Here is a 115,343-nt window from a genome sequence, read left to right on the forward strand (position 1 = left end):
CGGGAAAACCTGCGTCGTCATTTTGAAGTAAATGCCAGTTATATTGTGGTGGCTGCTTTATCTGAATTGGTAAAACAAGGCGAGCTGAAAAAAGCGGTGGTAAGCGAGGCCATTAAGAAATTTGGCATTGATGTGGCTAAAACCAACCCACTGTACGCATAAGGGGATAACTGATGACGATTGAAATAAAGGTCCCGGACATTGGTGCGGATGAGGTTGAAGTAACCGAAATACTGGTAAAAATTGGTGACAAGATTGACGCCGAGCAGTCTTTAATTAATGTTGAAGGTGATAAAGCTGCCATGGAAATACCGGCCAGTGAAGGCGGTGTGGTAAAAGAAATTAAAGTAAAAACCGGTGATATGGTAAAAACCGGCAGCCTGCTCATGATTTTTGAAGATGAAAGTAAAGGCGACGACAGCGCTAAAGATGACAACAAGCAGGACGACAGCAAAAAAGACGCTGATGCTGATCACACCGATGCGAAAGCTGAAGATAAAGCTACTGACAAAAAAGCAGACGATACAGCCGACAGTAAAAAATCAAACAGTAAAAAAACTAGCGGCAGCGCCACTAAACAGGTTGAAGTGCCTGACATTGGCGCCGACCCGGTTGAAGTAACCGAAATTTTGGTAAAAGTAGGTGACGTCGTTAAAGCCGATCAGTCAATACTGAGTGTTGAAGGCGATAAAGCTAGCATGGAAGTGCCGGCCCCGTTCGACGGCAAGGTAAAAGAGCTAAAAGTGACTGTTGGCGATAAAGTGTCAACTGGTAGCCTGATTATGGTATTTGAAACTGCCGCTGCTGACGACGCCGACACTGATGATACTGATACTGATACTGATGACGCTGACAGCGGCGACGACAACAAAAGCGACAGCCAGACCGAGCGCCAGAGTGAACCAAAAACTGAGCCAAAAGCTGAGCAAAAGTCAGAGCAAAAAACAGCTGAGCCAGCGTCAGGCAACGGTTTTGTCGAGAACAACGCCTATGCCCACGCGTCACCGGTTATTCGCCGTTTAGCGCGCGAGTTTGGTATTAATTTGGCCAAGGTTAATGGCAGTGGCCGTAAAGGCCGCGTGGTAAAAGAAGACGTGCAAAGCTATGTTAAGCAGCTGGTAAAGCAGGCTGAAAGCGGTGTCTCATCTTCAGGTGGCGGCTCTGGTGCCGGTAACAGTATGGGCTTTGACCTTATTGCCTGGCCTAAAGTCGACTTTGCCAAATTTGGCGAGGTAGAAACGAAGCCACTGTCACGTATTCAAAAGCTGTCGGGTAATAATTTACACCGCAACTGGGTGCGTATACCGCATGTAACCCAGTTTGACGAAGCGGACATCACCGGCCTAGAAGATTTTCGCAAAGCGCAAAACGCCCTGGCAGATAAAAAGAAACTGGGCGTTAAGTACACGCCGCTGGTGTTTATTATGAAAGCGGTGGCCAAGGCATTGGAAGACTACCCAACCTTTTGTAGTTCATTGTCTGAAGATGGCACCAGCTTAATTATGAAACAGTATATTCACATAGGTATTGCGGTAGATACGCCGAATGGTTTGGTGGTACCGGTGGTAAAAGACGTTAACAAAAAAGGTATAATTGAACTGTCGCGTGAGCTGATGGAGATTTCCAGCAAAGCACGCGAAGGTAAGTTAAGCTCTGCTGATATGCAGGGTGGCTGTTTTACTATTTCAAGCTTGGGTGGCATTGGTGGCACGGCGTTTACGCCAATAGTTAATGCCCCGGAAGTGGCCATTTTGGGGGTGTCTAAGTCAGACATTAAACCAAAATGGAACGGTAATGAGTTTGAACCTAAGTTAATGCTGCCGTTGTCGTTATCGTACGACCATCGGGTAATTGACGGTGCGCTGGCCGCACGCTTTACTGCTACCCTGGCCAGTTACCTGGCCGATATCCGGCAAATTATTATGTAAAACCAGCTTACGCCACTACTTACATGGCTAAAAGTGGCGTAATTTTAGCTGCATAATGCATTCTTAGGTTACAGAGCGGCGGCTCTGATGTTAAAATTCCGCCATAATTTTCGCCTGATAGCCGTACCCTACACTGTGCTGTCAGAAAACCGAACTGACCCGATATAAAAGGTATAACAATGAGCAACGATATTAAAACTCAGCTAGTAGTCGTGGGCGCAGGCCCTGGCGGTTATTCTGCGGCGTTTCGTGCAGCAGATTTAGGTTTAGAGGTTACCCTGGTTGAAGCGCGCAGCACCTTAGGTGGCGTTTGCTTAAACGTGGGTTGTATTCCGTCTAAAGCCTTATTGCACGTTGCTAAAGTTATTGACGATGCGCATGACATGGCCGCACACGGTGTGAGCTTTGGCGAGCCAAAAATTGATTTAGACAAAGTGCGCGAATGGAAAGACAAAGTGGTTGCTCAGCTGACTAACGGCCTGGGCGGCATGGCAAAAATGCGTAAAGTAAAAGTAGTAACCGGTTTTGGTAAATTTACCGGCGCTAACACCTTACAGGTTGGCGATACCACCATTACCTTTGAACACGCTATTATTGCTGCCGGTTCAGAGCCAATAGTACTGCCGTTTATTCCAAAAGAAGACGACCGCGTTATTGACTCTACTGGCGCGCTGGAATTAAAAGATATTCCGGGCGAAATGCTGGTATTAGGTGGCGGTATTATTGGTCTGGAAATGGGTACTGTCTATCGTGCCATGGGCTCTAAAGTATCGGTAGTAGAGTTTGCTGATCAGTTAATCCCTGCTGCTGATGCCGATTTAGTTAAAGCTTACACCAAGTACAACAGCAAAAAATTCAACATTATGTTATCGACCAAAGTGGTTGGCGTTGAAGCGAAGAAAGACGGTTTATACGTAACTTTTGAGGGCAAAAACGCGCCAGATAAAGCGGTACGTTACGACAAAGTTCTGGTGGCAGTAGGCCGTAAGCCAAACGGTAACCTGTTAGACGTCACTAAAGCGGGTGTTAAGGTAGACGAGCGCGGCTTTATTAACGTAGACAAGCAACTGCGCACCAACGTTGGCCACATTTACGCTATTGGTGACGTTATTGGCCAGCCAATGTTAGCGCACAAAGCCGTACACGAAGGCCATGTAGCGGCTGAAGTTATTTCGGGTTTAAAGCACTTCTTTGACCCACGTTGCATTCCATCAGTAGCGTACACCGACCCTGAAATAGCCTGGACCGGTATTACCGAGAAAGAAGCGAAAGAGCAGGGCATAAAAGTAGAAACCGCCACTTTCCCATGGGCCGCCTCTGGCCGTGCTATTGCTTCAGCCCGCACTGAAGGTTTAACCAAGTTAATCTTCGACAAGGAAACCCACCGCATTTTAGGTGGTGCTATTGTCGGTATTAACGCCGGTGAAATGCTGGGCGAAATCTGTTTGGCAGTAGAAATGGGTGCCGACGCCGAAGATATTGCGTTAACCATTCACGCTCACCCAACGCTAAACGAGTCTATTGGTTTAGCCGCAGAAATGTACGAAGGCACAATCACCGACCTACCCAACCCGAAAGCCAAGAAAAAGTAATTTTTCTGGATAAGTAGAAACAACAAAGGCCGCGTATGCGGCCTTTGTTGTTTTAAATCTGCAACATATTTAAATTTTCCAAGCACAGACCGACAACATGAAATGTTGCATAATAAAAAAATTGTAAGCTTTGTGTTTTATTTAGTTGGCATGTTGTGCTGCGTTTTTATTGGAAAGGACGCTCAATATGCAAACAAGAGCTGGTTTCACTGCCTCCGCACTAGCATTCCGACAAGTTTACGACGATGTCGGTAAAACGGTTGCAGGGGTAGGAGCGTTAATTGGTGGCCGGGTAAACCATAATATTAACAACATTACGCCCGCCCAGGGGCAGTTTCAAAATGCTTGTGCAATTCGTATGAGTTATGTGCTAAATAAAACTGGGGTCAAAGTTTCTTTTAATTATTAGGGTTAGATCAAAATTAAATAATTTTGTTGTGCCTCGAGGCACTGGACTACCTAGGCCAGCATGCAGTAGCAGAAAAATGCTGCTACTGCATGCTGCTGACATTTAAATACCAGTTGGCCTGACGGATAAGACTCTGCTTTATTACCATAATGACGTAGTTCCAGCCTAACGTGATGTTTGCTTGAACTCATGTGCGCCATGTGAATCATATATAGAACATAAGAGCTTTTAATGCTTTACATATAAACCACTTAAAACCTTGACGCACTGAGTAAGTCATACTAAATTGATTTATACATAAAACATTAGAGCTCATTGTGAGCTATATGTGGAGCAAAAATGCCTAGATCCACCGTGAGAGCATACTCTCGCTATACCGAAGAAGCGTTATCATTATTAGCAGGGCTGATCCGCGCTGCACGACTTGAGAAAAAATTGAGCGCCCAAGAGGTGGCTGACCGTGTAGGCATCTCTAGAGGAATGCTCTCACGCATCGAAAAAGCAGATCCTAAGTGCGAAATTGGAGCCACTTTTGAAGTCGCCAGAATTGTTGGGGTGAGTTTATTTGACGCCGAACCAAGCCGATTGGCGATGCAGGTTAAACAAGTTGAAGAAAAGCTTGCTTTACTACCAAAAAGCGCCAGAAAAACCAAGAAAGCAGTAATAGATGACTTCTAAATATGAATATCATGAAGCATTTGTGTGGATATGGTTGCCGGATGCAACGGAGCCAGTGGTTGCGGGGCGACTGGAGGCTGATGGAAATCAGTTATTGTTTAACTACGGTAAAAGTTATCTCGACAGAGCAAAGGAGGCTATCACTATCTATGCGCCGGAGTTACCGTTAAAGCCCGGTATTCTGCCATTAATGGATGGACTGACTGTACCGGGATGTATACGTGACTGTGCTCCAGATGCGTGGGGGCGCCGGGTTATCATTAACCGGCGTCTTGGTCATAAAGGCGGGAACATTGATACAGCTCAACTTGATGAGCTGACCTACTTGCTTGAATCAGGTTCTGACCGGATTGGGGCATTAGATTTTCAGCGCTCTGCCACTGAATACGTTCCGAGATCCGCTACTAATGTCACTATGGAAGAATTGCTGGAGTCTGCTGAACGTGTTGAGAAAGGTGTGCCGTTGAGTCCTGAATTAGATTACGCGCTTTTTCACGGTAGCGCTATTGGAGGCGCTCGGCCTAAAGCATTGATTGAGGAAAGTGGCACCAAATACATCGCCAAATTCTCTGCCAGTAACGACATTTACAGCGTAGTAAAAGCAGAATTTATCGCTATGCGCCTTGCTCGAATGGCAGGACTTGATGTTGCACCAGTCAAGCTCACTCAAGCAGTGAATAAAGACGTGTTGTTGGTAAAACGGTTTGACCGAGTTCCAACACCAAAAGGTTGGGCACGTAAGTCCATTGTATCTGCACTAACCTTGTTTGCTCTGGACGAGATGATGGCTCACTATGCCAGTTACGAGACTCTTGCAGAAATCATCCGTCACCGTTTTATTGACCCTAAGGGAACCTTGCGAGAGTTATTTAGTCGCCTGACCTTTAACATCTTGACAGGAAATACAGATGATCATGCCAGAAACCATGCTGCCTTTTGGAATGGCAAAATACTCTCTTTAACGCCGGCTTACGATATTTGTCCTCAGGGACGCAGCGGAAACGAAGCAACTCAGGCAATGCTAATTTCTGGCAGTAATAAGATGAGCCAATTATCAACCTGTTTGGCAACAGCTCACAACTTTCTGTTATCTCAGGATGAAGCAAAAGAAATTTTCGTGCATCAGATCCAAATTATTACTGACAACTGGGGAGAAGTCTGTGATGAAGCTAAACTCAGTGAGGTCGACAAGCGTTTGTTGTGGCAGAGACAATTTCTTAATCCCTATTCGGTATCGTATATACCGAACACTCATCGGGTCGGGCTTTAAAAGTTGAAATGAATTTCAGGGGCCGCTAAGCAGAACAGGCATTTCAACGATATTGAAAAAGGCACTATCAAGATTTATCAGAGTCTGAGCACGAGTATTAAAATAAAATAAAATAAAATAAACTCAGCTCAGGGTCGTTACTGTTATTTATTAGGCGACAATTAACCTGACTGTTAAATAAACCGCCATTTACGTGCTACTTTGCAGCGGCTTTGGCTTGACGACTAAGCACGCCACTGCACATCCTCTTTGCTACCGGAACGTCGCAAAACTACGCTTTACCAGTCAAGCCTTACTTCGAAGTTCATTTCAAGCAACTGGTCAGTGTCTGCAGGCTGCACTTTAATAGTGAGTTGAAAAATACGCTGTGCACCGGCCTCCAATGTGCCGATGTAAGATACATAGCCGTCGGCTTCAACCAGGCGCATTTCAATCACGTTGATATGACCAAGCAGGTTTTGCTGTTGCGCCGTCACTTCGGCCCTAACGGTTGCTGGCTGCTGCTCTGATTGATTATCTAAAATGACCAGGTTAAGTAGTGCAAGATTAGGCTGCTGTTCGATGCCGTATTGCTCAATCATGGTCTCGCTTAGAAAGTCGGCACGGATAACATTGGCCCGAAGTGTAAAACCCTCAAACTCCATAACTTGACCCAGGGGCTTCTGTTCTTTAGCAGGCTGACCAACAGGTTCAAGCTCCCCGTCAGTTATGGCGGTTTGCTCAGTTCGTTCGCACCCGGCCAGCACGGCAATTATGGCGAACATAACGATAGATAACATAATCCGTAGCGCACAGGTAGTGTGGTTAATGTTCATTGTCAGATCCTTTGGGTTAATAGCAACGGGCGGAACATGAGTGGTTATTACAGGCTACCAGGGACGGTTTGTTCAGCACAATGTGCTGGTACCGTTTATTGGCAGCGGCGAATCATTAATAATAGTATAAATAATTAAGAATAATTAAAAGTGTTGTGGGCGTCAGTACGCTATCCAACTTATGTGTCCTAGCGTACCGACCCGGCTACCGTATTCCCTCACTATAGCCTGAAAGCCGGAGCGCCAATACCTAGGACAGGTATTGGCGCTCAGGTGACATTGGACTCGCGCGTAAGGGTGAAAATAATCAGAGTAATGAGGTGGCAATGCGTTTATCTGACTTTATCAGGGCCGAAATGGAGCCCATTTTGCAACAATGGCAAAAATTTGCTAAAACGATTTTTACAGCTCGCTATCTTACTCCGCCAGAGCTGCTGGATCATGCTAAGGAAATACTGCTAGCCATTGCCGACGATTTGGTGCAGCCTCAAAGTAAGCGGCAACAGGTGGCTAAGTCGAAAGGTCATGCGCCTGATGCGGTGCAAGATACGCCAGCCGAGACGCACGGTGTCGAGCGACATACCACGGGCTTTAGCATTTACGATACTATTTCTGAATTTAGGGCGCTTCGGGCCAGCGTTATCTCGCTTTGGTCTAAAACCACCGGAACCTTTACCGGTGATGAACTGGAGGACCTTACCCGGTTTAACGAAGCCATTGATCAGGCAATAACTGAATCGCTATCGCGCTACGCCATTGAGCAGGACATGCAAACCCGATTGTTCAGTAAGATCCTGCTGGTGTCGCCGGACCCGATTTATGTACTTGACCTTAAAGGCCGGTTTGTTTTTGCAAACAGAGCCACAACAGCGCTGCTCGGGTTACCGGAAAAATTAATTATTGGCAAAAATGCCCAAGAGCTGAACTTGCCATTTGCTGACAAATTGCAGCAACAGCTGCAATTTGTCATTAAGAGTAAAAAAACCATTCGTGGCGAACTGGAATACTCATTTTCTGGTGGCCAGGGCAACCAATTTGAGTATCTACTTGCGCCAGTATTTCAGGATAAACACAAAGTAGAGGTTATTGTGGGGATCTCACGCGACATTACCGAGCGTAAAATCGCTGATGAAAAAATTTGGCACAATGCCAATTATGACTTGTTAACCGGTTTAGCCAACCGCCGGTTGTTGCTGGAGCGCCTAGAGCAGCAGGTAAAACAGGCATTACGATCGGGTATCACGTTTGCCGTGTTGTTTATTGACTTGGATGGCTTTAAACAAGTAAATGATTTGGCTGGCCACCAGGCCGGCGACCGCTTACTTTGTTTAGTATCAGAACGGTTAAACGCATGTGTTCGAGACGTTGACACCGTCGCCCGAATAGGTGGCGATGAATTCACCATCATTATTACTGGCTTGAAAGACCAGCGCCATGTTAGTGGCGTGTCGCAAAAAATTCTGCAAGAACTTGCCCGCCCATTTGAGGTTTTTGGTCAAAAGGTCCAAATTGGCGGCAGCATCGGCATTTCGTTATTTCCAGATGACGCAAGTACGCCGGATGAGCTGCTTAGAACGGCCGATCAGGCAATGTACCTTGCCAAGAAAGCCGGCCGCAACCAAGTCAATTTCTTTAAACCCTCCACAACTTCTGCTGTGAAATAGCGTGCAGTATAAATAATGGGAACTTCTTTTTATCCTCAGGTTTAATTATTGATTTTAATTATTGATATTGTGGGATACATAATTTACAAGAATGCAACCCGGAATAATCCTATCTTGTAATTATTCAACGTAGGTGCACTGTAGAACAAGCAAAAGGATGAGTTTATGAGCACGACACGTGAAACGCGGCAACAAGACCTAGCAGTAGCACACCAGCAATGGATGAACTCGTTGGACGTGATTGCTGATCCTATAGTCCTGTATGACAAAAATTGCTTTATCCTGCGTTGCAATCGGGCTTATCAACAATATGCCGGTATACCAAAGGCACAGATCATTGGCCAGCTTTACTATCAGGTTTTTCCAAAAAAAACACTCCCCCATTTACCGCCGGCCAGCTCGCGGCAAACGCTGGCAAAGGCTGAGGTAGAGTCAGAGATTGTGGCGGCTAACAAAACATTCCGCTCGCGCGTTAGCAGGGTAACCGACAAACAGGGGGGCCATCTTTATTCTATCCATATCCTTGAAGATATTAACGAGCGCCTGCGAACGCAGACAGAATTACAGGCATCGGAGCAACAATACCGGCGGTTATTCGAATCAGCCAAAGACGGTATTCTTATTCTTGATGCACTAAATGGCAAGATTATCGACGCCAACCCCTTCATCCTTAATTTACTGAGCTACAGCTTTGAGGAGCTTAGCGGCAAAGCGTTATGGGAGATTGGCCTTATTGCGGACATTAAAATCAGCAAGCGTGCGTCAAAAGAGTTGTTGGCAGAAGAATACATCCGTTACGAGCATCTGCCGCTGAAATCGAAAGACGGTAGGTGCATCGAGGTAGAATTTATCAGCAACCTCTATCCGGTTGGCGACCATAACGTGATCCAGTGTAACATCCGCGATATCAGCGAGAAACTGCGGGCAGAGCAAGCGCTAAAAACGTCAGAACAACAATACCGGCGGCTGTTTGAATCGGCCAAAGACGGTATTCTTATTCTTGATGCGACAACTGGTAAGATTATCGACGCTAACCCCTTCATCCTTAATTTACTGTGCTACAGCCTCGATGAGCTTAGTGGCAAGGCCATTTGGGAAATTGGCCTGGTAGCGGATATAAAAATGAGCAAGCGGGCATCTAAAGAGCTGTTATCAGAGCAATACATCCGTTACGAAGACATGCCGCTTAAATCAAAGGACGGCAGGCTAATTGACGTGGAATTTATCAGTAACCTCTATCAGGTTGGTGACGATAAGGTGATCCAATGCAACATTCGCGACATAACCCAGCGCAAGGTAGCCGAAGCGCGCATTAAATACCTTAGCCGCATTCAGGCCGTGCTAAGCGGCATCAACAACCTGATTGTGCGGGTGCAAACACAAGACACACTGTTCACGGAGGCATGTAATATCGCCGTCGAGACCGGCGGGTTCAGCTTGGCGATGGTTGGCATTGTCGATCGGGCCACCATGACCATTAGCCCGGTCGCTACCGCGGGCAAAGATAAGGTACAGTTAACCACCATGAAAAGCACCCTGTCAGCCGTCGCGCTTAGCGGAAAAACCATGGTGGCGCGCTCTATCCGGGGAGAAAAAATTATGGTGTCCAACGATGCGCAAAACGACTCCAAGGTGTTATTCCGTAAAGAATACACCGAAACAGGTGTGCGCTCGATGGTAATATTGCCGCTGGTTGTCGCGGATAAAGCAATGGGAGTACTGGCACTTTACACTAACGAGGTTGATTTTTTCCATGCCGAAGAATTAAAACTGTTGACAGAGCTGGCCGGTGATATTGCCTTTGCTGTCGATCATCTCGCCAAGCTGGATAGGCTTAACTACCTCGCTTACTACGATGAACTTACTGGTCTGGCGAATCGCAGTCTGTTTTTGGAAAGGGTGGCCCAATGCATGCGCAGCGCGGCCAGCGACGGGCAGCAACTGGCCTTGTGTTTAATCGATTTAGAACGGTTTAAAAACATTAATGACAGCTTGGGCCGGCCAGCCGGAGACGCACTATTAAAGCAGGTGGCGCAGTGGCTAACTAACAATACCGCCGATGTTAACCTGTTAGCGCATCTCAATGCCGACCATTTCGCCATGCTGTTACCCGAGGTAAGCCTTGCCGGCGGTTTAGCCAGAAAAATTGAGCAAATGTCGCAAGATTTTTACAACCACCCGTTCCACCTTGATAAGACCAACTTTCACATCTCCAGCAAAACAGGGATTGCGTTATTTCCGGAGGATGGTGACGATGCCGATACCTTATTTAAACATGCTGAAGTCGCACTGAAAAAAGCCAAAGCGAGAGGCGAGCGATACCTGTTTTACACCCAAAAAATGACTGCAGCGGTGGCTGGAAAATTAGCGCTGGAAAACCAGTTGCGTCAGGCGCTCGACAACCAGGAGTTTGTGCTGTATTACCAGCCCAAGCTAAACTTTGCCGGCGACAACGTTACCAGTGCCGAGGCACTGATCCGCTGGAATAACCCACGTACCGGGCTGGTTTCGCCGGGCCAGTTTATTCCAATTCTGGAAGAAACCGGCTTAATTCATGAAGTAGGACGTTGGGCGCTACACCAGGCTATTACTGACAACCGGCACTGGCGTAACACCAGACCGCCTGCCCTGCGCATAGCGGTAAATGTGTCAGCATTGCAACTGTATCGGGCCGACTTTATAACCGAGGTGGAACAGGCGGTGGCGTTAGATACGCATGCGGCACAAGGGCTGGAACTGGAAATCACCGAAAGCATGCTGATGACTGATATTAGCCGCAATATAGCCAGCCTGAAAATGATCCGTAACCAGGGCATTAGCATCGCCATTGATGATTTCGGTACCGGCTACTCTTCGCTTAGCTACCTGGCGAAACTGCCGGTTGACACCTTGAAAATAGACCGTGCGTTCATCATCGAAATGACGAGCGGGCAGGAAGGGCTGGCGCTGGTATCAACCATTATCAACCTGGCACATGCGTTTAAGCTTAAGGTGGTGGCCGAGGGAGTCGAAACGAATGAGCAATCGCAGTTGCTTCGTTTACTCGGTTGCGACCAACTGCAGGGCTTTTTGTTTAGTAAACCCTTACCGCGCGAGGAGTTTGAACGTAGATTTCTGAACTGACTTGTCAGAATTCAGGCTGTAGTTTGTGTGCTAACGCGTTAGTCATGTTATCGATAACGGTGACCCGGTATGGGTATATCAACGGTTACCTTGAGCCAAGAGAAAACATAGATGCAGCATGCTGTGGGTAAAATGTTAAAGTATTCCATCCTGATTTTACCACCATAGTGTCTCCCACCCTGGCACAACAGTCAGAATTTCTATTTAGTAAATTGCCCGTTTACTACATTAAACTGGGAGTAGTACGGCTAAAGAGTACATCCAAGCTAGCTGATTTAGTTACCCTGCAACGTGTTAATGCGGCGTTGACGAAACACGAGTAATATAACAATAATTAGCGTTTTCGACGCTTAACCGCATGGTGGCTAAACTAGGGGTGGTCAAACCAAGTAAGAAACAGCCGTAAATCCAGTTCTAATTGATGATACGCAGGCAGCATGTGCAAACAGAGTTTGTAAAATGCTTTGTTGTGGTCTTTTTCCCGCAAATGCGCTAACTCGTGTACCACAATCATTTGCAATAGTGGCAGCGGTAGTTGCTTTAGAATGCTAGCAACTCTTATTTCGTTTTTACTTTTTAGCTTGCTACCTTGCACCCGGCTTATTTGTGTATGCGTGCCCAGCGCGTTGTTAATGACATGGATTTTCGGATCAAATATCACCTTGCTAACCGGCTCACTGCTTTTCAGCCATTGCTTTTTTAAATCCTGCGTTAACACATACAATGCTTTATCGGTTTGTACCGCATGACTCTGGTTCGGGTATCGTTGCTGCAAGGTGCTGCCAAGCGCGTCTTCGGCCAGTAATTGCCGCACTTGTTGCTGTAGCGTAGCCGAGTAATGGCGTAAATAGGGTAGTTGTTGCATGGTTAACACTTAGTCAGCAGGTAACGCATAGCGTTTTAACAAGTCAAGTTCAACATAGTTAAGTGCTTTTTCATGGCAAGCGCTAAGCTTAACTGGCGGTGCGACACCTGCTTGCACAGCTTCTTGCCAGCGTATGGCACATAAGCACCAGCAATCACCGGCTGTTAATCCGGGAAAGTCCCACTCGGGTTTTGCGGTTATTAAATCGTTGCCTTGTGTCAAAGTATATTGCAGAAAGGCATCGGTAAGTTCGGCGCAAATAACATGGCTGCCCATGTCCTGAGCATTGGTACGGCAGTAACCATCACGAAAATAACCGGTTGTGGGCGAGAAGCAACACGAAGTTAGCGGTTGCCCCAGCACATTTAGGGTGATGTTTGACATAATGTAATATTGACCTCTTTATATGGGTAAAAATGCATTTATTAGATTAAACCACTACATTGCGTATTGCCGCTGCTTAATTCACTTGTTAGCATCAGTTATTAATTATTATGGGACTATTTATGCGCTGGATGCAATATACGTTACTGTTGCTGCTATTAATGTGCACTCAGGCTATTGCTCAGCAATACTCCTCAGGTGCCTGTTTGTTATTACAGCAACAGATAGACCGTTTTGCCAGTCAGCCACAAAATGCTAACTATCGCAACGCCAGACGCGAATATGATAAGTATTGCCTTAAACCGGTGTCTAAGCCACCGGTAAGTAACGCCAACCGAGAAACGGCAGAGCCTGTTTTACCACAACGGCCACGGCAGCTCCCTCCGCAACCACAGCCGCAAACTTACGATGAGCCTACGCCAACTGACCAGGCTGCTCAGTTGCCGCCAGTGCCAGTACCGGTTGTGCCGCAAGCAGAACCTGAACTTGAGCCCCAGCTTGAACAAGCCTTAGATCAAGAACACGCTGCAGCTGAGGTAGTGAATGTGCAGCCGATAATAGCGCCGTCTACAGTAACCACCGACGGCAATGAAAGTGAAGTGTCTGAAGATATAGTGGTACGCATTCTCAATAACCTGCCGCTGATTATCGCTAATATATTTGCCTGGTTATTGGTACTATTTTTAATGACATCCTGGTTTGGTTTAAACTTACCTGGCTTTAAAGGCGTGTTTGCTGAGTATAAGTTAAACCGTCTGTTGCGCTGGCGCTTGTCACGTGGTTATCACCACTTTCGCAAACTGAAATTATTGACAGCTAAGGATGAGCTGGTGATGATTGATCATCTGGTGCTGAGTCCCTTTGGTATTTTTGTCATTATGGTAAAAGACTACCGTGGTCATATTTTTGGTAGTGAAGAGCAGGCAAACTGGATGCGGCAGTATTTTGGTAATAAAAAACAATTTATGAACCCATTACATGAAAACTTTAAACATGTTGCCGCGGTAAAAAACCTGCTGCAGCTTCAGGGCACTGATGTTATGCAGCATGTGTATTCTATTATTGCCTTTAGCCGGGTTGCCCAGTTTAAAACCGAGCTGCCGGCTAATATTACCTATATTGATGCCATATCAGCTTATCTTAAGCAGTTTGACGACCCGTGTTTTAACGACGAGCAGTTAAGTCGCTTTGCCGCCTTATTCAGCCAAGCCAGCACCGATAACTAATACCTGCTAAGGCCGCTTAAATTTTAACAATAACCCGGCCTTGTACCTTGCCCTTTAATAAGGCGGCTGCAGTATCAACCACCTGATCCAGCGATATAACCTGGCTAATCTGGCTGAAATCGTCGGCATCCAGCAGCTCGCTTAAGCGCTGCCAGGCTTGTTTGCGATCGGCCAGCGGTCGCATAACGCTGTCGATACCGTATAAGGTGATGCCACGCAAAATAAAGGGTGCAACTGAAGAGGGGAAATCCATTCCTTGTGCTAAACCACATGCTGCGATGGCGCCGCCATAGCGAGTACTGGCGCAGGCATTGGCCAGCGTATGGCTACCAACACAATCCACCACCCCGGCCCAGCGTTCTTTTTGTAATGGCTTACCGGCAACGCTAAGTTGCTCGCGGGGTATCACTTCTGACGCACCCAGTTTCGTTAAGTAATCGCTTTCGTCAGGGCGACCGGTGGCCGCAACCACTTTATAGCCCAGCTTGCTCAGTAACCGAATAGCGTAACTGCCGACACCACCATTGGCGCCGGTGACTAAAATCTCGCCGTGCTCAGGGGTAACGCCATGCTTTTGCAGCGCCAGCACACACAGCATTGCCGTATAACCGGCAGTACCTACCGCCATTGCCTGCTCGGGTGTAAGTGCATCAGGTAGCGGGATAAGCCAGTCACTTTTTAAACGGGCTTTTTCGGCTAACCCGCCCCAGTGGTTTTCACCCACACCAAAACCGTTTAACAGTACTTTGTTACCGGTTTGCAAATGTGCCGAGTCAGACTGAATAACTTCGCCCACCAGATCAATCCCTGGTACCATTGGAAACGACCGCACCACCGGCGAGCTGCCGGTAATGGCTAACGCATCTTTGTAATTCAGGGTACTGGCCAGCACTTTAACCGTGACATCACCTGCAGGTAGCTGTTGTTCATCAACGCTGGTTAATGTGGCGTGATAGCCCTGGTCGTTTTTGTTGATCAAAATTGCCTTAAACATAGTTTTCTCCAATTAAAACCGCTGTACTTAACATACTGCATACGTTTTAGGCTGTCATGTTATTGCCGGCATAGTCAATACTGATTTGTACCAGCAACACTGATTTTATCAGCGAGCTTCAAAGCTTCAGCTTTAAATTCTGCAGTATGAAGTTTGCGGACTTTCTTTGTTGACATTATTCACCTCATTAAGCAATTGTGCTCACTTAGCAAGGTGTACAAAAGTGTTGGTACGGATCACAAAGGTTGGGGGTCTTATTTTGAGCTTTATGTAGTGATTGAGGAAAATATTGCCCAGTGTCTGAATTTTGTTTTGCTATTTGTATAAAAAACGAGCAAATATTGCAATATAGGCTAAATTATAGTGTTGGATTTTAAAAAATAATATTGGTGAGACCCCTGTTTTGATGTATTTGTCAGGATATGCTGACCAATTGGCGGCTTTGATTACATTAAGAGAGAGAAAATCATGAAACGAGTAAAGTACACGACTATCACAACCATACTGGCCTTATGTTTTACTGGTGCAGTCACAGCCGCTCCAATTTTCTGGACAGATTGGTTAGGCACAGATCAAGACCCTAGCTCAGGTTTTGAAGGGCAAGGGATGATCACCACTTCAACCAGTATGGTAAATGTAACCTATATCAACGCGAATGGCGTGGCGTTCTACCAGTCTTCAGGTGGTACTGACTTTTACCAAAATGCTCGCTTGGGCCGCAACGACTCTATTTCACCATACACCAGCAGCAACGTCGACAACAGCCCCGATGGCACTGACATCGTTGCCCTACTATTTGCTGGGAGTCAGATGCTGGATTTTTCCGAGACGATTGCCAATCCTGTGTTTGCGTTTGTTAGCCTAAACGGTAACGGCTATTCTTTCCTCAATCAGGATTTCAATATTCTTAGTGTTGGCGGTGAAAACGGTAATGCTTGTGGCTATTGGGGTTGTGGCGGCGTCACCAAGAATATTGTCGACCTGGGTGGTGGAAATTTTCGCTATGAACTCAATAGTTCAAATGTAGGTGGTTTTGAGCCCCACGGTGTAATTCAGTTCACCGGTGCGTTTAATACGCTTACTTGGAACAGCACTTCTAATGAATTTTGGAATGGCTTTACGGTTGGCGTGCAAGGAACAGCCGACGAAGTTTTCCCAGACGATCCAACTGAAATACCCGAGCCTGCTTCACTTTTACTTTTCGGCTTAGGATTAGCCGCACTTGTAACGCGTAGACAACGTACATTCTGACATCGGTAAACGCTATTGGTACAACCGGCGACAATCAGAATTTTGCGCCGGTTTCTAAAAAAACATGATGTGCCATCGATAAACGTAAACTTTAACGTGATGATTAAAACAGTTATCTAGATCTGAGATCTGCGGGCTCAAGAGCCGATTAAATGTTCGATTTGGACCTAAACCTCCTATTCGCCCTGATAAAAGCAAACAGCGGCTTCACGCGCTGATGAGTTATTCAACACATTTTCAGAACTTCTTGTTTTTCCGTATTTAACTTTAAATGATGGCCCAAGCCTAAGTGAGCTGTTTGTGGATGGGTGTAGTCCACACCGTATATTAAACCATGCTCAACGCATAACAGGACAAATTTATCGGTACCATGGTACTGCCAGAAGAAACCGATATATTCATTTATAAAAATGCAAATAGCACGGAGATTGAGTTTATTATCAAACCGAATTTACAGGGCATTATCCCCGTAGAAGTGAAAAACGGGACGGTGACCAATTCTCGCTCGTTAACAGCATATTCCAAAGGCGCGCAAAACCGATACGCTCAGCCAAGCTCAACGTCGAGCAATTTGCCAAGAATGTAGGAAGCCACTGGGGTATCGAGAATCAGTTACACTGGTTGCTTGATGTTGCGATGCGTGAAGATGATTGCCAGATATATCGCGGCGATACCGCCCAAAATCTTGCTTGTTTCCGTCAAGTTGCCCTTAATCAACTCAAACGAGAAGCAACGCTAAGCCAGCATCAAACGTAAACAGAGATTGGCATCAATGGATTCACGTTACTAGCAGAAGGTCATTATTGCTTAAATTACGATCACGCTCTTGCCTTGATAGTCAATGATGGCTCTTACCAGAGCTTAAGCATAACCGCGTATAAAGGCGCAGGTTAAGGTGCGGTGTTCATGCTACAGGCCAGTGTGGCATACTAGCTTGCTAAATTAACCCTGCACTTAAGGCAGTATTAATGACCACCACACCTGATTTAACTGCGTTGCTGCAGCAATTGTTAAGCCAATGCCAGCCGTTATATAGCCAGGGTAAGGTAGCCGATTATATTCCGGCATTGGCTAAAGTGGCGCCAGAGCAGGCAGCTGTGTCGGTAGCCACTCTGGATGGCAAGGTGTATAGCGCCGGGGCCGCCCGGCAACACTTTTCGCTGCAAAGTATTTCAAAAATTTTTGGCCTAGTGATGGCCATGAACCGGATCGGTGATGAGCTGTGGCAGTGGGTAAATATGGAGCCTTCCGGGCAGCCATTTAATTCTATTGTGCAGTTGGAGTGGGAGCAGGGTATACCGCGTAATCCGGTGATTAATGCCGGGGCTATTGTGGTTGCCGATGTGCTGGTAAGCCATTATTCTGCCAGTAAAACCGCGTTTTTAACCTTTTTACGACGTTTAACGGCAGTTGAGGCTATTTATGCCGATCAGCAGGTGTATTTGTCTGAGCTGGAGCATGGTAACCGCAATGCCGCGCTGGCCTATCTGATGAAAAGTTTTGGCAACATAGAGGCTGAAGTACCTCAGGTGCTGGAGCATTATTTTCACCAGTGCGCTACCGCTATTAATTGTGAGCAGCTGGCGCGAGGCTTATTGTTTTTGGCTAATCGCGGCGTGCAGCCACACAGTAATGAGCAAATTTGTAGTCGGCGCGATGCGCATCGGGTTAATGCCATTTTATCAACCAGCGGCATGTATGATCAATCTGGTGAGTTTGCTTTTAAAGTAGGCCTACCGGCAAAGAGTGGTGTGGGCGGCGCAATAGTCGCCATAGTACCGCAATTTGGGGTTATTACGGCCTGGAGCCCGCCACTTAACCGCTTTGGCAACTCGGTAGTAGCCATGAAGCTGATTAGCCAGTTAGCCGATGAGCTTGGATTGTCATTGTTTTAATGCAATAAGCGGCAGTTCGTATCAAAAAGCCCATAAAAATACTTTTCAACTAAAGGAAAACCCTTTATTATCGCGAATAGTAATAATACGCATTTGCATGCGCGTTACAATTTTTGATTATAAAAGAGGTTTTATCAATGAAAAAAAGCAAAATTGCCGTGGCAATCATTTTGTCATTGTCGGTGCTGGCATATCAGGCGGCAGCAAACAGTGCGATCGCGCTGGAGGGGCTAGAAAAAGTTGAGGTGCGCGGCACGGTACTAAAAACGGATTCAGGTGTTATGCCGCTGCTGCAGGGTGGCAAGCTGTTTGAGGGTAAAAAAACATCTGTTGTAGACTTATCTGAACAGCCGGCCTTTGTTGAACCAAACTTACGCCAAATGTTTTCCCGGGTACCGGGTTTGTTTGTGTCAGAGCAGCAAATTCCCAGCATTTATAATGTGAACTACCGAGGTTTGGGCGATCCGCACGAGTCTGAATTTATAGCGTTTTTCCAAAATAATATTCCACTGGCTGCCAATATGTTTGGCTACCCGACCATGTATTATATGCCTGGTGCACAACGGATTGAGCGTATCGAATTTGTTCGTGGTGGCGCCGGTTTGCTGTACGGGCCACAAATTGGTCCGGTTGTGAATTTTGTTACCCGCGGCCCCGATGCCCGCAGCGATACCGTGCTTCGTACTGAGCATGCCACGGGCAGTAACGGCTTATATAGCACCTACAATGAAGCACGCTGGGCGCAAGGCGATACCGGTTTTATGGCCTCTTTTGATCATCGTCGAGCTGATGGCCCCAGACAAAACGAAGATTATGACGTTAGTGCTATTTACCTGGGGTTATCTTACGAGGGCTTTAAAGACATTAAATTAGGTGTAAACCTGGACAGGTATAACTCTGACTCAGGCGAAGCGGGCCGGCTAACGTCGGCCGAATTTGCCACTAACCGCGACAGAGTAAAATCGCCGTTTAACCGGGTGGAAATTGAGCAAACTATGGCCAATATAAGCTATGAGCAGCAACTCAGTGATACGGCCAATTTGCATGGCAAAATCTGGTATAGCAGTATGGACCGGCTAAGCCGCCGCTCTGCTATGTTTACCGATGCGGCTAATGAACCGGCTACAACCGATATTGACGAGCAACAGTTTGCCAACGTTGGTGTTGACCTGCGATACAGCTTAATATGGGGCGATAATCATATATTTACCGCTGGTACCACTGCTTATCAAGGTGATAGCCCACGCACCCGCCATGTGAGTAACGATATTCGCTCAAGTGAGCAACTTGCTGAGGATTTGCGCTTTGAGCAAGACCGGGTTATGCGTTACAACGCATTTTTTATCGAAAACCTGTTTCGGTTTGGCCAGTTTAGCATTTCCCCTACGCTGCGCGTTGAACGGATAAACTATGATTTAACTGAGCTGCTAAAACAGCAGAACTTGAACCGGGATGCAATTGACCTGGACCGTACCGACAATGAACTTTTACTGGGTTTAGGTAGCCGCTATCAACTGAACGATTATGCTGAACTGTATGCCAATATTTCAGAGTCTTATCGGCCACAGCGCTTTGATGATTTAGTTAATCCTTCGTCAGAATTAGCGGGCAGTAATGGCCCTAAAGCGTCTCGGGCCATTAATTATGAGCTGGGTTATCGCAGTCAGCTCACTGCTAATATGTTATTAGATATCAGTTTGTTTCGCATAGATTTTAACGACAAAATAGAGCAAATTCAGCTTACGGTTGCCGATGTAGAGCGGGTAAATAGCGGTGATTCACGGCATCAGGGTATCGAGTTCACCATTGAGTATGATGTACTCACCGCTGCAGCGCACTCGTTAACCTGGTTTGCCAACGGATCATTGCTGGATGCCGAAATTACCCAAAGCGTCACGAGCAGCTTGGTGGGCAATGACACGGCATTCTCGCCCGATCATGTTCTCCGTACCGGATTGTTGTTTAATAATGACAGTTTAAGCATGACATTAAGTGCAACACTGGTGGGCGCGCAATACTGGCAAGATTCTAACGTAGCACGCGGTAGTGGTATAGCTGAAATTGCTGCCAAGATCCCTTCTTATCAGGTATTGGATTTAAGTGCTGAGTATCAACTGAGTCCGCAGTGGGCGCTTTACGCGGGTATTAATAACCTATTAAATGAAAACTACTACAGCCGGGTGCGCAGTGATGGCATTGAACCTGCCGCCGAGCGTAGCGGCTATATTGGTGTGCGTTTTCAGTTATGACAGCGGGTATGGCACTCCGTTTGGTATGCTAAGGGTAATGTAATAAAAAAGGGCCTTAACGGCCCTTTTGCTTTGTACCGCAGTAGATGGCGCGAAATAACATTAACGTTTATATTGGCTTGGGCAATAAGCGCGGCTAATGCTGGGATGGCGAAGTTGCAGGTGCTTGGTACTGCGACCACTAACCCTGGCACGCCATAACCGAAAGGATGAGGGTTTTAACTCACGGCGCATTAGTTTAATTAGCGCTGGCTCAGTTACGCCATATAACTGCTCAATGGCCTCGAACGGCGTACGGTCTTCCCAGGCCATTTCAATAATACGTGATAAATCTGCGGCGTTAAACTCTATGTTTTGCGTCATCAGGTTACCACCGTGGTTAATGATATTGCAGCGTGTTGGGTATCAATAAATTTATCGCCCAGTAAGCCGGCACCCATATGTCCCACTTTGACATAAATAAGTGCGCCCTCAGTGCCAGTGAAGGGGGTGTGATAACTGTAGCGTGGGCTGCGAAGCCAGCTTTGTGCCGGATATTGGCCATGTTCATCACAAAATAAGCCTTCAAGCACCAGTATTTCTTCACCACCAACGTGTGTATGCTGATTAAAGCGGGTGTTCGGCGCCCAGCGCACTAACGCTGTACTTACACCGTTATGCTCGTGCAGTGGCAACACCGATAAACCAGGCACTAATCCCGGGCGCCACTGCGCCTGGCGGGTGTTGATAACTAGCTGCTCGGTGTCGGTAGCGGCAAACTGCCACAACTTAACCAGTAAGGTGCAACCGTCACGTGAAAAAGGTTGATGTGAGGTCCCAGGCGGATTACGTATATAGGTACCGGCAGGGTAATCGCCATGTTCATCACTGAACACACCCTCTAGTACCAGTATTTCTTCTCCGCCATCGTGCCGATGGCTGCTGTAACCGCTACTTGGTGCATAGCGCACTATGCTGGTAGCACGGGCAACTTCACCACCTGCGCGGTCGAGCATCATGCGGCTCACCCCACTTAAAGGTGAGTCAACAAACTGGTAAGCGTGGGGTAATATCGCTACTCGCTTACTAAAGTCGTTGTTTAGCTGCATGGAGTATAAAACCTTAACCGAAGTGACAAAAACACAATTTATTACCATCAACGTCTTTGACGTAAGCACCGTAAAACGTTTTTTCTATACGCTGGCCTGGTTTGCCATCACAGCTGGCACCTAAGGCGATGGCCTTGTGGTACATGGCATCCACTTTTTCTTTAGAGCCTGGCTGAAACGACACCATATTGCCGTTACCCGGGTTTGCTGGCTGTTGATTAAACGGCACGCATACGGCTAACATTGGCTGCGCCATTGTTTTACCAAAAAAAGCAATGCGGCCCATATCCATCAATGATTTGCTGCCAAGTTCACCTAGCAATTGGCCGTAAAATGCCTTAGCGGCAGTTAAATCATTAACACCTAAGGTTACGTAACTGATCATGTAAAGCTCCTTGGAAAATAGATTAAAATAATGACAAAAATTATATGTCGCTAAGCTACGTAGCAACTGCGTATATGGAGCAGTTTGTTGGCATAAACAAGTTTAAAATATACTTTTATTATTATTTTCTAATAAACGATAGGCGAAACAGGTGTTAGGCGCGGGTTATTACTGCGTAAAGTAGCGTAATTGTTTAGTGGCGGCATAATCAGATAGCGTAGTACTAATATACAACTTGTGTAATGACTGGTCCGATATAACATAGTAAGCATCTATGTATTCAAGTAGTTGGCGCTGATAACGCTGCGTTAATTGCGGTGGTTGTTGTGCCAGATAAAAAGAAAACGGCGCCTCATAAGTAAGCAGCCCATTGCTGCGGCCTTTAACAAACATTTTAATAGCGTCGATACTGTCAGGCAGGTCGATTAACAAAAAGCCGCGCTCAGATAAAATTTGTCGTTGCCCCAGATAATCGAAACCACGAATGGCGGCTATGGTCGGTTGCTGCAAAGAGGTTAACGCGGTGCTTTGGTTGTTGTAAGTTAGTAATACCAAAGACAACTGCGCATAGGGTGGGTTAATAAAGCTAACATTATTAGGTAAGGTTTTGGTTTGTTTTATATTTATAGTTAAGTCTACTTCGCCGCGACTAAGCATTTTAAAAAGCCTGGCCGGGGTTGCACAAACGGCACGTACTGTAATTGTATCTGTTTGCAATATGTTGCGGGTTAGCTCAACGGCTTCACCGCCACAGGTATTGTCACCCTTCACCACAAAATACGGCGGAAAATTATGCACGCCAACACGTATTTCCGTGCTGGCATTAGCTGGTGCCATCAGCAAAAACAACAGGGCAAGCAAAGTGCGCATAATAAGCCTTTAAAATAATGATATAAAATACTAACGCAAACTGGCCTTTTATCCAGCAGCTAAAACGTTTAGGTTTGCGCTTATTGTATTGCTGGCGTGACATTACCACGTGGCGCTGCTGGTAGCGTCATTATTACGTCGAGGCCACCACGGTCGTTGCGCATAAAGCTTAGCTGGCCTTGGTGCAACGCAATAATATGTTTAACAATAGATAAACCCAGGCCAGCCCCTTCTACTTGTTGATGCTGCTGATGACGGTAAAAGCGATCACCCAGTCGGCTGGTATCGGCCGCAACGTTGCCATTATTGCTAATGAGGATGCAGATTTGCTGATTATGTTCAACACGGGTTGTAACCTGAACATTACCGTCTGTGGGAGAGTACTTGGCAGCGTTATCCAGCACATTACGCAGCACACTTTGCAGTAAGGCGTTGTCACCATGTAACAGGCAGCTATCGTCCAGTTGCAGCTGCCAATGTACTTTATCCAATAATAGGGGGGGCAATTGTGCCAGACTTTGGTGCAGTAAAGGTGTTAAGGGCACCGGGTTAAAATTAATGGTCTCGAGATGATCCAACCGGGCAATCGACAGCAGCTGGTTCACCAAGTGCGACATGCGTTTGCTGCCTTCGGTAATAGCAAAAATAGCTTCGGTTACTTCGTTGGGGTCTTTCGCTGTGCTCAGGTTTTGCGCATGTAACTGCAAAATACTGAGCGGGGTGCGCAACTCATGTGAGGCGTCGGCTATAAAACGTTTTTCTTGTTGTAAATAGTGGCGTATTCGCTGCAGTAAGCTATTAATGGCACTTTGTATCGGTTGCAGTTCAGCGGGAAGCGCCAGTTGTATTTCATGCAACTGCTCTGGCGTTTTATCGGCAACGTGCTGTTGCAGTAAATTCAGTGGCCGCAGTACTTGTTTAATTACCAGATAAATTAACAGGCTCAGTGGCAGCATCATAAATAAAATGGGCCGCACCTGCGCCTGTGCGATGTGTTCGCCCATTTCTTCGCGAATATCTACACGCTGCGCAGTAAACACCCATAAATCTTGTTCGGGTACAAAGAAGCTGAAGGTAACCCATAAGGTGCCATGCTCGGTAATTTCATGATAGCCGGCTTCATGCTGTGGCGTTGGAAATTGCAGTGCATTTTCTGACAGCATAATCAGTTGGCCATGTTGCTGCGCCTGAAAGGCTATTTTACCTTCATATTTATGGCCGTCTAACAACCGTTCTTGCTGGGCGGTCATGGTTTCACCCATATCGGTAACATGCGGCACCGCCACCACTACTGGCTGCCCTTCATTCAGGGGTAAAGGGTTGCTACTGAGTAGCAGGCTGATTAACTTGGCACTGCGTGCCAGTTCAGCGTCATAAATTTCATTTAATTCATGCAAGGCATCGTTGTAGGCAATATAAGCATTTAAACTTAACGCACCCAGCATTAACAGGTTAATACCCAGCAGCAGGTAAAACTTAATGCTGTTAATGGCCATAATGGCTAACCAACATATAACCGACACCGCGCACGGTTTTAATCACCTCGGGCGCGAGTTTTTTGCGCAGATTATGAATGTGCACCTCAATGGCGTTGCTTTCAGTATCGCCATCCCAGCCATAGCTGAGTTCTTCCAGCTGCTGGCGCGATAAAATTCTATCTGGTTTTAGCATAAATTCTTTTAATAACATAAATTCGCGGCGGGTCAGTGTGACATCCTGCTGTTGAAACTGGCAATGGTGGTTATTCAAATTCAGGTTAATACCGGCCAGTTGCAGGCTGTCGTCGGTGCGCTGTTGCTGGCGGCGGCACAATACTCTGATCCGCGCTTCCAGCTCCATAACATCAATCGGTTTTACCAGGTAATCATCGGCACCACTATTCAGGGCAATAAGTTTGGTTTGCAGTTGGTCCTGTGCGGTCAGCACCAAAATCGGCATGCTTACCCCAGATTGACGGAACTGGCGAATAAGATCTAAAGCAAAGCCATCGGGCAGGCCTAAATCGAGGATCATCAGTGCAAAATTGCTGTTTTGCGCGGCCAGAGCTGCTTGTTTACCGGTGGTACAGAGTTCTGGCTGATAACCCAGCCGTTTTAGCCGGGTGATCATGCCCTTGGCCAGTAACTCATCGTCTTCTACCAGTAAAATTCGCATTGATATTGCCCGTTTGCTGTGGTTTTTATTAGCTAATACAGCCGTTAATAAAGTCTAACTCCCTTCTTTTACTCTGGCTGGTTATCTCAAACATCGTCAGTATCGAATCAAATAAATAATCATGAGACAACGCGGTTTGTTGTTGCAGGCAAGCCGTATTTAGCCCTTTTTGTTTGGTAAAACCGTCGGATAGCCACATTAACATTGGTACTTGAGTTTGCGCCGCCGGCGCCAGCCAGTAGGGTAACCCATGCAAATAAACACCATTTTCGCCTAATGACTCACCATGGTCTGACACATACAACATGGCAGTATCAAAGCTTGTAGATAATTCGTCAAGTAAGGTAATGGTGGCATCTAATAAGGTATCCGTAGCAACAATAGCATTATCATAGGCATTGATAATATGCTGCGGCTGGCACTGGCTAAGTAAATTACTGGTACATTCTGGTAAAAACAGTTTGTGCTGCGCTTCGCTACGTTTGTAATATTCGGGGCCATGATTACCTTGTTGATGTAACACCATAAAAATGGAGTTGTCATCCACCGGCAATGCGGTCAGTTGCTGTTTTAGGTTATACAATAAGGCGATATCAGCGCAGGTGCCCTCCTGGCAAGGCGTAGGGCTAAAATGACTAAAACTGTGATCATTGTTTATCCGGTTACACATTGTTTTGCAGCCTGAATTATTATTGCGCCAGAATACGTTAACCCCGGCGCGCTGCAAAACGTCTAACAAGTTATCGGAGTTTTTTGCCAGCGTATCATCGTAATTAGCTCTGTTCAGGTAACTAAACATGCAAGGTACCGATATCGCAGTGGCGGTGCCACAGGAGTCAACTGCACCAAAATTAATTAGTTTGCGTTGTGTCAGTTTTGGTGTGGTGTTGCGCAAATAGCCGTTAATGCCCAAGTGATCAGCACGCACGGTTTCACCCAGTACCATAATGATGAGCTTAGGTTTAGCCGCACTGTTATTTGCACGGGGCGTTACTTTTGCATCAAGGGCATAGCGCTGGAACTCAACTGGCGGGCCCGACGCCACTTTGCTTTTTACCAGTCCCAAGGTGGCGGCAATCGCGTTTAGTGGTACCGCCTGATGTTTTAGATAGCGGTGTTGTCGAAATACCCCAGCATAGTTTTGATACTGGCTTTGTAGCAGCAATGCAATGAGTGACAGTGCAATAAGCAGCAGCATACTGTAGCGAATAACGGCACTTTTTGTGGTTGTTTGTTGTGGTTTTACCCAGACTATTGCCACTGCCGGCAACACAAAATACAGTGCAAAATAAGGCAGCATACTCAGGCTGAGTAAGCCAGCCACTTCATGGCTATCTGTTTCTAAGGCGTTAATTAACATGCCTTTATCGATGATTATCCCGTACTGCTGCATAAAATACTGGCTACTGCTTGCAATTAATAACAAGCTGCAAAGCCATATTTTTTGCAGTTTACTGATACTAAAAACGCCGCAGATAACCACGTTAACTAAAAACAACAAAGCCAGTAACGGTAAGCTAAGTGACCAGCCGCCCAGTGCCCAGATGCTATGAAAAAAAATATTATTAAATACCAGTGTTAGCAGTGCTGCAACGCTGATACTAATCCGTTCAGGTGTAACTGTGAGGCGATAAAAACGTGGCCACATTGTGGTAAAAAGGCTATTGGCAAGCATCAGACTTCCGGCGAGTTAATGGCAGATACCCGCCAGTGTGCGGCATTAATCTTAAGGAATACTTAACAACGACAATACTTTGTGTATTAGGGCTAATAACCTATTGCGGGTAGTTAAACGCCCAGAGCCTAGTCAAAGAGCCCAGCTATTAGCGGGTTTGTGGTTTGCGGTTAGCACTCGGTGGGTTAACCAGCATAAAACAGAATTTTGCGCACAATATACACAGTACCAGTGTAGTAATATCGTGCGATATAAAGTGGGCGCCACGCAGTTGCTGCGCCAGGCCAAGCATTAAACCAAGCGACAGGCCTGTGGCTAAACCAATAAAGCGCCAGCGCGGCGCGACCTTGCGGAAAAAATAAAATAAGCCAACCCAGGCATAACCGACACTGGCATGACCCGCCGGAAAACATTGGTTATAAGGTAAATACGAAGGCCGGCTTTGCAATAAATGAATGTAAGGTTCGGTGCCACCAAATAAGGTTAAATCCCATGGGCAGGCAATATTGGTGATGGCTTTTAAATACGCTACCAAGGCAAAGGCGCTGATTAACGACAAGCTTAACGCGATAAAACTATCTGCCAAATGTTTGTTTTTACGCCAGTTAGCACTAAAGTAAGCCGTGCAAAGCAGTACAATACTACAAAATAAGTAATTAACCTGGCGCGCGCCCTTATGTAAAACAGTTTCAGTAAGCCAATGCTGTTGTAACGACCACGTTGAGCCCTCTAAGGCATAAAGTTTACTGGCGAGCCAAATATCGCCCCCGCCAATATCCAGCACCAGCATTGCCGCACTATAGGCACACAGTAACCACAACACATTTTTGCTGCTAAAAAAGGCTTTTATCAGCATAAGATGATCAACCAGGTGGCAATAGCGGTAAGTAATGATATTAGTACCGCGGCAGAGCCCAAATCTTTGGCTTTACCGCTAAGCTCATGATAATCATCGCCAATACGGTCTACTATTGTTTCAATAGCGGTATTTAGCAGCTCAACAATAAGTACCAGCACGCAACTTATCAGTAATAGCGCCCGTTCGGCGGCACTCACTTCAAGCAAGATAATGATCGGCAGCAGTATCAATATCGCTAGTATTTCCTGACGCAGCGCGGCTTCAGACCGACAACCTGCCACTAAGCCTTGCCAAGAATATTTACTGGCATAAAACAGTCTGTTAACGCCTTTTGCTGCCGATTTCATTAGTATCTCCGCATAATTAACGTGATTAGCTTATTCAGCTTAAACCTAAGCTTAAGCATAATCGGGCAATCTTAAGATAAGCTTAAGCTTTGGCTTTTAGCATGGTGTCAGTATGAAACTGATAAGAGATTGTGCAATACGCCATGACTAAAAATTTACGCAGGCTATTCGGGCCCTATTATCCGTTGCTGGTCATGTCAGTACTAATGTTACTGGTTATGTCTGCCAGTCGCACGGGGTTATTTATTTGGCAATATGAGCGGGTTGTAGCAGTGGCCGCGGTGTGGCCATTACTGTTACAAGGCGTGCGGGCTGATCTTATTATGGTGGGGCTATGGCTAATAGTGCCGGTATTGCTGGCACCGCTGTTCGCGCGCAGCAGCGGGTTTAATGGCTGGCGCTGGTTTTGTTATGGCTGGGCTTTACTGGGGCTGGCGGCAGTTATTTTTATTGAGTTATCGTCGCCACAATTTATTCTGCAATACGATATCCGGCCTAACCGGTTGTATATTGAGTACCTAAAATACCCAAAAGAAGTGTTTAGCACGCTGTGGCAAGGCTTTCGGGCTATGCTGCTGGGTGGTATTGCCGTGTCGGCGGTGCTGGTGTGGCTGGTGAGTAAGCTGTTAGCCAAAACCAGCTTAGCGGCAGTGCCTTATCGCGATAGCATATTATGGTTTAGCTGGCCGCTGGTGGTGGTTATAGTGTTTGCCATGGTGCGTTCTACTACGGAGCATCGGCCAGCTAATCCGGCGTTTTTCGCCGTTACCAGCGATGCTTTGGTTAATTCGTTAGTGATAAGCTCACCTTACTCGGTGTTATATGCGGTTTACAGTTTACGCCATGAAGCAAATTCCAGTGAAATATACGGCAAGTTGTCCACCGATGAAATGCTGCAGCTGGCCTTGGACTGGCCCTGGTTAAAGCAGGCTACGTTTAACAACCCGCAACTGCCTACGCTACATTACCGTCAAGCTAGCGTAAAACGTGCCAAACCGCTTAATTTGGTTATTATTTTAGAAGAAAGCTTAGGCGCCACTTTTGTGGCATCGCTGGGCGGGATAGCCGTAACGCCAGAGTTAGAACAGCTAAAGCAGCAAGGTTGGTGGTTTGAGCAATTGTATGCCACGGGTACCCGCTCGGTGCGCGGCATTGAAGCAGTGGTGTCTGGTTTTATGCCAACGCCGGCGCAAAGTGTGGTGAAGCTGTCTTTAGCCCAGCAAAATTTTTATACTCTGGGTAGTACGTTACTGCAGCAAGGCTACAACACCAGTTTTATTTATGGTGGCGAAGCGCATTTTGATAATATGCGCAGCTTTTTTACCGGTAATGGTATTAAGCAGGTGATTGATTTGCCGCAAATGGATAAGCCAGTTTTTGTTGGCAGTTGGGGCGCCAGTGATGAAGACTTATTTACGGCAACGGCGAAACATTTAGACGACATGCACCGGCAACAAAAACCCTTTTTCAGTTTAGTATTTAGCTCGTCCAACCATACCCCTTTTGAATTCCCTGATGGGCGTATTGCCCTGCAGGAGCAGCCCAAGCAGACGGTGAACAATGCGGTGAAATATGCCGACTATGCGCTTGGCCAATTTATTGCGCATGCCAAGTTGCAGCCCTATTGGCAAGACACGCTGTTTCTCATTGTGGCAGACCATGACAACCGCGTTTACGGTAACAACGTAGTGCCGGTAGAAAAGTTTCATATTCCCGGTCTTATTTTAGGTGTTGATTTGCAAGCCAAGCGCATTGCGCCGGTTGCCAGCCAGATTGACCTGGCACCAACGTTGTTATCGTTAATGGGCATAAGCACTGAAACGCCCTTAACGGGCCGCGACTTTAGTGCGGATGACAGTAGCCCGGGCCGGGCAATGATGCAATTTGATCAGTATTTTGCGCTAATGGAAGAGCGCCAGCTGACTATTTTACGACCGCAACAAGCCGCCGTAGGAGCGGTATACGACCCCATTAGTAAGCAACTAACGTTATCAACGCAAGCGCCATCTGCGCAGCAAGCTAAGCGGGCGCTGGCACAGGTGTTGTTACCGTCTTATTTGTATCGTAAGCAACAATATCATTTGGCCGAGCAGCCTAGCAAGGTTAGCGTAACCTTAAAACTGCTTTAACATACCTTCGTGGTAATCATTGGTGTTTAAGGTCACTTTATACTGTGCAGCCAAGCCATCAAGCGCTGTTTGTGCCAGCACTAACTCGTCCATAATAATGGTGTTATCGTCAAGGTTCCACAACAGGCGGGAGCCGGCATAACTGTATTGCATGGCTAAGAGTGCCTCGACATTCCCTGCTTTAGCGGCCACGTCGAGCTTTCGCATTTTTCGACTTATTTTGTTCAGTGCTTGTTTTAATTCCCACACGTAAACCACTTCTGTCATAAAAGGATGTCGCCGGTAGCGGTTAAGTAGCCAGCCTATTGTTATTGCGCTGACTAGCACACCAAGCAGATTCCAGTGAAAGTGGCTGCCGCTAGCATCAGGAAATAGCACAATAAGTGTTTGTGAAATGGCTAAACTCCCGATGGCCAGTGCCGCAATGCAGCCGACAATAACCCGGTTTAAATGACGACGATAACGGGCTTTATCAATTTTAATGAGTTGCATAATCAGTTAATTAACGCCTTAGAGTAAATTTTTTCGACTGGTGTAGCTTATCACCTAATACCAGCATGCAGGGCGTTAAAAAAAGGGTAAGTAAAGTCGCAAAGGTTAAGCCGCCGGCAATGGCGCTGGATAACTGGGTCCACCACATGGTAGAGGGCGCGCCAAAGCCCAGGCTTGGCTCAAGCAGGTTAACGTTTACTGCCAGCACCATCGGCATTAAACCCAGCACCGTAGTCACCGAGGTCAGTAGTACCGGGCGTAAGCGCAAGCAGCCGGTTTCGAGCGCCGCTTCGGTTGCCGACATGCCGCTTTGCCGTAGCTGGTTAAAAGTGTCGATGAGTACGATATTGTTATTTACGACAATACCCGCCAAGCCAATAATACCCATACCCACCATAACAATACCAAAACTCTGGCCGTTCACCAGCAAACCCAGCAACACGCCGGCCGTTGAAAACACTATTGCTGACAACACCAGCACGCTTTGATACCAGCTGTTGAATTGCACCAGCAAAATCATCAGCATTAAAAAGATAGCCGTGGCGAAGGCGCCGATTAAAAATGTCATGGCCTCTTGCTGATCAGCACTTTCACCCGCTGTTTTAACATTAACGTTGTCGGGCAACTGCATGTTACTGGCCAGCAGCGCCTGTAGACGCTCACTAACCTGAGCACCGGGTGCCAGATCGCTTTTTATGGTAACGGCGCGGTTGCCATCAATCCGCTTAATTACACTGGTTTTTGGCGCAGGTACCAGTGCTACAAAATTACTTAGTGGCACCTGACCACGCGCAGTCTGAATGGTTAGCCGACCCAGTTGATCCAAAGAGCGCCACTGCTGAGGAAACCGCACCCGGATATCAACTTCATCGCTGGCATATTCAGGCCGGAACTTCGCCAGTAGTAAGCCATTACTGACCATTTGTACCGCGTTACCCACGGTAAGTACATCGGCGCCAAAGCGGGCAGCGGCAGCACGGTCTACCTCAATGCGCCATTCAATACCGGGCAGACTGCGGTCATCTTCGATATCGACAAAACCGTCCATTTGCCCCATCTGGCTGATAATTGTGCTTACCGCCTGCTCGGTAGCGGCGGTATCCTCGCTGCTGACTTGCAACTCTATGGGTTTACCTCCCGCAGGGCCTTCTTGTTGCTGGCGGAATTCCAGAATAATGCCCGGAATATCATTGGTCAGCTCGCGCATCTCATCCAGAATGGCGGCTGCTTTGCGCCGCTCGAACCAGTCAATAAACTGAAACTGCAGAGTGCCAACCACATCAGGGGCTAGCTCGCCGCTACTGCTGGCGAGCGATCGGGCATATAGGGCTTTTACCTCGGCTAAACCCAGTAACCGCTGTTCTACCTGTTTAAGTAGCGCATCTTTTTCATAAATAGACATATCGCCACGGGCCCGGACCCACACCTGGGCCGACTCTGGTTCCACATCCGGAAAAAACTCCATGCCATGGTTGAACTGACTGTAGGCTACGAATATAAGGGCCATAGCACCAAGCATTCCTGCCAGCGTGAGCACCGGATGGCGCAGTAACCGGCTTAGTAAGTTGCGATACGCCTTGCCTGGCCGGCTGGCTTCGATTTGATGCGGCGCAGGCTTCGCCCGGCTGATGCCGCCCATTACCGGCAGGAAAATCAGCGCCATAAACAAGGATGCCAGTAAGCACAGGATCACGGTGGCGGGCAGATACTTCATAAATTGGCCAACAACACCGGGCCAAAATAGCAAAGGCATAAACACCACTACGGTGGTGGCAGTAGAGGCAATAATAGGCCAGGCCATGCGGCCGGCAGCATTGGCCCAGGCTTGTTTTGGCGGCTGACCTTCAGCAAGATTTCTGTCAGCCAGTTCACTAACTACTACAGCGCCGTCGACCAGCATGCCGGCAACCAGAATAAGCGCGAATAGCACGATAATATTCATGGTAAAGCCCAGCGCAAAAATCATCAGAATACCGGCAAAAAAGGCGCCAGGAATGGTAATACCCACCAGTATTGCTGAGCGCACGCCCATCGTCGCGACAATTAGAATTAGTACCAGCACCACCGCGGTCAACACATTGTTCAGCAGATCTGACAGCATGTTTTTCACTTCTTTGGACTGGTCCATAATGTAGTTAATGTGCATACCGTCCGGAAACTGGCTGCTGGCTTGTTCTATTAACGCTTTGGTTTGCGCAATAGTAGAAATAATATTGGCGCCAGAGCGCTTTTTAACTTCGAGTACCACCGCAGGCTGGCCGTTAATACGGGCAAAACCCAGTGGATCTTTAAAGCTACGATTGATGGTGGCGACATCGCCAAAGGTAATAACCGTATCGCCAGCCACTTTAATGGGCATAGACATAACATCAGCTAAATTTTCAATAACCCCGGGTACTTTCATGGCGAAACGGCCGGCACCGGTATCTAAGCTGCCGGCAGCTACCAGCCGGTTATTATTGGATACCAGGCTGAATAATTGCTGATAATCCAGGCCATAGCCTTGCAGTACCTGCGGGTCGACTACAATTTCCAGCATGTCTTCGCGATCGCCTCCAATATCAACTTCCAGCACCTCGGGAATGGCTTCGATATTTTCTTGCAGCTCGCGGGCAATATACACCAGCTGGCTTTCTGAAATTGGCCCGGATAAACCAACCGATAATACCGGGAATAGGCCGACATTTATTTCATTTACGGTCGGTTCATCGGCCTCACTAGGCAGTTTGGCCCGGGCAGCGTCCACTTTAACCCGCACATCGGCCAGGGCCTGATCAGCATTAAAGCCGGCATCAAACTCCAGCATTACTGAGGCATAGCCTTCGCTGGCGGTTGACGTCATTTTTTTAATGCCTTCCAGGGATCGCAGTTCATGCTCCATCGGCCGCACCAGCAAACGCTCGCCATCTTCCGGGCTAATGCCATCAAGCGACATTGAGACGTACATCATGGGAATCGCCACGTCGGGGTTGGCTTCTTTGGGAATAGTGTGATAAGCCGCAATACCGGCAATAAACAAAAACAGCAGCAGCATTAAGCTGGCACGGCTTCGGCTAATCGCGGCCTGAATAATGGTATTCATGGCCTGGTTCCCTGAGCCTGCGATTCAACCCGCACTGTGTCACCGGTTTTGACAAAGCCCGCACCCTGAGTAATTAGCCGGGCCCGTGCCGGTAAACCGCTAACCCGAGCACCCTCGTTGTTAGCACTTAAAATGTGCACCGGGTAAAACACTACTTGTTGTTGCTCGTCTACCACCGATACCCCAAGTTTGCCGGTATTATCCAAGCTAAGCAGTGCCGGTGAAATTAGATGGGCTGGCACCGGGGGCAGTTGCACGGTAACAGTTGCACTGCCGCCCGCAACGCGCAGCAACTGCGGGTTAGCCACCGTGACTTCAATATAAAAGCTGCGGGTGTCGGTATCGGCAGCAAAGCTGATAAAACTTAGCGTGCCGCTAAGTTCTCTACCATCAAGCAAGCGCAGCGTTACGTTTTGGCCCTCTGTTAATGCCTTAACCTGTTGCTGCGGGATCTGGGCGGTAACTTTTAACTTATCTATCTGCACCAGGCTTAGTAATTCAGTGCCAATTTGCACCATATCTCCTACCTCGACATAACGGCGATCGACCACGCCGTCAAAAGGCGCTTCAGGTTCAATCTGCTGTAATGCCAGCCTGGCATGTTCAAATTCTGCTTCGGCTTTTGCCAATTCGCTTTGCAGCCGGGTAAGATCTGTTGTAGATAAAAACTGCGATTTGCTCAGCGCGCGGGCGCTGGCCAGCTCGTCCTGTCTTAAGGTTAGAATGGCTTTAGCTTGCGCCAATAACGCGCTGCGCCCCTCGTCAGATAAACGCAGAAACTTATCACCCTGCGAAACCCTTTCGCCTTGCTCTGTTAGTACCTCGGTTACCGTGCCGGCTCGCTGTGATTTAATGCTGACACTACGCCAGGGCAACACCTGACCCTGAGCTACCTCAGTTAATTGATAGGGTTTTGCTTCAGACCAGCGGGTTTCTACCAGCGGCAGTTGTTGTTCTGCAAGTTGTTGTTTAGCCGGTACCTGCTTTTTTGCACGGTAGTTGTCGCCACTAAGTAACCAGAACAGCAAGGCTAATGCCAACACAACGGCAATAATGACGGGAGAGGCAGCGAACTTTTTAAACATGAACGATCCTTGACGATAGCGGTAAAAAATGGCGAACTTGCAGTAGTAAAATATACCTACATGGATGAATGTCAGCAAGTTAAGAACTGTAACCAAATATAGCCTGTCTGCATTGCAACAACGAATACACTTTGCCCGGCACTTGTGTTTTGTGGTCAGCAGACCAATTAATTCAGTCAGTTACCCGGCGCCTTTTCTGCCGGTAGTGTTTATCAGTTAACCTGCAGGATGGCAGCAATAAACGCACCGATCAATTTGGCGGTAGCACTGAAAACCGCGCGCGTTTAATGTTGCAAGTAACCGATGTGGTAGTAGCCGTGTGGGTATGCATTTAGCGCCCAGAGCCGATGCGCATAGCATGGGTGACTCACAGCGCAGTGATACCTTTGGTTATCTGGTGCAACAGCTGGACAAGCGTAAAATTGCGTTTATTTGCTCCCGTGAAGCGCAGGGCGCTGACAGCCTCGGGCCAAAACTAAAACAATTATTCGGCGGCGTATACATTACCAATGAGAAGTTTGACAAAGCCAGTGCCAACGCACTTATTGCCAGCGGTGATGCTGATGCGGTGGCCTTTGGTGTGCCTTATATTGCTAACCCGGATCTAGTGACGCGTTTTGCTAGAGACGCTGCATTAAATTCGCCAAAACCTGAGTTATTTTATGGTGGTGGCGCGAAGGGCTACACTGATTACCCGGCACTTGCTGGCTAACCCCATCTAAGCATAACCATCATCGATACTGATACAAGCGCTGCTGCGCTTGTATCAGTTGTCTGCCAGAATGTTAGCTATATCGGTATTAGCCATGGCAAGAGGCAAGGTAAGCGCTGCCGTCTTTGGCGGTAAAGCGTTTTTCACTACCACAGCCTTTTGTCAGCTGCTTGCCGCTTAACATACTGAACCAGGGCTCGCTAGCGTGCTTAGCCTGCAGTTGAATATCGTCGATACCGGCGCAGTCTTTTTCGCCATTGCTACCATGACGGTTTAAAATAAGCTCGACGTGACGGCCCTGGTTTACCAGCACCAGTGATTCAGGTGCTTCACGATGGCCGCTAAGTGCCACAAACTGCGCCGGATGTTGCAGGCCGCTTTTTCTGCCATCGGCAAAAAATGCCAGTAAATGCTGAAAATACACCATATAACACACCACTTCTTGGTGTGAGCCCTGCGCCAGCGGAAAGGTTTTGTCTAAAAAGCCTTTAGAGTAATCAATAATTTGTTGCACGTGGCGCGCGTTCAGCTGATTAATGACATTTAGCTCGGTTGCCATCCAGGCGGTTTGGCTTGGCGTGGTGGTGCTGTGGTTTGATGCCAGTGTAGTCATATTGTTATCCTCATCTTTGTCGGGTATTGGTAATCTCATTAAGCAGGCTTGGAATCCTGTTAGCGCAGCCACAGAGTGTCTGAGCGGATGCGCCAGCAGGAGCGAGTTGCTGTGGCGAGCACGGCAGGAATTGCAAGCCGTGCTCTTTGCAACTTCATTATTTGCCTTGCCATAATGAGCTTGTTGCTATCGGTTAAAAACTAGTCTAGGCTAAAAATTAGAATAATTTCACAATAGAAATTTTACAGTGTGAATTTTACAAAATGAAAGCAAATAAAAGCCTGCTCAGAAAGTCACATTTTCTTGGTACTAAAATTAGAAACCTGAGAAAACGTAATAATTTAACCATGGACGATTTATCGACCCGTTGCATCCGGGTAAGTCCAGAGCAAGCGCCGTCGGTGTCTTACTTGTCGATGATTGAACGTGGTAAACGAACTCCCGGTATTGAAATGCTGCAGGTAATTGCCGAGGTATTTCAAAAAGAGCTGGAGTGGTTTCTTGATGGTGAAGATGCCGAGCAGGATTTAACGCCGCAAAAAGGCAGCCGCGGCGGCATTAGTGGTATGGCGCTGGAGCCAGGTTTTTTATTTTCAAATGACATTTTGCAAATAGCTATTCCTGAAATGCTGTCGCAAACCGGCACCAGCGGTAAACAATTTGCTCAGTTGCTTATCCGGGCGCATCAGGAACACAATCAGAATCATTTTCCTGAGTTGGAGCGTGCGGCAGAAGAGGTAGGCCAGAAGCGCATGCCACTGACGGTTGCCGAATTGCTGGCAATAATAAAACAACTTGGTTTAAGCGTAATTTGGTTTAAAGAGCCACCAAAAGAGCTGCTGGACGAATTGGGCGTGTTATCGAAAAACGTTGCTACCTCGTTTTTTACGCCACCAGGTACATTACATTTAAACCTGCTGCTGCAGGACTTTCCTACCCGCTTAAAATATGAGTTAGCGGTGCATATTGGCCATGCGGTGCTGCATAACAAAGATGGCGTAAAAAGTAGCATGACCGTGGGCGGCACGCATGATGATGATATGTCGCAATCGACCGATGTGCAGCCACAGGATATTTTGCATGCCTGGCGTGATTTTGAATCCAGTTTTTTTGCCGGAGCATTACTGTGCCCGAAGCTACCGTTTCGCCAGTTACTAGACCGGCATGGTTATGAAATAAGTACGCACAATCAGGCAGGGGTGTCGGCGTCGGTGGCCATGCGCCGCATGACAGCCGTGTCGCCCTATGCCCACTGGCATTATTTCGATGCCTATACTCCCGGTAAGTTAAAAGCGGTGTATCGTGGCAATGGTATTCCGCTGCCGTGGGGCAATATGCGCCAGGTGCAAGATCCGTGTCAGCACTGGGCGGTATTTCGGATGTTTGACGTGGAGGGCGTGGCCAGTTCTGCTCAGTTGTCGTTGTTAGATGTAAATGGTAAACCACGAATTTATTGTTGTGAGTCAACCAAGGTAAGCGATTTAGCCGGTAATAAGCATGTGTTATGCGCGGGCATCGACTTAAATCCGGCCCTGCTGGCACAAGGGCTAGACGCTGATGCCATGGCCGGCGAGCTAAAACAGCTGTGTGTTAATAGTGCAGGTGGTGCAAAAGTGCCAAAAGCCATTCAAACCGCGTTAACCAGCGTGGCGCATATTCTGAATATTAACTGGGTGGCGCGCAGTTTAACCAAGCCAGCGCAACTTATTTGCGCCCGTGGTAACAGTTGCCCGCGCCACCCAGGCTGTTATCAATGTAAGCAGACGGGTGAATAAGCTTAACGTTTATTGCCCGCCAATAACTGCATGTTTTCATCCAGTAAGCTTACCAGTAACGCCTTGCCGTGGGCATCTATCCGAAATTGACCATAGCGCGCTTGCTCGTAAATGGCGCCAGTGCCTTCGGCAAAAAAGAAACCATTAGGGCCAATGCTTGGCCTGCCGTTATGCTGGCGCAACAACACGGCGATTACATTAGGTTCAGCAGTAAGGTTATTAGAAAGGCTATGCAGACTAGTTAGTTGGTCGGCATCAATATTAAGCCAGGCATATTTATAGTGTGTTGCGTCATCTGTCAGTACACGGTCAATAGCAAATGCCAGCGCCATATAGTCTCCCTGCATAATAGAGCGTGGGTCTACCGGTGCCAGTTCAATAGTCACCAGCAGCCCGGTTTTCAATGTCTTTTCAAACTGCCAAATTGCATTTGCGGCAACTGCTAAAATAAACAATACGGCGCCGGCAATGGCGAGCCGATGTAAACTTTTGGTCATATAACTCTCCGCTGATAGCGCTGCAGCACATACCAGGCTGCCAGCAATACCATACCGCTAACAGCCAATAGCGCGGACTTATGTAATAAATTAAGCTGCAGGCTGTAATAAAACTGGCCGACAGCAAATAACATACTTAGCAGGCATAACGCATACCAGCGGGTACTGCAGCCGTAAAAGCAAGCTAATAGCAGTGCGCTACTTACCAGTAAACCTGATGCTGGATAGAGCAACACGCAAAGGATTACCGTGCTGGTGAGCAGCAGGATCCGCTGCGTTACAGCAACAGCGCGGCTGAGCCAAAATACCGTTGACAGCAACAGTACGCTGCCAAGCGCGCTATACAGTGCCTGCGCTAACATTAGTCTATCGTTTAACCAGTTACTGCTGTCAACGATAAGCAAGCACTGACCCAATAAGGTCAGGATCAGGCCTGCCAGTGTCATAATTTCTAGCAGGCTTTTTAGTGTTGCGGCATAGGCTAAACCCGCCCATTGCACTCTGCTGCACCACAAAAACACAGCAACAGCAGCCAACAGATTACTGACAACGGCGATTAATGGTGCAGAGCTAATAAGCGATAGCAGACAGAGCAGAGCGATACTTAAGCTAACCCGCTGATGCAACTGGTTAAGGGGACTAAATAGTAATAATCCGCTGATAACCGCGCAGGCATAGCGAGGCGCTTCATCGCCATACCCCAACCAGCTATATACGGCATACGCCAGTAAACCTTGACCAGCCAAGGCTACAGCTACTGACATATGTTGCAGGAATTCCTGTATTCTGGTGACTAACCAGATAGCTCCGACCAGCAGTAACAGGCCAACGGTTAGGTGCACGGTAATATTATCTGCCAGCGCCAGTATTGGGCCAATAAAGGCACTGATAATCAGTATAGAGGCTACCCAAGCGGCGCCCCCTAGCAACAGGTGTAACCACCAAGGGCTGCTCTGCTGACGTAGTTGCTGCATTGCTGCGTGATCAATAATACCGGTATGTGCTAATTGCTCGGTAGTTGAGACTAACAGGCTATTCATGCGGTGTGCTCCTGTAGCAGGCGTTTTAGCCAGATGGAAGCACCGGCACTGCTGGTAATAACAAATAGCGCTAGTAAGTTCAGGGCAAAAAAACTGTCGGTAAAATCAAACAGGCTGGCGAGCATTGATGTGGCGACGGCAATTGCGCTGAATAATAATAAGGCAAATACCACAATGTCGCGCTGCAGGCGTAGGTACCATAATGTCATTATCGCACTCAGCAGCAGGTAGCATAGTAGGTTAGGCCGAAAGCTCTGTTCCCACACACCGATAATTGCGCCAATGGTTAACGGCAATAGCAACGCTAAAGCTGCCAACCAGACCAGTGGTTTATTGGCTTTAATACCAAGCCGCGGCAGGGCTAATTCAGCCAGTATCAACAGCAGTACATTAGCCAGAGCGACATAAAGTAGCAACGTGGCTGTGCTAAATAACCAAAATAACGAGTGCGTGTCTACGTATCGCCACAGGGTAAGTTCGAGCAGGGTAAACCACAACAAATACGCGGCGCGGCTTTTACTTAGCATAACCAGCGGCATAATTAACGCCGCCCAACTGGCAAATAACTGCCAGGTATCGGCACCCGTTTGGTAGGTTTGGCCGATCAGGGCCAGCAAGGCGCCGGTGAGCAAGCAGCTGGCAAATAAGGTACCACGTTGGGCTAGGCTATATGGAGGGCTAATTAAGGCCAGGCTACCAGAGAGCAATAGTGCAGCAGCTGCCAGCACAAACTTTGCCAGGTAAGGCATTAACGGCCAGTTATAAGCAAAGAAAAAAAGTAGCGCGCTGCACAACAATACCACCCCGCCCAACAACAGCACACGATTTGCCAGTATTAGCCAGTGTTGTTGTGCGGGAGCTAGCAGGAATTGGGACTTTACCAATTGTAATTGGTTAGCGTTAAGTTGTTGTTGCTCAGTCCATTGCAATAACTGATCGGCGCGGTGCAGGTTATCCATATTGTTGCAGTGAGTTGGTGTTAACTGAATAACATCATAGCGTTTTTATAACTTGTTACAACTTCGGTGATGGCGTTAGCTGTTATCTATGCTCTGCTCAGGGTAGTATGTTGCGGTGTGAAAATATGCAAACCAACCAGGAAAACTATAATGAAAAAGCTTACTTTAGCCGCCGCCTCTGTAGCGTTGGCACTTGGCCTAACGGCGTGCAACAAGCCAGATACCGATACCGCGCAACAACAAGTAGTAGCCGCAGAAGCTGCTGCGCCGCGAGTGTCTGGTATTGACTCGCAGTATTTTGATCCGGCAGTAAAATTCAGTGAAGATTTTTTTCTGGCGGTAAACGGTAAATGGTTAGCCGAAACGCCTATTCCGGCTGATAAAGCCTCGTATGGCTCGTTTCATATTTTGAATGATAATTCACAGCAAGCTGTTAAAGCCATTATTGATGAAGTATCAGCCCGTACCGATTTAAAAGCCGGTTCAGACGAGCAGAAGCTGGGCAACTTTTATAATAGCTTTATGGACGAAGCCACCATTGAAAGCAAGGGTTTAAGCCCGTTGCAACCACAACTGGATATGATTAGTTCGCTGGAAAATAAAGCGCAGTTGCCAGAGTTGTTTGCCCAACTGCAGCGCGATGGTGTAGCTATTCCTTTTGGCTGGTTTATTAATAATGACGCGAAAAATTCTACCGAGTATGCCGTATATTTAAACCAAGGCGGCTTAGGTTTGCCCGACCGTGATTACTATTTTAAAGACGATGAAGCGTCATTAAAGCTAATTACCGACTATAAAGCGTATTTAACCGACATGTTTAGTATGGCTGGTAACGGCGATGCTGCCGCGGCGGCTGAGCGCGTATATACGCTGGAAAAAGCCTTGGCCGAGCATCACTGGACCCGGGTAGAGAATCGTAACGCCGACAATACCTACAACAAAGTTACCGCTACCGAGTTAAATAACACCATGGGCAGCTTCGACTGGGCTGCCTTTGCCAATGGGGTAAAGCTGAACAGTGTAACGGATATTATTGTGCGTCAACCGAGCTACTTTGCCGGTTTTTCAAAAGTGCTGGCAGCAACCGACTTACAAAGCTGGCAGGATTATTTAAGCATTAAAACCCTTCATGGTTATGCCGATAAATTAAGCAGTAATTTCGCCGACCGCCGTTTTGCTTTTTACGGCACCACTTTAAGTGGTATTGAACAGCAACAGCCACGTTGGAAACGCGCCGTAGAGGCGTCTGACCAGGTGCTGGGCGAACTAACCGGTAAGCTTTACGTAGAGCGCCACTTTAAACCAGAAGCTAAGGCGCGGATGGAAGAATTAGTGGCAAATCTGATCAAAGCCTACGAAATTGCTATTAAAGAGCTGGAGTGGATGACCGAGGAAACTAAAGTGGCGGCGCTGGAAAAACTCAGTACTTTCACGCCAAAAATTGGTTACCCGGATAAATGGAAAGATTATTCGTCACTTGATATTAAAGCAGACGATTTAGTTGGTAATTTCGTGCGTGCCAGCCATTGGGGTTTTGATGAGATGGTGGCCAAGTTAGGTCAGCCTATCGACAAGAGCGAATGGTTTATGACGCCGCAAACGGTAAACGCCTATTACAACCCGGTTAATAACGAAATTGTTTTCCCTGCAGCCATTTTACAACCGCCGTTTTTTAATATGGATGCGGATGATGCGGTAAACTATGGCGGTATTGGTGGTGTTATCGGCCACGAAATTGGGCATGGCTTTGATGATCAGGGTGCTAAATATGATGGCGAAGGTAACTTACGTAACTGGTGGACTGAACAAGACAAAATGCAGTTTCAGGCACGTGGCGCCAAGTTAATTGCTCAATACAATAAGTTTGAACCGTTACCGGGCCTGAGTATAAATGGTGCGCTGGCACTGGGTGAAAACATTGGTGATTTAGGCGGTATGACGGTAGCGCTTAAAGCTTATAATTTATCACTGGCCGGCAAAGATGCCCCGGTTATGGATGGTTTTACCGGTGAGCAGCGTTTCTTTTTAAGCTGGGCGCAAGTGTGGCGCTCGCAGTATCGGGAAGAGGCGTTAAAGCGTCAGTTAAGTACCGGGCCGCATTCACCAGCGCATTATCGGGTAATTGGGGTATTACCGAATATTCCTGAGTTTTATACGGCCTTTGATATTAAAGAAGGCGATGCGATGTATATTGCGCCAGAGCAGCGCGTTAAGATCTGGTAACTGTAAATCCATGGGGTAATATTTTTCTGCTACACTGCACCAGCTGAGTAGGAAACTACTCAGCTTTTTTTGTCTGAATTAACTCAGTTTTATAGAGGTTAGAACCCCGATTTGGGCGCCACAGAGTGTCTGAGCCATGCCGCAGGCAACAGGCGACAAATTCGTCAGGAACGAATTTGAACAGCTTTGCTGGCTCGCGAAGGGCAGGATGCCCGAAGTAGTTGCTGTGGCGAGCCATAGCGGGCGTTGTAACCGGCATCGTTGCACCGAAATTGGCAAGAATGCTCAACATGCTGAGGTCTGACCACTATAAGTAAAAATATAGAACATTGGCTTTCATATTCACACTGCTTATACCCACTATAAGTGGTGTGGTTAACGGCCCGATGTCAATTTGGCCCGAATTTTCATATAATCGCCCCCATTCATTCTAAGAATGACGCCGCAGTAGCTAGACTGCCGGCAACGACCAAGAGGATCATACTGTGCTACAACAATATCGCGAACATGTGGCCGAGCGCGCAGCGCAAGGTATCCCGCCAAAACCGCTCAATGCCGAGCAGGTAGCCGCCTTAGTTGAACTGTTAAAGAATCCGCCACAAGGCGAAGAAGAGATCTTAGTTGATCTGTTAGTAAACCGTGTGCCGCCAGGCGTTGACGAAGCCGCTTATGTAAAAGCGGGCTTTTTAACGGCGTTAGCTAAAGGTGAAGTAACTAGCCGCTTAATAAATGCCGAATATGCCACAGAATTACTGGGCACCATGCTGGGCGGTTATAATGTTCAACCGCTAATAAGCCTGTTAGATAATGAAACGTTAGCGCCTATCGCAACGAAAGCATTGTCACATACATTACTTATTTTTGATGCTTTTCATGATGTTACAGAAAAAGCCGATGCCGGTAATCACTATGCCAAACAAGTAGTGCAAAGCTGGGCTGACGCCGAATGGTTTGAAGCTAAGCCGGCTTTGGCAGAGAAAATTACTGTTACGGTATTTAAAGTCTCCGGCGAAACTAACACCGATGATTTGTCACCGGCACCGGACGCCTGGTCGCGGCCTGATATTCCATTGCACGCGTTAGCTATGCTGAAAAATGCCCGTGAAGGGATAAACCCCAATGAGCCAGGTACGGTTGGTCCGATTAAGCAAATAGAGCAGCTAAATACCAAAGGCTTTCCGCTGGTGTATGTGGGGGACGTAGTGGGTACTGGTTCATCGCGTAAGTCGGCGACTAATTCTGTACTGTGGTTTATGGGTGATGACATCCCGTTTGTGCCAAACAAGCGCGGGGGTGGCTTTGTGCTGGGCGGTAAAATTGCGCCTATTTTCTTTAATACCATGGAAGACTCTGGCGCCTTACCAATTGAAGTAGACGTTAATAAGCTGGAAATGGGCGATATTATCGATATTCTGCCATTTAAAGGCAAAGTACTGCGCCATGGTAGCGATGAAGTACTGGCAGAATTTAGCTTAGCCACTGACGTATTAATTGACGAAGTGCGTGCCGGTGGCCGCATTCCACTAATCATTGGCCGTGGTTTAACCGACCGTGCCCGTGAGTTCCTGGGCCACGGGCCATCAGAAAAATTCCGCCGGCCACAAGCCAAAGTAGACTCAGGTAAAGGCTTTACTCTGGCCCAAAAAATGGTTGGTAAAGCCTGTGGTGTTCAAGGCGTGCGCCCTGGTACTTACTGTGAACCGAAAATGACTACGGTTGGCTCGCAAGATACCACCGGCCCCATGACCCGTGATGAGTTAAAAGATTTAGCCTGTTTAGGTTTTTCGGCTGATTTAACCATGCAGTCATTCTGTCATACCGCCGCTTATCCAAAGCCGGTAGACGTTGATACCCACCATACTTTGCCAGATTTTATTATGAACCGTGGCGGCGTAGCACTGCGCCCGGGTGATGGTATTATTCACAGCTGGTTAAACCGGATGTTATTGCCTGATACTGTGGGTACCGGTGGTGACTCACACACGCGCTTCCCGATTGGTATTTCGTTCCCGGCCGGTTCTGGTTTGGTAGCGTTTGCTGCGGCTACCGGTGTTATGCCGCTAGATATGCCAGAGTCAGTGTTGGTGCGTTTTAAAGGCGAAATGCAACCCGGTATTACCCTGCGTGATTTAGTGCATGCTATTCCGTATGTCGCTATTCAAAAAGGCTTTTTAACGGTTGATAAAAAAGGCAAAAAGAACATCTTCTCTGGCCGTATTCTGGAAATTGAAGGCTTACCAAACTTAACAGTTGAACAAGCGTTTGAATTATCAGATGCCTCTGCTGAGCGTTCAGCAGCTGGTTGTTCTATTAAGTTGTCAGATACCTCTATTGCCGAGTATCTGGAGTCTAACGTTGTTATGCTGAAATGGATGATTTCTGAAGGCTACGGCGATGTACGCACCATCGAGCGTCGGATTCAGGCCATGCAAGCCTGGCTGAAAGATCCTCAGTTAATGGCAGCGGATGCTGATGCACAGTACAGCGAAATTATTGAAATTGATCTGGCTGACATTAATGAGCCAGTGTTATGCGCGCCGAATGATCCAGACGATGCCCGCTTACTGTCAGCAGTGGCAGGCGATAAAATTGACGAAGTATTTATTGGCTCTTGCATGACCAACATTGGTCACTTTCGTGCGGCGGGTAAATTACTGGAAAAATACCAAGGCCAGTTGCCCACCCGTTTATGGATAGCACCGCCTACCAAGATGGATCAGGCGCAGTTAACCGAAGAGGGTTACTACAGCATTTTTGGTAAAGTTGGTGCCCGCACTGAAATGCCAGGCTGTTCACTGTGCATGGGTAATCAGGCCCGGGTAGCTGAAAACTCAACGGTAGTATCTACTTCTACCCGTAACTTCCCGAACCGGTTAGGGCAGGGTGCAAACGTGTATTTAGCCTCGGCTGAATTAGCGGCAGTTGCCTCTATCCTTGGTAAGTTACCGACGGTAGCCGAGTATCTGGAATACGCCAAGCAAATTGATGCTACCGCAGCCGATACCTATCGTTACCTGAATTTCCACCAAATGCCGCAATACACCAAAAAAGCGGATAACGTGATTATTCAGCAAGCAATATAATTACTGCTGTTTTGCCAAAGGCCTGCAGTAGCAGGCCTTTTTTCTGTGTGCTAATTAGCAGCAAACAGCTAGAATTTTATAACTTCCGATACACAATTTTAGTTTAGCGGGCCCGGATGCTCTGTTGGAGCGGCACCGGGTGTCTAAGTTCCGCAGGCGCGAGTTACTATGGCGAGCCCAGAAGAGTATGCAGGCGCCGCTGGCTACTGCTTCAATATGGAATAACAGTATGGAATACGACTTTATTTATGATCGCAATACCCAGCAGTTCAGCATAAAGCTGGCGGCAGAGCATGAGGTGTTGGGCCGTTTTTTGCTGGACGAGTTCGGCCAGCTGGCTGAAACGTATTTGCCATTATTACAGCAGCTAAGTGCGCTTAAACCGCAGCAGAGCATGCAATACCAAGGACGAGAGTTTTTGCTGGAAGTAGACAGTGGCACCGTAACGCTTAAGCATAATAGCCTGTTTAACCAGAGCGCCGGGCGGCAGTCTGAGCAACAACGCCAGTTAGCCGAAGATAACTTGCAGCTAGATGACCATGGCATGATCACAGAGTGTGGGCTGGAAGATTTGTTAAAACTACTAAGTGAGTGGCAGCAGTTTCTGGCTGAGTAACTATTGCCGCTATTGCCGCTGGGCTTATTTTGGGCGGCCGCAGAATATATCAGGTATGCTGTTAACGGAATTGATGTTTATTTTGCAAATCGGTCTTATAATAAGTTTTTTGAAACATATATTTAATAGTTTGTTTATTTTTTTTGCGTATTGTCATAGAAGTTATCCGAAAATAACAAATAGGGACATTACTATGGCAGAATTCTACTTCCCCCGAACAAGCGAGCGTGCTGATCAGCTTTTTTCCGGCCAGCCTGATTTACTGGCGCTGTACCAAAAACAAAGCAACAGAACAGATAACATGTTATTACCACATCAGCCCTATCTGATGAGTTGTTCACCGGGTGATGAACATACGCTGCAAGCCTTACACCGCTTCTCCCACCCTGAGTTACAGCGCTTACAGCAAATTTCCGCAGCATACGATGATGCTACTCTGGCTATTGCCTATGTTACTGAAGAACAGATTAACCCGGTTATAAAACTGCTCGACGACTATGGCACTTCGGCGGCCGGGGCAATGTTGGCAGCAGCTAGCAGCAAGTACACAGCGTTTCAACGCTCAATCGTACGCTATCAGTTGGCGCTGCTTGATTTACATGACGCCAGCCAAGCTAAAGCACAAGCAAGTGGTGCCAGAGCCAAAGGCGCGCATAACTCCGTAATTACCGCCAAAGAGGCCCATGCCAGACGGATGCATGCCGACATGATGCAGCGCTTTCAGGGGCAGTTGCAGCGCTATCAGGCCAACCTGAGGGCAAGCGCCAGACGCTCTGCGTTTTTAAACGTTGAGCGCGGCATTAGCGTGGCACGCAGTGGCCGTAATAACACTCGCACCGGCCAAACCCTGCATTTTTCCAATAGCCAGCAAGTGGCAACGGTACAGCGCTTTGTCAGAGGCAGCGAGTTTTTAGGACGTGGCATTCTGATGCTGGATTTTGGCCTGCGGACAAACAAAGTTAATACGGCTTATCGCACTGGCGGCGATGCCAGCCGTATGGCGGTTACCCAGTATTCAGGCTTTGGTATGGCCGCTTTGGCTGGGACCATGGTGGCATATACCACCAAAGCCATAGCTATAGCTTTAGTGCTTAGCCCGCTAGGTTGGGTGGTACTTATAGGTGCTACCGCTGTAGTGGGTTTTACTGCGGCAACTTTGGCGGATAATTGGGGGCAGGATATATCTGGACGTATTTATGATTCGGCGAGGCGGCGTCGATAATGGAGCCTCAGGTTTTTTGGTACGAGTACCTGGTTATGGGATTGTTTCTGTCCTCTGTCATCGCCTACCCAACGGTTGCGTTATTTGTCACGTGGCCTTTGCAGAGTAAATTGCGGCTAAAGCATCATGATTATATAACTGATTTTGCCATTTTCCCGTTTCGTAGTTTCAATTATGCTATGGCCATTGTTATCCCCTTTCTTCGTTGGAAAAATGAGGGTAACCGCATCTTTATCCAAGGCATGCATTGGGCACGACAGGCGGCCAGCCCGCTGCAATGGTGGTTGTCTTTTTGGTTGATGATAAGTATGAATGGCATGGTGCTATTACTTTTTTTGATGATGATATTAGACTTTCTGGGGGTTTGGTCTCTTGGCAGTATTTAGCCGTGGCATATGCCACCAAAGCCATAGCGATAGCTTTAGTGCTTAGCCCGCTAGGTTGGGTGGTACTAATAGGTGCTGCCGCTGTAGTGGGTTTTACTAAGGTTTACGTGCTGGGGGCATGAGCGTAATCGCCATATGGTTGATGCCTATGAACTGATTCGGCAGGCGGCCAGCCCAATCGATTAACTCGCCCCTACTCAGCTGAATCCAAGTAAAGATAGTACAGCACGTATTCTTTTTTCACGGCGTATAACCAACCTTCATTACTTAAGCCAACTTTTGATAGAGAAGTGTAGCCGATTTATTTCAGTTACTTATGCCACTGCACAGGCAAAGGGAAAAGCCGCACCAAAATAGGGCAAATGCATTCCTTTACATGGACACTTTATATTTAAAGCTATGATAAATATCAAATAAATAAAAGTGGCACAAGGTTTCCTTGTCAATAGTGCAAACGCATTATAAAAGTAAAAAGGAAAACGCTATGAAGCTTGTATGTGCCATCATCAAGCCGTTTAAACTGGACGATGTACGCGAGGCCATTGCGGATATTGGAGTAGAAGGTTTAACGGTAACTGAAGTAAAAGGCTTTGGCCGCCAGAAAGGGCATACCGAATTATATCGCGGTGCTGAATATCAGGTCGACTTCCTACCAAAAGTAAAATTAGAAATTGCCGTGTTGGACGATCAGGTTGATCGGTTGCTGGAAGCTATACAGCAAGCCGCTCATACCGGACGTATTGGTGATGGAAAAATTTTTGTGTACGAGCTGGAACGCGCAGTACGGATCCGTACTGGCGAAACCGATGCTGAAGCAATATAAGGAGCCCTGACATGCAAGAGCAAATTTTTCACTTACAATACGCCATGGATACCTTTTACTTCCTGATTTGTGGAGTACTGGTAATGTGGATGGCCGCTGGCTTTTCAATGCTGGAGGCTGGCCTGGTCAGGTCTAAAAATACCACTGAAATTTTGACTAAAAACGTCGCGCTGTATTCTATTGCCTGCATTATGTATTTAATGTGTGGTTACGCTTTTATGTATGGTGGTGAGTTTTTCTTAAACGGTATTGGTGGCGTTGACGTTGATGCTACCTTAACCAGCTTTGCCGAACGTGAAGATGGCTTTACCGGTGGCGCTGTTTACTCAACCGCCTCTGATTTTTTCTTTCAGGTGGTGTTTGTGGCGACCGCCATGTCTATTGTCTCTGGTGCAGTAGCGGAACGCATGAAACTGTGGGCTTTTCTGGCGTTTGCAGTGGTAATGACCGGTTTTATTTACCCGGTACATGGCTCTTGGACCTGGGGGGCTGAAGGCATGTTTGGTCTTAATCTGGATGATCAGTTTGGTTTCTCTGACTTTGCCGGTTCAGGCATAGTGCATATGGCTGGTGCTGCGGCGGCGTTAGCCGGGGTGTTATTGCTGGGTGCGCGCAAAGGTAAGTACAGTAAAGATGGCAAAATTAATGCCATCCCCGGTGCTAATATGCCGCTGGCAACCTTGGGTACCTTGATACTGTGGATGGGCTGGTTTGGTTTTAATGGTGGTTCGGTATTAAAGTTAGGTGATATTAGCAATGCCAATGCCGTTGCAGTGGTATTTCTTAACACCAATGCTGCCGCTGCTGCCGGTGCCGTTGCTGCACTGATTCTGTCTGTGGTGCTGTTTCGAAAAGCCGACTTAACCATGGCGTTAAACGGTGCACTGGCAGGTTTAGTGGCCATTACCGCTGAGCCGTCGACCCCAAGTGCGTTACAGGCGACCTTATTTGGTGCTGTCGGTGGCGTGCTGGTGGTGGCCTCTATTATTGGTTTGGATAAACTAAAAATTGATGATCCGGTAGGTGCTATTTCAGTACATGGTGTAATCGGCTTATTTGGTTTGTTACTGGTGCCATTAACCAAAGACGGTAGTACGTTTGTTGGCCAATTGATCGGTGCCGCCGCTATCTTCTTCTGGGTATTTTTAACAAGCCTGGTGGTGTGGTATCTGCTGAAATTGGTAATGGGGATCCGGGTAAGTGAAGAAGCAGAATATGAAGGCGTTGATGCCTCGGAGTGTGGTATTGAAGCCTACCCTGAGTTTGTGGCGTCGGTAAAATAACCCAATCCACCACTTTACATCTATCCTTGTCCTTTGTCTTATAGTCTGACACCCCGTGCTAATTACTGCGGGGTTTTTTTATACCTTTCTTACTTAACACTGCAGCTTAGTTGCCTTCGTTCGCTCGGCTCAATTACATAGGCAAGTTATGCTCATGGGAACTCGCTTACTTGTCGCGTCATTGCAGCGTCAATTACTTCGGGTATATTATTTTTTGGTGATAGGTGAGGCGGGGAATTTCTTATGTGCCAGAAAAGCGAAAGGCCGCAAACTTCGCGGCCACTTTCGGTTCTGTATCAGCTAATCCGTGCTGTTACTCTTCCTGAGTAAATCATCCCTGGCTCCATCCCGGAGTGTCCAGCGGCTTCATGCCGTGTCTTGCTATCCGTAACTATTACTGCCTTGTAATAGTACACTCATCCTAAGCGGTCCAAAGCCTTCCCTGTAGTTTTTTGCTTGGTGGAGCAAAATAGTTGCCATCCTGGCATTGCGTCCTATGCTATATCATCCTGATATATGGCTCATCCGGGAGCGTGTCCTTTAATCATCCTTGTGCTATCCTAGCTTTTGTTTGCATCCTGCAAACGTTACTGACTTCCTGCCAGTTGCCTTCCGTTGATGTTGATATTATGCAATTAATAACGGCCATTAGGTGGTAAGTTTCAGTAATAAACCGGCTGTAATAATATTGTAAAAATATGATATACGAGTATATTTTATATATAACATCAGCTTACAGTTATAGTTTGGTTTGTACTCCGTTGAAAATAGCGTTTAAACTTACCTTTCTTGTGAGATATATCTCACACGCCAAGCAGGCATTCGCCATAAAATGCACACGCCTGTTACGTTAACAGTAACAGTAACAGTAATCAGAATTCAGGGAAGGAAATGGCACGAGAACAACTTGGTATATGTGCTGAAGCTAATTTGCACGCCAGCTATCTACTGTTTAACGCATTAGAAGGGCAGGACGCGATTTTACGGCAAAAATTAGCTCGGGTACCAATGTTACTAACGAGGTTAGCCGAACACTTTTCTGAAGCTCAGTTAACGGGTGTGGTGGCTATTGGTGCAGATTACTGGGATACCTTATATCCAGGTGCTAAACCACAAGGTTTAAAACCTTTCCCGGTTGTTGTCAGTGATAACCTGGCGTTAGCCGAAGTATGGGCTGACGTGTTTATTCAGGTAAGATCAGACCGGATTGATGTTAACTACATTGCTTGTCAGCAAATTTGCCAGTTATTAAAAACCCATGTTGATTTGTTAGAGCAGTTACAAGGTTTTCGTTATCTTGATGGTCGTGATTTGACCGGCTTTATTGACTCACCGTTTAACCCTAAAGGCAGCCGAAAGCGCCAATTAGCCTTGATTGACCCTGTGCTGCAGCCGGTATTTGCCGGTGGTAGCTATGTGCATTTACAGCGCTGGCATTACGATATGCCCCACTGGCAGCAATTAGATATTCACCAGCAGGAAGAGATTATGGGTATCAGCAAAATTGAAGGGGCGCTACTACCGCAATTACATCGTAATAGCCATGCTTTAAGATCACGGTTGGGGTTGTTGGATAACCCGCCGATGTTAGTGATGCAAAATATGCCGTTTGCCGAGCAGAACAGCCAAGGGTTGCTTAGTATTAGTTATGCTGGTGAGGCAGACCGTTTTACTCGCCAATTTGGCTACCAACTGGGCACGGTGCATGACCCCGATTGTGATGGTGATCCAACACTGGTGCAATATGATTTACTGTTCGATTACTGTCATGTTGACTTATGTGCTGCTTTTTTTGCGCCATCTGTTAGTTTTCTCGAGATGGCGTGCCAGCCAACAGATAAATGATCAGACTTTTTCAAACAGCTCAGTGACTTTACCGAGGGTAAAATTAATATTTTTGACACTGATTGGCGCAATAAAAATGGTGTCATCGCCGGCGATGGTGCCGAGTACGCCTTCGGCTTTACCCACTGAATCCAGTAAACGAGCAATCAGCTGAGCCGCTCCCGGGCTGGTGCGAATAATAATCATCACATCGTTATGTTCAATATCAAGTACTAACTGACGTAACGGACTTTTGGTAGTCGGTACGCCTAGTTCAGGTGGCAAGGTATAAACCATTTCCTGTCGGGCGTTACGAGTGCGAACCGCACCATATTTACTGAGCATTCGTGATACTTTTGACTGACTAACGTTGTCAAAACCCTCATTTTTCAGTGCGTCAACAATTTCACTTTGCGAGCCGAAACTTTCTGTTTTCAATATCGCTTTAAATGCCTGGATCAAGACTTCTTGTTTTAATTGTTTGGTCATGGTGGCGTTATCTTATTGTTAGTGGCTGGCTAATAGTAACAAATTCGGCTGCTCAGTACAGTTTGTCAGGTAAAGAAGCAAAAAATTCGCTAAAATGCATAGACTTTAGGCTTAAGCAGTTTGTAATTATGGCGCCAGTTCAGTATTGTTGGCGCGTTAAATCTTATCCTGACATATGGAGAAAATCATGAAAGTTGCCGTATTAGGTGCTGCCGGCGGTATTGGCCAGGCATTGTCGTTATTACTGAAGTTAGATTTACCGGCGGGTACTGATCTCGCATTATACGATCTGGCGCCAGTTACGCCTGGCGTTGCGGTTGATTTAAGCCATATTCCTACCGCAGTAGCTGTAACCGGTTATGGTAAAGAAGATTTATACAAGGCGCTGGCTGGTGCTGATATTGTAATGATCCCTGCCGGTATGCCACGAAAGCCGGGAATGGATCGCTCTGATCTTTTTAATATTAACGCAGGTGTAGTAAAAAATCTGGCCGAAGCTATTGTGCAGCAATGTCCTAAAGCGCTGGTTGGTATTATTACTAACCCGGTGAATACCACCGTTGCTATTGCTGCGGATGTCTTTAAAAAGGCGGGAACTTACGATCCACGTCGCTTATTTGGTGTAACAACCTTAGATGTTATTCGTGCAGAAACCTTTGTGGGCGAACTTAAAGGCAAAAATCCTGCAGAACTGTCAGTCCCCGTAATTGGTGGCCACAGCGGAACTACTATTTTACCGCTGTTATCTCAGATAGCAGGTGTTAGCTTTTCTGATGAAGACGTTGCTGCATTGACTCACCGCATTCAAAACGCCGGTACTGAAGTGGTAGAAGCGAAAGCCGGTGGCGGATCTGCAACACTTTCTATGGGACAGGCTGCTGCCCGTTTCTGTATGTCGTTGATTAAAGGTTTACAAGGTGAGGCAGTAACAGAATATGCTTATGTTGAAGGTGAAGGCCAATACGCCCGCTTTTTCGCCCAGCCTTTGGTATTAGGTAAAAATGGCGTAGAAAAACTACTGCCTATTGGTGAGTTAAGCAGTTATGAGCAAAAAGCCATGCACGATATGTTAGCAACCTTAAAAGCCGATATTACGCTAGGCGAAGAGTTTGTAAAAAATAACTAACGTTTTTTCGATGAAAAAAGGCGCTGAAAGCGCCTTTTTTATTGGTAACATTAAAAAATAGTATTAGTGGCTGCGTGAAACTGCCATATCCGCTAAAGCAATCAGAGCCAGTTTATAATCAGAATGTGGAATGCTATCCAGCGCTCGGCGGGCCTTTTCTGCTTCTTGCTCTGCTATGGCCCTGGTATAACTAAAAGCACCTGTTTGCTCCATTGTTGCCAGGATTTCGTTCAGGCTAGCCATACCATTGCCATCAATAATAGCACTACGAATTAGCGCTTGCTGGCAAGGTGTGCCGTGCTTCAAAGCATAAATAAGCGGTAGAGTGGGTTTACCTTCAGCCAGGTCGTCGCCAATGTTTTTACCCAGTTGTGCAGCATCAGCCTGATAATCCAACACATCATCAATAAGCTGAAATGCGGTGCCTAAATGCATGCCGTATAGTTTCATGCTGTGTATCACGGTTTCAGGTTGCTCAGCAATAATAGCGGCTAATTGGGTGGCCGCTTCAAACAGTTTTGCCGTTTTGCAATATATAACCTGCATATAGTTTTGTTCAGTCGTAGCAGGATCATTAACGTTCATTAACTGCAGTACTTCGCCTTCAGCAATAACATTGGTGGCGTCTGCCAGAATATGCATAATACGCATATCATTCAGCGTAACCATCATCTGGAATGAACGGCTATATAAAAAATCGCCGACCAGTACGCTGGCCTGATTACCAAATAAGGCATTAGCCGTTTGTTTACCGCGGCGCAAAGTTGACTCGTCCACTACATCATCGTGCAGCAGGGTAGAGGTATGAATAAACTCAATAATAGCTGCTACACTAAGATGTTTATTGCCCTGGTAGCCCAAAGCTTTAGCCGCCAATACAGCCAGAAGCGGACGCAAGCGTTTGCCCCCACTATTGACAATATAAATACCCAACTGATTAATCAGCGCAACATCAGATGTAAGCTGGGAAAAAATATGCTGATTTACTGCTGCCATATCAGCATCGCTGAGCTGGCGAATGTCGTCAAGCGTCATGAAAAAACAACTGCTAAACCCTTAGAATGTAGCCAATTCTACACTATAGTAGCGGTTTGCAGAAAGCGAATCTCGATCCTTTTCGTTAGCAAGTGATCTTTTTAATAATTGTGCTTGCGGCTATCTGTTAAATTGCGTACAATTCGCGCCCTGTGATTTGAATTAAACACGCCCCTATTAGTTATAAATCTATAGCGTAGGCGTGGCTTGTACGGAGTTAACTATGTACGCGGTTTTCCAAAGTGGTGGCAAACAACACCGTGTGACGGAAGGTCAAACGCTTCGTCTAGAAAAACTAGACCTAGAAACCGGCGCAACGATTGAATTTATACCACTGATGATCGCCAATGGCGAAGTAATCAGTATTGGTGCCCCTTTAGTTGAAGGTGGCAAGGTAGTAGCGGAAGTGGTCAACCATGGCCGCGGCGATAAGATCAAGATCGTCAAGTTCCGTCGTCGTAAACATTCACGTAACCAGATGGGTCACCGTCAGTGGTTTACTGAAGTTAAAATTACCAGCATCAGCGCGTAACAGGAGTATCGACACATGGCAAGTAAGAAAGGTGTAGGTAGCACTCGTAACGGTCGCGATTCAGAGTCTAAACGTTTAGGTGTTAAGCGTTTTGGCGGTGAGTCAGTATTAGCTGGTAGCATTATTGTGCGTCAACGTGGCACCAAATTCCACGCAGGCAGCAATATGGGCATCGGTAAAGACCATACTTTATTCGCTTTAACTGAAGGTAAAGTGAAGTTTGAAGTAAAGGGCGAGCACAACCGCAGTTTCGTTAGTATTGTTAGCGAATAACTAACATATATTGAAAAAACCCCGCCTGGTGCGGGGTTTTTTTTATAAATTTCTCCACCAACTAGCACATAGGTTATACTTAGTCGTTATGGCGCTTGCCTTTGTTATGACAGTGGATCAGGATACAACAGATGAAGTTTGTAGATGAAGCGATAATCCGGGTTGAAGCCGGCGATGGCGGTAACGGTATTATCAGTTTTTTACGCGAAAAATTTGTCTCTAGAGGCGGCCCTAATGGCGGCGATGGCGGAGATGGTGGTGATGCGTACCTTGTTGCTGATGAAAACCTTAACACACTGGTTGATTTTCAGTTTGAAAAATACCACCGGGCTGAGCGTGGGCAAAATGGTGCTAGCGTTAATTGTACCGGCAAGCGTGGTAACGACTTAGAGTTACGGGTGCCGGTAGGTACCAGAGCTGTCGATATTGATACCGACGAGGTTATTGGTGATTTAACCACGAACGGTCAGCGGCTGATGGTAGGCAAGGGTGGCTGGCACGGCTTAGGTAATGCCCGTTTTGCCAGCAGTACAAACCGAGCTCCGCGCAAAAAAACTAATGGTACATCGGGTGAATTACGCAATTTGCGGCTTGAGTTACTGCTACTGGCAGATGTTGGCTTGCTTGGCTTGCCCAATGCCGGTAAATCAACGCTTATTCGTTCGGTATCTGCCGCTAAGCCAAAAGTAGCCGATTATCCGTTTACCACCTTGGTGCCAAATCTTGGCGTGGTCAGGGTTGAAGCGCATCGGTCTTTTGTAATTGCTGACATTCCGGGGTTAATTGAAGGCGCAGCGGAAGGTGCAGGTTTAGGTATCCAGTTTTTAAAACATCTGGAACGTTGCCGCTTATTATTGCATATTATTGATGTGCTTCCTGCGGATGGCTCTGATCCGGCAGAAAATGCTAAAACCATCATTCATGAATTACACAAATACAGCAGTAAACTGGCGGTAAAACCGCGCTGGTTAGTTTTTAACAAGCTGGATTTGGTGTTAGATGATGAACTTGAGCAGACTATTGCTGCGGTGACGGCTGCGCTTGAATGGCAAGGGCCTGTTTTCAAAATTTCTGCTGCCGGCCGTATTAATACAGAACGCTTAGCAGCTGATATTTTACGCTATATTGAAACGTTACCAACCGAACAGCTGGAAACTGAAGTTGCTGATCCAGTACATTTTAAATGGGACGATTATCATGAAGATGCTACCAATAAGCTGGAAGACGATCTGGATGATGACGACGATTTTGATGACGACGATTATGATGTTGAAGTGATTTATCAGCGCTAGGGTGTAGTATGAAAATAGCCATGATAGCCGCAATGGCTAATAATCGGGTGATTGGTAAAAACAATCAAATGCCTTGGCATTTACCTGCTGATTTGAAATATTTTAAAGCAGTTACTTTAGGTAAACCGGTGTTGATGGGGCGCAAGACTTTCGATTCTATTGGCCGCGCACTGCCGGGTAGGCGCAACTTAGTAATAAGCCGGACACTCCCCTCCGATCCCAAAGGTGTTGAGTGGTTTAATAGTGTCGAGTTGGCGATGGCTGCGGTAAAGACTAGTCCTGAACTTATGATAATTGGTGGTGCAGATATTTACCGGCAATGTCTGCCTTTGGCAACTACCTTGTACCTGACTGAGATTGACCTCGATATTAGTGGTGATGCTTATTTTCCTGATTATCAGGCGGCAGCAGATTGGCAATTGCAAGCTGACCAGAGACATCAGTCTGATGAATTAAATCCGTACTCATACCGCTTCATTACGTTAGAGCGACGGTAGCAGCGTTGTGGCATTTGCACAGGTTCTCACATGTTGCTAATATGCAGGCTATCGTTCCAGCCGAGGAGTAGTAAATGAGATTGGTGCCCACCTTATTGTGCACAGCAGCATTAAGCGCTGCTGTGGTAATGTCGCCGGTAGTTGAAGCTGATCAGCAATTAGCCGCTTCTATGTGTGACTACGTAGCAGCTAACGATAGAAACCGTCTACGTAAAGTACTCAGTGACTACCGACTTCGCTTGCGGAATATTTATGATGGTGTCTTATGTAATGGTGAGCCATTAATCCGGCACGCTTTTAAAAGTAATGCACCTGACGTTGGTGAATTTATTGTCCGGCAATTGCCTGGCTCTCAGGTTGTAGATTCTGGTGATATTGCCTGGGCTGAAAGCAATGGCTTTGCTGACTCACCGTTATTAGCGGCATTAAAAGACCGTGCTGGTTCGACTGATTAAAATTAACTGGCAAAAAAAATCCGCTCAATGAGCGGATTTTTTTTAGTACAATATCTGCTTACACCCTAAACTGCTCTACCGATTGGCGAAGTTCTTCAGCCAATCTGGCAACTTCGTGACTAGAATCAGATGTTTGCTCAGCACCGGATGCCGTTTCCTCGGCAATGGCTACAATCGATTCCAGTAGTTGACTAATTTCATTCGATACCTGGTTTTGTTCTTTGGCAGCACTAGAAATTTGTTCACTCATATCATGAGCTAAATGTACCGCATGAGTAATAGAATCAAGCGCAGAGGTAGCGACTTCAGTTTGAGTGACGCAATTTTCAGCTTGTTTTTTACCTTTATTCATTGCTTCAACAGCGGCCTGCGCGCCCGTTTGCAGCACTTGGATCATCGCCTGAATTTCCTGAGTAGAAGCCTGAGTTTTACTGGCCAGTGAACGAACTTCATCGGCAACTACTGCAAAGCCTCTACCTTGCTCACCAGCGCGTGCTGCCTCAATTGCAGCGTTAAGCGCTAATAAATTGGTTTGCTCGGCAATACCACGAATGACATCCAGAATACTGCCTATCGACGCACTGTCTTTATGCAGTTTATTAATGACTATTGATGCTTGTTCAACTTCGCGTGACAACTGGATAATAGTACTTTTGTTTTCCAGTGAAATCCCTTTAACCCGCTCTGCTTCTTTATCTGCGTTTTTAATTTCAGCCAATGCATCATTCGAGCTTTGTAACACGCCTTGTGAGGTGCTACTCATTTCTGTGGTAGCAGTGGCAGCTTGAGTAACTTGCGATTTTTGCTCACGGATAGCATGAGTCGTTTGTACCGTTATAGCGGACGTTTGTTCAGATGCCGCCGCTAACTGGGTTGAGCGGGATATAATACCCTGTATCAATTGTCGCAGGTTGCCAACCACTTTGTTTAGGTTGCGGGCGAGTTCGCCAAATTCATCGTTAGATGAAGCATCAAGTGTTTTGGTTAAATCGCCAGACGCCACTACGCCAAGCATTTGATTTATTTCAGCTAAGGGTTTTACGATACGCCTTACTGTAACGGTAGCAATAAAAATGGCCAGAATAATAGAAACGATCACAACAACAAAAATGGTGGTAATGGCATTATTTACACCTGACGTCGCATGTTGTTCAATGACTGCAGCAGCACTGCGGGTTAAACTCAGCAGGCTATTCAGCCGCTCTGAACCGGTTCGGGTAAGTTCATTAGCTGCAGTTAGCTGGGCCTCAGCATTAGCGATATCGGCTAGTAACTGCACTTTTAAAGCCGGAATACCATTGCTACCTTCCAGAAACCCAGAAATTTGTTGCAATTTTTCAGTAATATCTGTCGTCATTGGTACTGCATCACCGGCACTATTTTCGATAATAGCTACTTGCTCCCGTAATTCTTGTAAGCGGAAGGCAATTTCATTACTTACCGTGGCAACAGTAGTGTCTGTTTCGGTGCGATTTAAATCAATAACGTTATTAATTAGTGTGTTTATGCCCGTTTCCATTTGGGTAGCTGCTTGATAAGCAGCTGGAAACCGTTGCTGCACATTACGAACATCGGTGAAGTCGAGAATTAACGATGCCATATCATCAGAACTAAATTCCAGATCGCCTAACTTACTGGCAATCGTGCTGCGCAAACGAATATTACTATTTAATTTGTTTTGCAAATTAACGCTGGTTTCAATAAAAAGGCGATAAGTTTCATTAACCTGCTCGGATGCTGCCGTTAACGTCGGCTTTTCGCTAATAACCTCGCGGAGCGAGCTGGCTGCTTCGTCATATACCGCTTGGCGCTGGCTAAAACGCTGGTTTACCTCACGACTTTGGTCGAGCGTGGTAGCATAAAAACCTTGTAAGCTTGCCTGGCTCATCGTAACAAACTCGGTTTTCATTGACGCACTGTTTTCAAGTGCCGGAATAGAAACCTCGTTAACCTCGGTAGTGGCGTTACTTATATTATTTAGGCTGACGTAAGCAGTAATACCTATCATCAGCAGTAACAGAGAAATGATGGCAAAGCCACCCATAACCCGTAAAGCAACGGTTAACTTCATAATAACTCCCAAAACAACTATGTTATACCGGCAACGCTATAGCGTTGCTGGCGTTCAATACAATATGCGGTCAGAGTATTACCCCAGACACAACCGGTGTCTAGCGCATGAATACCCGGTACCGGACTAAAACCGTCTAATGCTGCCCAGTGGCCGAAAAATAACTCCGGGTGGGGTTTAGTACGCCAAAATTCGTACCAAGGCACTAGGGTAGTTTGCGGCTGCGGGCATCCTTTTTCCTGTAAATTGAGTGCACCACTTGGTAAGCAAAAGCGCATCCTGGTGCAGGCGTTAATGGTGAAGCGCCATTGCTGTTGCTCAGTGGTGACATCTTGCCACAGAGCGGGTGTATCGCCGTACATAGTAGCAAATATTTTCTCAGGCTGATGCGCTAATTTCTTGCTAACGATATCGGCTGCTTTGACGGCTTCGGCCACGCTCCACTCTGGTGCCAGACCGGCATGAACCATCAAATATTGCTGATTAGCGGTTTGATATACTAATGGCAGGCTTAATAACCAATCAATAAGTTCTGCTAAGTTCGCTGCTTGTTGTAGTTGCTGCAGTTGGTCTGCAGGTTTTAGTTTGCTGAAACCAAATTGGCTAGCAAGAAAGTGTAAATCGTGATTCCCTAAAATACATTTAGCATTACTACCTAATGATTTTATAAAATTTAAGGTGGCTAAGGAGTCAGGGCCTCTGGCAATTAAATCGCCGCAAAACCACAGCTGGTCAACATCAGGATTAAAACTGATATGTTCGAGCAGACGCAATAACGCACCGTAACACCCCTGCACATCGCCAATGACATAAGTAGCCATCAGTTCAAGATGTTTGGCATGGCCAGCCTGAACACCGGTATGGCAGCATTAAACCGGTGTTGCGAACTGCTAAGCATTTCGTAATGGCCCTGCATGGTGCCTACAGGTGTTTCCAGTACCGCACCACTGGTGTAACTGTAACTGGCACCCGGCGCTAATTCTGGTTGTTCGCCTACCACACCATCGCCATGTACTTCGGCCTGCTTGCCATTGGCATCTGTAATAAGCCAATAGCGTTTCAGTAGTTTAACTTGTTCTGAACTATGGTTCTCTATGGTAATGGTATAGGCAAATACATAACGGTTATCTGTCGGATCAGATTGCGCACCAAGATAAAAATTATCAACATTTATTTGAATATCAAGCGAATTACTCATTATGCATTTCCTGCTCTGCTAGCCATTGGGCGACTTTAATAAAACCACTGACCGGTAATTGCTCAGGCCGGATGGTAGGGTCGATACCTAAGGCACTTATCTGCTCGGCAGTGGCAAAATTACTAAAGCCGTTACGTAAAGTTTTTCGGCGTTGATTAAATGCCTCTAAGCACACCCTGTTTAAAATAGCCGGATCGACCTTAGCTCTTTCAGCAACCGGATAGGGTAGTAATCGTACCACGGCAGAATCAACTTTTGGTGCAGGCGTAAATGCACCAGGACCTACTTCTACTACTGGAATAGCCTGACAATAATATTGCGTCATTACACTTAGTCGGCCAAACGTTTTACTACCATGACTGGCTGTCATTCGCTGCACCACTTCTTTTTGTAGCATAAAGTGCATGGTGTTGATGTGATCGGCAAACTCAAACAGATGAAATAATAAAGGAGTGGAAATGTTATAAGGTAGATTACCAAATATCTTTAATTTTTGGCCAGGCTTTAACAGCATGGCGAAATCAAATTTCATAGCGTCGGCCTGGTAGACGGTGAGCTTGTCAGCCAGGGTTGGGTGTTGTCGCAGGCGCTCGGCTAAATCACGGTCTAGCTCAACCACAATAAGATGGCCAGCGACATCGGCTACCGGTTCGGTCAATGCGCCAAGGCCAGGGCCGATTTCTACCAATACGTCGACTGGTTTAGGGGCAATAGCCTTAACAATGCGGCTAATAACCTGTGGATCATGTAAAAAATTCTGGCCAAAACGTTTGCGGGCACGATGGCCCTGGTGCACATTGTCTGTCATAGATTAATTCGCTTGTAGAGCCAGAGTAATTGCTTGATGGACGGCAAGAAACAGACTGCCTGAGTCAGCTTTGCCGCTGCCAGCTAAATCCAGAGCGGTGCCATGATCCACTGAGGTTCTGATCAGGGGCAGGCCGAGGCTGATATTGACTGAGCGGCCAAAGCCTTTGTATTTTAGCACCGGTAAACCCTGGTCGTGATACATTGCTAATACGGCGTCAGCATCATCAAGGTATTTAGGTTGAAACAGAGTGTCAGCTGGTAAAGGCCCAACCAGATCAATACCTGTGGCCCGCAACTCGGCTAAGGTTGGAATAATGATGTCCAGTTCTTCCCGTCCCAGATGACCGTCTTCTCCAGCATGCGGATTTAAGCCACAGACATAGATCCTTGGCTTAGCAATGGCGAATTTATGCTGTAAGTCGTGATGCAAAATAGTAATAACTTTTAGTAGCCTGTCTCGGGTAATGGCTTTTGCTACATAGGCTAGCGGTATATGCGTGGTAGCCAACGCAACCCTTAACCCTTCAGTTACCAGCATCATCACTACATAGGGACTATTAGACTGATGGGCAAAAAATTCAGTATGGCCACTAAAAGGAATGCCGGCTTTATTAATAATTCCTTTATGAACCGGGCCAGTAACAATGGCGACAAACTCACCTTGTATTACTTTTTCGCCAGCGAAATGCAAGGTGTCTATTACGTATTGACCATTAGCCGCATTAAGCAGGCCAGGCTGTACCGGCTCAGTCAGGGTGAAATCTGCTACGGTTAAGGTGCCGGCTAGCTGAGGTTTAGCCTCAGTTGAGCTATTAAACGGCAATAGTTGTAACGGTATGCCCAGCATTGTTGCTCTTTCGCTGAGTAACGCTGCATTGCCGCAGACAACCAGCTCAACTGGCCAGTCTTGCCGGGAAAGTGTTACAACTAAATCTGGGCCTATACCCGCAGGCTCACCCGGGGTAATGGCAATTCGTAAGGTCATCTAGCTCTCCGGTAATACGTCAATAAAGGCTTCATCGCGTATTTCTTTCAGAAAATTCGTTGATTCTTCGTTAAAGCGTCGGTTGTAAATCATCCGATATACTTGCTCCCGCTTTTTGTCGGCGGTGGCATCGACTATCCGTTTATCCAGAACTTGAGCAATATGCCAGCCATGTTCAGTACGAAACGGCTCACTAATTTCATCAGGAGCCAACCGTTGTAAGGTATCTCGAAATGCCGGTACGAAGACCTGTGGTTCACTCCAGCCCAGATTACCACCGTTCATTTTAGAACCGGGGTCTTCTGAATGTGCTTTTGCTAATTCAGCAAAATCAGCTTGGCCAGCGCGTAACGTTGTCGCAAATTCAATCAGCATAGTGCGAGCTCGTTCTTCGCTGAGGATAATAGAGGGTTTAATCAAAATATGGCGCGAATTAACTTCCTGGATTTCAGCAACGTTCTCGCCTCGAATATCAAATATTGTCAGAATGTGAAAACCTGCACCAGAGCGCATTGGGCCAAGCAGTTCACCTTTCTTTTTATCACGAATGCTTTCTGAAAACAGTGTAGGCATCTCGTTAATATTCATAAAACCTAACTCACCACCCTCTAGCGCTTTGCCACCTGATGACGATGCAATAGCAATTCGACGGAAATCACTGCCATTTTGCAGCAGTTCCATTACTTTATCGGCCCGTTCTTTCGCATCACTAATATCATCGGCTGTTGCCTGACTGGGTATTGCAATAAGAATATGGCCCAGGTTGTACTCTTCGCTAACGGCACCTTGCTCTTCCATTAGTTTTTGCAGACTGTCAACTTCTTGTGGGCTGATATAAATCCGGCGTTGTACACTGCCACGAACCACTTCATTGGTGATAATTTCTTCCCGCAACTTTTCCCGGAAGCGTTCATAATTCCCTTCTTCAGTTTCAACCTTAAGCCGAAAGGCTTCCAAACTAAGGTTTTCACCTTGAGCAATATTGCGAATAGTATCGTCCAATTGTGCATCACTGATTTGTAAACCCATCCGTCCGGCGAGTTGCAGCTGTAAACTGGTTAAGATTAATCGCTCTAGGGCCTGAGTTCTTAACGCTTGATCTGACGGTAAGGTTTGGTTTTGAACCTCAGCATTACGCTTAACGCGGTTTACCACATCGTCAATATCGCTTTGCAACACCACCGTGTTGTCAACAATAGCGGCTACCCGATCGATTTCTTTTTCTGCCGCGATGTTGGAAAAACTTAGACAGCCAATAAAAGCCAGACTGATAACTTGCTGTAACTTCATAAATTCCTACACTAATTAGTTAGTAAATACGGGCGGCGATAGCCAAAAATGCCATTCGACAACATGTCTGTAACGCCAAAACCTGCTTTATCGCCAAAGCCTTTTAACACAAATTGCAAACTGAGACTGCTGTCTAGCTCGCCAAATAGCAAGGCGTTATCGATGTTGGTATCGAGGTTCGCCAGAATATGTCGTCTGGCTACCAGTCGGATAGCCCAGCAACAGGACTCGTATTGCACGCCAAAATTGGCGTCTATCATACGACTATTTGTCACATCACGATAGTAACTGGCCACCAGTTGCCAATTTTTTGCCAAAGGCACCGTGCCAAGCACCCCAAGTTGCTGAATTTCCAATCCTGAGACAGCACGGCTGTAGCGATGGTTCAATTGAACTAGGGTATTCTCACTGCCGCGATAATCCAGACTAGCATTACTTTTTATTAAGTTTTTAGCGTCAATATCATATTGGGTAGCGGCGCTAAAATACCATTTTCGATACCAGTGCCACATCATTTCTGCTGCCAGCACAGAATCAGACGGTGTCAGGTTGTTAGTCAGGTAGGCCGTAACGTCAGTTGGGTCTTCTAAAAAGAAGATTTGACCCAGACTAAAGCGGAAAAGTTCGTTATCAATATTATCGTAAAAACGAGTAGTCCAGCCAACGGTAAGCTGATTGGCTTCGTTTATGCGGTCTATGCCGGAAAAGCGATTTTGCCGGAATAAACCATGGTAATCATCTTGTAAGCGGGTGGTGTCATACAAACCAATCTGGCTTTGCTGGCGGTAGGGAATATATAGATATTGAATTTGTGGTTCAAACGTTTGTAAAGCGGGTTCGCCAAACCAGTCATATTCCCGCTCCATGTTTAAGCGACTATATAAACGCAGAGTAGGTAACACTCGCTGCACAGAATTTTTAATTGCAGCATTTTCTACAGCTGTATTTTGCTGATAATAGGTATAAAGCATGCTGGCTTCAGCGGTAAATTCTAACGCGGGGGTCACAAAGGGTAACCGGACTGTGGGCTGTAAATGTAGCCTGTCTGCTGAGTTTATTAAAGCCTTGTCATTTTGAAAATGAGCATAATTAGCGAGCCAGTCAAATTCAAGTGGGTTGAGTAGCATCATGGGTTTTGCAGAACTTAACGTTACCTCAGGTAAGGTTTTGTAGGCATCGGTGAAATTTCCCAGAATTTCAAAGCCCTGCAGCCGGATCATGCTATTAACCACGCTGCCATAATGGGCCAGAGTAGCTTCTCGGTAAAGTTGGGTGTCGCTTTGGTTGGTATAGTCAGAGCCAAGTTCTGTTAAATAGGCATCGTCACTGACATCGGTAAAATCGATATAGCCACGCCAACTGGAATTAAAATCAGAACGATGGTTAAGGTGGCTAAGGTATCGGCTTCCAAAATCATTTGCTTTTTCGTTGTCAGAACTAAGATATTCTAGTTGTAATGTTCCTTGATGGGCTACCGTTAAATAGCGGAACTCTGACTTTAACTGGGTACCACGTTTGCTCATGTAGCGCGGGGTAAGAGTAATATCGTAATTATCAGCTAAAGTAATGTAGTAGGGTAGTTCGATATCGAGCCCCAGTAACTGCGAGCTACCAACTTTAGGTAATAACAGACCCGTTTTACGTTGCTCATTTACTGGAAATGTCAGGTACGGCAAGTAGAATACCGGAATGTCTTTAATTTTAAACACTGCATTACGGGCAGAACCCCAACCTTCATCGGCCTGAATGTTGATGTCGTTAGCATGCAGCGCCCAGCTGTTATCCGCTACCGGGCAAGTGGTAAATAAAGCCTGATTAAGGCTAATTTGCTCTGGGCTGGCAAAAAGCGTGTCAGCATAGCCACGACCAGCCTGAGCAATAAATTGATACTTAGCATCGGTAATTCTGGCAACGTTATTAACAGTATCGGCGTTAAAAGAACTGGCCGATACTTTTAAGCTACTATCGAAATACTCAATACCACCGTCAGCAAAAATACTTTGTTCACTGCGGCTAAAACGCGCGCTTGGGGCACTTAACAGGGTTTCACGATGAATAATCTCGACATTACCATTAAATACTGCAGTTTGATTACCACTAAGATCAGCAATATCGGAATTTATCCGTACGGCGTTATCGTTGGGGTCTAAAGTACTGAGCACGTCAGGTTGCGCTAAAGGCTGGTAACACATTGGGATCACAGGTTCTTCGGCTTGCAGCTGACCACAAAACAAGCCTGTAATAATTATCCTGCTAAACCATGCTTTCATCCAGTATTCACTGTCTCAGATTTATTATCATTATCTATAAGAGTAGCTGGGTATGATAAATCAATTTTAGATTTCCTGCTAATCCGATATAGTGCGATTCTGCTATAACGGCTGTCAGATTATAGTGGATTAGTGGCTACTCGCCTTATCGTGTAACCAATGAGGGAAGAATTTTGTGGGGTAAAATTATTGGGGCTTTGCTTGGTTTAGCGGTATTAAGGCTGCCGGGTTTGTTTTTTGGTCTGTTGTTGGGACATTGGTTTGATATGAAAATGGGGGGTAAACTTGCCCAATTTCGTGGTGTATTCCGTGACAATGAAGATCAGCCTGGCGTTTTTATGTACAGCACCTTTGCCACAATGGGCCATATTGCCAAGGCAACCGGAGTCGTAACGGCTGCGCACATTCGCCAAGCCAACCATTTTATGCAGCAACTGGGCTTGAATGACGCTCAACAACAAGAAGCACAAGCTGCTTTTCGGGATGGCAAGGCCAGTAACTTCCCGCTAATGGCTCAGCTGCAACAGTTTTATCAGCAATATCGGCATCAGGGCGATGTCTTGCAATACTTTATAGAAATTCAGTTAGGTATTGCCAATGCTGAAGGCCCAATGACGTCCGAGCAATATGGGTTGTTGCAACAGGTGGCTCAACAATTGAGTGTGTCGCGATCACAATTAGACAACCTACTCGCCGCCTATCGTGCTCAGCAGCGATTTAATCAACGCGATAACCAAAAACCAGCGGCTAATGCTGTGCAAGATGCTTATAAGGTGTTGGGTGTCAGTAGTGACTGTACTGAAAAAGACTTAAAACGTGCTTATAGAAAACTAATGTCACAACATCACCCTGATAAGCTTATGGCTAAGGGTGTACCGGCAGCCATGCTAGATGTCGCAAAGCGCCGTACCCAGGAAATTCAGGCTGCTTATGAGTTGCTAAAAAGCCGCTATTGAAGCAAACCTGTATGCAGCTAGCTTTTATAAACCAATACTGGAAAGCCAGCCGGTGATTTCCTTTAATACCCAGGCATGTACGTCAGCATCATAAGAAGTGCCGGTTAACTGGCGTTGTCGATACTGGTTTTTCAGGTTACGCTCAGCCAGTTGCTTTCTTAATTTAAGGTTGGCATTAGCAAAACGGTTGTCCCTTTGATGGCTAATATCCAGAGTCGGTACCTTCTGATTAGCAATGTGAGTTGCCAATTCCCGATTTAATTTATCATCAGCCAGATAAGCGCTCAGCATGATAAAGGCAGTGGGTTCGGCTAGCTGGTCTGAAGCATAAAGTTGATTTAGTAGTGCAGCGCTATTGCCTTTGGCTATAACAATGATACTGCCTGCTTGCTGTTCTGCTTGGCCGGTAGCGGTAATAAGACGTTCTGCCAGTTGTTGTTGATAGTCTGCAGTGGCAACATTGGCTTCAAATAGGCTCGCGTCAGGTGCCATTATTGCCAAGGTGTCCCAACCGTAGTCGTTAAGTTGCTGGCGCAGTGCATCAAGTTGGTTGGGGCTGGCAGCGTGTTCGCTAGCGTCGGCAACCAGGATAGCGGTGCCTTTAGTATCGCTGGTTAAGGCTTGGCGTTGTAATGCCATGAAATTACCGCTGGCGCTGGTTAATTCTGTAAGCTCACTTGACAATATTTGTCGGCGCAAATCTTCTTGCCATAATTGCTGTTTGTCCGGTGTAGTAGCGCTGGTAACATTTACCCACGCTAAAGTGAACAAAATAAGTACACTACTCCAAAAACGTCGCATCATGCTCTGCCTTAAACCGATATTTTATATTATCGGCTAAGTCAGACAGAACTTTATACCGAGGTTTAAATGGTGTTGGCAGCGTGAATATACTCTGGAAAAGTAAACATAACTTTTGTGTCATGGCTAAACTTCACATAACTGTCACCTTTTTCAATTACCACTACCGCTAACGACGGCTGCATAATAAAACAAAATTTAGTAGGTTTAAATTCTGCAAGCGCCTTGGCCATTTCTCTTAATTGATGGTTAATTGCCAAGCGTTGCGTTTCATTTTCATCGGTACAAACATGGGCTTCTTGCACCAATGTTGCCGGTTGTTCCGCCTGAAGATGAAAGGTGATACAGGCTAATACTGTGATGGTTACACAGTAACGACTTATAGCATGCATGAGGTGTATCCTTTTAAGGCTGCATTACAGCTTAAAACTATCAGCTTCTCTGGGATGCGGCAATAAAAAAAACCGCCAATATTGGCGGTTTTTAGCAAAGCATAAGAAAATTAACGAATTACAGGTTCTTTTACTTTAGCTGTTACTTTTGCTTCAATGCGCTGATTAGCGGCATGTGCTGCTGAAGTATTGCCCTGAACACGTAAACGAGTCACGCCATAACCTACAGAAGTAATACGAGCTGATTGAACGCCTTCGCTGGTCAGAATGTCGGCAACTGATTTTGCACGACGCTCTGATAAACGCATATTGTAAGCTGGGTTACCAATATTAGAGGCGTGTCCTTCAATAACGACTTCTGATTCAGGGAAGCGCTTCATAAAGGCGGCTAATTGGATAACTTCAGTCTTCTGATCCGCAGACACTGCAGCAGAGTCAAAACCAAATTTTACTTCGATATCAACATCACCAACGCGTTGCATTTCTTCAGTGAATACCGTACAACCCTGAGCATCTACTTTGTGGTTTGCGGCGGTATTTGGGCAACGATCGGCATTATCAAGTACGCCATCGGCATCGCTATCAGCAACTGGTGCTGGTTGAACCGGTGCTGGAGCTGGTGCTGGCATAGGCGCTGGTGCAGCAGCAGCACCAAACAAGTAAGTCACACCAAGTTTAATACCGGCATCGGCATAGCTTTCATCAATGCCTTGATAACGATTCATTTCACCAAATAAACCGAAATTCTGATTAATGAAGTGTTTGTAACCAACACCAATATTAAAAGCTGAGGTGTCTTGAACTGCATCCATGCGCTTTAAACCACCAACCAGGTAAACTGCTGGCATATTGGACAAATGATACATGACATCAATACCTAAACGATTACCGCCGGCATCAGAGCCATTTAGTTTTGAACTCAGGTCTAACTTGGCAAACTCAGCACGAATAGCCCAAGTTTCTGTCAGGTAATAACCAATTTCAACACCGTAACCGAAGTCTTTCTCCATAAAGTTCCAAGAAGCAGATTCAGTTTTATCAGTGTCAGGCAGGTAGTATTCACCAAATAAAGAACCGAATACTCTGTTTTCAAGATTAGCTGCAGTTGTTGATTGAGCAAAAGCTTGAGCGCTGATAAAAGGCAGGGCAGCCAGTACAGCAAGTGTAGTAATTTTAAGTTTCATCCATTTCTCCTTAGATTTATCCAACATTACAATAGTACAGATCTATTACGCTTGCCTATTGTCATGCAATCATTATTATAAAGCGCTTTGATTAGAATTCGTTGTTAATTGCAACTATTTAGTAAAAACAGTACAAAGATAAATTATTTAGCAACCTAACGAGCTGCGTATAATAAGCCAGTTAACTGAATGTGAGGTTAATAATTGTGAGGAAAACTAAAACGGGCATTTTACAGAAAAAACAGTTTCTTTTCCAGTTACAGGATGAAACAGCGATAATGTTTCTGCATGTAACTGTAGCCGGTTAGCCGCCGCCAGGTTTATTGGGTCGGCATAAAACTTATCACCGAGGATAGCATGCCCCAATATTTGCATGTGCACCCGAAGTTGATGTGAGCGACCGGTAACCGGAGTTAACGCCAACCTGCTGCTATTGTTTGCCCGGCTTAACACCTGATAGTGCGTTACAGATGCTTTACCGCGCTGGTAGCAAACCATTTGTTTAGGTCGGTTTGGCCAGTCACAAACAAGTGGCATATTTATGGTGCCGAAGTCGGCCGTGACCCAGCCAGCTACTCTGGCGATATAAAGTTTACTGGTTTGTCTTAACTGAAACTGGCGGTTAAGTTGACGCTGGGCGTCAGCATGTAAAGCCAGCACCATAACGCCCGAGGTCGACATATCAAGCCGGTGCACAATACGGGCGGTGGGGTATACCAATTTTACCCGGTACTCCAAGCTATCCCAGTGTTCTGCGGCTTTGCCGGGAACGGACAATAAACCACTGGGTTTATTCAATACCACGATATCATTATCCTGATAAATAATATCAAGGTAGGGTTGCAGGGGTGGTTGATAATGAAATGTATTCATATTAATCGTGACTAACCACGATAACTCTTATTGCGTCCAGTTTTAGACGCGCTTTACCAATAAGGTCACTAAGTTGCTGCTGCTGATTGGCCAAAAAATCGATTTCCTGCTGTCGGATTAGGGGATTAACTAGCTTAAGCGCCCGCAATCGTTGTTGTTCACTCTGTAATGCCTGTTGCATTTTCGTTAATGCAGTTTGGCGCAGTTGCGCCAGTTGCGCCAGCGCGACCGGCTCGCTATTAACCAGCAGAGGATGAATTAAACTTTGCAGAGCGTTAACCAACTTACTGGCAGTTTGCCGGCCTACCGGTTTTAACTGCCGGTTAAAATTGTCAAAGGGCACTTTAGCGGATAAATCTTTACCACTTTTATCCAGCAGTAAGCGGATTGGGGTGCTGGGTAAATAGCGACCCATTTGCAGTTCTGCCGGCGCACTCGCTTCAACAATATATATAAGTTCGATAAAATAATTGCCAGCGGGTAAGGCTTTATTAGGTAATAAGGCAACTGCGGTATTACCGGTATTATCGTTTAATAATATATCCAGAGTGCCGGTAACCATGGGGTGATCCCAGCTTAAAAACTGAATATCCTCCTGTGCCAGTGCGGTCGCTCTGTCAAAGGTAACGGTAACACCATCATCTTCTAAGCCGGGGTAAGCACAGCGTAAGTGTTCAGCTGGGGTTAGCACTATACTGGTATCGGAGCGGTCTTCCTGATTAACGCCCAATAAATCCCATGCCTGAAACATAAACATGGGTAGCTGAACATCAGTGTCCATTTTTGCGATTTTTTCAGCCAGTTTTTTTGCCCGCTGGCCGCCAGCAGAGTGCAGCTCCAGTAATTTATCCCTGCCTTGTTCCAGTTGTTGTTGTAGTTGCTGATGACGTTGTTTACTGTTGGCAATTAACTGCGCAATTGCTTCTGCTTCAGGCTGTGGCTCGGCCAGTAATGCGATCAAAACCGGTGCTGCCTGCTCATACACAACCCGACCGGTCTGGCAGGTATGACTAAAAGCATTTAAGCTTTGCTGATACCACTCGAATAACAGATGTTGAGCGCTATCTTTAAAATATGGGATATGGATTTGAATATCATGTTGTTGGCCAATCCGGTCCAGCCGGCCAATGCGCTGTTCCAGTAAATCAGGGTTAAGCGGCAGATCAAACAGCACTATATGTTGGGCAAACTGAAAGTTACGGCCTTCACTACCAATTTCTGAACACACTAGTATCTGAGCACTGTAATCTTGCTGGGCAAAATACGCTGCAGCCTTATCACGTTCAATAATAGACATGCCCTCATGAAATACCGCTGCCCGGATGCCTTCTTTTTGGCGCAGTGCTGCTTCCACCGCTAAAGCTGTTTCGGCTGCAGCACAAATTAGCAGAAACTTAGCCGGCTTGTGCTGTTTTAATAAGGCGGTTAAATAGTCTATTCTCGGATCAAACTGCCACCATTGGCTGCCACTACCTTCAAACGACTGAAACACTTGCTCAGGAAATAAATTGGCCTGCACCCGTGCCGCTAAGGGACTATTTTTATTCAGGCTATGCTGTACTTTCAGCGCATTTTGATACTGCTCTGGCAGCTCAAGCGCTACGGGTAGGGGTTGTCTTAATGGAAACCCTTTAATACTGGCGCGACTGTTGCGAAACAAAATGCGGCCGGTACCATGGCGGTCAAGTAATTTTTCCAGTAAGTGTTGCCTGGCCTGTTCAGCCTGTTCAGCCTGTTCAGTTGCTGGTTGGCATATTATTGCCAGCTCACTGTTAATGTCAGTCTCGCTGATTAGTGCACGAAGTTCAGCGATCAGCTGCTCAGATAACGTGGTGCTAGTCAGTAATTGTTTGGCCGTATTCGCTACCTGCTGGTACTGCTGTTCTTCATCAACAAACGCCTGGTAGTCATAAAACCTATCGGGATCTAACAGGCGCAAGCGGGCAAAGTGACTCTGATGGCCTAACTGGTCTGGGGTGGCAGTGAGCAAAATAACTCCGGCAGTGTCCTGAGCCAGGCTTTCAATGCAGCGATATTCCTTACTAATATGTTCAGCTGACCAGGCTAAATGATGCGCTTCATCAACAACCAGTAAATCCCAGTCACTACTTTGTGCTTGTTCCAGCCACTGCTTGTTACTACTAATAAATTCCAAGCTGCATAGCACCAGCTGGGCGGTATCAAAGGGGTTACTAACGTCCAGTTGTGACTGCTGACAGCGTTCTTCATCAAATATCGAGAAGTGCAGATTAAAACGACGAAGCATTTCAACCAGCCACTGATGCTGCAATGATTCAGGCACTACAATCAATACCCGACGGGCTAAACCACATATCAATTGTTGATGAATAATTAAACCCGCTTCAATCGTTTTCCCCAGACCGACTTCATCAGCTAGTAGCACCCTGGGCGCATGACGGTTGGCCACTTCTTCGGCAATATACAGCTGATGCGGGATTAAGCTCATCCGTGCGCCTTGCAAGCCCCGTAATTCGCTTTTTTGCAGGCGGTACTGTTGCTGCCAAGCTTGATATCGCAGGGTAAAATGGTCGAACCGATCAATTTGGCCGGCAAATAGTCGGTCTTGTGGTTTATTAAAGCTGATAAAATGGTCCAGAAAAATTTCTTTTAATGCCACCTGCTCATCATTATCAAGACGATTACCCTGGTATATCAACGTGTGCTCTAAGGTGGTTATAGCCGTAACTTTTAGGCTAAAGCCTTCGGCACTTTTAATTTCATCACCCACATTAAACGCCACGCGGGTAAGTGGGGCCTCGGCTTGGGCATACTGACGTGTTTCACCAGCGGCAGGGAACAATACTGTCAGCATCCGGCCCTCGATAGCGACTAAAGTACCTAAACCAAGGTCAGATTCTGTATCGCTGATCCAGCGTTGTCCCAAAGCAAAATTCATATCACATTACCACCATAAAAACGGGGCGCCATGGTACTAGTAAATCAATAAAACTGCATCCAATCAGTTGGGTTTATTTTAACCTTGCCGATTGTCATGCTGTTGTCATTATAGAGTTGCAGAGTGTTTTAACTGCTGATTACAGATTTTATTTTAGAATCAAGCGCCAAATAGTTCAGGTGCACTATGCTTTACCAAGCAACATTGAGCATCAATCGGCATCAGGTTAACGTTGTTATGTTTGAAGGAGCTGCATATGGCGCAAAAAAATAGCAAAGAAAAGAAAATCTATGTGTTAGACACCAATATTTTGCTGCACGAACCTTTTGCCTTTTTAAACTTTGAAGAACACGATGTGGTTATTCCGATGACCGTACTGGAAGAACTGGACCATATCAAAGACCGCAATAAAGATGTTAGCCGGGATGCCAGAGTCGCTATCCGCGCGCTGGAAGATATATTGCGTGACGCTTCACCAGAGCAAATGCTGCAAGGGGTTGCGTTGCCTAGGCAACATGAACATTTAGGTGGTGGCAACTTATTTATTATTAATGATCATCATATAAAAGATGAAATTCCGGGTTTGCCTGGTGGTGAAAACGACCATCTAATTATTAACACTGCGCTGTATCTGCAGCGTGAGAAAAGCCCAATCAATGTTATTCTGGTGACTAAAGATATCAATATGCGGTTAAAGGCCAAAGGCGCCGGTCTGAAAAAAGTGGAGGACTATCGTACCGATCAATTAATTGACGATGTGCGTTTTTTATATAAAGGTTACTATAAATTCAGTGGCGAATTTTGGAGTCAGGTTGGGGAGTGTCGTAGCGAAAATGAAGGCCGTGACACGGTACATTATGTTAGTAGTACATTACTGCCTAACGCCTATATTAATGAATATTTAATTGATGAGGCAGAAAGCTTCGCCGGTCGGATACTGGCCATTACTGAACAGGAAATAAAAATTCTTGATTTTGGTTATGAGCGTTTAATGCATCGCCGTGCTTGGGGCATTCAGCCGAAGAATATTTATCAGGCGTTGGCAATGCAGGCATTACTTGATCCGCAAATGGATTTGGTGATCCTAACCGGCCCGGCCGGTTGTGGTAAAACCTTAATTGCGCTGGCTGCGGCGTTGGAGTTAGTCATAGAAAAAAGCCAATATGACAAAGTGATTGTGACGCGTAATACGCCAGAAATTGCGGAGTCAATTGGTTTTTTACCGGGTACTGAAGAGGAAAAAATGGCTCCTTGGTTAGCCGCTATTACAGATTCTTTAGAAGTATTACACAAAACGGACGAACACCCACATGCCAGCGTCAATTACATTATGGAGAAGGCGAATATTCAATTTAAGTCGGTAAATTTTATGCGTGGTCGGAGTATTCAGAATGCCATCGTGATCCTGGATGAATGCCAAAACTTAACGGCATCGCAATTAAAAACTATTATTACCCGCTGTGGTGAAGGTACAAAACTCATCTGTTCAGGCAATTTATCGCAAATTGACAGTAATTATCTCACCGCTGTTACCTCAGGATTAACCTATATTGTTGAACGCTTTAAAAGCTTTGAAGGCAGCACTACTATTAATCTTAATGGTGTTGTACGCAGTCGTTTGGCGGCGTTTGCTGAGGCTAATTTATGAACACCAGCCGGCAACTGGCTAAAAAGCCAGTTGCCGGTGTTTGCTTATCAATGGAAATAGTTTAGGATTTGCGAAACGTAAATTAGCGCATTGCGAAGGAGTTACATGTCCAGCCCAGCTCAAAACATCTACAAAAGAAGCATTTATTTTTCATTGTTGATAATAATGTTACTAAGTTTTAGTGCTGCAGTGATCCAGGTTATGTTGCAATTTAATAATAGCCAGAAGAACAGTCAACGTCATCTACAAATGTTTGCTCAGCAACTGGATGCCCAGGTTTTACCCATGCTGCAATTTGCCGAAGCTATAAAAAGTCGTGCCCAGTTTAGCACCCAGCTTTCAGCTGATAGTAATCGTCAGATCCCACTGTTATCACTGACAACAACTGATGTGTTGTTGCATCACATTACGACTGATAATCAGCCTTTAAATTTTGAGTTACACATGCTGGCACAGTTACAGCCTTATTTTGATATTGCACCAGCAAGTATTAATACCGTAAAGAATCTCTACTATATTTCAGCGCAGGGATTTGCGTATAACGGTCAGCAAAAATGGTCTGATTATGTACTTGAGCAGTTATTAGCATGGTTGCAGCGTTATGAACGCGTAGAAAATGGTTATGATCGCAATCCCGCATTTTATAAAGACTTTATTCTTGACCAGGCTGCAATGTCGGTACCGTTGTTTGTAAATGAACGCAAAATAGGTCGTTTTGTCTTGGCATTAGAATTAGCACCATTGCTTAGTAATCTCGAAAAAAACAACCCAGAACATTACTTTTTGCTTTTGGATCAAGCGGGTGATGTGATTGCCAGCTCTAAATTTATAACTGGTGAGGCGCTTGAGCAATATCAGCTGCAAATACAACGGTTAGATGGGTTGCCATGGTCGCTGGCAATGATCGATAAAAGTGGCTCGATGTTTAGTGCTGGTCTTAGTCAGTTTTTAGTTTATTGGTTAAGTTATGCCACGATTTTATTCATACTGGTCTGGTTGCTGGCCCGGCGTTACAAACGAAAAATTGTTGGGCCATTGCAACGCTTGTCAGTACATGTTGATCGGTTAGCCAGTGGTCAAAATGGGGTCGGACGGATCCCTGATGGCTGGCATGTTTTGTTTGATCGTATAAGCCAGCTTAAAACTGATCATAAGCAAAATACTGATTAGCGACATACTGCCAGGATGGGCAGCGCTAAAACACCGTGGTAACAGCATGAGTAATACATAGCGTTTAACCAATCAACGTGGCCCCTGTCGTCTTACCATTATTAAGCATAACCCCAGCAGGAACATCAAGCCAGTGCTGCCGGCTGACACTTCAACGCTGCTGCTGACCCTTATACTGTCGCGTTGATAATCTTCCAGAGTGAGGGCATCCAGTGCGCTAAGATCATAACCTGATGCTTCAGCCAGCAAATATCCACTATTGGCATCAAAAATCCTGATGGTTAGTAAATAAAAATTTGCGGGGTAGTGGTGTTGTAAATCGGTTTCAATAGCCAGCCAATCGTTGCTACTTTGCCGGAACAACTCAAATACCGAACTGGTGTAGTACAGTTGTTCGCTGCCATAATCGGGGGTTAAACTAAACTCGGCAAATACCTGCCGATAGGCATCATCGGTCTCGGCATCAAACTCCACATATAACTGGTGGAAGTAGCCATTGTTGTTATTGTCCCGCGCCAGGCTAATGTCAATACTGTGGAACCAAACATCAGACTGATAGCTCTGGTTTACTGCCGTGTTTTTCATTTTGCTGGTTTGTATAACAGGGTGTTGCTGACTACGGTATTCAGTGCTTATGTTGTCAGCCCATGTTACCAAGGGTAGCAACAGCAGCATTATGCCAGATAGTTTCAGTAAAGCTTTCATAAGCGGTTCTCCTGTTTCTTTGATACTATTACAGCTTAAAGCGCTGAATTTAAGCTGAACTGCTGAGTAAAGGAATGGTAAAGGTATGAAGTTGTCACGCCAGATAAAGGTTGACGCAGCGGGTCAGGCGATAACGATATTGACGGACGCAGTGCCGGAACTGGCAAAAGGCCGGCTGAAAGATGCCATGAATAAAGGTGCAGTACAGTTACTGGGCAAACCGATAAAAAGGTTACGTCGGGCACAACAGGCGTTAAAAGCCGGCCAGTTGCTCCAACTACATTATGATGCGGATATTCTTAGCCGTAGTTGTGATCCTGCCACTTTGTTAAAAGATTACCGCGCATATAGTATTTGGTTTAAACCCGCCGGTATGTTGTCTCAAGGTAATGAGTGGGGCGATCATTTAAGTTTACTGCGCGTTGTCGAGCAACATTTTGACAGTGCCCGGCCGGTTTATTTGGTGCATCGTTTAGATCGTGAAGCCAGCGGGTTAGTGCTGATTGCGCACAGCAAAACAGCTGCCGCAGGGTTCAGTAAGTTAATTGCAGAACGGCAACTGAGCAAAACCTATCTTGTTCAGGTTAAAGGTAAATTAACTGCTGAGCTGCTGGCAAGTGCTGAAATAACCACGCCACTGGATGGTAAAAGCTGTTTAACCCGATTTACCTTGCAGGCCTATGATGCAGCAACAGAGAGCAGTTGGTTAATCATTGATTTAGTTAGTGGCAGAAAGCATCAAATTAGGCGGCATTTTGCCGCTGTTGGCCATCCGGTAATGGGTGACCCCCGTTATGGCGAGGCAAATAAAAACCAAAGCGGTCTGGCGTTGCAAGCTTGTAGCCTGGCGTTTAGCTGCCCGGTACAGCGCCATCATCGCGAGGTAACTTTGGACGCAAACTTGTTATTGAGCCATGTCAGTAAAGTCAGCAACCAACGCTCTGGCTAAGTCCGATGGTAATAGTTGTTGATTTAAAGTCAGGACTAACGCTCCAAGCTGAAAGGCGTTAATCATATCTAATCGGATATTGCTACTATGCCACTCGCAAGGGCGTGATTGCTCGCTGGTAAGCTGCATTTGCCAGCTTGAGGTGGCGCTATCTTCAGCTATGTCAGCCAGTTTCCAGCATAACCAAAATGCTTCTCGAAGCGTTGTCAATTCATGAACTTGCCAGCGCGCGCCGAGTAAATGCTCTGCGTCCAATTGCAAGCTAATAAGCCGGTCCGCTGAACCTAGTGAGGTTAACGCTTGCTGCAAAGCCTCACGCAGATTGTGGCAATGCTCAGCGGCGTCTTCGGCGCTACTGCGATACCCCAGCCAAATAACATCACTATTAATACAACACGCACTTAACTGAGGTGAGGCACAGTTTTTTACGAGTTCTTGCAACGGCCGTCGTAGCGCTTCTTCGCCATGATTTAATTTCAATTGCTGACATTTTTCCAAGGTAATGGCGATGAGCTGCAACGGTAATTTGCGGCGAGTATCCTGATGCAGGCGCTCACAAAAACGATTCCAGCCTGGAGACAACAAGATAGCCATGTTCGCTGGTAGCCGTTTGTTTTGCTGCCGGCGATACCCGTAAATTAGTATCAGCAATAACATGAGTAAGCCGCTTATCGCCTGCCACCACAAAAGATGTTGTCGTAAGTTACTCTGTTGGCTCAACGCCAGCGCAGTATTGGCATGCTGGGTGTTACTGTCGGTTAGATTAGCTTTAAACACCTTGAGTTTTTCAGTGGTAGTGCTGGTTAACTCAGCATATTGCATCTTACTGGCATCCTGAATATACAGGTACGCTTGTTGCCAATCTTGCTGCTGCACTGCCAGTTCGGCGCTAAGACTAAAGTAACGTGCCTGCAAATAATTTGCGGCACTACCAATAGCCGGACTTAGCTCGGCTATAATTTGACGGCTCAGTGGGTACTGTTGTTGTAAAAGCAATAGCTCTGCCAAGGCTAGCGCACTTTCTTGCATGTAGGTTTGGGCGCCAATCTGACGGAATTGTTGCAAGGCATCACGGTAATATTGCGCTGCCTGGCTATTTTCGCCACGCAGTTTACTGGCTCGGCCAAGGCTTTGTTTGATAATAGCTGTGCGCATTACATCATCAATTTGCTTACTTATGGCCAGTGCTTCCAGTAAGTATTGTTCTGCCTTAGTAATATTCTGTGGCTCTTCCAGGTAAGTTTCTGCAATGTATACCAGCACATAACTATAACTGGATAGGTTTTTTAAACCCTGATACAGCACGGCTGCTTGTTGCATATGTTCCAGTGCTAACGCGTGGTCATCTACTTTTCGAAAGGCCATGCCTAGCCGAAAATGAATCGAGGCTCTGGCTTCAGTATCTTTTAAGTTATCAGCCAGGATTAAGGCTTGTTGCAATTGGTTGTTAGCACGCTCAAAGTGATTGTTTTGTAAAGCCAGCCGGCCCAGCATAATTCTGGCTGCCAACTGTTTAGCCGGACTTTCCAAGGCAATCGCTAATGCGAGGCTTTGAGCCGCAAACTGCTCTGCCTGGTTTAAATCACCTAATTGATTATGCGCCTGAGCAAAGTTGGTCAGTACTTCACTATATAATTCTTGTTCAACAATGCTGGTGCCGTTGCGAAGTGCGTCATCGGCCTGCTGCAGATAGCTGATGGCATGACGGGTATCACGAAACAATATGCCGTACACTTTGGCATTAAATAGTGCTACATGGGCCTGTTGCTGCTTAGTAGTAGCCAGTCCATTAGCTTGCTGCAGAGCCTCTAGCGCCGCATCTTTATTACCGGCACTCAGGTAAGCCTGTGCTAAAACTAACCAGTCTTGATAGGTTCGCTCATCGTCGTTTGCTAGCTGCTCGGTAATAACCTGCTCATAGTTTTCTACAGCAAGGCGTAAGCGTTCCCTTAAATCGGTCGCCAGCGTTGTTGCGCTAAAAAATAAGCTGCAAAAAAGCAGGCTACAAAGCAATATCAGACTACGAGTGCGCATAAATCAGGTATTTTCCCTTTTTTTGGCAGTGTAGCTTGAAAGCGCTAGTCAGGCCAGATCTACAAGTGCGGTTTGCCCGAGAAAAGGAGCTGATGACATTATCAGGCTGCAAGGCGTTCAGTGTTATGTTTCAGACGACCTCGTAAGCCGCTAAGCCGGCGCTTGTCGACTATGCTGGTGAAAATACCTGAGATTAACGGTAACTAATATCTTTATACATCGGTGCTAATAACGCCAGTAATGCATTTTGGTCAGTAATACTAATTTGCTGGCGCTGCATCACCTTGATTAGCCCCTCAACTAACGCATCATAATCTGCCAGGCTAATGTTAAAACCAGTATGGCTTTCTTGCATGGTGCTGCCGCTATAGTGGCATGGTCCACCAGTGAGTTGGCATAGTTGCTCAGCGAGCTTTGCGTGAAAGCGGCCAATATCCGAGTCGGCGAAGTGATGCACAATCCGCTGGTCATGTTCAATCTCATAAAGCAAGCCATCAACCATAGCATTAATACCGTCTTCAGCGCCTAATCGCTGATACAAGTTGGGTTGTGTGGCATTGCTGCAGGCTAGCAGCATCAAACAGGCGCCAATTAACACGCTGTGTTTTACCATGTTGCCTCCATTGCCAGGTAGTAACCGGTTTGTGAGCCCTGAGCGGCGATATTGCCTAAATCGACATAGGCACCTGTTAAACTAACGTTTTTATTGATAAACCAGGCAACAAACACATCACGCCAATGTTGTTCAGCAGCAAAAGCCAAATTATCTGGTTTTTGCTTAAACTCAATCCCAAACGCTAAATTATAATTAACAAATATCGCAGCAGAGCCTTCAAACAGGAATTGATAGTGCTTATCGCTGGCACTACCAAACCCCAATAAACCGGTTTGGTTAGCCTTGGTCGCCCGTAAGGTGCCATTAAGCAGTACATTACGGCCTGCCACCTGATTAAACAGCAGTTTACTGGCAGCCAGATACACATCAGTGCCAGTAGCACGTTGTGCTCCCACGGCTGCCGGGAGTGTGAAATCCCTATTCCGTTTATGTTGTACGCCAAGGCTGATTTGCGGTAGAGCGCTATACAGTAGCTCGCCAGTCAAATGATATTTAATTGAAAAAATATCCTGCGATAAACTGCCGCCAATTGTTTTCAGCGCAAAATGTTGGCGGGCATAGGAAAACTCCCAGGTATTGTCCAGGCTAATGCCAACACCCGTGCTTTGCAGGGTGAAATTGTTTATAGCAACCCGGCCGGTAAAGGCAGTTGCCGACCATTCATTACTACTGGCATAACCGTTGATGACTGCCCATGGTACGATGCCACCGCCTGCATTGCCTTCGATAGTAGTTACCCCGCCGGTGGCAATAATTTTGCTGCCGGCACTGGCTGCACCAGACACACTCAGCAGTGCGATGGCAAAAAACCAGGTTTTCATGGTTTAACACCCATCTCTGGCGGGTTTGAATACGCAAAATTATTTAGCCACTGGCTAAAATCGGCGGTGGCTAGCGGTTTGCTAAAGTAATAACCTTGCACGGTATCGCAGCCAGCCTCTGCTAAAAAACGTAATCCGGCCAGATTTTCTAAGCCTTCAGCGGTAACTTTAAAGCCGAGGCCATGCGCCAGCGTTACGGTAGCATTAACAATGAGTGCATCATTAGTATTGGTTTCTATATCCTTAACAAAAGCCCGATCAATTTTTATTTCATCAACTGGCAATTGTTTTAAATACGCCAATGAAGATTGACCGGTACCAAAATCATCAATCGCCAGATTGATTTGCATTGCTTTGAGGGTATTTAAGTTAGCGATAACTTTGCTGGTATCCTGCATTACGGCGCTTTCGGTAACTTCCAGCGCCAGTGCGGTTGCCGGGACTTGGTGCTGCTCAAGTAAACCGCGAATTTGCTCAGGTAAGTGTTGATCAAGTAAATCGGCCGCCGATAAATTAACCGCTACGCGCAGTTTTGGGTAATCTTGCTGCCAGGCAGACAATTGTTTAATTACGGTTTTAAGCATCCATTGCGTGATCAAACTAATATTGCCAGAGTGTTCGGCAGTAGCAATAAACTCCACTGGCGAAATAAAACCTAATTGCGGATGCTGCCAGCGAATAAGTGCCTCGGCACTGTGGCATTGGCGCGACGCAAGCTCAACTTTTGGTTGGTAAACCACGAACAGTTGGCCGCTGTTAAGGGCAGAAGGTAAATCACGGATTATGGTAAGTTCACGCTGATGCGTTTCATCCTGCCCACTTTGATAAAAGGCAATGCCTCCACCAACCAGACTGGCATTTTCCTGAGCTAAATCAACCCGGCGTAATGCCTCGCTGGTAATGCCTTGCCCCGGTTGAAATGGGTATATACCAATGGCAATTTTCAAATTAATTATTGAGTCTTGAATGTTATACGCCGGCTGCAGGCTGTTATAAAGATCGACCAGTTGTAATTCGGTTAGGGTTTCGCGAAACAGCATTAGAAACTCATCACCGTTCAAGCGGGCACTGAAAACGGCGGCAGGTTGATGATGGCCCAGTCGCTGTGCTAAAAGCTGTAGCAAAGTATCCCCATTTGCTAATCCGAGTGTGTCATTAATATGTTTAAACTGAATAATATTAAGTTGCAATAAAGTACCGCTTTGTTCACTTAAAATGGCGGGGAGTTGCTGCTCAACGGCATGGCGATTTAATAAACCAGTTAGCGTATCACGTTCTGCTTGCTGTCTCAGCTGCAGTTCGCGGGCATTGATATCCTGCTGCATGTTAATCAAGGTGCTGGTTAGCACGCCAATTTCATCCTGACTAATGGTTGGTGGGACACCAGGTTTCCCCTGGCCAATAGCGTTAGCAAAACGGCTTAGCTGACTAAGAGGCTGGCTAATACTGCGGGCAAAAAAGAAGGCGGCAAGCAGTGATAAAACCAAACTAAATACAAAAATATTAACCAATTGGCGGCGTAATTGCTGGTAGCTTGCTAGCCAGCGGTCGTCAGGTAAGTGCAGCAATGCCCATAATCGTCGTTCAGTATCCAGTGGTATTCCACGGGTAATAAAGCTAAAATCGTCAGCAAATTGAGTGTCAGCGGGATTACGTAGTAACCGTTCCAGTTTGCTGATTAAGAGTGGCTGCACCTTGTCAGGCAGTGTGCTGGTCAGTTGCTGGTTGGCTCTGTTATCAAGCTGCACGAAACTGATATCCAGGCCCGTAATACCTTTTATTTGTTCAGCTAGCGGCACATCGACTAAAAAGCCCATACCGACCCAGGCAATAATTACAGGCGCTCGCACCGGCACTAAAACCAACTGATATGCCTTACCATCTATCAGTAAAATGTCAGTTATGGCCGTGTTAGCGAGCGTTGCCGGGAGTAGCTGGCTAATATCACTGGTTACGAGCTCTGCATTACTGGCTAATAATTCACCATGCGGGTTAAGCAGCAATGCAAGCTGTGCATTAATGCGGCTACCATGATTATCCAGCACTGACTCAATAGTAGCTTGCTCTGCCGTGGCAATAGCCCGGCGAAAACCAAAGTCAGCTGCTAACAAGGTGACACTATTACTTAATTGTGCTGCCCGGTTATCCAAGGCTTGCTGAAATACTTTACTGGCAACCACAATTGCTGCTTCAGCTTGTTGCAACGAACTAGCGCGCATCGAGTTCAGTGTGGCGTAACCCGTGACTAACATTAGCAAGCTTAACAAGACAATCAGTAAGCTCATCCATTTGCTGCGCAGTGACCTAAACATCTGCCGCTTACCTGCTACCAAAACCACGTTGTGGTGCTATAGGTTTTCGCTGTGATAAATCTATTGCCAGGCCTAGGCGTTCAGTCTGGTCAATGTCTAAAACAGGTAGCTCAAGCGGATTCGGCGATTCCAGTTGCCAGGGGTGCCATAAATACAGTTGATATTCACCAGCGGGAACATCAGGCCAATGCACATTACCTTGCTCATCACTTACTGCAACTAATTCACTTTCGCCAACATAGATATAAGCTTGCATGTAGTCGTGGATATTACAGCCAAGTGCAACAATACCCGGCGTATCAAAAATTATTGGTGCTTCAGGCTGGTCAGCATACAGCTGAATTTCAAATTGCTTGGCGGGTGAAAACGAATAAATGTGGTGACGGGTTTTATCTAGGTTAGGGAATTCAGCTTGGCTACCTGCCGGGATGGCACTGACAAAAGGGATAAAAGTTAATTGTTGTTGGGCGACTTTAATATTTTTAGGGGTAATTATGTTGGTAGCTGGCGAGCGTAATTCAACCACGGCATCAGCTAATGGCTGTTGTTGCTGATTAATTATATTTATCGTTAAGCTGCCTGCAGCAGCCCGATTTATAAGTGGTGTTAACGCAATACTTAACAGAATGAGCCATAAAGCTAACTTCATAATACCCGCGAGCTTTTTTTAATATATCAATTACCATAGCAAGGAGTTGGCTTAGCGACAAATAGATTCGACATTGGCTTTCAATATAGTTGGCATTGTTCTAGCGCTGGTAACACCAATTTACATAATTGGTAACAGTTTGCTGATAGGCGAGTAGGTTTAACAGTGATAAGTTAATTACCAGATTAGGCATAAAGGAGCTGACTGTGCAGTTAATTGTTACCGCTATTAGTAAAGATTACGGCAATATTGCTGCGGTAAGCCAGGTGAGTTTTCAAATTAACTCTGGTGATATATTTGCTTTGCTTGGTCCCAATGGTGCAGGAAAATCATCAATTATTCGCATGTTAGTCGGTATGACACTACCCGACAGCGGTAGTATTTTGGTGAGCCATCAAGATCAGCATTATGATCATGTGCCACGACGGTTACTTGGCTACTTACCGGAAGACAGAGGGCTGTATCCGGATAAAAGCATCGAGAAAAATTTGTTATATCTGGCACAATTGCATGGTTTAACTAAGCAAAAAGCACTGAAAGAAATGGCACACTGGCTGGAAGTGTTTGAGCTGACTGAGCGTCGACATGAAGATTTAAAGCAATTATCCAAAGGTAACCAACAAAAAGTTCAGTTAATAGCGGCGGTATTGCACCGGCCGGCTTTGGTGATCCTGGATGAACCGTTTTCCGGATTAGACCCGCTTAATCAGGAAAAAGTGGTTGTATTTTTAAAGGCGTTAAAAGCACAGGGCATGACGGTGATTTTAAGTGCTCATCAAATGGCCATGGTAGAGAAATTAGCCGACCATATGTTATTAATGGCCCAAGGCAAAATCATTCTTGCTGGTACGTTAGCTGATATTAAGCAACAAGCGGGGCTGCAGCGCCAGATGATGATTAGCTGCACTGAACCTGTTGCGCTGGAGCAGTTGCAGCAGTGGCTGCCAGATCTTGATATTCAGGCGCTTAGTAGCACGCGATTTAGTATAAAACTTGCACCACAGCATAGCGTCTCAGCCAGCTTAAAGCAGTTGCTTAATCAACTTGAATTGAGCCAAGTTGAAATGCAGGCTCCTGATTTGCATCAGTTATATTTAACAGCGATGGCAAACCATCAGTGTAAGGATCAGGCATGATTTCAAAGCAAAGTATTATTGTGGCGAAGTGGGAATTTCTGCGGTTTTTTAAATGGAAACAACAGCTGATATCTTACTTGCTAATGATGAGTGTCGTTGCTGCGGTGGCTTTATGGAGCTACTTTACCGATGAAAGCCGCTCGGTTTACCGGATTGCCGTACCCGCTAATTTTACTATCAGTAACAGCGAGCAGTTTGAGTTTCAACGGCCAACTATTGCACTGAGCGAACAACTTGCTCAATTAACACAGCAGCAAACCTGGCATGGAGTGGTTACGCTGGCCGATAACGAGGTGGTATTGCATACGCTGGCAGCCAAAAAATGGCAGCAGCAACTGGAAACTGAACTTAACGATTTTTTCCGCCAGCAATATGCGTTAGAGCTTAATTTAACCGCCGAACAATTGGCGCAACTAGAGCAACCCATTAGTCTGGAATTTGCTTATCTGGATGAAAATTTTAAAGGCAAGGACACGCCTGAAAAAATGATCGCACTTGCCGTACTAATTTTACTTTTTATTGGTTTGAGTACCGCTTTTGGCCAGGTGTTACTGAGTATTACCGGAGAAAAACAACAGCGGGTAACCGAGCAGTTATATGCCATTGTCACGCCACAGCAATGGATGGATGGTAAGGTATTGGGCCACAGTTTAAGTGCAATGAAAGCCATGTTGACCTCCGCATTGGTTATGTTGTTGTCTTATATTGTGGTTAGTGTTTTTGTTAGTGATAACGGCATTGATTTCAATTGGTTAAACTGTACCGTGCTGGCGTGGCTGGTGCCATTCGCGTTGTTGGGGGTATTACTAAGTGCGTACTTTATGGGCGCCATTGCCGCATCAATTGACGACCCTAATACCAGCGGTAAAGGGGCGGTAATGATGATTACCTGGCTGCCGATGTTGTTTACTTTTCTGGTGATCGACAGCCCTACTGGTAACGCTATGACAGTTTTAAGCTGGTTACCACTGACCTCTTTTGCCGCTATGCCGGTAAGAATGGCGATGGTTGAACTGGCTTGGTGGCAGCCCGCTTTATCCTTATTGTTATTAATAGCAAGTTTGTATTGGTTAAGGCGGCTAGCCGGCAGAATATTCTTACGTGGAATGCAAATGTATGGCAAAGAGCCAAGCTGGGGGCAAATTGTCGGCTGGGCATTAAGTAATAAAACGGAGTAGTAGCGCTTATCGCCCGCTATTGAACTAATTACTGGAATACATGCCAAAAGCCGCATCTGATTTAAAAGCACTAATCTGCTATTTTGGGGCTGCTCGCGACAGCACGGACAATATGCTTTATGATTGTGCCGAATTTTTCTGGAGTTAATATGTTTAATTCTTCTTTTCGTCAGCAAGCTAGCGCTTGGCAACAACAATTTGCCCAGCGTAAGCGTGGTAATGTGCTACAACGGTTGTTGGCGTGGCTAGTTTTGGGTGTAATGCTGGTAATGGCTGCAGCAATTTTATTGTTTATGTTGTTGATAAGCTGGCTGGTTATCCCTATTTTAGTATTTCGCTATCGCCAAAAAATGCGCCGGTTTGCAGAAGCGGCTCGGGCTGAGGCAGAGCAACATACTAGTCGCCAGCAAGACAATACGACAGGCAGCCGGGTAATTGAAGGTGAAGTGCTGCACAAGGACGAGCGATAATTCGCTAACCATGGTGGTTAGCGAATCAACATCACATTAAATAGATTGTTAGTTTGCCTTTAGCTCTGGGCGAATGGCTAGTTTGCTCTGAATGTAATCACTGTGGCGGATAAACATCAAATCAGCAATTTTTCGCAGCATGGCTTCTTCATTCGGTTCAAGTTCACCATCGGCAAACGCCACTTTCCACAACTGATCCAGTATGCTTAACTTATCGGCATACGGCAGGCCTTTTAGCTTAGACGTAAAGCCATGCAGGCAGGTCGCATCCTTTGCTTGGGTTTGCGCTGCGCTAAACACCGACTCGGCTGCTGTGGCGCTTAAGCCAAACTCTTGCTGCATATATTGCATTACAACGTGATGCTCTTGCTGTTCGCTACTAAAGTCAGCATGCGATAATTGCAGCATAAGTACTACTGCCAAGTATTGTTGCTCGCTTAGCCCGGCATCGCGCCACTGATGTTGTGTGTTACCACTGCCTTGCCAGTCAGCGCTGGATTTTTCTAATAGGTTTTTAAACAAATTAAACATAGTTACTCCACTGTGGCGGCCAAAACCGCTTGATTTGGTTAAGACGCAGCCCCATTCAAACAGTTCCGCATTTTTTTACTGGCTAGCTAAGGATACCAAAATTTGCCCATCCTGATTGTAATACTGCTAGGTTGCCTGATTATTGCTATCGTATTGGGGCAAGAACCTTGGCGTCGTTATCAGCGCAGAAAAGTGCAGGCACAGCCATTTTCCACACAATGGCGCGCCATTATTAAACAACGCATGCCTTATTTTCGAGCGTTACCAACCGATTTGCAATTACAGTTAAAAAAACATATTCAGGTATTTATTGCTGAAAAACAGTTTATTGGGTGTGATGGCATTACGGTAACAGATGAAATGCGGGTCACTATAGCGGCCCAGGCCTGTTTGTTATTGTTAAACCGGCCAGACTACTATTATCCGAAGTTACAGCAAATTTTGATTTATCCGGCGGCTTTTATTGTGCATGGCGCCGCACCAGACGCGGCTGGGGTGGTAAGCGAACAGCGGCACGTGTTAAGCGGTGAGTCTTGGGGGCAGGGCAAGGTGGTACTCAGCTGGCAGGATGCCATGCAAGGGGCCGCTAAACCACACGATGGCCGCAATGTAGTGATCCATGAGTTTGCCCATCAGCTTGATCAGGAAAAAGGCTTGGCTACCGGCGCACCACTGCTTAGCCGCAGCAGTGATTATCAGCAGTGGTCAGCTGTTATGCAGCAGGCTTTTTCCCAGTTGCAACAGCAAACGGCCAGTGGCCATACAGGTTTGCTTGATGGCTATGGTGCCACTAATCCGGCAGAGTTTTTTGCAGTAATCTCCGAAGTATTTTTCGAGCAACCGCAGCAATTACATCAGCAATACCCGGCCCTGTACCAGCAATTAAGCCAGTTTTACCGGCTAAATCCATTGAACTGGCACTAAGTTAAGTGTGATGTACAGGTCGCTTTAAGCGTTTACTATTTAGGCTAGTTGGGCAGTAAACGGCTAAGACATAAAAAAGTATTTAACAATATAAGCGCCGAGCATAATGGCCATAAGCGGGTAAACCCAACGGGTTAATTTACTAAGGTCTTGTTCTTCCGTTTTTTTACCAAACTTTTCCAGCAAGGTAACCAGTACAAACAGACTGACAAATAAGATAACCAAAATGGTCAATAAGTTACCCATAGCAATGCATTCCTTGTTGGTCATTAAACGATATTGCAGTAGCTTAACACTGGGCTTTAGTGGCTGTAAAATTTCTGGCAATAGCTATTGGCATAGTACGTTTTTATCATTGGAGTAACGCCATGGCGCGGCCTGAACTGGACAATGGGTATTACCTGCAACATTTTAATGAGCTGCTAAGTTTTGTTACCCAACATTATAAGGCGGTACTAACGGCTGAAGCTACTGCCTTTATAAGCGATTATTCAGCGCTAAGCGACTCTGCTCAGCAGTTACTGGTGCGAATGCTAAACCGTAAAGGCTTGGTATTTAGCGACGCCGAGCTAAACTACAGCGAAATAGGCCCAAGTGAGCCGGTGCTGAATCAGCTAACTGAAGCAGGCTTTGTAGCACCGCTAAACGCAGATGATTTAGCTGATTTTTGGCTACGTTTGACTAAAGACACGTTGTGGCAGTTGCTGCAACTGGCAAAGAGCCAGTTTTCCGCAGCAGAGTGGGCAGAGCATGTCGCGAAGCTGGCGATTAAAAAAAGTCAGACTAAACCGCAGTTATTGGGTAGCGCATTAAAGCTGCCGGTTAACTGGCTGGCGTTAATTGATACCTTGCCACAGCGCTACATTGCCCTGCAGCGACAAGATACGCTTAACTATTTGTATTTTCTTTATTTTGGTCGTATCGAAGCGAATTTATCGTTATTCACCTTACGTGATTTAGGCATTCGTCAGGCCGGGCAATTTAAGCAGCAGTTCCAGCCACGCTTTACTGATCTTAATCAGGCGCAGTTAGCCTATCAACTGGCTAACACTAAGCCGGCTATTATTGCGCTGGCTAAGCAACTGAAAAAACAGCCTGATACTGCCGAACCGGCATTAAAGCAATGGCTGGCTTCGGTTAATGCCTGGCCGGCCTCTGCAGATGAGGCGCTGTTACTTAAGCGCAGCGAGCGGTATTATCAGTTAGGTAAGTTGGCCGAGCAGTATACGTTGCCTGTGCTGGCAATGCGCTTTTATCAATTAAGTAATGGTTTTCCGGCCAGTGAGCGGCTAGTGCGGCTATATTATCAACAACAGCAACCAGACGCGGCCAAAGTGTTGCTGGAACAGCTGTTGCAAGACCCGAGCTGTGATGAAGAATGGTTGTTTGCCGAAGATTTTTACCAGCGTAAGTTCAGTAACGGCGCCACGGCGCAGCGCCGCTCGCAACTGACCCAGTTGCTTCACGATGCGCCGGTGGTTGGGGTAGATGAGTTGTATTTGGGTAAGGCCGAACAGGGATTAATAGCCCATTATCGTCAGCAGGGCTATACGGTGTTTCATGGCGAGAATAACCTGTGGTTAGCACTATTTGGCCTGTGGTTTTGGCATGAATTGTTTGAGCACGAACATAGCGCACTGCATAACCCGTTTGAGCGCCGCCCCCGAAATTTAGCCAGTGGTGGATTTTATCAGCAGTTTAGCCACATTATTGAGCAAAAACTGCAGCAACTTCTTGAGCCCACTGCCGCTCGTATGCTGCTAGTCGCGCTAACATCTCATTATGGCAAAGCGAATAGCGTGTTTTACTGGCATACCGGTTTAGCTGATCAGCTGTTACCGCTGCTGCAATATGCCCCAAAATCTACTGAAACAAGCAGCGCACTGGCACAAATACTGCGCGCGATGGCAGAAGATTTTAGCCGTCATCGCAGTGGCTACCCAGATTTATTGCTTATTAAAGATCAGCAGCTGCAGTTTATCGAAGTAAAAGCCCCGGGCGATAAAATACAACGTCATCAGTTGGCGCGTTTATTGGCGCTAAAGCAAGCCGGTTTTAACGCCCGTATCGAAAAACTGCAATGGATAGTCGACCCTAACCGTATTTATGTGGTGCTGGATGTGGAAACCACTGGCGGTAAAGCGGTAAATGACCGCGTAACTGAAATTGGTGCGGTAAAAGTGCAGGCTGGGCACGTGCTAGACACCTTTAGTACCCTGGTTAATCCTGAGCGGCATATTCCATCGTTTATCAGCCGTTTAACCGGTATTAGCAATAACATGGTGGCCGGTGCACCAAAATTTGCTGCAGTCGCTGCAAAATTGCAGCAGTTTTTAGAAGGCACCGTGTTTGTGGCGCATAACGTTAAGTTTGACTACGGCTTTATTCGCGCTGAGCTGGCCCGTTGTGACATTACTCTCGACCTGCCGCAACTTTGTACGGTAGTCAATATGCGCCGTTACTATCCGGGGCTGGCATCGTATAGCCTGGGTAACTTATGCCGCGAATTTGACATTAACCTTACCAACCACCACCGCGCGCTAGATGATGCTACTGCCACGGTGGAGTTGTTGAAGATGATTAATAGCAGACGCTGTATAGCGGTGCCGCATAAAACCGATGACGCTGAGCTTTAGCCACTTTTTTGCTTGCAATACTTATTAAGTTGCCAGGCAGCGTTAGAGCAATATCGCTCAGCGTACTTAAAGAAGGCCCCGGCCGCAGAGCGCAAAATGCTGGCAAAACGGGTAGGCCAGGCACATGCTAATGTTAATTTCAAAATGGTTTGCAAAATCACCGCTGGTGCCAGGTGAGCTAATACGTAAACTGGCCAGACCTAAAGATGGTTACTTAGCGCTGTTTGTTTTAGACGTCTAGACATTTAGATTGACAGGGTTTTAAGGCTATGCTTTGATAAAGCTTATTTCTTCTTGAGGATCGGTAATGAAACGAGAAACCATAGCACTGCACCATGGCTACAAGCCGGATAATCAAAACTCGGTGGCGGTACCTATTCATCAAACCAGTTCGTTTAGTTTTGATAGTGCTCAGCACGCTGCTGATTTGTTCGATTTAAAAGTGACCGGTAATATCTATTCACGCATTATGAACCCCACTTGTGCAGTACTGGAGCAGCGCATTGCTGCCCTGGAAGGCGGAATTGGCGCGTTGGCAGTGGCATCCGGCATGGCAGCTATTACCTATGCCATTCAAACTATTGCTGAAACCGGCGATAATATTATTTCAATTAACGAGCTTTATGGGGGCACTTACAATTTATTTGCTCACACTTTTCCACGACAGGGTATTGAAGTACGCTTTGCAAACAAAGATGATTACAGCGCCATTGAGCAGCTTATTGATGAACGTACCAAGGCAGTTTACTGTGAAAGCATTGGCAACCCCTCAGGCAGTATTGTCGATATTGAAAAACTGGCGGAGCTGGCACACCGTCATGGTTTACCACTGATTGTTGATAATACTGTCGCAACGCCATTTTTATGGCGGCCTATTGAGCAGGGCGCCGATATAGTTGTGCATTCGGCTACCAAATACGTCGGTGGCCATGGCACCACCATAGGCGGCTTAATAGTTGATTCCGGTAAATTCCCCTGGGCTAAGCATGCAAAACGTTTTCCGCTGTTAAACGAGCCAGATGTTTCTTATCATGGTGTTAGTTATACCCGAGATGTGGGTGATGCCGCTTTTATTGCCCGCGCCCGGGTTGTGCCGCTGCGCAATATGGGGGCGGCGTTAAGTGCTCAGGCAGCCTGGAACTTATTACAGGGCCTGGAGACACTGGCGTTACGTATTGAGCGCATTAATCAGAACACCCTGGCAGTGGCTAACTGGCTTTTGCAACAACCACAAGTTGGCTGGGTGAATTACGCCGGTTTACCACAGCATAAAGACCATGTATTAGCACAAAAATATATGCAAGGGCAGGCGTCGGGTATTCTTAGTTTTGGTATTAATGGTGGCTGCGAAGCCGCTGCCCGCTTTTATGATGCATTGCAGTTGATCCTACGACTGGTCAATATTGGTGATGCTAAAAGTTGTTCTGCTATTCCTGCCGCTACAACCCACCGCCAGCTGAACGATACAGAATTAGCGGCGGCAGGGGTATCGGCTGACATGGTGCGTCTATCTATTGGTATTGAACATATTGATGATCTACTGGCTGATTTACAACAAGCGTTAACGGTTGCTGGTGATCAATAGCGTTTGGTTTTGTGGTTCAATATCTTATACTCTTGCACGACGTCAGCCGCAAAGCTTAGCGGCTGGTTAAAATAAACAAGAGACAAAAATGGTGCAGGATAAACGTGGTTTTGTAGGCTGGGCATGGTTGGTATTATGGCGGTCTGCGCTATGCCTGCTGCTATTGATACTAGCGCTACTATTGGTGCTGCGGTTTGTACCGCCTCCAACTTCGTCATTTATGCTACAAAGCCCTTATCCGGTTAGCCAGCACTGGATAAGCATTGATAAGCTGCCCGCACATGTGCCGCTGGCCATGGTGGCCTCAGAAGATCAGCGCTTTGTAGATCACCATGGGGTCGATTTTGCTGCTATCAGTGAAGCCCTTGAACAATACGACGATGGCCGTGGTTTGCGCGGTGCCAGTACCATCAGCCAGCAAACAGCCAAAAACCTTTTGCTGTGGCCTGGGCAGAGCTTTATTCGTAAAGGGTTGGAAGCTGCGTTAGCGCTAAGCCTTGAAGTAATTTGGGGTAAAAAACGCATTTTAGAAGTGTATGTAAACGTCGCTGAATTGGGTAAAGGGATTTACGGCGTAGAAGCGGCAAGCCAGCATTATTTTGCTAAATCGGCACGCCACCTGACTATTAACGAAGCCGCGCGGCTTGCCGTGCTGCTGCCAGCTCCCCGTAAACGTGACCCCCGCCAGTTAACCCCATACCTTAGCCAACGGGTAACCTGGGTTGAACGGCAAATGCGGCAACTCGGGCCGGGCTATTTAGCACCCATCCTAAATTAATGTAACCTTGAAGCTCTGATCCAAACTAATCTGTGGTCATCAGCTTGTCGCAGCAGTATTACTCGCTATACTTTTTGTTTTAAACAAAAAGATGCTAAATTATGATTAAATTGTTAATAATCTTGTTTTTAATCTGCTATTGCTCGTTATCTGCTGCAGCGAAACCCGATTTATTATTGGCCGAGGTTTATCATAAACATATTGATGTGCAGCAATACTGGGTTAGTGAAAAGCTGGATGGGGTGCGGGCGTTTTGGAATGGTAAGCAGTTAATTAGCCGCGGTGGCAATGTTATTACCGCGCCTGCTTGGTTTGTTGCCAATTTTCCAGCACAAGAATTAGATGGCGAGCTGTGGCTTGGCCGTAATAAATTTGCAGCTACCTTAAGTATTGTCAGTAAACATCGGGCTGCTGACAGTGAATGGCAGCAAATTCGTTATTACCTATTCGAATTAACACATGCCGCCGGTACATTTACCGAGCGCATTAGTGCTATGCAAGCCATTATACGACAACACAACAGCCCTTATTTACAGATTGTGCCGCAGTTTCGTATTGCGGATAGTGTGCAACTGCTGGCTAAACTTAATGAGCTTGAAAACGTCGGCGCTGAAGGCTTAATGCTGCATCATCAAGACGCTTTATATAAAACCGGCAGAAGCCGCGATTTACTAAAACTGAAAACCTATCAAGACACCGAAGCAGAAGTTGTTGGTTATCGACCAGGCAAAGGTAAGTATCTGGGGATGGTGGGCGCTTTAATTGTAAAAACATCTGAAAATAAAACGTTTGCGATTGGCAGTGGTTTAACTGATGAATTGCGCCAAACACCACCAGAAATTGGCGCAGTAATTACCTATAGATATAACGGCCTGACTAAAAACGGCTTACCCCGTTTTGCCCGCTTTCTTCGGGTGCGGGAACCGTATTAAAACCTTGGGGGCAGATCCAATTGTTAATGAAAAAATGCTTAGCGCCTGTAGTGTCTTAAACGATAGGTTGTGGCTGACGACGGCTTAATAGCAGCGCTTTAATTCTGGCAAAGGGCGTTAACACCAGCGCATTGCCGGCCAATACCAGGGCGAAGCCGGCAAAGGTGTGGCCGGTCCAGACAAAGCCTTCAAACAGGGTGCTTAGCACTACCGCTATTAATGGGAATAATACGATAGTGTAACTGGCTTTTTCCGGGCCAATGCGTTTTAGTAAAGCAAAGTAGCTGGCAAAAGCGATAACCGAGCCAAATATGGCAAGATACAAAAGTGAAAAAATATAACTGGGCTCGGTACTAAAAGTAAAACTTTGCCCTTTTAGCAATACTGCGAAAAATAGCACGACACTGCCATACAGCATGCCCCAGGCATTTACTTGCATAATGGGCATATTTTCACGAGAGTTACGCACACTAACCATATTGCCAAACGAAGCGGAAAGCGCGCCTGATAAAATTAGCAGTAAGCCTAGCAGGCTGGTGTTAGTCAGGTCGAAACCGTCCAAATCAGGGTAGAACAATACTACTATTCCGACAATGCCCATCATTGCACCAACATAAATACGCTTAGCTATTGGCTTGCCAAAAAACAGCCGGGTGTTAATAATGTTCATGAGCAACATGGTGGTAAAGGCAATGGCTGTCATGGCCGAGCTAAGATATTGTTGTGCCTGATAAATAAATAGAAAGTTGACGGCGAAATTCAGGGTAGCCAGCAACAGAATAAAACCATGCTGGCGAAGGCTAAAGTGCATATTTAGCTTACGGAACCAGCAAAATAACCACATTAGTGCGGCAGCTATAGCAAAGCGATATAGCAAGGATACTTCAACCGCAACTTCACCTAACTGAAATTCAATAGCAAACCAGGTAGAGCCCCAAATGAGTACAGTAATAAGGTAAAGCAGGGTGTTTTGCATAACGTGTGCTGGCAGCGGCGGCTAAATGTTGGCAGATGATACGGTGATCGGACATTTTCAGCTAGTAGCAAAATTCAATATTTATCAGCTTTGCAACTAACGTCGGGCAAGCCAGCTGCTGCTTACACGCGCATCCATGCTATGCAGCTGGCGTTTAACTGTGCCTCCCGCTTTAAACATTACGATACACCCGTTACGGTATTGCCCGACATCATTCCTCTCCTATAACAATTGCGGCAACAACACGCCACAGTAAATGGCTGGCAGTTGGCAAGTATTTCCTGAGCAGGAGGAAATACGATCTGAACTAGGTAAAGACATTCCGCGAGAGCCGCTATGAAGTTCGCGCTAGATACCAACACGCTGATCTACTTTTTTAAGGGTATGGGCAACGTTGAGCAAAAGCTGATGATGCAAGCTCCTGGCGACATTTTGCTACCAGCAGTGGCATTGTATGAACTGGAAACCGGTATTGCCAAATCGTTGGCCCCGGCTAAACGCCGCGATCAGTTAACTGAACTATTAAAGGTTATTCAGGTTATACCGTTTGAAGCCAAAGCCGCTCGTATAGCGGCAGGAGCAATACTGGTAACACGCAATACTAAAGAGTTCTCTCGTATCGCAGGCTTGGTTGTAGATAACTGGTACGGATAATACAGATTTGGGTGATCTAAGAGACTGAGTAGCAGTTTTTCTATTCAGATTAAAACACCTAATATTGCCGAATAGACAATTAAAAAAATGACTAACCTTGTGGTGTCAGACCTGCGATGCTTATATCGTCTACAAGCCTGCATATTTTAGAATGAAAGTTGACGTTTCAACTGTATGACAAAAAATATCGTAGCCAACCCAGCAGCTGGGTATTTTTTAACAATACCAGTAAGTGGCAATAACGATCAGAAAAACAGCGATGAAGTTAGCAAGTCCCTTCAGCCGCCAGTACTTCCGTTTACTCCAAGCTATTGCCACATGACTTCCTTAATTGCACACTTATGTGAAAATTAAATACTTTTAGCAATCAGCTCAGCTTTTAGCAATCCACCCTTAGTTAGCAGCCGTGCTGAAAAATTGGGGCGGCGCTTGGCTTTAAATGCATGGTAAATTTGCTTTAAACCTTCAGCTGTTAACAGCGAGATATTTACTTCGGTGTCCATCTCTGCTGATTCGATAAAGTCCTGCGAGAAGCTTGGCGCGATAATTAATACCTGTGCTACTCGCTTTCCCTGATTCTCACAGCGGTTTACATAAGCTTTTATTTGCCTTGACGTGGTGGAATACTTGGCGAAGTCGCCATTTTTGCAGGTTTTCGCTTCACCGATAATGATGTCGTCATCACTGATTGAAATTATGATGTCTGTTTTATCTTTAGCGGTGTTAATATTTTTTCGCAATTCCTCATCTATAACAAGATCGAGTTGCTCAAGTATCGACTTAGTCGCCTCCTCAAATTTCATACCTATGTCAGCTTCGGCTATTTCAATACCAACGGATTTCAAAGCCAGAAAGTCACGTTTAGCCAGCGCTTCATAGTTTTCTATCAGTTTATCATTCACATTGGCGAACGCTTGAAGAATGTTAAATCTGGGGTTGCCCTTTTTTGATAGCTTTAAAATGTCACGCAGCTCTTTTACTTCATCATTATTAAGCAGATACAGTATATCTAGCGGAGTAATACTGAATGCTCGCAACCGCTCAACAGTGACTTCATCGTTTTCCTCTAACTCAAACTCTATTCTAATCCGTTGAGTCAGTGATTCGGGATTACCGGCAGAATCCACTCCTTTAAAGTTTTGCTGAATGGAGTCAAACATTTCCTTGTAACCAGCTGCACTAATAGCATCAAACTCGCCGTCACTCGCGCTGTTAAGGCTTTCAAATATCACATCGATGCGTTCGTCCAAAGTAGAGCCAATTCTCTCAGCTTCTATCTCCAAGTCGGTAATTAGTAATTTTAACCGCTCTTTGCGCTTGTTTTGATTATCTGATTCGTCATAAAGGTCGCGCGACAGCATTTCTCTAACGGCGATCCCTGAGTGCAAAATAGTGCTGATTTTGTCACCGCGACTGACACCGCGGATCCGTTTACCATAACTTTTAAGAATATTTGATAACTCTGCATCAGACAGCACTCTCATGATCCTTAATAAGTGTTTATCTGCTAACTCTTTTCCTTGAATTTGGTTAAGAACCGCGACGACTTCGTCAGGAATTAGGACTTCAGCACTTTTTCGATTAATAAATATCACGCCCATATCACGAAGTTCTTGCAGACAACTATCGACGGTGTGTTTTCCAGCTTTTATTGGATCTGACAGGTGTTCAATAGCTACTACTTCATCCGGTGAAATTTTCAGATGGTGAGCTAATTTGTTTAAAATGCCACGCTCATCGTCGGTTATGTTCGCCTGGCGATTAATCTTTTCATCGTTTATGAAGGCGACATTCAGGCAGTCACGGAAAATTTCCAAACGATGAATATGGCTATAATCTTCAGCATCGGTATCTTCGATATCTTGCTTAATTTGAGTTGCAAGACTGTTTAAGGTATCCCACTCTCGGGCGTAAAGTTGCTCAATCCAGGATATCCGTGCAATGCCATTGCCATCGCGGCTAAGGATATTGACCATCAATGCCATTGAAGCATCGCAGAGTGCCAGCTTTTCTCGCACTGCCCCTTTATACTCTGATGCGACTGCATGGAACAATTGAGTAATATCACTACCTGACGCATCTTTGATCTGTTGATTTACTTTTTTCAGTGTTTTGGTAATGGCATCAGAGGCCGGATCTGCTGAGGAACAAAGCTTATCCAGACCGGTAATGAATTTAGATTTTTCAACTTGGTTTAATGTAGATAAAATATGATTCAGCTTCATAAGACCTCTCTTTCTTTTTTTTAACAGACGAAGAGCTTCATTATTCAAAAGTCTCTGAAGTTCTTGATGTTTTTTTAATTATATTGAGTACCCAATCTAGAGCATATCCATTTTTTGCGCAACTTTGGGTAATAACTAAGCACTGGTGCGTGCAATTCAGATTTTTTATTATTAAGAGAATTGGAATTTTTCTAACGATACTCCGTATCTCTGCTTAAGCCTCTTGCTGAGCGCTGAACAACCAGAGAGAATAGCGCCATTATGTTGTTGGGGTGGTTATGGTTAATTTGGCTTTAATGGGCGCGTTTATTCCAACATTTTTATTTGTGTCGGTTACGCCGGGTATGTGTATGACGCTGGCGATGACATTGGGCATGAGCCAGGGCGTACGCCGAACGTTTTGGATGATGTGGGGCGAAATGCTCGGTGTGGCGCTGGTGGCAATTTTAGCCGTGCTGGGCGTGGCGGCGTTAATGCTGCAGTTTCCGAGCGTGTTTCAGTGGTTTAAAATTGTTGGTGCTGGTTATCTGGCTTTTATTGGCCTGCAAATGTGGCGGGCTAAGGGCAGACTGGCAATACCAGTTGCCGGGTTGGTACCACAGCAAATGTCCCGGCGTACACTGTTTAGTCAAGGCTTTATTACGGCGGTATCGAACCCGAAAGGCTGGGCCTTTCATATGGCACTGTTGCCGCCTTTTATTGATAGCCAATTGGCATTCTGGCCGCAGTTAGTGGTGCTTATCAGCATTATTCTGTTGCTGGAGTTTTTATCAATGCTAATGTATGCCAGCGGTGGCAAAGCACTGGCGCTGTTTTTAACCCGGGCTAACAGGGTACAGTATTTAAACCGTATCGGCGCCAGCCTGATGTTTGGCGTGGCATTGTGGATGTTGCTGGGTTAACCGTGCAAGAATGGTCTTACGTGCTTATACCACCCTTTACCCGCTTTTTCCCGGTGCTTTGGCACTGCCTAAACCACCGCTTAACACCAGTTGCAATGCTTCGGCGGGTTTCATCTCGATGTTTCTGGTGCAGCTGCGCGGCACGATAATGGTATAACCGCCAACGTTATAAGCCATGGGAATAAATACCGCCAGTTGCTCCGCTTGCATTAGCGATGACATGCGATCGTGTGGTTGTCCACCCTGCTTAGTAACAATACCAATTAGCTCAATTTCTGACGACGGCAGCTTAACCATGACTACTGAGCCATCAGTAAAATTTTTACCCGACATTACGTCGATAATATCCTGCAGCATGCCATACACCTGTTTGGTGCCGGGGAGTTTCATCAAAATTTTGCCAGGCAATTGCCACAGCCAATTAAAACTTGGCCAGCGCGAGCTGTAGCCAATAGTAATGCATACTATTACAAAGCCTAGTATTGCCATGCCTGGCAGATACCACTGGGCGGGCAGCACCAATTTTAATACGGGTGTTAATACGGTTTCAACGGTATGCAGCAGCCAGCGCAATAGCTCGATGGTTATAACCAGCGGTAGAATAATGGCTAGGCCTTTCAGTAAACTTTTAAAAATAATTTTCACAGATATCCTTTATGGTTTAGCACTGTTTAACGCCTGAATGGCAAAGCTGCCCAGCCAATGGCCACCTTCGTAGCTGTCGCCAATAAGGTTGGGGTAAGAGTGGGCCATGTGTTGATCAGCAACATTACGCAGATGGTTGTACTGCGGATACTGCCTGGCTAACGCATATAAGTTCCAGGCTCGGCTAAAATTTAAGCCATCCAGGTGTACTAGTTTACCATCAGTGCGGTCGCTCACTTTACCCACCGCCAGCTGGTATGCCGGGCTGGCCAGTTCTGGCATAAAACGGTTTAACCAGGGTAAAAACTGCTCTTGGGGCAAAATACGTTGCATCAGGCCAATTTCTTCCAAACATGGTGAGATAAAATCGTAGCCGCTGGGCTCCCAATTTATCGGGCAGTTTTTATCCTGCAGAAAATAGTCTTTCGCCCGCTGGGTAATTAATTGCTGCAGCTGAATGTGGTTGCGGTTAACCGCATAATCGTAGGCAAAACTTAAACCAAAAGCGGTGTTGGTGTGCTCGCCAACCCGCACCGGGTATAGCAAGCGGGGTAAAAAATTAATATAGCGCGTAACAATAATATCGGCCAGTGGCTGTAAATTTGCTGCCAATTCTTTTGCCATGGGGTCTTGCCAGGCATGCAGCTCGTCAGACAGTTTCAGTAACCAGGCCCAGCCATAGGTGCGCTCGAACGAGGCATTAATGGCTTTGCTGAAAAAATCCACTTCCTGCGCCACTTTTTCAGCCGTTAAATTTCGTTGCAGTACGGTTTTTATTTCTGCGGACTGTGTCAGTTGTGGAAATTGACGCAGCAAGCTCACCATTGACCAGTAGCCGTGCACGGCACTGTGCCAGTCGAAGCAACCATAAAAAATGGGATGTAGTACCGATGGCTCTTGCAAATCGGCAGCACTGGCCAGTACCACGCCCGTTTTGTATGGGTAAGCCGTTTCTACACAGTGCAGCGGCAGCGTAACCAGCTTATTGGCCTCGGCCAAGTCAATAACATGTGGTGCTTTACTTGCCGGGTTAACTGGTGGACCGTTCGCCATACTTACCTGACTAGCGGTAAGCAACAACATGCTACTGATAAAAGCGCTTATTTTCATAATACGAGCCCTATATAAAAAGGATATTGCACTTATTACCGGCAGATTAAACCAATTCCGCATTATTGTCTGTGCCAAACTTTTGCTGCGTTTAAACCGTGCCCGTTAATATAGCGTGCATTTAGCAGCAGTATTATGGCAATCATAATTATTACTGACTACCTTTAGCGTTGTCGCCATTAACTTCGGCTGCCGTCTTTGGTAGCCAACTGCGGAACGAATAACATGGCAAATTTCACCCGATCCGGCGTTTATAGTAATGCAATACCGGCTAGCCCCAACCCTGTAATAGCCGTGCCGACCAGTATTGCTGCATTTGTTGGCTGTGCTGAAAGCGGACCCGTTAATCAGCCGGTTTTATCAGATTGTATTAGCGTTGCTAGCTGATTATAGTTTGCTGGTGCTATGCAAGGGGCTAAGCCAACAGAGACTTTTTATGTCCGTTGTGGTTTGGGTGATACTATGTCGCAACTGGACATGAGCAAGCAGCAATTGGTCATTTTGTTAGGCTTTGCCCCGGTGAAACCCGCCGAGTTTGTGGTTATCCGTATTGTCTTTCAACTAAAGCTGCCCTGATCTGCTGGCAGCAGAGCTTTACAACCCGGCTAACGTTTCGGGTCTTTAAGTTTTCAGTAGCCATGGTGTGGCTCAACTCTGCAGTTAGCTTATGCTAAACTAACGCATATTTTCGTGTTGCTAACCAATTTATCAGGAGTATTTGTGGCTGCTTTAAGTGCGCTATATCCGCAACCATTATGGCAATGGTTTGAACAAATTTGTGCTATTCCGCACCCATCAAAACATGAACAAGCATTAAGCCAGCATATTCAGGGTTGGGCCAGGGATAAAGGCTTTAGTGTAGTTGAAGACAATGTTGGTAACCTGATTATTAAAAAGCCGGCCACAGCTGGTATGGAAAACCGTAAACCGGTGGTTATTCAGGCGCATTTAGATATGGTGCCACAAAAGAATGCCGACAAAGAGCACGACTTTACTAAAGACCCTATTGAAGCCTATGTTGACGGTGACTGGGTAACCGCCAACGGCACTACGCTGGGTGCAGATAATGGCATTGGCATGGCCTCAGCACTGGCCGTTTTAGGCAGTACTGAGCTCAAGCATGGCCCGCTGGAAGTGTTGTTAACTATTGACGAAGAAGCAGGCATGACCGGTGCCTTTGGTTTAGCACCGGGTATGCTGGAAGCCGAAATATTAATTAACACCGACTCTGAGCAAGAAGGTGAAATTTATATGGGTTGTGCCGGCGGGGTCGACGCCGAATTCAGCGTAGCCGTTAGCTGGCAGCCGGTACCTGCTAATTTCCAGGCAGTAAAGCTTAGCTTAAGCGGCTTAAAAGGTGGTCATTCCGGGGTAAATATTCATTTAGGCCGCGGTAACGCTAATAAACTGCTGGCCCGTTTTTTAGTGGCAGAGGCCACCGAGTTACAATTGCAACTAAGCGAGTTATCCGGTGGTTCATTGCGTAATGCTATTCCGCGGGAAGCGTCGGTAAGCCTTTGTTTACCCTCTGATAAGCTTGATTTGTTACAGCAGAAGTTGTTGAGTTTTCAGCAACTGCTTCAACAAGAACTGGCCATAATTGAACCGGCGATTAAGCTCAGCCTGAGCAACATCAGCTTGCCCGCCCAGGTGATGACAAGCGCCAGCCAACAAACGTTATTAAATTTGCTGCATAGCTGCCCGAATGGCGTAATGCGCATGAGTGACGATGTGCCGGGAGTGACCGAAACCTCGCTTAATATGGGTGTTATCAGTACACAAGGCGATAAGGTGCAGGTGCTGTGTTTAATTCGCTCGTTAATTGATTCTGGCCGTGAACATGTCGAGACTATGTTAGCGTCGCTAGCGACACTGGCCGGGGCAGACGTCAGTTTCAGTGGTGCTTATCCTGGCTGGAAGCCTGATCCCAGCTCAGCAGTAATGAAAATTGTGAATGATACCTATCTGGATATTTATCAGAAACAGCCGGTGGTGATGGTGATTCATGCGGGTCTGGAATGCGGCTTATTTAAAAAGCCGTATCCCGAAATGGACATGGTGTCTATTGGCCCCACTATTCGTTATCCACACGGACCAGATGAAATGGTAAATATTAAAACCGTTGGGCAGTACTGGCAACTGTTGGTGGCTGTACTGGAGCGTATTCCACCTAAAAGCTGAATATGCTAAGCATCTTTGCAATAACCCCGTTTATGGAACGGGTGAACCAGGTCATTTGCCAATAGGTAAATGGCCATAATCAGCCAGGGTTAAGCATAGCGCTGCCATCGTGGAAACCATTCTTTTTACTAAGGGAGCTACCGATGTCTGCACCTGACAACAATACTAAAAACGTTAACGCCAGCAATAGCGCCAACAGTACCGATGATCCGTTAGCCTCACACCACACGCCTGCCAATATTTCTGATCGTATCGCTTTTCGCCTGACTAAAATGCTACGCTTTTGCGCCGATACCTTTTTTGCTAAACGCTATGGTCATCGGGCAGTTATTTTAGAGACGGTGGCTGGGGTGCCTGGAATGGTTGCCGGTATGTTGCGTCATATGCGTAGCTTACGCCGGTTGGAAGACGATAATGGCTGGATCCGCACTTTGCTCGATGAAGCGGAAAATGAGCGAATGCACCTAATGACCTTTATCGAAATTGCCAAACCAAATTGGTTTGAGCGGTTGCTGATTTTATTAGCTCAAGGTTTGTTTTTTAGTGGTTTTTTACTGCTATATATTATTTCGGCGAAAACAGCGCACCGTCTAGTTGGCTACTTCGAAGAAGAAGCCGTATACAGTTACAGCTGTTATCTGCAGGAAGTTGACAGCGGCGCCCTTGACAACATTCCGGCACCGCAAGTCGCTATCGATTACTGGCAGCTGCCGGCCGATGCCCGCCTGCGCGACGTTATTATTGTTGTGCGGGCCGATGAAGCTGGCCATCGCGATGTCAATCACGATTTTGCTAATCAGTTGGCAAATAATTAGCGCCAAGCCCCTAGGGTAGTGGCTTAAGCGACAGTGCGCTAAGGCTGCTGCGCAGCCGTTGCATAAACACAATATCCGGGTCATTCTTTTCAGTAAAATAGTTGGGGTTAGTCTCTTTCCACCAGTCGGTATCCCGAAACCTGTGGTACTCGCTGTGACCCAGCACATGCTCTATCGGATACTTGCCCGCTAAATAAGTAATCAGCTTGGTATTAGCGGCTAATTGCGCCTCGGTCATTGGTAGGCTATTGCCGTCAGCAATATTTTCAATACCAATGGCGGTGTAATTAAGGCCAATAGTATGGCGGGCCATGGTGGTTTCCGGCATTAACTGGTAAACGGTGCCGTCCCGGTCAATCACAAACTGGCTGGATACATTTAAATTACCACCGGCCCGAATGCCATCGCGCGCAGCGGGCAACTCCGGCGGGTTAAACGCGGCAAAGGTTTGCTCAAAAGTCGGAATAACTGTCCAGTGCACCACCACCATCTTTGGTTCAATAACAGGCTCGTCCTGCACCATGCCATAGCGCTGTTGCATATACTGCAAGGTTAAAGCCTTACGCTTCTCATCAAAAATAATCGGCTTTTGAATAATCACTAAATCGTCAGGCATGCTGTCCCCAGCATATAAAGGCGAGATTAATCCCAGCAAACATAATAGTAGTTTTTTCATTATAAATATTCCTTGTGACCATAATGCTCGGTGGAATTCGTGCTGAAGCGTTTATAACATGGAAATGCTGTCGCTGCTTATAAGACAAAAGAGTAATCATTTTAACTTTGTAAATATTACCGTGCCTAGTGGAAGATTTATCTTAGCCATCCCCACTTTCTGTCTATGGTCATTAAGGAGGCAGACAATTATTTGTCGAAAAATTAACCAGGGCCAGATAATCTGAACACAAACCTCAAGTTTCGAAAATTCAATCTTTATCTTATTTAACAGTATTTTAGATGGTTACGATGCTGCAAGGTAGCGCCTAGTTCTTCAGTGCCTAATGACCACGCTACTTTGAAGAAAGTTTTGCTCGCGTCATGTTAGGGTAGGGTACTAATTTTGCATAGTGATGGTAATTAACTGAAAAGCTGGTTTGTCGCCCATATCAGTTCACATACGATTTTGCGATCGACATTTGTTGGAGGTGAAAATGAATACATGGACTAGCACACCTTTTGAGCCCTGGACTGGCTTGGCAGGAGGCCTACTTATAGGCATCGCTGTTGTGCTGCTGTTGTTATCTATCGGCCGTATTGCAGGCGTTTCGGGGATCGTCGCCGGGGCCATGACCAAGCGACATTTCGACCAGCATTGGCGTTTCGCATTTTTAGCCGGATTGCTCTTAGCGCCCATCCTTTATACGTTGTTTTCAGGCCCGTTCCCGGTGCAAATGCAGTTAAGCTCTTTATGGATGGGGGTGGCGGGTTTAATGGTTGGATTTGGCACGCGTCTCGGCAGCGGATGTACATCTGGTCACGGCGTAGCGGGAATAGCTCGTTTATCCCCCCGCTCAGTAGTCGCTACTTTGGTATTTTTCGGTGCGGCGGTATTAACTACCAATGCGATACGATATTTCTGAATGTAAGCACAGGAGAACCCTTATGAAAACACTTACAATGTCGTTGTTATGTGGCTTTATATTCGGACTTGGTCTGATCGTATCGGGGATGAGCAATCCGGCACGGGTATTAAACTTTCTCGACTGGGGCCATCGCTGGGATGCAACACTAGCCCTGGTGATGGGCGGCGCAATCGCTGTGGCTTTGCCGGGGTTTTATTGGGTACGCAAACGCCACGCCCCTCTTTTTACAGACAAATTCGATATTCCAGTAAATAGGACGATTGACGCAAAGTTAATTTTTGGTGCCAGTACTTTTGGTATCGGCTGGGGCATCGGGGGGTTTTGCCCCGGGCCAAGTATCGTAGCCGCGGCCACTCTGCAGCCAGATGTTTTGCTGTTTATCATCGCGATGTTAATTGGCATGTTGATTCAACACTGGTTCAGTGCAAGAGTTTTGGCTCCAGACGGCTGAAATTAGATCCACCATACCAACCCTAACAAGGAGTCATTGGCAATGAAACTTCAACGAATTGAAACGCCCGGTATTGCTCACTACGCATGGTTGCTGGCAGATGGTAGCGAAGCGATGTTGGTCGACCCTAGCCGTCATGTACAACCGTATCTGGATGCAGCGCGTGGTATGGGAGTCCGAATCACCCATATAGTGGAAACCCATCGTCACGAAGATTTTGTCATGGGTTCGGCGTGGTTAGCTAAGCGTGCAGGCGCCAAGATATTTAACGGAAATTATGAAACTTTTGGTCATGGCGATGTCAGGTTAGAGGATGGCGATACCTTTCGGGTTGGCAAGCTATTAGTTCGTGCACTTCATACTCCCGGCCATACCCCAGAGAGTACCTGTTACGCAGTTTATGAAGATGATAACGCTGAGGTTGCGTGGGCTATTTTTACTGGCGATACTTTATTTTTCGGTGACACTGGCCGTTCAGATTTGCCGGATGATGATAAATCTGTAGAAAATGCGGGTCATATTTATGATTCAGTACATAATAAACTAGCTGGTCTGGGCGATACCGCATTGATACTTCCTGCACACGGTTCAGGCTCAGTATGTGGCAGCGGAATGGCTAAACGTCCGTGGTCAACCCTTGGAGACGAGAAAACCTATAACGACGTATTTACGCTTTCGCGGCAGGATTTTGCTGAAAAGAAAGGCGGAGAACGCATTCCAAGACCCCCTTATTTTCGGCAGATGGAAAAGATTAATTTAAAAGGTGGTGTTGCCCCCAAGCTTAGAAACGGTGATGCAGGCTTACTTAACGTGGACGACTTTGCCAAAAGCGCTGAAAACGAGCGTATTTACGATACGCGCTTGCCAGAGGCTTATGCAGGTAGCCACATACCGGACAGTTACAGTATATGGCATGGTGGGTTACCCGTATTCGGTGGATGGTTCGCCGATGCCGATAATATTATCTATTTAGTGACGGATAGAGATGAAGATGTTGACTCCGCTGTACGTTATTTAAGTAATATTGGTTTGGATAACGTGCGAGGTGCATTGTCCGGTGGATTTGAAACCTGGCGAGATGCTGGGCGAGAACTACAGCAAAGTGGCGTGATTTCCCCATCGGCATTAAAGGGTATGGATGAAAAGCCTCAGGTGCTAGATGTTCGTGAGATTGATGAATTTGACAGTGGTCACATACCCAACGCGATACATTGTTACGTTGGATACTTGCCCAATCAACTTAGCGAGCTACCCCTAGATAAAACGCGGCCAGTGGTCGTTACCTGCGGGGTGGGTCATAGAGCTGGCGTGGGTGTAAGCATTTTATTAAGAGCGGGCTTTCAGGATGTGCGGAATCTGTTGGGCGGTATGAAAGCCTGGAAAGCGCTCGGTTTTGCTGTGGAGTAAACAGGCTGGTCCGGAAAAGCGTACTGTTTAAGTAAAAGCAGCTTGAAATGGTGGCCCCAGCTGGACTCGAACCAGCGACCGATCGATTATGAGTCGAGCGCTCTAACCAACTGAGCTATGGGGCCATGTGAAACTTTTAACGTGTGCTATTCGCTGTTTTATAACCATAAGGTGTAAACAGCGGCGTGCAGTATAAGAAGTTTTAGCGGCTTTGTCATCTTGCTTATCGGTATCAGTAGGGTTAACTGCCTAATTTTTAGCCGTTAAAACAAAAAAGGCACCTTGCGGTGCCTTTTGCTAATACGTTTAGCGAGTGGTTTACTCGTCTAGGAAGCTTTTTAATACTTCAGAACGCGAAGGGTGACGCAGTTTACGCAGCGCCTTAGCTTCAATTTGGCGGATCCGCTCGCGGGTTACGTCAAATTGCTTGCCTACCTCTTCCAGCGTATGGTCGGTATTCATATCAATACCAAAGCGCATGCGCAGTACTTTAGCTTCGCGAGCTGTTAAGCCAGCCAGCACTTCGTTAGTGGCATTTTTCAGGCTTTCCATGGTGGCCGAGTCAAGTGGTGATTCACCACCGGCATCTTCAATAAAGTCACCCAGGTGCGAGTCTTCATCATCGCCAATCGGAGTTTCCATAGAAATAGGCTCTTTGGCAATTTTTAACACTTTGCGAATTTTGTCTTCTGGCATTTGCATGCGCTCAGACAATTCTTCAGGTGTTGGCTCGCGTCCCATTTCTTGCAGCATCTGCCGCGAAATACGGTTTAGCTTGTTAATGGTTTCAATCATGTGCACCGGAATTCGAATAGTGCGGGCCTGATCGGCAATGGACCGGGTAATAGCTTGACGGATCCACCAGGTAGCATAAGTTGAAAACTTATAACCACGGCGATATTCAAATTTATCAACCGCTTTCATCAGGCCGATATTGCCTTCCTGAATTAGGTCGAGGAATTGTAAACCGCGATTGGTATACTTTTTGGCGATAGAGATAACTAAGCGTAGGTTAGCCTCAACCATTTCTTTTTTAGCGCGACGTGCCTTAGCTTCACCTATCGACATACGACGGTTAATATCTTTAATTTTAGAGATACTTAAACCGGTCTCTTCTTCTACTTTTTTCAGTTTTTCAACACTGCGAACGAGATCGTCACGCATTTCCTGCAAGCGTGCGGCATAGCCTTTGCCGGCTTTTATTTCGGCGTCGATCCAGGCGAATGAGGTTTCGTTGCCGGTAAACGCTTTAACAAAGGTTTTCTTCGGCATTTTTGCGTATTCAACGCAATGCTTCATTAGCAGTCGTTCTTGTATCCGTACCCGGTCCATCATTTCGCGCATGTTTTTAACCAGGCGATCGAATTGCTTTGGAACCAGCCGGAAGCAGCGGAATACTTCACTTAGTTTTTCAATTTCAGCTTTGGTCGTCGCGTGCTCGCGGCCATTTTTCTCGATAGAATGGCGGGTAACATCGTATTGAGTACGCAATTCACCAAATTTAATACGCGCTTCTTCCGGATCCGGGCCGGTATCAACCTCCTCACTGTCAGAATCGTCGTCATCATCGTTGTCGTCACTGTCGTCGTCCTGCTTATCGGCAGGAACGTCAGAACCAATGTGACTGGCAATAACCGGTGCTTCGTCAATTTCGTTCGGATCAATAAAAGCCGATACAATATCGCTTAAGCGAATTTCTTCGGCTTCAAATTTGTCCCATTGCTCGAGCAAATAGGTAATGGCTTCCGGATACTCGGCAACCGAGGTTTGAACCTGGTTAATGCCTTCTTCAATCCGTTTGGCAATGACTATTTCGCCTTCACGGGTTAATAGCTCGACGGTACCCATTTCACGCATGTACATTCGAACCGGATCGGTGGTGCGACCCAGTTCTTTATCGACACTAACCAGCGCCTGAGCGGCTTCTTCGGCAGCGTCTTCATCTGTAGATGCGTCAGACATTATCAGATCATCGGCGTCAGGGGCGCTTTCAAACACCTGAATACCCATATCGTTGATCATTCGAATGATATCTTCGATTTGATCAGAGTCGATAATGTCTTGTGGAAGGTGATCGTTAACTTCGGCAAAAGTAAGATAACCTTGCTCTTTACCTTTAATGATCAGGAGTTTTAACTGCGACTGAGGACTTTGCTCCATAGAGACTTATCTTCCACCAATATTGATTAATATATAAATGCGAACTAGCGATTATAACAAACCGAAGCTTTTCTAGCCAGTCGGAGTTAGCGTGCTGGTCGCGGTTTTTTGCTTTTCAGTGCTTTTAGCAACAGCACATACTCATGTTGCTCGGCCTGGCTTAGCTGTTTTAGCTTATCTTTGCGTTCTAATGCTTCCAGTCGTTGTTGCAGGTACTGGTCTTCGATAGAGTCGAAGGTGTCCATAAACTCGGCTGATAGTTGTTCGGGTGCTATTTGGTGCTGCCACGCTGCTAGTTTCAAAAGGATGGCATGCTCTGGCAGATCCCGCCAGTATTCCAGTAACTGCGCAGTGGTTAACTGCGGTTTATCTAGTAAATGCTGCTGTACGGCCAGTAGCAATGTAATGCCAGGAATGTCGGCACTGGCCAGTTCAGGCGTAAAAGGCATAACATTGACCAGTTCTGGTGTTTGCAATAATAATGCAATTGCTCGGCGCATAGGCGTCATTTTAATACTGGCTGGCGCTAGCCGGGCAGGTGAGCGATTGCTTAACGGCTTTAAGCGCTCACTGGCACGACCTAACAAATTATTCAGTTTTTGCTGTAATGTTTCTTGATAAAAACTGCTGGGTATTTGTTTAATCAGTTCGCTGCCTTTAGCCATTAACGCCGATTTACCGCCATCGCTGTTAACATCAAATTCTTGCAATAAATGTTCAAATAAATATTGGCTTAACGGCAACGCTTGCTCTAAGCGGGCCATAAAAGCCGTTTTGCCTTCTTTTTGTACTAAAGAATCAGGATCTTCGCCATCAGGTAAAAATACAAAGTTTAGCTCTACCCCGTCTTTTAATTGCGGCAAGGCGTTTTGTAAGGCCCGCCAGGCAGCATCACGGCCAGCCCGGTCACCATCGTAACAGCAAATAACTTTAGGGCTGTAACGAAACAACGTATGCATTTGATCTGAGGTCGTGGCCGTACCAAGGCAGGCTACCGCAAAGCGAATATCGTGCTCGGCCAGCGCGACGACATCCATATAACCTTCAACAACTAATAATTGTTTCAGATGGCCAGGTTGCTGGCGTACTTGATACAGGCCATATAGTTCGCGGCCTTTATGAAACAGCCTGGTTTCTGGCGAGTTCAGATATTTTGGCTGGCCATCATTTAATATACGACCACCAAAAGCAATGATGCGGCCGCGTTTGTCGTGAATAGGAAACATCAGCCGGTCGCGGAAAAAGTCGTATTCGCGGCCATTGTCGTTACGATTAACCAGTTTAAGCTCAATTAACTGTTCGCGTAACGTTTTTGGCTTGCCGGCGCTAAGCTGTTTTAACACGCCATCCCAGCCGTCCGGGGCATAGCCTAGCTGAAAATCACTGATGGTTTGCGCCGACAACCCCCTTTTATGCAAATACTGTTGCACCGTTGGGCCATTAGCATGTTGTTGCAATTGCTGCTGATAAAACTCTGCAGCTTGTTGCATCAGTGTGTAGTCATCGGCCTGAGCAGTAGGCCGGGCAGGGCCTTTGCCTTGCTCGCGCGGGACTTCCATGTGCAATTGTTTTGCCAGTTCTTCAATGGCCTCAACAAATTCCAGTTGCTCAAACTCCATCATAAAACTAATGGCATTGCCATGGGCGCCACAGCCAAAACAGTGGTAAAACTGCTTATCCGGGCTCACCGTAAAAGATGGGCTTTTTTCGTTATGGAACGGGCAACAGGCAGAGTAGTTTTTACTACCTGCTTTTTTAAGCGGTACACGTTGGTCTATCAGATCGACGATATCTGTTCTAGCGAGCAGATCATCAATAAACTGACGAGGTATTTGTCCTGCCACTGCTGTCCTTTATATGGTTTCCAGAAAAAGACAAACCGCGCTCAAAGAACACGGTGTGCAGATATCGGCCTGACGCCTGATTGCGAACCTGCTTGATAGTGCCGCTATTGTGCGGTTAAGCAGGTTAACGCCGGTAGACTGTAATTAGTACAGACGAACCCGACGTGCATTCTCGCGAGAAAGCTTTTTAGCATGGCGTTTTACCGCTGCGGCTTTCTTACGTTTACGAACCCAGGTAGGCTTCTCGTAAAATTCTTTGGCGCGTACATCAGCTAATACGCCAGCTTTCTCACAAGAGCGCTTAAAACGACGTAATGCAACGTCGAAGGGTTCGTTTTCTTTTACTTTAACAACAGGCATTAAATTCTCACCTCGGTCAAACTTGGTTATCAGTAACCAATTACGATTAAAAATGGTGCGGCATTTTACGCAAAAACCACTACCGATGTAAAGCGATTAAGTGATCTTAAATCAGATCTTCTGGCTCTAACAGAGTGAAGCCGATACAATACACGCATTAAAGGCCGGCAAGTGTACCTGAACTTTCTTGCCAGATCCTACTTTTAACTAATTATTTTACACAACTTCTGGGAAAGTGATGCGCGTATTAGGTATAGAAACATCTTGCGATGAAACCGGTATTGCTATTTATGATGGTGAAAAAGGCTTACTTAGCCATGTACTGTATAGCCAAATCTCGTTGCATGCTGATTACGGCGGGGTAGTTCCAGAACTGGCGTCGCGTGATCATGTTAAAAAAACGCTGCCATTAATTAAGCAAGCGCTGCAGCAAGCAGGCCTTAATGCCGCTGATATTGACGGCGTAGCCTATACTGCCGGCCCGGGTTTAGCAGGTGCCTTACTAGTAGGCGCCACTATTGGCCGCAGCCTGGCCTATGCCTGGCAAAAACCGGCGTTAGCGGTACATCATATGGAAGGCCATTTGTTGGCCCCCATGCTGGAAGAACACCCGCCAGCGTTTCCGTTTTTGGCGTTATTAGTGTCTGGCGGCCATACCCAACTCGTTGGGGTAGAAGGCATTGGACGTTATCAGCTTTTAGGCGAATCGATAGATGATGCCGCCGGTGAAGCCTTTGACAAAACGGCCAAGTTAATGGGGCTGGATTATCCTGGTGGCCCACTATTGGCCAAACTGGCGCAAGCGGGTGACAGTAAAAGGTATAAGTTCCCAAGGCCCATGACCGATCGGCCAGGGTTGGATTTTAGTTTTAGTGGCCTGAAAACCTCTGCCGCTAATGTTATTGCCAAAGAAGGTAATGCTGCGCAAGTGCAAGCGGATATCGCCGCGTCGTTTCAACAGGCAGTAGTGGATACCTTAGTGATTAAATGCGAGCGAGCATTAGAGCAAACCGGTTATCAGCGACTGGTTATTGCCGGTGGTGTTAGCGCCAATATCTCATTGCGCGAACAGTTAGCGGTGCTGCTAACACGCCGGGGCGGGGCAGTGTATTATCCTCGTAAAGAATTTTGTACTGACAACGGCGCCATGATTGCCTTTGCCGGCTATAAGCGTTTACATGCTGGCCAGCAGCAAGATTTAACCATTGGCGTAACCCCACGCTGGCCAATGCAAGATTTACCTGCGGTGTAGTTTATTCGCGAATGCGCTTACTTTTATCCCACACTTTACTTTCTTTACCCTGATATAACCGCACAATATTCTGGCGATGGCGCACAATAATCAGAATGCTCAACATTAACACTGGCAGGGTATATAACGGTTTAATCCACCAGGTAAATAGCGGTGCCAGCGCGACAGTGATAATAGCTGCGAGTGAGGAGTAACCGCTAAGTGCTACCAGTAACACCCAACTGGCAATTAACAGTCCGGCTAAATCAAGGCCAATTGGCATCATGGCGCCAATAGCCGTTGCAACCGCTTTACCGCCTTTAAAGCCAAAAAATATCGGGTAAATATGGCCGAGGCAGGCACAAATGGCGATGGCACCGAGCCAAAGCGGTTCAATTTGCAGAAAATAAGAACCCCAGACCGGGATAGTGCCTTTTAAAATATCGAACACTAACACCAACACCGCCGGTAATTTACCACCCAAACGCAGTACATTGGTTGCTCCCGGGTTACCCGAGCCATTAAAGCGGGGGTCGGGAATATGAAATAACTGGCATACCAGCACTGCCGACGACACCGAGCCCAGTAAATAGGCGGCGCACATCATAATAACAATCAGCAGAGTCATTTCGACGGTTCCTCAGCACCAGTTTTTACGATAAGATTATGGCCTGCTTTTAGAGCAGTAGATTAAAGGCTTGGTTGCTTTTACCTGTACAACCAGCCTACCTGAAACGAAAAATAACGCAATCCGGATTTAACTGAATGGACATAGTTTTTATAAAACAGCTACAAGTCGATACCGTTATTGGCGTTTACGACTGGGAAAAATCTATTTTGCAGCGTCTGCTGCTTGATTTAACCCTGACAACCGACAACCAGCGCGCTGCTGCTACAGATGATATTGGGTTGACTCTGGATTATGCCGTTATTGCTGAAAAGGTTACGGCACTGATTACTGCCCAGCCTATAGAGCTGATTGAGACAGTGGCTGAACGCGTGGCGCAAATGCTGTTAACCGACTTTGCCACCAGTAAAGTAGAAGTGACGGTAAGTAAACCTGGCGCGGTGGCTCAGGCTCTGACCGTTGGAGTACATATTGTGCGCAGTGCTAACGACATCCGCCCACCGCGGCGGAGCGTCTAATGTCGCGTATTTTCATTAGCATTGGCAGCAATACGGATCGCGATCACTATGTACGTTCGGGGGTGTTGTCTTTGCAGCAACATTTTGGTGCGTTGCAGCTGTCATCGGTATATGAAAGTGATGCGGTAGGGTTTAACGGCGATGCCTTTTACAATCTTGTGGCCGCCACCGAAACCGAGCTGTCTGTTGCTGATTGTGTGCAGGCCTTAAAGCAAATTGAAGATCGCCATGGCCGCATTCGAGGGGCGGAGAAATTCTGTGGCCGCACACTGGATTTAGACTTACTGACGTATGATCAGTTAACGTGTCAGCAACCCATAATACTGCCCCGAGGTGAAATTACCGAAAATGCGTTTGTATTATGGCCTATGGCTGAATTAGCGCCACAGAATATTCATCCGCTTACCGGGCTAAGCTATGCAGAGTTGTGGCAAAATTATCCTAAAAACAAACAAAAAATCTGGCCGGTGCCATTTAATTGGAGTGAATGTAATTGAGTACATTGGAAGTTATTATTTTAGCCATCCTGCAAGGTGTCACAGAATTTTTACCTATTTCTTCATCAGCACATTTAATTTTACCCTCGGCTATTTTTGGTTGGCAAGATCAGGGCATTGCTTTTGATGTAGCCGTTCATGTGGGCACTCTGCTGGCAGTAATGCTGTTTTTCCGCCAGGACATTGGCCGGTTGACGGTAGGGTGGGTGCAAAGCTTGGGGGGGCAGCATAGTACTGACAGTAAATTGGCCTGGTGGATTATTCTGGCAACTATCCCCGCCGCCTTAGCCGGTTTGCTGGCGGCAGATTATATAGAAACGTATTTACGTTCACCCTGGGTACTGGCAATAACGACCATCGTGTTTGGTTTGGTGCTGTGGTGGGCCGACGCTACGGCGAAACAGCAGCAGAGCATGGAGCAACTTAGCTGGCAACAGGCACTGTTTATCGGGGTGGCGCAAGCCATATCATTAATCCCGGGCACGTCACGCTCTGGTATCACGATGACGGCCGCTATGCTATTGGGGTTAGATAAAGTGAGCGCTGCCCGTTTCTCATTTTTATTATCAATCCCGATCATTGTGTTAAGCGGTGGCTATCAGGCCAGTAAATTACTCTCTGAGCCAGAGCGTTTTGATTTACACGCTATTTTTCTGGGAATGGGTTTAGCTTTTATTAGCGCGTTAATCTGTATTCACTTTTTTCTGAAAATAATTAGCCGGATGGGCATGTTGCCTTTTGTTATTTACCGGCTACTTTTAGGCGTAGGCTTATTGATTTTTCTTGGCTGGTTTGCCGGTTAAACTGTTTGCCACGCTGTTTTGGCAATACTTATGGCGCGTAAACGAGCGCGTTGTAATTCAGCGCCAATGGCCTCACCTTGCAGGCCTTTGGCGACAATGTCGCGCACATTAACGGCTTTGGCTGCCTCTGCCAACTGCTGCAGATAAGCCGCCTGTGGGTAGTCGGCGTGCTCGAAGCCGGTGCGCCCACGTAAATCGGCTGTACAGCACAGCAGAATGTCAATGAGCCGCTGCGGTTTACGCCATACATCGATGGCATTAAACACTT

General features: G+C 46.4%; 106 protein-coding genes, 1 tRNA gene and 1 pseudogene (2 of these 108 only partly in view). 54 read left to right on the forward strand and 54 right to left on the reverse strand.

Annotated features, from left to right (window positions below):
* The 4 genes from aceE to VT06_RS02225 form a co-directional block, all read left to right on the forward strand.
* A protein-coding gene (gene aceE / locus VT06_RS02210) for a pyruvate dehydrogenase (acetyl-transferring), homodimeric type (RefSeq protein ID WP_046552627.1) crosses the window boundary here: on the forward strand, positions 1-162 show its 3' portion. It extends 2,505 nt beyond the left edge of the window; the window shows 162 of its 2,667 coding nt (coding positions 2,506-2,667); its start codon lies beyond the left edge, outside the window; it ends in the stop codon at positions 160-162.
* A gap of 11 nt (positions 163-173) precedes the next feature.
* Positions 174-1,928 (forward strand): dihydrolipoyllysine-residue acetyltransferase, encoded by a 1,755-nt coding sequence (gene aceF / locus VT06_RS02215; protein ID WP_046552628.1) that lies wholly within the window; start codon positions 174-176, stop codon positions 1,926-1,928.
* 179 nt (positions 1,929-2,107) lie between these two features.
* Positions 2,108-3,520: a dihydrolipoyl dehydrogenase gene (gene lpdA, locus VT06_RS02220; RefSeq protein ID WP_046552629.1), complete on the forward strand. Its 1,413-nt coding sequence runs from the start codon at positions 2,108-2,110 to the stop codon at positions 3,518-3,520.
* 187 nt (positions 3,521-3,707) lie between these two features.
* A complete protein-coding gene (locus VT06_RS02225) occupies positions 3,708-3,929 on the forward strand; it encodes a hypothetical protein (RefSeq protein WP_052750144.1) in 222 nt (73 codons plus the stop codon).
* Between the two features lie 50 nt (positions 3,930-3,979).
* Here the strand turns inward: VT06_RS02225 and VT06_RS18380 are convergent, their stop codons facing one another.
* Positions 3,980-4,120, reverse strand: a complete 141-nt coding sequence (locus VT06_RS18380; RefSeq protein WP_200897884.1) for a hypothetical protein — start codon at positions 4,118-4,120, stop codon at positions 3,980-3,982.
* A gap of 148 nt (positions 4,121-4,268) precedes the next feature.
* Between VT06_RS18380 and VT06_RS02230 the strand changes: the two genes are divergently transcribed.
* A complete protein-coding gene (locus VT06_RS02230; protein WP_046552630.1) occupies positions 4,269-4,607 on the forward strand; it encodes a helix-turn-helix transcriptional regulator in 339 nt (112 codons plus the stop codon).
* Positions 4,597-5,877 carry a type II toxin-antitoxin system HipA family toxin gene (locus VT06_RS02235; RefSeq protein ID WP_046552631.1) on the forward strand — a complete coding sequence of 427 codons (1,281 nt, stop codon included), beginning with the start codon at positions 4,597-4,599 and terminating at the stop codon, positions 5,875-5,877. The genes VT06_RS02230 and VT06_RS02235 overlap by 11 nt, the downstream gene beginning before the upstream one ends.
* A gap of 278 nt (positions 5,878-6,155) precedes the next feature.
* On the opposite strand, the gene VT06_RS02240 is transcribed toward VT06_RS02235, so the two are convergent.
* Positions 6,156-6,692: a DUF4426 domain-containing protein gene (locus VT06_RS02240; RefSeq protein ID WP_046552632.1), complete on the reverse strand. Its 537-nt coding sequence runs from the start codon at positions 6,690-6,692 to the stop codon at positions 6,156-6,158.
* Between the two features lie 326 nt (positions 6,693-7,018).
* On the opposite strand from VT06_RS02240, the gene VT06_RS02245 reads away from it, so the two are divergent.
* Positions 7,019-8,356 carry a GGDEF domain-containing protein gene (locus VT06_RS02245; RefSeq protein ID WP_046552633.1) on the forward strand — a complete coding sequence of 446 codons (1,338 nt, stop codon included), beginning with the start codon at positions 7,019-7,021 and terminating at the stop codon, positions 8,354-8,356.
* Between the two features lie 165 nt (positions 8,357-8,521).
* Entirely contained in the window at positions 8,522-11,479 is a 2,958-nt protein-coding gene (locus tag VT06_RS17495; RefSeq protein ID WP_052750145.1) for an EAL domain-containing protein, read from the forward strand.
* A 370-nt stretch (positions 11,480-11,849) separates the two neighbouring features.
* On the opposite strand, the gene VT06_RS02255 is transcribed toward VT06_RS17495, so the two are convergent.
* Both VT06_RS02255 and VT06_RS02260 read right to left on the reverse strand, forming a co-directional pair.
* On the reverse strand, positions 11,850-12,344 hold the full coding sequence (locus tag VT06_RS02255) for a M48 family metallopeptidase (RefSeq protein ID WP_046552754.1): 495 nt from the start codon (positions 12,342-12,344) through the stop codon (positions 11,850-11,852).
* A 9-nt stretch (positions 12,345-12,353) separates the two neighbouring features.
* A complete protein-coding gene (locus VT06_RS02260; protein WP_046552634.1) occupies positions 12,354-12,728 on the reverse strand; it encodes a DUF2237 family protein in 375 nt (124 codons plus the stop codon).
* A gap of 122 nt (positions 12,729-12,850) precedes the next feature.
* Here VT06_RS02260 and VT06_RS17500 point away from each other — a divergent pair, with 122 nt between their 5' ends.
* The gene (locus VT06_RS17500) at positions 12,851-13,954 is read left to right on the forward strand and encodes a nuclease-related domain-containing protein (RefSeq protein ID WP_052750146.1); all 1,104 of its coding nucleotides are present in this window, start codon (positions 12,851-12,853) and stop codon (positions 13,952-13,954) included.
* Positions 13,955-13,970: 16 nt separating this feature from the next.
* Here VT06_RS17500 and VT06_RS02270 read toward each other — a convergent pair whose 3' ends face one another.
* A complete protein-coding gene (locus VT06_RS02270; RefSeq protein ID WP_046552635.1) occupies positions 13,971-14,948 on the reverse strand; it encodes an MDR family oxidoreductase in 978 nt (325 codons plus the stop codon).
* Positions 14,949-15,416: 468 nt separating this feature from the next.
* Between VT06_RS02270 and VT06_RS02275 the strand changes: the two genes are divergently transcribed.
* The 4 genes and pseudogenes from VT06_RS02275 to VT06_RS02285 all read left to right on the forward strand — a co-directional run bounded on the left by VT06_RS02275 (position 15,417) and on the right by VT06_RS02285 (position 20,343).
* Positions 15,417-16,199 carry a PEP-CTERM sorting domain-containing protein gene (locus VT06_RS02275; RefSeq protein ID WP_046552636.1) on the forward strand — a complete coding sequence of 261 codons (783 nt, stop codon included), beginning with the start codon at positions 15,417-15,419 and terminating at the stop codon, positions 16,197-16,199.
* A gap of 516 nt (positions 16,200-16,715) precedes the next feature.
* Positions 16,716-16,934, forward strand: a pseudogene (locus VT06_RS18810) (ISAs1 family transposase); the annotation flags it as partial.
* Positions 16,935-17,167: 233 nt separating this feature from the next.
* On the forward strand, positions 17,168-18,094 hold the full coding sequence (gene glsB, locus VT06_RS02280) for a glutaminase B (RefSeq protein ID WP_046552637.1): 927 nt from the start codon (positions 17,168-17,170) through the stop codon (positions 18,092-18,094).
* A gap of 137 nt (positions 18,095-18,231) precedes the next feature.
* The gene (locus VT06_RS02285; RefSeq protein WP_046552638.1) at positions 18,232-20,343 is read left to right on the forward strand and encodes a TonB-dependent receptor domain-containing protein; all 2,112 of its coding nucleotides are present in this window, start codon (positions 18,232-18,234) and stop codon (positions 20,341-20,343) included.
* Between the two features lie 102 nt (positions 20,344-20,445).
* On the opposite strand, the gene VT06_RS02290 is transcribed toward VT06_RS02285, so the two are convergent.
* From VT06_RS02290 to VT06_RS02330, 9 genes are all read right to left on the reverse strand, one after another.
* Entirely contained in the window at positions 20,446-20,706 is a 261-nt protein-coding gene (locus VT06_RS02290) for a TIGR03643 family protein (RefSeq protein WP_046552639.1), read from the reverse strand.
* On the reverse strand, positions 20,706-21,431 hold the full coding sequence (locus tag VT06_RS02295) for a cupin domain-containing protein (protein ID WP_046552640.1): 726 nt from the start codon (positions 21,429-21,431) through the stop codon (positions 20,706-20,708). The genes VT06_RS02290 and VT06_RS02295 overlap by 1 nt, the downstream gene beginning before the upstream one ends.
* Positions 21,432-21,444: 13 nt before the next feature.
* On the reverse strand, positions 21,445-21,816 hold the full coding sequence (locus VT06_RS02300) for a VOC family protein (RefSeq protein WP_046552641.1): 372 nt from the start codon (positions 21,814-21,816) through the stop codon (positions 21,445-21,447).
* Between the two features lie 168 nt (positions 21,817-21,984).
* Positions 21,985-22,686, reverse strand: coding sequence for an ABC transporter substrate-binding protein (locus VT06_RS02305; protein WP_046552642.1), 702 nt, complete (start codon positions 22,684-22,686; stop codon positions 21,985-21,987).
* 80 nt (positions 22,687-22,766) lie between these two features.
* Entirely contained in the window at positions 22,767-24,182 is a 1,416-nt protein-coding gene (locus VT06_RS02310; protein ID WP_046552643.1) for a cell wall metabolism sensor histidine kinase WalK, read from the reverse strand.
* Positions 24,172-24,840: a winged helix-turn-helix domain-containing protein gene (locus VT06_RS02315; protein WP_046552644.1), complete on the reverse strand. Its 669-nt coding sequence runs from the start codon at positions 24,838-24,840 to the stop codon at positions 24,172-24,174. Before VT06_RS02315 ends, VT06_RS02310 begins: the two co-directional genes overlap by 11 nt.
* A 28-nt stretch (positions 24,841-24,868) precedes the next feature.
* Positions 24,869-26,515: a phosphoethanolamine transferase gene (locus VT06_RS02320; RefSeq protein ID WP_052750147.1), complete on the reverse strand. Its 1,647-nt coding sequence runs from the start codon at positions 26,513-26,515 to the stop codon at positions 24,869-24,871.
* Positions 26,516-26,663: 148 nt separating this feature from the next.
* Complete coding sequence (locus VT06_RS02325; protein ID WP_052750148.1) at positions 26,664-27,371, reverse strand: phosphatase PAP2 family protein; 708 nt, start codon at positions 27,369-27,371, stop codon at positions 26,664-26,666.
* Positions 27,365-27,721 (reverse strand): diacylglycerol kinase, encoded by a 357-nt coding sequence (locus VT06_RS02330; protein ID WP_046552645.1) that lies wholly within the window; start codon positions 27,719-27,721, stop codon positions 27,365-27,367. Before VT06_RS02330 ends, VT06_RS02325 begins: the two co-directional genes overlap by 7 nt.
* 143 nt (positions 27,722-27,864) lie before the next feature.
* Here VT06_RS02330 and VT06_RS02335 point away from each other — a divergent pair, with 143 nt between their 5' ends.
* The gene (locus tag VT06_RS02335) at positions 27,865-29,850 is read left to right on the forward strand and encodes an LTA synthase family protein (RefSeq protein ID WP_046552646.1); all 1,986 of its coding nucleotides are present in this window, start codon (positions 27,865-27,867) and stop codon (positions 29,848-29,850) included.
* On the opposite strand, the gene VT06_RS02340 is transcribed toward VT06_RS02335, so the two are convergent.
* The 3 genes from VT06_RS02340 to VT06_RS02350 are packed head-to-tail and all read right to left on the reverse strand — an operon-like array spanning position 29,836 to position 34,509.
* The gene (locus tag VT06_RS02340) at positions 29,836-30,342 is read right to left on the reverse strand and encodes a DUF3087 domain-containing protein (protein WP_046552647.1); all 507 of its coding nucleotides are present in this window, start codon (positions 30,340-30,342) and stop codon (positions 29,836-29,838) included. The genes VT06_RS02335 and VT06_RS02340 overlap by 15 nt on opposite strands.
* Before the next feature lie 10 nt (positions 30,343-30,352).
* Positions 30,353-33,424, reverse strand: coding sequence for an efflux RND transporter permease subunit (locus VT06_RS02345; protein ID WP_046552648.1), 3,072 nt, complete (start codon positions 33,422-33,424; stop codon positions 30,353-30,355).
* Positions 33,421-34,509 (reverse strand): efflux RND transporter periplasmic adaptor subunit, encoded by a 1,089-nt coding sequence (locus VT06_RS02350; protein ID WP_046552649.1) that lies wholly within the window; start codon positions 34,507-34,509, stop codon positions 33,421-33,423. The genes VT06_RS02345 and VT06_RS02350 overlap by 4 nt, the downstream gene beginning before the upstream one ends.
* 221 nt (positions 34,510-34,730) lie before the next feature.
* Between VT06_RS02350 and VT06_RS18560 the strand changes: the two genes are divergently transcribed.
* On the forward strand, positions 34,731-34,844 hold the full coding sequence (locus VT06_RS18560; protein WP_235357338.1) for a hypothetical protein: 114 nt from the start codon (positions 34,731-34,733) through the stop codon (positions 34,842-34,844).
* On the forward strand, positions 34,835-35,221 hold the full coding sequence (locus VT06_RS02355; RefSeq protein ID WP_235357330.1) for a hypothetical protein: 387 nt from the start codon (positions 34,835-34,837) through the stop codon (positions 35,219-35,221). Before VT06_RS18560 ends, VT06_RS02355 begins: the two co-directional genes overlap by 10 nt.
* Positions 35,222-35,309: 88 nt before the next feature.
* On the opposite strand, the gene VT06_RS02360 is transcribed toward VT06_RS02355, so the two are convergent.
* Complete coding sequence (locus VT06_RS02360; protein WP_235357331.1) at positions 35,310-35,873, reverse strand: malate synthase; 564 nt, start codon at positions 35,871-35,873, stop codon at positions 35,310-35,312.
* Positions 35,874-36,097: 224 nt separating this feature from the next.
* Here VT06_RS02360 and VT06_RS02365 point away from each other — a divergent pair, with 224 nt between their 5' ends.
* Entirely contained in the window at positions 36,098-37,609 is a 1,512-nt protein-coding gene (locus VT06_RS02365) for a DUF3612 domain-containing protein (RefSeq protein ID WP_046552651.1), read from the forward strand.
* Between the two features lie 2 nt (positions 37,610-37,611).
* Here the strand turns inward: VT06_RS02365 and VT06_RS02370 are convergent, their stop codons facing one another.
* From VT06_RS02370 to VT06_RS02380, 3 genes are read right to left on the reverse strand one after another with little or no spacing between them, the layout of a single operon-like run.
* A complete protein-coding gene (locus tag VT06_RS02370) occupies positions 37,612-38,106 on the reverse strand; it encodes a GDYXXLXY domain-containing protein (protein ID WP_046552652.1) in 495 nt (164 codons plus the stop codon).
* Complete coding sequence (locus VT06_RS02375; RefSeq protein ID WP_046552653.1) at positions 38,103-39,146, reverse strand: DUF4401 domain-containing protein; 1,044 nt, start codon at positions 39,144-39,146, stop codon at positions 38,103-38,105. The genes VT06_RS02370 and VT06_RS02375 overlap by 4 nt, the downstream gene beginning before the upstream one ends.
* A complete protein-coding gene (locus VT06_RS02380; protein ID WP_052750149.1) occupies positions 39,143-40,105 on the reverse strand; it encodes a DUF2157 domain-containing protein in 963 nt (320 codons plus the stop codon). Before VT06_RS02380 ends, VT06_RS02375 begins: the two co-directional genes overlap by 4 nt.
* 150 nt (positions 40,106-40,255) lie before the next feature.
* Between VT06_RS02380 and VT06_RS02385 the strand changes: the two genes are divergently transcribed.
* From VT06_RS02385 to VT06_RS02420, 8 genes are all read left to right on the forward strand, one after another.
* Entirely contained in the window at positions 40,256-42,328 is a 2,073-nt protein-coding gene (locus tag VT06_RS02385) for a M13 family metallopeptidase (RefSeq protein ID WP_046552654.1), read from the forward strand.
* A 485-nt stretch (positions 42,329-42,813) separates the two neighbouring features.
* Positions 42,814-45,411: a bifunctional aconitate hydratase 2/2-methylisocitrate dehydratase gene (gene acnB, locus VT06_RS02390; protein ID WP_046552655.1), complete on the forward strand. Its 2,598-nt coding sequence runs from the start codon at positions 42,814-42,816 to the stop codon at positions 45,409-45,411.
* Positions 45,412-45,550: 139 nt separating this feature from the next.
* Positions 45,551-46,027: a YacL family protein gene (locus VT06_RS02395; protein WP_235357332.1), complete on the forward strand. Its 477-nt coding sequence runs from the start codon at positions 45,551-45,553 to the stop codon at positions 46,025-46,027.
* Between the two features lie 193 nt (positions 46,028-46,220).
* Entirely contained in the window at positions 46,221-47,249 is a 1,029-nt protein-coding gene (locus VT06_RS02400; RefSeq protein ID WP_152658967.1) for a hypothetical protein, read from the forward strand.
* Positions 47,250-47,496: 247 nt separating this feature from the next.
* Positions 47,497-47,757 carry a hypothetical protein gene (locus VT06_RS02405; RefSeq protein ID WP_046552657.1) on the forward strand — a complete coding sequence of 87 codons (261 nt, stop codon included), beginning with the start codon at positions 47,497-47,499 and terminating at the stop codon, positions 47,755-47,757.
* Positions 47,758-48,119: 362 nt separating this feature from the next.
* Positions 48,120-48,458, forward strand: coding sequence for a P-II family nitrogen regulator (gene glnK, locus VT06_RS02410; protein WP_046552658.1), 339 nt, complete (start codon positions 48,120-48,122; stop codon positions 48,456-48,458).
* A gap of 11 nt (positions 48,459-48,469) precedes the next feature.
* Positions 48,470-49,741 (forward strand): ammonium transporter, encoded by a 1,272-nt coding sequence (locus VT06_RS02415; RefSeq protein ID WP_046552659.1) that lies wholly within the window; start codon positions 48,470-48,472, stop codon positions 49,739-49,741.
* Positions 49,742-50,632: 891 nt separating this feature from the next.
* Complete coding sequence (locus VT06_RS02420) at positions 50,633-51,586, forward strand: Dyp-type peroxidase (RefSeq protein WP_046552660.1); 954 nt, start codon at positions 50,633-50,635, stop codon at positions 51,584-51,586.
* On the opposite strand, the gene argR is transcribed toward VT06_RS02420, so the two are convergent.
* Positions 51,587-52,054, reverse strand: coding sequence for a transcriptional regulator ArgR (gene argR, locus VT06_RS02425; RefSeq protein ID WP_046552661.1), 468 nt, complete (start codon positions 52,052-52,054; stop codon positions 51,587-51,589).
* A 187-nt stretch (positions 52,055-52,241) separates the two neighbouring features.
* Here argR and mdh point away from each other — a divergent pair, with 187 nt between their 5' ends.
* Positions 52,242-53,180 carry a malate dehydrogenase gene (gene mdh / locus VT06_RS02430; RefSeq protein ID WP_046552662.1) on the forward strand — a complete coding sequence of 313 codons (939 nt, stop codon included), beginning with the start codon at positions 52,242-52,244 and terminating at the stop codon, positions 53,178-53,180.
* A gap of 63 nt (positions 53,181-53,243) precedes the next feature.
* On the opposite strand, the gene ispB is transcribed toward mdh, so the two are convergent.
* Positions 53,244-54,215 (reverse strand): octaprenyl diphosphate synthase, encoded by a 972-nt coding sequence (gene ispB / locus VT06_RS02435; RefSeq protein ID WP_046552663.1) that lies wholly within the window; start codon positions 54,213-54,215, stop codon positions 53,244-53,246.
* Positions 54,216-54,438: 223 nt separating this feature from the next.
* On the opposite strand from ispB, the gene rplU reads away from it, so the two are divergent.
* The 5 genes from rplU to VT06_RS02460 all read left to right on the forward strand — a co-directional run bounded on the left by rplU (position 54,439) and on the right by VT06_RS02460 (position 57,264).
* On the forward strand, positions 54,439-54,747 hold the full coding sequence (gene rplU, locus VT06_RS02440; RefSeq protein ID WP_046552664.1) for a 50S ribosomal protein L21: 309 nt from the start codon (positions 54,439-54,441) through the stop codon (positions 54,745-54,747).
* A 15-nt stretch (positions 54,748-54,762) separates the two neighbouring features.
* On the forward strand, positions 54,763-55,020 hold the full coding sequence (gene rpmA / locus VT06_RS02445) for a 50S ribosomal protein L27 (protein WP_046552665.1): 258 nt from the start codon (positions 54,763-54,765) through the stop codon (positions 55,018-55,020).
* Between the two features lie 131 nt (positions 55,021-55,151).
* Entirely contained in the window at positions 55,152-56,312 is a 1,161-nt protein-coding gene (cgtA, locus tag VT06_RS02450) for an Obg family GTPase CgtA (protein WP_046552666.1), read from the forward strand.
* Positions 56,313-56,320: 8 nt separating this feature from the next.
* Positions 56,321-56,809: a type 3 dihydrofolate reductase gene (gene folA, locus VT06_RS02455; RefSeq protein ID WP_082122422.1), complete on the forward strand. Its 489-nt coding sequence runs from the start codon at positions 56,321-56,323 to the stop codon at positions 56,807-56,809.
* A 74-nt stretch (positions 56,810-56,883) separates the two neighbouring features.
* Positions 56,884-57,264, forward strand: coding sequence for a DUF3718 domain-containing protein (locus VT06_RS02460; RefSeq protein WP_046552667.1), 381 nt, complete (start codon positions 56,884-56,886; stop codon positions 57,262-57,264).
* 58 nt (positions 57,265-57,322) lie between these two features.
* Here the strand turns inward: VT06_RS02460 and VT06_RS02465 are convergent, their stop codons facing one another.
* From VT06_RS02465 to VT06_RS02495, 7 genes are read right to left on the reverse strand one after another with little or no spacing between them, the layout of a single operon-like run.
* Positions 57,323-59,335 (reverse strand): methyl-accepting chemotaxis protein, encoded by a 2,013-nt coding sequence (locus tag VT06_RS02465; RefSeq protein ID WP_046552668.1) that lies wholly within the window; start codon positions 59,333-59,335, stop codon positions 57,323-57,325.
* A 17-nt stretch (positions 59,336-59,352) separates the two neighbouring features.
* Entirely contained in the window at positions 59,353-60,156 is an 804-nt protein-coding gene (locus VT06_RS02470) for a symmetrical bis(5'-nucleosyl)-tetraphosphatase (RefSeq protein ID WP_046552669.1), read from the reverse strand.
* Entirely contained in the window at positions 60,156-60,533 is a 378-nt protein-coding gene (gene apaG, locus VT06_RS02475) for a Co2+/Mg2+ efflux protein ApaG (protein WP_046552670.1), read from the reverse strand. The genes VT06_RS02470 and apaG overlap by 1 nt, the downstream gene beginning before the upstream one ends.
* Positions 60,526-61,341, reverse strand: coding sequence for a 16S rRNA (adenine(1518)-N(6)/adenine(1519)-N(6))-dimethyltransferase RsmA (gene rsmA, locus VT06_RS02480; RefSeq protein ID WP_046552671.1), 816 nt, complete (start codon positions 61,339-61,341; stop codon positions 60,526-60,528). The genes apaG and rsmA overlap by 8 nt, the downstream gene beginning before the upstream one ends.
* 3 nt (positions 61,342-61,344) lie before the next feature.
* Positions 61,345-62,328 carry a 4-hydroxythreonine-4-phosphate dehydrogenase PdxA gene (gene pdxA, locus VT06_RS02485; RefSeq protein WP_046552672.1) on the reverse strand — a complete coding sequence of 328 codons (984 nt, stop codon included), beginning with the start codon at positions 62,326-62,328 and terminating at the stop codon, positions 61,345-61,347.
* On the reverse strand, positions 62,329-63,618 hold the full coding sequence (gene surA, locus VT06_RS02490; RefSeq protein WP_046552673.1) for a peptidylprolyl isomerase SurA: 1,290 nt from the start codon (positions 63,616-63,618) through the stop codon (positions 62,329-62,331).
* An 11-nt stretch (positions 63,619-63,629) separates the two neighbouring features.
* Positions 63,630-65,888 carry an LPS-assembly protein LptD gene (locus VT06_RS02495; RefSeq protein ID WP_046552674.1) on the reverse strand — a complete coding sequence of 753 codons (2,259 nt, stop codon included), beginning with the start codon at positions 65,886-65,888 and terminating at the stop codon, positions 63,630-63,632.
* Between the two features lie 173 nt (positions 65,889-66,061).
* On the opposite strand from VT06_RS02495, the gene djlA reads away from it, so the two are divergent.
* Entirely contained in the window at positions 66,062-66,844 is a 783-nt protein-coding gene (djlA, locus tag VT06_RS02500; protein WP_046552675.1) for a co-chaperone DjlA, read from the forward strand.
* Positions 66,845-66,868: 24 nt separating this feature from the next.
* Here djlA and VT06_RS02505 read toward each other — a convergent pair whose 3' ends face one another.
* The 5 genes from VT06_RS02505 to rapA form a co-directional block, all read right to left on the reverse strand.
* Complete coding sequence (locus VT06_RS02505) at positions 66,869-67,648, reverse strand: DUF3530 family protein (RefSeq protein ID WP_082122423.1); 780 nt, start codon at positions 67,646-67,648, stop codon at positions 66,869-66,871.
* A 62-nt stretch (positions 67,649-67,710) separates the two neighbouring features.
* Positions 67,711-68,037 carry a hypothetical protein gene (locus tag VT06_RS02510; protein WP_235357333.1) on the reverse strand — a complete coding sequence of 109 codons (327 nt, stop codon included), beginning with the start codon at positions 68,035-68,037 and terminating at the stop codon, positions 67,711-67,713.
* A gap of 110 nt (positions 68,038-68,147) precedes the next feature.
* On the reverse strand, positions 68,148-69,248 hold the full coding sequence (locus VT06_RS02515) for an OmpA family protein (RefSeq protein ID WP_235357334.1): 1,101 nt from the start codon (positions 69,246-69,248) through the stop codon (positions 68,148-68,150).
* A 189-nt stretch (positions 69,249-69,437) separates the two neighbouring features.
* Entirely contained in the window at positions 69,438-70,094 is a 657-nt protein-coding gene (locus VT06_RS02520; protein WP_046552677.1) for a pseudouridine synthase, read from the reverse strand.
* A gap of 1 nt (position 70,095) precedes the next feature.
* Positions 70,096-73,011, reverse strand: a complete 2,916-nt coding sequence (gene rapA, locus VT06_RS02525) for an RNA polymerase-associated protein RapA (protein ID WP_046552678.1) — start codon at positions 73,009-73,011, stop codon at positions 70,096-70,098.
* A gap of 256 nt (positions 73,012-73,267) precedes the next feature.
* Between rapA and VT06_RS02530 the strand changes: the two genes are divergently transcribed.
* Positions 73,268-74,659: a PhoH family protein gene (locus VT06_RS02530; RefSeq protein ID WP_046552679.1), complete on the forward strand. Its 1,392-nt coding sequence runs from the start codon at positions 73,268-73,270 to the stop codon at positions 74,657-74,659.
* Between the two features lie 105 nt (positions 74,660-74,764).
* Positions 74,765-75,829 (forward strand): hypothetical protein, encoded by a 1,065-nt coding sequence (locus VT06_RS02535; RefSeq protein WP_046552680.1) that lies wholly within the window; start codon positions 74,765-74,767, stop codon positions 75,827-75,829.
* A 72-nt stretch (positions 75,830-75,901) separates the two neighbouring features.
* On the opposite strand, the gene VT06_RS02540 is transcribed toward VT06_RS02535, so the two are convergent.
* Positions 75,902-76,534 carry a choice-of-anchor H family protein gene (locus VT06_RS02540; RefSeq protein ID WP_046552681.1) on the reverse strand — a complete coding sequence of 211 codons (633 nt, stop codon included), beginning with the start codon at positions 76,532-76,534 and terminating at the stop codon, positions 75,902-75,904.
* Between the two features lie 85 nt (positions 76,535-76,619).
* On the opposite strand from VT06_RS02540, the gene VT06_RS02545 reads away from it, so the two are divergent.
* The gene (locus VT06_RS02545) at positions 76,620-77,483 is read left to right on the forward strand and encodes an RluA family pseudouridine synthase (RefSeq protein ID WP_046552682.1); all 864 of its coding nucleotides are present in this window, start codon (positions 76,620-76,622) and stop codon (positions 77,481-77,483) included.
* On the opposite strand, the gene VT06_RS02550 is transcribed toward VT06_RS02545, so the two are convergent.
* The 5 genes from VT06_RS02550 to VT06_RS02570 form a co-directional block, all read right to left on the reverse strand.
* Entirely contained in the window at positions 77,439-79,517 is a 2,079-nt protein-coding gene (locus tag VT06_RS02550) for a lipopolysaccharide assembly protein LapB (protein WP_046552683.1), read from the reverse strand. The genes VT06_RS02545 and VT06_RS02550 overlap by 45 nt on opposite strands.
* Before the next feature lie 193 nt (positions 79,518-79,710).
* A complete protein-coding gene (locus VT06_RS02555) occupies positions 79,711-80,130 on the reverse strand; it encodes a group 1 truncated hemoglobin (RefSeq protein ID WP_046552684.1) in 420 nt (139 codons plus the stop codon).
* Positions 80,124-80,954 (reverse strand): DUF3034 family protein, encoded by an 831-nt coding sequence (locus VT06_RS02560; RefSeq protein WP_046552685.1) that lies wholly within the window; start codon positions 80,952-80,954, stop codon positions 80,124-80,126. Before VT06_RS02560 ends, VT06_RS02555 begins: the two co-directional genes overlap by 7 nt.
* Positions 80,951-83,266: a bifunctional diguanylate cyclase/phosphodiesterase gene (locus VT06_RS02565; protein WP_046552686.1), complete on the reverse strand. Its 2,316-nt coding sequence runs from the start codon at positions 83,264-83,266 to the stop codon at positions 80,951-80,953. Before VT06_RS02565 ends, VT06_RS02560 begins: the two co-directional genes overlap by 4 nt.
* A gap of 7 nt (positions 83,267-83,273) precedes the next feature.
* Entirely contained in the window at positions 83,274-83,915 is a 642-nt protein-coding gene (locus VT06_RS02570) for a hypothetical protein (RefSeq protein WP_046552687.1), read from the reverse strand.
* 206 nt (positions 83,916-84,121) lie between these two features.
* Between VT06_RS02570 and VT06_RS02575 the strand changes: the two genes are divergently transcribed.
* The 3 genes from VT06_RS02575 (at position 84,122) to VT06_RS02585 (ending at position 86,699) form a co-directional block, all read left to right on the forward strand.
* Entirely contained in the window at positions 84,122-85,051 is a 930-nt protein-coding gene (locus VT06_RS02575) for an ABC transporter ATP-binding protein (RefSeq protein WP_046552688.1), read from the forward strand.
* The gene (locus VT06_RS02580; protein ID WP_046552689.1) at positions 85,048-86,229 is read left to right on the forward strand and encodes an ABC transporter permease; all 1,182 of its coding nucleotides are present in this window, start codon (positions 85,048-85,050) and stop codon (positions 86,227-86,229) included. The genes VT06_RS02575 and VT06_RS02580 overlap by 4 nt, the downstream gene beginning before the upstream one ends.
* A gap of 149 nt (positions 86,230-86,378) precedes the next feature.
* Positions 86,379-86,699 carry a hypothetical protein gene (locus VT06_RS02585; RefSeq protein WP_046552690.1) on the forward strand — a complete coding sequence of 107 codons (321 nt, stop codon included), beginning with the start codon at positions 86,379-86,381 and terminating at the stop codon, positions 86,697-86,699.
* A gap of 48 nt (positions 86,700-86,747) precedes the next feature.
* Here the strand turns inward: VT06_RS02585 and VT06_RS02590 are convergent, their stop codons facing one another.
* Complete coding sequence (locus VT06_RS02590) at positions 86,748-87,230, reverse strand: TerB family tellurite resistance protein (RefSeq protein ID WP_046552691.1); 483 nt, start codon at positions 87,228-87,230, stop codon at positions 86,748-86,750.
* 102 nt (positions 87,231-87,332) lie between these two features.
* On the opposite strand from VT06_RS02590, the gene VT06_RS02595 reads away from it, so the two are divergent.
* Entirely contained in the window at positions 87,333-88,154 is an 822-nt protein-coding gene (locus VT06_RS02595; RefSeq protein WP_046552692.1) for a zinc-dependent peptidase, read from the forward strand.
* A gap of 63 nt (positions 88,155-88,217) precedes the next feature.
* Here the strand turns inward: VT06_RS02595 and VT06_RS02600 are convergent, their stop codons facing one another.
* Complete coding sequence (locus tag VT06_RS02600) at positions 88,218-88,400, reverse strand: hypothetical protein (RefSeq protein WP_046552763.1); 183 nt, start codon at positions 88,398-88,400, stop codon at positions 88,218-88,220.
* Positions 88,401-88,459: 59 nt separating this feature from the next.
* On the opposite strand from VT06_RS02600, the gene VT06_RS02605 reads away from it, so the two are divergent.
* The 4 genes from VT06_RS02605 to VT06_RS02620 all read left to right on the forward strand — a co-directional run bounded on the left by VT06_RS02605 (position 88,460) and on the right by VT06_RS02620 (position 94,085).
* Positions 88,460-90,790 (forward strand): exonuclease domain-containing protein, encoded by a 2,331-nt coding sequence (locus VT06_RS02605; RefSeq protein WP_235357335.1) that lies wholly within the window; start codon positions 88,460-88,462, stop codon positions 90,788-90,790.
* A gap of 307 nt (positions 90,791-91,097) precedes the next feature.
* Positions 91,098-92,375, forward strand: a complete 1,278-nt coding sequence (locus tag VT06_RS02610) for an O-acetylhomoserine aminocarboxypropyltransferase/cysteine synthase family protein (RefSeq protein ID WP_046552694.1) — start codon at positions 91,098-91,100, stop codon at positions 92,373-92,375.
* 88 nt (positions 92,376-92,463) lie between these two features.
* A complete protein-coding gene (gene mtgA / locus VT06_RS02615) occupies positions 92,464-93,153 on the forward strand; it encodes a monofunctional biosynthetic peptidoglycan transglycosylase (protein ID WP_046552695.1) in 690 nt (229 codons plus the stop codon).
* A 101-nt stretch (positions 93,154-93,254) separates the two neighbouring features.
* Positions 93,255-94,085 carry a DNA ligase gene (locus VT06_RS02620; protein WP_046552696.1) on the forward strand — a complete coding sequence of 277 codons (831 nt, stop codon included), beginning with the start codon at positions 93,255-93,257 and terminating at the stop codon, positions 94,083-94,085.
* A 55-nt stretch (positions 94,086-94,140) separates the two neighbouring features.
* Here VT06_RS02620 and VT06_RS02625 read toward each other — a convergent pair whose 3' ends face one another.
* Positions 94,141-95,061, reverse strand: coding sequence for a DMT family transporter (locus VT06_RS02625; RefSeq protein ID WP_046552697.1), 921 nt, complete (start codon positions 95,059-95,061; stop codon positions 94,141-94,143).
* Between the two features lie 336 nt (positions 95,062-95,397).
* On the opposite strand from VT06_RS02625, the gene VT06_RS02630 reads away from it, so the two are divergent.
* On the forward strand, positions 95,398-95,715 hold the full coding sequence (locus VT06_RS02630) for a PIN domain-containing protein (RefSeq protein ID WP_046552698.1): 318 nt from the start codon (positions 95,398-95,400) through the stop codon (positions 95,713-95,715).
* 350 nt (positions 95,716-96,065) lie between these two features.
* On the opposite strand, the gene VT06_RS02635 is transcribed toward VT06_RS02630, so the two are convergent.
* A complete protein-coding gene (locus VT06_RS02635) occupies positions 96,066-97,940 on the reverse strand; it encodes a hypothetical protein (RefSeq protein ID WP_046552699.1) in 1,875 nt (624 codons plus the stop codon).
* Positions 97,941-98,218: 278 nt separating this feature from the next.
* On the opposite strand from VT06_RS02635, the gene VT06_RS02640 reads away from it, so the two are divergent.
* Complete coding sequence (locus VT06_RS02640; RefSeq protein WP_046552700.1) at positions 98,219-98,842, forward strand: LysE family translocator; 624 nt, start codon at positions 98,219-98,221, stop codon at positions 98,840-98,842.
* Between the two features lie 36 nt (positions 98,843-98,878).
* Here VT06_RS02640 and VT06_RS02645 read toward each other — a convergent pair whose 3' ends face one another.
* Together VT06_RS02645 and VT06_RS02650 are read right to left on the reverse strand one after the other, a co-directional pair.
* Positions 98,879-99,487 carry a DUF502 domain-containing protein gene (locus tag VT06_RS02645; protein WP_046552701.1) on the reverse strand — a complete coding sequence of 203 codons (609 nt, stop codon included), beginning with the start codon at positions 99,485-99,487 and terminating at the stop codon, positions 98,879-98,881.
* Between the two features lie 9 nt (positions 99,488-99,496).
* The gene (locus VT06_RS02650; protein ID WP_046552764.1) at positions 99,497-100,597 is read right to left on the reverse strand and encodes a DUF2891 domain-containing protein; all 1,101 of its coding nucleotides are present in this window, start codon (positions 100,595-100,597) and stop codon (positions 99,497-99,499) included.
* Between the two features lie 720 nt (positions 100,598-101,317).
* Here VT06_RS02650 and VT06_RS02655 point away from each other — a divergent pair.
* Both VT06_RS02655 and VT06_RS02660 read left to right on the forward strand, forming a co-directional pair.
* Positions 101,318-102,778 (forward strand): aminoacyl-histidine dipeptidase, encoded by a 1,461-nt coding sequence (locus VT06_RS02655; RefSeq protein ID WP_046552702.1) that lies wholly within the window; start codon positions 101,318-101,320, stop codon positions 102,776-102,778.
* A 143-nt stretch (positions 102,779-102,921) separates the two neighbouring features.
* Positions 102,922-103,593: an alternative oxidase gene (locus tag VT06_RS02660; protein WP_082122424.1), complete on the forward strand. Its 672-nt coding sequence runs from the start codon at positions 102,922-102,924 to the stop codon at positions 103,591-103,593.
* Between the two features lie 10 nt (positions 103,594-103,603).
* Here the strand turns inward: VT06_RS02660 and VT06_RS02665 are convergent, their stop codons facing one another.
* The gene (locus VT06_RS02665) at positions 103,604-104,269 is read right to left on the reverse strand and encodes a peptidoglycan recognition family protein (RefSeq protein ID WP_046552703.1); all 666 of its coding nucleotides are present in this window, start codon (positions 104,267-104,269) and stop codon (positions 103,604-103,606) included.
* Positions 104,270-104,744: 475 nt separating this feature from the next.
* Between VT06_RS02665 and VT06_RS02670 the strand changes: the two genes are divergently transcribed.
* Genes VT06_RS02670 through VT06_RS02680 form a run of 3 tightly spaced genes read left to right on the forward strand, consistent with a single transcriptional unit; the run spans position 104,745 to position 107,034 of the window.
* Positions 104,745-105,173, forward strand: a complete 429-nt coding sequence (locus tag VT06_RS02670) for a YeeE/YedE family protein (protein ID WP_046552704.1) — start codon at positions 104,745-104,747, stop codon at positions 105,171-105,173.
* A 22-nt stretch (positions 105,174-105,195) separates the two neighbouring features.
* Positions 105,196-105,627, forward strand: coding sequence for a DUF6691 family protein (locus tag VT06_RS02675; RefSeq protein WP_046552705.1), 432 nt, complete (start codon positions 105,196-105,198; stop codon positions 105,625-105,627).
* A 42-nt stretch (positions 105,628-105,669) separates the two neighbouring features.
* Positions 105,670-107,034: an MBL fold metallo-hydrolase gene (locus VT06_RS02680; RefSeq protein WP_046552706.1), complete on the forward strand. Its 1,365-nt coding sequence runs from the start codon at positions 105,670-105,672 to the stop codon at positions 107,032-107,034.
* A gap of 48 nt (positions 107,035-107,082) precedes the next feature.
* Here VT06_RS02680 and VT06_RS02685 read toward each other — a convergent pair.
* From VT06_RS02685 to rpsU, 4 genes are all read right to left on the reverse strand, one after another.
* Positions 107,083-107,159: transfer RNA gene (locus VT06_RS02685), tRNA-Ile, on the reverse strand.
* A 193-nt stretch (positions 107,160-107,352) separates the two neighbouring features.
* Positions 107,353-109,194: an RNA polymerase sigma factor RpoD gene (rpoD, locus tag VT06_RS02690; RefSeq protein ID WP_046552707.1), complete on the reverse strand. Its 1,842-nt coding sequence runs from the start codon at positions 109,192-109,194 to the stop codon at positions 107,353-107,355.
* 86 nt (positions 109,195-109,280) lie between these two features.
* Complete coding sequence (gene dnaG, locus VT06_RS02695) at positions 109,281-111,038, reverse strand: DNA primase (RefSeq protein ID WP_046552708.1); 1,758 nt, start codon at positions 111,036-111,038, stop codon at positions 109,281-109,283.
* Positions 111,039-111,182: 144 nt separating this feature from the next.
* Positions 111,183-111,398: a 30S ribosomal protein S21 gene (gene rpsU, locus VT06_RS02700; protein WP_046552709.1), complete on the reverse strand. Its 216-nt coding sequence runs from the start codon at positions 111,396-111,398 to the stop codon at positions 111,183-111,185.
* Between the two features lie 238 nt (positions 111,399-111,636).
* Between rpsU and tsaD the strand changes: the two genes are divergently transcribed.
* Positions 111,637-112,650 (forward strand): tRNA (adenosine(37)-N6)-threonylcarbamoyltransferase complex transferase subunit TsaD, encoded by a 1,014-nt coding sequence (tsaD, locus tag VT06_RS02705; RefSeq protein WP_046552710.1) that lies wholly within the window; start codon positions 111,637-111,639, stop codon positions 112,648-112,650.
* 1 nt (position 112,651) lies between these two features.
* On the opposite strand, the gene plsY is transcribed toward tsaD, so the two are convergent.
* Entirely contained in the window at positions 112,652-113,257 is a 606-nt protein-coding gene (gene plsY, locus VT06_RS02710) for a glycerol-3-phosphate 1-O-acyltransferase PlsY (RefSeq protein ID WP_046552711.1), read from the reverse strand.
* Positions 113,258-113,394: 137 nt separating this feature from the next.
* Between plsY and folB the strand changes: the two genes are divergently transcribed.
* The 3 genes from folB to VT06_RS02725 are packed head-to-tail and all read left to right on the forward strand — an operon-like array spanning position 113,395 to position 115,075.
* On the forward strand, positions 113,395-113,775 hold the full coding sequence (folB, locus tag VT06_RS02715) for a dihydroneopterin aldolase (protein ID WP_046552712.1): 381 nt from the start codon (positions 113,395-113,397) through the stop codon (positions 113,773-113,775).
* Positions 113,775-114,272 carry a 2-amino-4-hydroxy-6-hydroxymethyldihydropteridine diphosphokinase gene (folK, locus tag VT06_RS02720; protein ID WP_046552713.1) on the forward strand — a complete coding sequence of 166 codons (498 nt, stop codon included), beginning with the start codon at positions 113,775-113,777 and terminating at the stop codon, positions 114,270-114,272. The genes folB and folK overlap by 1 nt, the downstream gene beginning before the upstream one ends.
* Positions 114,269-115,075 carry an undecaprenyl-diphosphate phosphatase gene (locus VT06_RS02725; RefSeq protein ID WP_046552714.1) on the forward strand — a complete coding sequence of 269 codons (807 nt, stop codon included), beginning with the start codon at positions 114,269-114,271 and terminating at the stop codon, positions 115,073-115,075. The genes folK and VT06_RS02725 overlap by 4 nt, the downstream gene beginning before the upstream one ends.
* Here VT06_RS02725 and VT06_RS02730 read toward each other — a convergent pair.
* Positions 115,072-115,343 carry the 3' end of a multifunctional CCA addition/repair protein gene (locus tag VT06_RS02730; RefSeq protein ID WP_200897885.1) on the reverse strand. The gene runs 961 nt beyond the window's last position, so the window shows 272 of its 1,233 coding nt (coding positions 962-1,233); the start codon falls outside the window, past its right edge — the gene reads right to left on this strand; its stop codon occupies positions 115,072-115,074. The genes VT06_RS02725 and VT06_RS02730 overlap by 4 nt on opposite strands.

The sequence above is a fragment of the Arsukibacterium sp. MJ3 genome, from assembly GCF_000987765.1.
GTDB lineage: Bacteria > Pseudomonadota > Gammaproteobacteria > Enterobacterales > Alteromonadaceae > Alishewanella.

Bases quoted from the DNA above. Each gene is read 5' to 3' on its own strand.
- aceF (WP_046552628.1), top strand. From the start codon at position 174: ATGACGATTGAAATAAAGGTCCCGGACATTGGTGCGGATGAGGTTGAA.
- lpdA (WP_046552629.1), top strand. From the start codon at position 2,108: ATGAGCAACGATATTAAAACTCAGCTAGTAGTCGTGGGCGCAGGCCCT.
- VT06_RS02225 (WP_052750144.1), top strand. From the start codon at position 3,708: ATGCAAACAAGAGCTGGTTTCACTGCCTCCGCACTAGCATTCCGACAA.
- VT06_RS18380 (WP_200897884.1), bottom strand. From the start codon at position 4,120: ATGAGTTCAAGCAAACATCACGTTAGGCTGGAACTACGTCATTATGGT.
- VT06_RS02230 (WP_046552630.1), top strand. From the start codon at position 4,269: ATGCCTAGATCCACCGTGAGAGCATACTCTCGCTATACCGAAGAAGCG.
- VT06_RS02235 (WP_046552631.1), top strand. From the start codon at position 4,597: ATGACTTCTAAATATGAATATCATGAAGCATTTGTGTGGATATGGTTG.
- VT06_RS02240 (WP_046552632.1), bottom strand. From the start codon at position 6,692: ATGAACATTAACCACACTACCTGTGCGCTACGGATTATGTTATCTATC.
- VT06_RS02245 (WP_046552633.1), top strand. From the start codon at position 7,019: ATGCGTTTATCTGACTTTATCAGGGCCGAAATGGAGCCCATTTTGCAA.
- VT06_RS17495 (WP_052750145.1), top strand. From the start codon at position 8,522: ATGAGCACGACACGTGAAACGCGGCAACAAGACCTAGCAGTAGCACAC.
- VT06_RS02255 (WP_046552754.1), bottom strand. From the start codon at position 12,344: ATGCAACAACTACCCTATTTACGCCATTACTCGGCTACGCTACAGCAA.
- VT06_RS02260 (WP_046552634.1), bottom strand. From the start codon at position 12,728: ATGTCAAACATCACCCTAAATGTGCTGGGGCAACCGCTAACTTCGTGT.
- VT06_RS17500 (WP_052750146.1), top strand. From the start codon at position 12,851: ATGCGCTGGATGCAATATACGTTACTGTTGCTGCTATTAATGTGCACT.
- VT06_RS02270 (WP_046552635.1), bottom strand. From the start codon at position 14,948: ATGTTTAAGGCAATTTTGATCAACAAAAACGACCAGGGCTATCACGCC.
- VT06_RS02275 (WP_046552636.1), top strand. From the start codon at position 15,417: ATGAAACGAGTAAAGTACACGACTATCACAACCATACTGGCCTTATGT.
- glsB (WP_046552637.1), top strand. From the start codon at position 17,168: ATGACCACCACACCTGATTTAACTGCGTTGCTGCAGCAATTGTTAAGC.
- VT06_RS02285 (WP_046552638.1), top strand. From the start codon at position 18,232: ATGAAAAAAAGCAAAATTGCCGTGGCAATCATTTTGTCATTGTCGGTG.
- VT06_RS02290 (WP_046552639.1), bottom strand. From the start codon at position 20,706: ATGACGCAAAACATAGAGTTTAACGCCGCAGATTTATCACGTATTATT.
- VT06_RS02295 (WP_046552640.1), bottom strand. From the start codon at position 21,431: ATGCAGCTAAACAACGACTTTAGTAAGCGAGTAGCGATATTACCCCAC.
- VT06_RS02300 (WP_046552641.1), bottom strand. From the start codon at position 21,816: ATGATCAGTTACGTAACCTTAGGTGTTAATGATTTAACTGCCGCTAAG.
- VT06_RS02305 (WP_046552642.1), bottom strand. From the start codon at position 22,686: ATGCGCACTTTGCTTGCCCTGTTGTTTTTGCTGATGGCACCAGCTAAT.
- VT06_RS02310 (WP_046552643.1), bottom strand. From the start codon at position 24,182: ATGGCCATTAACAGCATTAAGTTTTACCTGCTGCTGGGTATTAACCTG.
- VT06_RS02315 (WP_046552644.1), bottom strand. From the start codon at position 24,840: ATGCGAATTTTACTGGTAGAAGACGATGAGTTACTGGCCAAGGGCATG.
- VT06_RS02320 (WP_052750147.1), bottom strand. From the start codon at position 26,515: ATGCTTGCCAATAGCCTTTTTACCACAATGTGGCCACGTTTTTATCGC.
- VT06_RS02325 (WP_052750148.1), bottom strand. From the start codon at position 27,371: ATGCTGATAAAAGCCTTTTTTAGCAGCAAAAATGTGTTGTGGTTACTG.
- VT06_RS02330 (WP_046552645.1), bottom strand. From the start codon at position 27,721: ATGAAATCGGCAGCAAAAGGCGTTAACAGACTGTTTTATGCCAGTAAA.
- VT06_RS02335 (WP_046552646.1), top strand. From the start codon at position 27,865: ATGACTAAAAATTTACGCAGGCTATTCGGGCCCTATTATCCGTTGCTG.
- VT06_RS02340 (WP_046552647.1), bottom strand. From the start codon at position 30,342: ATGCAACTCATTAAAATTGATAAAGCCCGTTATCGTCGTCATTTAAAC.
- VT06_RS02345 (WP_046552648.1), bottom strand. From the start codon at position 33,424: ATGAATACCATTATTCAGGCCGCGATTAGCCGAAGCCGTGCCAGCTTA.
- VT06_RS02350 (WP_046552649.1), bottom strand. From the start codon at position 34,509: ATGTTTAAAAAGTTCGCTGCCTCTCCCGTCATTATTGCCGTTGTGTTG.
- VT06_RS02355 (WP_235357330.1), top strand. From the start codon at position 34,835: ATGCATTTAGCGCCCAGAGCCGATGCGCATAGCATGGGTGACTCACAG.
- VT06_RS02360 (WP_235357331.1), bottom strand. From the start codon at position 35,873: ATGAGATTACCAATACCCGACAAAGATGAGGATAACAATATGACTACA.
- VT06_RS02365 (WP_046552651.1), top strand. From the start codon at position 36,098: ATGAAAGCAAATAAAAGCCTGCTCAGAAAGTCACATTTTCTTGGTACT.
- VT06_RS02370 (WP_046552652.1), bottom strand. From the start codon at position 38,106: ATGACCAAAAGTTTACATCGGCTCGCCATTGCCGGCGCCGTATTGTTT.
- VT06_RS02375 (WP_046552653.1), bottom strand. From the start codon at position 39,146: ATGAATAGCCTGTTAGTCTCAACTACCGAGCAATTAGCACATACCGGT.
- VT06_RS02380 (WP_052750149.1), bottom strand. From the start codon at position 40,105: ATGGATAACCTGCACCGCGCCGATCAGTTATTGCAATGGACTGAGCAA.
- VT06_RS02385 (WP_046552654.1), top strand. From the start codon at position 40,256: ATGAAAAAGCTTACTTTAGCCGCCGCCTCTGTAGCGTTGGCACTTGGC.
- VT06_RS02400 (WP_152658967.1), top strand. From the start codon at position 46,221: ATGGCAGAATTCTACTTCCCCCGAACAAGCGAGCGTGCTGATCAGCTT.
- glnK (WP_046552658.1), top strand. From the start codon at position 48,120: ATGAAGCTTGTATGTGCCATCATCAAGCCGTTTAAACTGGACGATGTA.
- VT06_RS02415 (WP_046552659.1), top strand. From the start codon at position 48,470: ATGCAAGAGCAAATTTTTCACTTACAATACGCCATGGATACCTTTTAC.
- VT06_RS02420 (WP_046552660.1), top strand. From the start codon at position 50,633: ATGGCACGAGAACAACTTGGTATATGTGCTGAAGCTAATTTGCACGCC.
- argR (WP_046552661.1), bottom strand. From the start codon at position 52,054: ATGACCAAACAATTAAAACAAGAAGTCTTGATCCAGGCATTTAAAGCG.
- mdh (WP_046552662.1), top strand. From the start codon at position 52,242: ATGAAAGTTGCCGTATTAGGTGCTGCCGGCGGTATTGGCCAGGCATTG.
- ispB (WP_046552663.1), bottom strand. From the start codon at position 54,215: ATGACGCTTGACGACATTCGCCAGCTCAGCGATGCTGATATGGCAGCA.
- rplU (WP_046552664.1), top strand. From the start codon at position 54,439: ATGTACGCGGTTTTCCAAAGTGGTGGCAAACAACACCGTGTGACGGAA.
- rpmA (WP_046552665.1), top strand. From the start codon at position 54,763: ATGGCAAGTAAGAAAGGTGTAGGTAGCACTCGTAACGGTCGCGATTCA.
- cgtA (WP_046552666.1), top strand. From the start codon at position 55,152: ATGAAGTTTGTAGATGAAGCGATAATCCGGGTTGAAGCCGGCGATGGC.
- folA (WP_082122422.1), top strand. From the start codon at position 56,321: ATGAAAATAGCCATGATAGCCGCAATGGCTAATAATCGGGTGATTGGT.
- VT06_RS02460 (WP_046552667.1), top strand. From the start codon at position 56,884: ATGAGATTGGTGCCCACCTTATTGTGCACAGCAGCATTAAGCGCTGCT.
- VT06_RS02465 (WP_046552668.1), bottom strand. From the start codon at position 59,335: ATGAAGTTAACCGTTGCTTTACGGGTTATGGGTGGCTTTGCCATCATT.
- VT06_RS02470 (WP_046552669.1), bottom strand. From the start codon at position 60,156: ATGGCTACTTATGTCATTGGCGATGTGCAGGGGTGTTACGGTGCGTTA.
- apaG (WP_046552670.1), bottom strand. From the start codon at position 60,533: ATGAGTAATTCGCTTGATATTCAAATAAATGTTGATAATTTTTATCTT.
- rsmA (WP_046552671.1), bottom strand. From the start codon at position 61,341: ATGACAGACAATGTGCACCAGGGCCATCGTGCCCGCAAACGTTTTGGC.
- pdxA (WP_046552672.1), bottom strand. From the start codon at position 62,328: ATGACCTTACGAATTGCCATTACCCCGGGTGAGCCTGCGGGTATAGGC.
- surA (WP_046552673.1), bottom strand. From the start codon at position 63,618: ATGAAGTTACAGCAAGTTATCAGTCTGGCTTTTATTGGCTGTCTAAGT.
- VT06_RS02495 (WP_046552674.1), bottom strand. From the start codon at position 65,888: ATGAAAGCATGGTTTAGCAGGATAATTATTACAGGCTTGTTTTGTGGT.
- VT06_RS02505 (WP_082122423.1), bottom strand. From the start codon at position 67,648: ATGATGCGACGTTTTTGGAGTAGTGTACTTATTTTGTTCACTTTAGCG.
- VT06_RS02510 (WP_235357333.1), bottom strand. From the start codon at position 68,037: ATGCATGCTATAAGTCGTTACTGTGTAACCATCACAGTATTAGCCTGT.
- VT06_RS02515 (WP_235357334.1), bottom strand. From the start codon at position 69,248: ATGTTGGATAAATCTAAGGAGAAATGGATGAAACTTAAAATTACTACA.
- VT06_RS02520 (WP_046552677.1), bottom strand. From the start codon at position 70,094: ATGAATACATTTCATTATCAACCACCCCTGCAACCCTACCTTGATATT.
- rapA (WP_046552678.1), bottom strand. From the start codon at position 73,011: ATGAATTTTGCTTTGGGACAACGCTGGATCAGCGATACAGAATCTGAC.
- VT06_RS02530 (WP_046552679.1), top strand. From the start codon at position 73,268: ATGGCGCAAAAAAATAGCAAAGAAAAGAAAATCTATGTGTTAGACACC.
- VT06_RS02535 (WP_046552680.1), top strand. From the start codon at position 74,765: ATGTCCAGCCCAGCTCAAAACATCTACAAAAGAAGCATTTATTTTTCA.
- VT06_RS02540 (WP_046552681.1), bottom strand. From the start codon at position 76,534: ATGAAAGCTTTACTGAAACTATCTGGCATAATGCTGCTGTTGCTACCC.
- VT06_RS02545 (WP_046552682.1), top strand. From the start codon at position 76,620: ATGAAGTTGTCACGCCAGATAAAGGTTGACGCAGCGGGTCAGGCGATA.
- VT06_RS02550 (WP_046552683.1), bottom strand. From the start codon at position 79,517: ATGCGCACTCGTAGTCTGATATTGCTTTGTAGCCTGCTTTTTTGCAGC.
- VT06_RS02555 (WP_046552684.1), bottom strand. From the start codon at position 80,130: ATGGTAAAACACAGCGTGTTAATTGGCGCCTGTTTGATGCTGCTAGCC.
- VT06_RS02560 (WP_046552685.1), bottom strand. From the start codon at position 80,954: ATGAAAACCTGGTTTTTTGCCATCGCACTGCTGAGTGTGTCTGGTGCA.
- VT06_RS02565 (WP_046552686.1), bottom strand. From the start codon at position 83,266: ATGTTTAGGTCACTGCGCAGCAAATGGATGAGCTTACTGATTGTCTTG.
- VT06_RS02570 (WP_046552687.1), bottom strand. From the start codon at position 83,915: ATGAAGTTAGCTTTATGGCTCATTCTGTTAAGTATTGCGTTAACACCA.
- VT06_RS02580 (WP_046552689.1), top strand. From the start codon at position 85,048: ATGATTTCAAAGCAAAGTATTATTGTGGCGAAGTGGGAATTTCTGCGG.
- VT06_RS02585 (WP_046552690.1), top strand. From the start codon at position 86,379: ATGTTTAATTCTTCTTTTCGTCAGCAAGCTAGCGCTTGGCAACAACAA.
- VT06_RS02590 (WP_046552691.1), bottom strand. From the start codon at position 87,230: ATGTTTAATTTGTTTAAAAACCTATTAGAAAAATCCAGCGCTGACTGG.
- VT06_RS02600 (WP_046552763.1), bottom strand. From the start codon at position 88,400: ATGGGTAACTTATTGACCATTTTGGTTATCTTATTTGTCAGTCTGTTT.
- VT06_RS02610 (WP_046552694.1), top strand. From the start codon at position 91,098: ATGAAACGAGAAACCATAGCACTGCACCATGGCTACAAGCCGGATAAT.
- mtgA (WP_046552695.1), top strand. From the start codon at position 92,464: ATGGTGCAGGATAAACGTGGTTTTGTAGGCTGGGCATGGTTGGTATTA.
- VT06_RS02620 (WP_046552696.1), top strand. From the start codon at position 93,255: ATGATTAAATTGTTAATAATCTTGTTTTTAATCTGCTATTGCTCGTTA.
- VT06_RS02625 (WP_046552697.1), bottom strand. From the start codon at position 95,061: ATGCAAAACACCCTGCTTTACCTTATTACTGTACTCATTTGGGGCTCT.
- VT06_RS02630 (WP_046552698.1), top strand. From the start codon at position 95,398: ATGAAGTTCGCGCTAGATACCAACACGCTGATCTACTTTTTTAAGGGT.
- VT06_RS02635 (WP_046552699.1), bottom strand. From the start codon at position 97,940: ATGAAGCTGAATCATATTTTATCTACATTAAACCAAGTTGAAAAATCT.
- VT06_RS02640 (WP_046552700.1), top strand. From the start codon at position 98,219: ATGGTTAATTTGGCTTTAATGGGCGCGTTTATTCCAACATTTTTATTT.
- VT06_RS02650 (WP_046552764.1), bottom strand. From the start codon at position 100,597: ATGAAAATAAGCGCTTTTATCAGTAGCATGTTGTTGCTTACCGCTAGT.
- VT06_RS02660 (WP_082122424.1), top strand. From the start codon at position 102,922: ATGTCTGCACCTGACAACAATACTAAAAACGTTAACGCCAGCAATAGC.
- VT06_RS02665 (WP_046552703.1), bottom strand. From the start codon at position 104,269: ATGAAAAAACTACTATTATGTTTGCTGGGATTAATCTCGCCTTTATAT.
- VT06_RS02670 (WP_046552704.1), top strand. From the start codon at position 104,745: ATGAATACATGGACTAGCACACCTTTTGAGCCCTGGACTGGCTTGGCA.
- VT06_RS02675 (WP_046552705.1), top strand. From the start codon at position 105,196: ATGAAAACACTTACAATGTCGTTGTTATGTGGCTTTATATTCGGACTT.
- VT06_RS02680 (WP_046552706.1), top strand. From the start codon at position 105,670: ATGAAACTTCAACGAATTGAAACGCCCGGTATTGCTCACTACGCATGG.
- rpoD (WP_046552707.1), bottom strand. From the start codon at position 109,194: ATGGAGCAAAGTCCTCAGTCGCAGTTAAAACTCCTGATCATTAAAGGT.
- rpsU (WP_046552709.1), bottom strand. From the start codon at position 111,398: ATGCCTGTTGTTAAAGTAAAAGAAAACGAACCCTTCGACGTTGCATTA.
- tsaD (WP_046552710.1), top strand. From the start codon at position 111,637: ATGCGCGTATTAGGTATAGAAACATCTTGCGATGAAACCGGTATTGCT.
- plsY (WP_046552711.1), bottom strand. From the start codon at position 113,257: ATGACTCTGCTGATTGTTATTATGATGTGCGCCGCCTATTTACTGGGC.
- folB (WP_046552712.1), top strand. From the start codon at position 113,395: ATGGACATAGTTTTTATAAAACAGCTACAAGTCGATACCGTTATTGGC.
- folK (WP_046552713.1), top strand. From the start codon at position 113,775: ATGTCGCGTATTTTCATTAGCATTGGCAGCAATACGGATCGCGATCAC.